98 protein-coding genes, 2 pseudogenes and 2 riboswitches (1 of these 102 running past the window's edge) are annotated in these 115,343 nt (G+C 71.1%); of the genes and pseudogenes, 39 read left to right on the top strand and 61 right to left on the bottom strand.

What is annotated here, in order from left to right; translation table 11 throughout:
* Window positions 1–1,420, top strand: partial view of an alpha/beta hydrolase gene (locus tag CW359_RS15680; RefSeq protein WP_105970548.1) — the 3' portion only. Its footprint begins 179 nt before the window's first position; the window shows 1,420 of its 1,599 coding nt (coding positions 180–1,599); its start codon lies beyond the left edge, outside the window; the stop codon is at window positions 1,418–1,420.
* A gap of 104 nt (window positions 1,421–1,524) precedes the next feature.
* Here CW359_RS15680 and CW359_RS15675 read toward each other — a convergent pair whose 3' ends face one another.
* From CW359_RS15675 to CW359_RS45830, 3 genes are all read right to left on the bottom strand, one after another.
* Window positions 1,525–2,688 carry a cysteine desulfurase family protein gene (locus tag CW359_RS15675; protein WP_105970547.1) on the bottom strand — a complete coding sequence of 388 codons (1,164 nt, stop codon included), beginning with the start codon at window positions 2,686–2,688 and terminating at the stop codon, window positions 1,525–1,527.
* 91 nt (window positions 2,689–2,779) lie between these two features.
* On the bottom strand, window positions 2,780–3,073 hold the full coding sequence (locus tag CW359_RS15670; RefSeq protein ID WP_105970546.1) for a DUF4190 domain-containing protein: 294 nt from the start codon (window positions 3,071–3,073) through the stop codon (window positions 2,780–2,782).
* A gap of 5 nt (window positions 3,074–3,078) precedes the next feature.
* The gene (locus CW359_RS45830) at window positions 3,079–3,231 is read right to left on the bottom strand and encodes a hypothetical protein (protein ID WP_198655231.1); all 153 of its coding nucleotides are present in this window, start codon (window positions 3,229–3,231) and stop codon (window positions 3,079–3,081) included.
* Between the two features lie 121 nt (window positions 3,232–3,352).
* Here CW359_RS45830 and CW359_RS15665 point away from each other — a divergent pair, with 121 nt between their 5' ends.
* Entirely contained in the window at window positions 3,353–3,979 is a 627-nt protein-coding gene (locus CW359_RS15665; protein ID WP_105970545.1) for a TetR family transcriptional regulator, read from the top strand.
* A 138-nt stretch (window positions 3,980–4,117) separates the two neighbouring features.
* On the opposite strand, the gene CW359_RS45260 is transcribed toward CW359_RS15665, so the two are convergent.
* Window positions 4,118–4,513 carry a hypothetical protein gene (locus CW359_RS45260; protein ID WP_157968551.1) on the bottom strand — a complete coding sequence of 132 codons (396 nt, stop codon included), beginning with the start codon at window positions 4,511–4,513 and terminating at the stop codon, window positions 4,118–4,120.
* 275 nt (window positions 4,514–4,788) lie between these two features.
* Between CW359_RS45260 and CW359_RS15655 the strand changes: the two are divergent.
* Together CW359_RS15655 and CW359_RS15650 are read left to right on the top strand one after the other, a co-directional pair.
* Window positions 4,789–5,205, top strand: a pseudogene (locus CW359_RS15655) (hypothetical protein); the annotation flags it as partial.
* A gap of 14 nt (window positions 5,206–5,219) precedes the next feature.
* Window positions 5,220–5,447 carry a hypothetical protein gene (locus CW359_RS15650; protein ID WP_408647484.1) on the top strand — a complete coding sequence of 76 codons (228 nt, stop codon included), beginning with the start codon at window positions 5,220–5,222 and terminating at the stop codon, window positions 5,445–5,447.
* A gap of 78 nt (window positions 5,448–5,525) precedes the next feature.
* On the opposite strand, the gene CW359_RS15645 is transcribed toward CW359_RS15650, so the two are convergent.
* Window positions 5,526–6,389 (bottom strand): thioesterase family protein, encoded by an 864-nt coding sequence (locus CW359_RS15645; protein WP_105970543.1) that lies wholly within the window; start codon window positions 6,387–6,389, stop codon window positions 5,526–5,528.
* A gap of 172 nt (window positions 6,390–6,561) precedes the next feature.
* Between CW359_RS15645 and CW359_RS15640 the strand changes: the two genes are divergently transcribed.
* Window positions 6,562–7,812, top strand: coding sequence for an alpha/beta hydrolase (locus CW359_RS15640; protein WP_105970542.1), 1,251 nt, complete (start codon window positions 6,562–6,564; stop codon window positions 7,810–7,812).
* Here the strand turns inward: CW359_RS15640 and CW359_RS15635 are convergent.
* The 10 genes from CW359_RS15635 to CW359_RS15590 form a co-directional block, all read right to left on the bottom strand.
* Window positions 7,703–8,377 carry a trimeric intracellular cation channel family protein gene (locus CW359_RS15635; protein WP_105970541.1) on the bottom strand — a complete coding sequence of 225 codons (675 nt, stop codon included), beginning with the start codon at window positions 8,375–8,377 and terminating at the stop codon, window positions 7,703–7,705. The two genes, CW359_RS15640 and CW359_RS15635, sit on opposite strands and share 110 nt — an antisense overlap.
* Window positions 8,378–8,413: 36 nt before the next feature.
* On the bottom strand, window positions 8,414–9,805 hold the full coding sequence (locus CW359_RS15630) for a M1 family metallopeptidase (protein ID WP_105970540.1): 1,392 nt from the start codon (window positions 9,803–9,805) through the stop codon (window positions 8,414–8,416).
* 90 nt (window positions 9,806–9,895) lie between these two features.
* Window positions 9,896–11,059: an ABC transporter ATP-binding protein gene (locus tag CW359_RS15625; protein WP_105970539.1), complete on the bottom strand. Its 1,164-nt coding sequence runs from the start codon at window positions 11,057–11,059 to the stop codon at window positions 9,896–9,898.
* Window positions 11,056–12,147, bottom strand: a complete 1,092-nt coding sequence (locus CW359_RS15620; protein WP_105970538.1) for an ABC transporter ATP-binding protein — start codon at window positions 12,145–12,147, stop codon at window positions 11,056–11,058. Before CW359_RS15620 ends, CW359_RS15625 begins: the two co-directional genes overlap by 4 nt.
* Complete coding sequence (locus tag CW359_RS15615) at window positions 12,144–13,151, bottom strand: ABC transporter permease (RefSeq protein WP_105970537.1); 1,008 nt, start codon at window positions 13,149–13,151, stop codon at window positions 12,144–12,146. The genes CW359_RS15620 and CW359_RS15615 overlap by 4 nt, the downstream gene beginning before the upstream one ends.
* 68 nt (window positions 13,152–13,219) lie before the next feature.
* Window positions 13,220–14,971, bottom strand: coding sequence for an ABC transporter substrate-binding protein (locus CW359_RS15610; RefSeq protein WP_232838413.1), 1,752 nt, complete (start codon window positions 14,969–14,971; stop codon window positions 13,220–13,222).
* 56 nt (window positions 14,972–15,027) lie between these two features.
* On the bottom strand, window positions 15,028–16,026 hold the full coding sequence (locus CW359_RS15605) for an ABC transporter permease (protein WP_105970535.1): 999 nt from the start codon (window positions 16,024–16,026) through the stop codon (window positions 15,028–15,030).
* A 401-nt stretch (window positions 16,027–16,427) separates the two neighbouring features.
* Window positions 16,428–17,240: an enhanced serine sensitivity protein SseB C-terminal domain-containing protein gene (locus CW359_RS15600; RefSeq protein ID WP_105970644.1), complete on the bottom strand. Its 813-nt coding sequence runs from the start codon at window positions 17,238–17,240 to the stop codon at window positions 16,428–16,430.
* Window positions 17,241–17,429: 189 nt separating this feature from the next.
* A complete protein-coding gene (locus CW359_RS15595; protein ID WP_105970534.1) occupies window positions 17,430–18,230 on the bottom strand; it encodes an enhanced serine sensitivity protein SseB in 801 nt (266 codons plus the stop codon).
* A gap of 108 nt (window positions 18,231–18,338) precedes the next feature.
* On the bottom strand, window positions 18,339–19,025 hold the full coding sequence (locus tag CW359_RS15590; protein ID WP_198655238.1) for an AAA family ATPase: 687 nt from the start codon (window positions 19,023–19,025) through the stop codon (window positions 18,339–18,341).
* A 213-nt stretch (window positions 19,026–19,238) separates the two neighbouring features.
* A riboswitch (glycine riboswitch) is annotated at window positions 19,239–19,339 on the top strand.
* Window positions 19,340–19,452, top strand: a riboswitch (glycine riboswitch).
* Window positions 19,453–19,486: 34 nt separating this feature from the next.
* On the opposite strand from CW359_RS15590, the gene gcvT reads away from it, so the two are divergent.
* The 4 genes from gcvT (at window position 19,487) to CW359_RS15570 (ending at window position 23,910) form a co-directional block, all read left to right on the top strand.
* Window positions 19,487–20,620: a glycine cleavage system aminomethyltransferase GcvT gene (gcvT, locus tag CW359_RS15585; protein WP_105970532.1), complete on the top strand. Its 1,134-nt coding sequence runs from the start codon at window positions 19,487–19,489 to the stop codon at window positions 20,618–20,620.
* 117 nt (window positions 20,621–20,737) lie between these two features.
* Entirely contained in the window at window positions 20,738–21,115 is a 378-nt protein-coding gene (gcvH, locus tag CW359_RS15580; protein ID WP_105970531.1) for a glycine cleavage system protein GcvH, read from the top strand.
* Between the two features lie 75 nt (window positions 21,116–21,190).
* Window positions 21,191–22,456 (top strand): serine hydroxymethyltransferase, encoded by a 1,266-nt coding sequence (gene glyA / locus CW359_RS15575; RefSeq protein ID WP_105970530.1) that lies wholly within the window; start codon window positions 21,191–21,193, stop codon window positions 22,454–22,456.
* An 86-nt stretch (window positions 22,457–22,542) separates the two neighbouring features.
* Window positions 22,543–23,910, top strand: a complete 1,368-nt coding sequence (locus tag CW359_RS15570) for an L-serine ammonia-lyase (protein ID WP_105970529.1) — start codon at window positions 22,543–22,545, stop codon at window positions 23,908–23,910.
* 367 nt (window positions 23,911–24,277) lie between these two features.
* Here CW359_RS15570 and CW359_RS15560 read toward each other — a convergent pair whose 3' ends face one another.
* The 3 genes from CW359_RS15560 to CW359_RS15550 all read right to left on the bottom strand — a co-directional run bounded on the left by CW359_RS15560 (window position 24,278) and on the right by CW359_RS15550 (window position 26,381).
* Entirely contained in the window at window positions 24,278–24,997 is a 720-nt protein-coding gene (locus CW359_RS15560) for an SGNH/GDSL hydrolase family protein (RefSeq protein ID WP_105970527.1), read from the bottom strand.
* On the bottom strand, window positions 24,994–25,461 hold the full coding sequence (locus CW359_RS15555; protein ID WP_105970643.1) for a cupin domain-containing protein: 468 nt from the start codon (window positions 25,459–25,461) through the stop codon (window positions 24,994–24,996). The genes CW359_RS15560 and CW359_RS15555 overlap by 4 nt, the downstream gene beginning before the upstream one ends.
* 83 nt (window positions 25,462–25,544) lie before the next feature.
* Window positions 25,545–26,381, bottom strand: a complete 837-nt coding sequence (locus tag CW359_RS15550; RefSeq protein WP_105970526.1) for a helix-turn-helix domain-containing protein — start codon at window positions 26,379–26,381, stop codon at window positions 25,545–25,547.
* 348 nt (window positions 26,382–26,729) lie between these two features.
* Between CW359_RS15550 and CW359_RS47325 the strand changes: the two genes are divergently transcribed.
* A complete protein-coding gene (locus CW359_RS47325) occupies window positions 26,730–27,896 on the top strand; it encodes a transposase (RefSeq protein WP_332874976.1) in 1,167 nt (388 codons plus the stop codon).
* 322 nt (window positions 27,897–28,218) lie between these two features.
* A pseudogene (locus tag CW359_RS15540) lies at window positions 28,219–28,506 on the top strand (RNA polymerase sigma factor); the annotation flags it as partial.
* A gap of 23 nt (window positions 28,507–28,529) precedes the next feature.
* Here the strand turns inward: CW359_RS15540 and CW359_RS15535 are convergent.
* From CW359_RS15535 to CW359_RS15515, 5 genes are all read right to left on the bottom strand, one after another.
* Window positions 28,530–29,303 carry a hypothetical protein gene (locus tag CW359_RS15535; RefSeq protein ID WP_157968550.1) on the bottom strand — a complete coding sequence of 258 codons (774 nt, stop codon included), beginning with the start codon at window positions 29,301–29,303 and terminating at the stop codon, window positions 28,530–28,532.
* Window positions 29,303–33,220: an SGNH/GDSL hydrolase family protein gene (locus CW359_RS15530; RefSeq protein ID WP_105970524.1), complete on the bottom strand. Its 3,918-nt coding sequence runs from the start codon at window positions 33,218–33,220 to the stop codon at window positions 29,303–29,305. The genes CW359_RS15535 and CW359_RS15530 overlap by 1 nt, the downstream gene beginning before the upstream one ends.
* A gap of 587 nt (window positions 33,221–33,807) precedes the next feature.
* A complete protein-coding gene (locus tag CW359_RS15525) occupies window positions 33,808–34,365 on the bottom strand; it encodes a peptidase inhibitor family I36 protein (RefSeq protein WP_157968549.1) in 558 nt (185 codons plus the stop codon).
* Between the two features lie 404 nt (window positions 34,366–34,769).
* Window positions 34,770–35,084 (bottom strand): hypothetical protein, encoded by a 315-nt coding sequence (locus CW359_RS46455; protein WP_232838412.1) that lies wholly within the window; start codon window positions 35,082–35,084, stop codon window positions 34,770–34,772.
* Between the two features lie 177 nt (window positions 35,085–35,261).
* Window positions 35,262–36,455, bottom strand: coding sequence for an IS701 family transposase (locus CW359_RS15515; protein ID WP_105970522.1), 1,194 nt, complete (start codon window positions 36,453–36,455; stop codon window positions 35,262–35,264).
* A gap of 344 nt (window positions 36,456–36,799) precedes the next feature.
* On the opposite strand from CW359_RS15515, the gene CW359_RS15510 reads away from it, so the two are divergent.
* From CW359_RS15510 to CW359_RS15500, 3 genes are all read left to right on the top strand, one after another.
* Complete coding sequence (locus tag CW359_RS15510; protein WP_105970521.1) at window positions 36,800–37,639, top strand: AfsR/SARP family transcriptional regulator; 840 nt, start codon at window positions 36,800–36,802, stop codon at window positions 37,637–37,639.
* Window positions 37,640–37,706: 67 nt separating this feature from the next.
* A complete protein-coding gene (locus CW359_RS15505; RefSeq protein ID WP_105970520.1) occupies window positions 37,707–38,291 on the top strand; it encodes an RNA polymerase sigma factor in 585 nt (194 codons plus the stop codon).
* Entirely contained in the window at window positions 38,288–39,109 is an 822-nt protein-coding gene (locus tag CW359_RS15500) for an MGMT family protein (RefSeq protein ID WP_105970519.1), read from the top strand. The genes CW359_RS15505 and CW359_RS15500 overlap by 4 nt, the downstream gene beginning before the upstream one ends.
* Window positions 39,110–39,149: 40 nt before the next feature.
* Here CW359_RS15500 and metF read toward each other — a convergent pair whose 3' ends face one another.
* The 7 genes from metF to CW359_RS15465 form a co-directional block, all read right to left on the bottom strand.
* Window positions 39,150–40,076, bottom strand: coding sequence for a methylenetetrahydrofolate reductase [NAD(P)H] (metF, locus tag CW359_RS15495; protein WP_105970518.1), 927 nt, complete (start codon window positions 40,074–40,076; stop codon window positions 39,150–39,152).
* Window positions 40,073–41,059: a carbohydrate kinase family protein gene (locus tag CW359_RS15490; protein ID WP_105970517.1), complete on the bottom strand. Its 987-nt coding sequence runs from the start codon at window positions 41,057–41,059 to the stop codon at window positions 40,073–40,075. The genes metF and CW359_RS15490 overlap by 4 nt, the downstream gene beginning before the upstream one ends.
* Before the next feature lie 337 nt (window positions 41,060–41,396).
* Window positions 41,397–42,641, bottom strand: coding sequence for a methionine adenosyltransferase (gene metK / locus CW359_RS15485; protein ID WP_105970516.1), 1,245 nt, complete (start codon window positions 42,639–42,641; stop codon window positions 41,397–41,399).
* Between the two features lies 1 nt (window position 42,642).
* A complete protein-coding gene (locus tag CW359_RS15480; protein ID WP_232838418.1) occupies window positions 42,643–44,097 on the bottom strand; it encodes a nitrosuccinate lyase in 1,455 nt (484 codons plus the stop codon).
* Window positions 44,098–44,566: 469 nt separating this feature from the next.
* Window positions 44,567–46,573 carry an FAD/NAD(P)-binding protein gene (locus CW359_RS15475; RefSeq protein WP_105970515.1) on the bottom strand — a complete coding sequence of 669 codons (2,007 nt, stop codon included), beginning with the start codon at window positions 46,571–46,573 and terminating at the stop codon, window positions 44,567–44,569.
* Between the two features lie 52 nt (window positions 46,574–46,625).
* The gene (locus CW359_RS15470) at window positions 46,626–47,624 is read right to left on the bottom strand and encodes a methyltransferase (RefSeq protein WP_105970514.1); all 999 of its coding nucleotides are present in this window, start codon (window positions 47,622–47,624) and stop codon (window positions 46,626–46,628) included.
* Between the two features lie 35 nt (window positions 47,625–47,659).
* The gene (locus CW359_RS15465; protein WP_105970513.1) at window positions 47,660–49,354 is read right to left on the bottom strand and encodes a class I adenylate-forming enzyme family protein; all 1,695 of its coding nucleotides are present in this window, start codon (window positions 49,352–49,354) and stop codon (window positions 47,660–47,662) included.
* A 189-nt stretch (window positions 49,355–49,543) separates the two neighbouring features.
* Between CW359_RS15465 and CW359_RS15460 the strand changes: the two genes are divergently transcribed.
* Window positions 49,544–51,208: an FAD-dependent monooxygenase gene (locus CW359_RS15460; RefSeq protein ID WP_105970512.1), complete on the top strand. Its 1,665-nt coding sequence runs from the start codon at window positions 49,544–49,546 to the stop codon at window positions 51,206–51,208.
* A gap of 195 nt (window positions 51,209–51,403) precedes the next feature.
* Entirely contained in the window at window positions 51,404–52,270 is an 867-nt protein-coding gene (locus tag CW359_RS15455; RefSeq protein ID WP_198655230.1) for an AfsR/SARP family transcriptional regulator, read from the top strand.
* 214 nt (window positions 52,271–52,484) lie between these two features.
* Here CW359_RS15455 and CW359_RS15450 read toward each other — a convergent pair whose 3' ends face one another.
* Window positions 52,485–53,933, bottom strand: a complete 1,449-nt coding sequence (locus CW359_RS15450; protein ID WP_105970510.1) for an MFS transporter — start codon at window positions 53,931–53,933, stop codon at window positions 52,485–52,487.
* Between the two features lie 196 nt (window positions 53,934–54,129).
* Between CW359_RS15450 and CW359_RS15445 the strand changes: the two genes are divergently transcribed.
* Complete coding sequence (locus tag CW359_RS15445; RefSeq protein WP_105970509.1) at window positions 54,130–54,936, top strand: SDR family NAD(P)-dependent oxidoreductase; 807 nt, start codon at window positions 54,130–54,132, stop codon at window positions 54,934–54,936.
* Between the two features lie 80 nt (window positions 54,937–55,016).
* Here CW359_RS15445 and CW359_RS15440 read toward each other — a convergent pair whose 3' ends face one another.
* The 5 genes from CW359_RS15440 to CW359_RS15420 all read right to left on the bottom strand — a co-directional run bounded on the left by CW359_RS15440 (window position 55,017) and on the right by CW359_RS15420 (window position 61,148).
* The gene (locus CW359_RS15440; protein ID WP_105970508.1) at window positions 55,017–55,682 is read right to left on the bottom strand and encodes a cupin domain-containing protein; all 666 of its coding nucleotides are present in this window, start codon (window positions 55,680–55,682) and stop codon (window positions 55,017–55,019) included.
* A complete protein-coding gene (locus CW359_RS15435; RefSeq protein ID WP_157968548.1) occupies window positions 55,679–56,878 on the bottom strand; it encodes an MFS transporter in 1,200 nt (399 codons plus the stop codon). Before CW359_RS15435 ends, CW359_RS15440 begins: the two co-directional genes overlap by 4 nt.
* Window positions 56,879–56,940: 62 nt before the next feature.
* Window positions 56,941–58,629, bottom strand: coding sequence for an FAD-binding oxidoreductase (locus CW359_RS15430; RefSeq protein WP_198655229.1), 1,689 nt, complete (start codon window positions 58,627–58,629; stop codon window positions 56,941–56,943).
* Window positions 58,630–58,692: 63 nt separating this feature from the next.
* Window positions 58,693–60,390, bottom strand: coding sequence for an FAD-binding oxidoreductase (locus CW359_RS15425; RefSeq protein WP_105970640.1), 1,698 nt, complete (start codon window positions 60,388–60,390; stop codon window positions 58,693–58,695).
* A gap of 95 nt (window positions 60,391–60,485) precedes the next feature.
* On the bottom strand, window positions 60,486–61,148 hold the full coding sequence (locus tag CW359_RS15420) for an O-methyltransferase (RefSeq protein ID WP_105970506.1): 663 nt from the start codon (window positions 61,146–61,148) through the stop codon (window positions 60,486–60,488).
* A gap of 213 nt (window positions 61,149–61,361) precedes the next feature.
* Here CW359_RS15420 and CW359_RS15415 point away from each other — a divergent pair, with 213 nt between their 5' ends.
* Window positions 61,362–61,928 carry a flavin reductase family protein gene (locus CW359_RS15415; protein ID WP_232838411.1) on the top strand — a complete coding sequence of 189 codons (567 nt, stop codon included), beginning with the start codon at window positions 61,362–61,364 and terminating at the stop codon, window positions 61,926–61,928.
* A gap of 40 nt (window positions 61,929–61,968) precedes the next feature.
* A complete protein-coding gene (locus tag CW359_RS15410; RefSeq protein ID WP_105970504.1) occupies window positions 61,969–63,549 on the top strand; it encodes a 4-hydroxyphenylacetate 3-hydroxylase N-terminal domain-containing protein in 1,581 nt (526 codons plus the stop codon).
* 216 nt (window positions 63,550–63,765) lie between these two features.
* Here the strand turns inward: CW359_RS15410 and CW359_RS15405 are convergent, their stop codons facing one another.
* The 3 genes from CW359_RS15405 to CW359_RS15395 all read right to left on the bottom strand — a co-directional run bounded on the left by CW359_RS15405 (window position 63,766) and on the right by CW359_RS15395 (window position 67,301).
* Window positions 63,766–65,199: a class I adenylate-forming enzyme family protein gene (locus tag CW359_RS15405; RefSeq protein ID WP_105970503.1), complete on the bottom strand. Its 1,434-nt coding sequence runs from the start codon at window positions 65,197–65,199 to the stop codon at window positions 63,766–63,768.
* 117 nt (window positions 65,200–65,316) lie between these two features.
* Complete coding sequence (locus CW359_RS15400) at window positions 65,317–66,426, bottom strand: 3-dehydroquinate synthase II family protein (RefSeq protein WP_105970502.1); 1,110 nt, start codon at window positions 66,424–66,426, stop codon at window positions 65,317–65,319.
* Entirely contained in the window at window positions 66,423–67,301 is an 879-nt protein-coding gene (locus CW359_RS15395) for a 2-amino-3,7-dideoxy-D-threo-hept-6-ulosonate synthase (RefSeq protein ID WP_105970639.1), read from the bottom strand. The genes CW359_RS15400 and CW359_RS15395 overlap by 4 nt, the downstream gene beginning before the upstream one ends.
* A gap of 193 nt (window positions 67,302–67,494) precedes the next feature.
* Between CW359_RS15395 and CW359_RS15390 the strand changes: the two genes are divergently transcribed.
* Window positions 67,495–69,105, top strand: a complete 1,611-nt coding sequence (locus tag CW359_RS15390) for an FAD-dependent monooxygenase (protein WP_105970501.1) — start codon at window positions 67,495–67,497, stop codon at window positions 69,103–69,105.
* On the opposite strand, the gene CW359_RS15385 is transcribed toward CW359_RS15390, so the two are convergent.
* From CW359_RS15385 to CW359_RS15365, 5 genes are all read right to left on the bottom strand, one after another.
* Window positions 69,074–69,643 (bottom strand): type 1 periplasmic-binding domain-containing protein, encoded by a 570-nt coding sequence (locus CW359_RS15385; protein WP_105970500.1) that lies wholly within the window; start codon window positions 69,641–69,643, stop codon window positions 69,074–69,076. The two genes, CW359_RS15390 and CW359_RS15385, sit on opposite strands and share 32 nt — an antisense overlap.
* Window positions 69,643–69,927, bottom strand: a complete 285-nt coding sequence (locus CW359_RS15380) for an Ada metal-binding domain-containing protein (protein WP_105970499.1) — start codon at window positions 69,925–69,927, stop codon at window positions 69,643–69,645. Before CW359_RS15380 ends, CW359_RS15385 begins: the two co-directional genes overlap by 1 nt.
* Complete coding sequence (locus CW359_RS15375) at window positions 69,924–70,652, bottom strand: 2OG-Fe(II) oxygenase (protein WP_105970498.1); 729 nt, start codon at window positions 70,650–70,652, stop codon at window positions 69,924–69,926. The genes CW359_RS15380 and CW359_RS15375 overlap by 4 nt, the downstream gene beginning before the upstream one ends.
* Window positions 70,649–71,200 (bottom strand): methylated-DNA--[protein]-cysteine S-methyltransferase, encoded by a 552-nt coding sequence (locus CW359_RS15370; RefSeq protein WP_105970497.1) that lies wholly within the window; start codon window positions 71,198–71,200, stop codon window positions 70,649–70,651. Before CW359_RS15370 ends, CW359_RS15375 begins: the two co-directional genes overlap by 4 nt.
* 93 nt (window positions 71,201–71,293) lie before the next feature.
* A complete protein-coding gene (locus tag CW359_RS15365; protein ID WP_232838410.1) occupies window positions 71,294–72,085 on the bottom strand; it encodes a 2OG-Fe(II) oxygenase in 792 nt (263 codons plus the stop codon).
* 208 nt (window positions 72,086–72,293) lie between these two features.
* Here CW359_RS15365 and CW359_RS15360 point away from each other — a divergent pair, with 208 nt between their 5' ends.
* A complete protein-coding gene (locus CW359_RS15360; protein WP_198655228.1) occupies window positions 72,294–73,346 on the top strand; it encodes a phosphatidylinositol-specific phospholipase C domain-containing protein in 1,053 nt (350 codons plus the stop codon).
* 106 nt (window positions 73,347–73,452) lie between these two features.
* Window positions 73,453–74,013, top strand: a complete 561-nt coding sequence (locus tag CW359_RS15355; protein ID WP_105970495.1) for a glycoside hydrolase family 25 protein — start codon at window positions 73,453–73,455, stop codon at window positions 74,011–74,013.
* Between the two features lie 81 nt (window positions 74,014–74,094).
* Here the strand turns inward: CW359_RS15355 and CW359_RS15350 are convergent, their stop codons facing one another.
* On the bottom strand, window positions 74,095–74,307 hold the full coding sequence (locus CW359_RS15350) for an EF-hand domain-containing protein (RefSeq protein WP_105970494.1): 213 nt from the start codon (window positions 74,305–74,307) through the stop codon (window positions 74,095–74,097).
* A gap of 41 nt (window positions 74,308–74,348) precedes the next feature.
* Window positions 74,349–75,266: a helix-turn-helix domain-containing protein gene (locus CW359_RS15345; RefSeq protein ID WP_105970493.1), complete on the bottom strand. Its 918-nt coding sequence runs from the start codon at window positions 75,264–75,266 to the stop codon at window positions 74,349–74,351.
* Window positions 75,267–75,325: 59 nt separating this feature from the next.
* Here CW359_RS15345 and CW359_RS15340 point away from each other — a divergent pair, with 59 nt between their 5' ends.
* Window positions 75,326–75,967, top strand: a complete 642-nt coding sequence (locus CW359_RS15340; RefSeq protein WP_105970492.1) for a GNAT family N-acetyltransferase — start codon at window positions 75,326–75,328, stop codon at window positions 75,965–75,967.
* Between the two features lie 93 nt (window positions 75,968–76,060).
* Here CW359_RS15340 and CW359_RS15335 read toward each other — a convergent pair whose 3' ends face one another.
* From CW359_RS15335 to CW359_RS15310, 6 genes are all read right to left on the bottom strand, one after another.
* Entirely contained in the window at window positions 76,061–77,260 is a 1,200-nt protein-coding gene (locus CW359_RS15335; protein ID WP_105970491.1) for a YncE family protein, read from the bottom strand.
* On the bottom strand, window positions 77,260–78,030 hold the full coding sequence (locus CW359_RS15330) for a polysaccharide deacetylase family protein (RefSeq protein WP_105970490.1): 771 nt from the start codon (window positions 78,028–78,030) through the stop codon (window positions 77,260–77,262). Before CW359_RS15330 ends, CW359_RS15335 begins: the two co-directional genes overlap by 1 nt.
* Window positions 78,031–78,204: 174 nt before the next feature.
* Window positions 78,205–78,708 carry an ATP-binding protein gene (locus CW359_RS15325; RefSeq protein ID WP_105970489.1) on the bottom strand — a complete coding sequence of 168 codons (504 nt, stop codon included), beginning with the start codon at window positions 78,706–78,708 and terminating at the stop codon, window positions 78,205–78,207.
* 282 nt (window positions 78,709–78,990) lie between these two features.
* Window positions 78,991–79,758, bottom strand: a complete 768-nt coding sequence (locus tag CW359_RS15320; RefSeq protein WP_105970488.1) for an enoyl-CoA hydratase/isomerase family protein — start codon at window positions 79,756–79,758, stop codon at window positions 78,991–78,993.
* A gap of 122 nt (window positions 79,759–79,880) precedes the next feature.
* Window positions 79,881–81,119 carry a L,D-transpeptidase gene (locus CW359_RS15315; RefSeq protein ID WP_408647483.1) on the bottom strand — a complete coding sequence of 413 codons (1,239 nt, stop codon included), beginning with the start codon at window positions 81,117–81,119 and terminating at the stop codon, window positions 79,881–79,883.
* Between the two features lie 169 nt (window positions 81,120–81,288).
* Window positions 81,289–82,530: a L,D-transpeptidase gene (locus CW359_RS15310; RefSeq protein WP_105970487.1), complete on the bottom strand. Its 1,242-nt coding sequence runs from the start codon at window positions 82,528–82,530 to the stop codon at window positions 81,289–81,291.
* Between the two features lie 152 nt (window positions 82,531–82,682).
* Here CW359_RS15310 and glgX point away from each other — a divergent pair, with 152 nt between their 5' ends.
* Complete coding sequence (gene glgX, locus CW359_RS15305; RefSeq protein ID WP_105970486.1) at window positions 82,683–84,956, top strand: glycogen debranching protein GlgX; 2,274 nt, start codon at window positions 82,683–82,685, stop codon at window positions 84,954–84,956.
* A gap of 14 nt (window positions 84,957–84,970) precedes the next feature.
* Here the strand turns inward: glgX and CW359_RS15300 are convergent, their stop codons facing one another.
* The gene (locus tag CW359_RS15300; RefSeq protein WP_105970485.1) at window positions 84,971–85,459 is read right to left on the bottom strand and encodes a hypothetical protein; all 489 of its coding nucleotides are present in this window, start codon (window positions 85,457–85,459) and stop codon (window positions 84,971–84,973) included.
* 25 nt (window positions 85,460–85,484) lie between these two features.
* Complete coding sequence (locus CW359_RS15295) at window positions 85,485–86,933, bottom strand: helix-turn-helix domain-containing protein (RefSeq protein ID WP_105970484.1); 1,449 nt, start codon at window positions 86,931–86,933, stop codon at window positions 85,485–85,487.
* Window positions 86,934–87,060: 127 nt separating this feature from the next.
* Here CW359_RS15295 and CW359_RS15290 point away from each other — a divergent pair, with 127 nt between their 5' ends.
* Window positions 87,061–87,285: a hypothetical protein gene (locus CW359_RS15290; protein WP_157968547.1), complete on the top strand. Its 225-nt coding sequence runs from the start codon at window positions 87,061–87,063 to the stop codon at window positions 87,283–87,285.
* Window positions 87,282–87,542 (top strand): hypothetical protein, encoded by a 261-nt coding sequence (locus tag CW359_RS15285; RefSeq protein WP_105970482.1) that lies wholly within the window; start codon window positions 87,282–87,284, stop codon window positions 87,540–87,542. The genes CW359_RS15290 and CW359_RS15285 overlap by 4 nt, the downstream gene beginning before the upstream one ends.
* Before the next feature lie 219 nt (window positions 87,543–87,761).
* Here the strand turns inward: CW359_RS15285 and CW359_RS15280 are convergent, their stop codons facing one another.
* Both CW359_RS15280 and CW359_RS15275 read right to left on the bottom strand, forming a co-directional pair.
* Window positions 87,762–88,019 (bottom strand): hypothetical protein, encoded by a 258-nt coding sequence (locus CW359_RS15280; protein WP_232838409.1) that lies wholly within the window; start codon window positions 88,017–88,019, stop codon window positions 87,762–87,764.
* A 12-nt stretch (window positions 88,020–88,031) separates the two neighbouring features.
* Window positions 88,032–88,658 carry a GNAT family N-acetyltransferase gene (locus tag CW359_RS15275; RefSeq protein WP_105970481.1) on the bottom strand — a complete coding sequence of 209 codons (627 nt, stop codon included), beginning with the start codon at window positions 88,656–88,658 and terminating at the stop codon, window positions 88,032–88,034.
* A 150-nt stretch (window positions 88,659–88,808) separates the two neighbouring features.
* Here CW359_RS15275 and CW359_RS47570 point away from each other — a divergent pair, with 150 nt between their 5' ends.
* Both CW359_RS47570 and CW359_RS15270 read left to right on the top strand, forming a co-directional pair.
* Window positions 88,809–88,904, top strand: coding sequence for a putative leader peptide (locus CW359_RS47570; protein WP_408647482.1), 96 nt, complete (start codon window positions 88,809–88,811; stop codon window positions 88,902–88,904).
* An 82-nt stretch (window positions 88,905–88,986) separates the two neighbouring features.
* Window positions 88,987–90,405, top strand: coding sequence for a sulfatase family protein (locus CW359_RS15270; protein WP_105970480.1), 1,419 nt, complete (start codon window positions 88,987–88,989; stop codon window positions 90,403–90,405).
* A 47-nt stretch (window positions 90,406–90,452) separates the two neighbouring features.
* On the opposite strand, the gene CW359_RS15265 is transcribed toward CW359_RS15270, so the two are convergent.
* The 4 genes from CW359_RS15265 to CW359_RS15250 are packed head-to-tail and all read right to left on the bottom strand — an operon-like array spanning window position 90,453 to window position 94,096.
* Window positions 90,453–91,088 (bottom strand): response regulator, encoded by a 636-nt coding sequence (locus CW359_RS15265; RefSeq protein ID WP_105970479.1) that lies wholly within the window; start codon window positions 91,086–91,088, stop codon window positions 90,453–90,455.
* Window positions 91,078–92,346, bottom strand: a complete 1,269-nt coding sequence (locus CW359_RS15260; RefSeq protein ID WP_105970478.1) for a sensor histidine kinase — start codon at window positions 92,344–92,346, stop codon at window positions 91,078–91,080. The genes CW359_RS15265 and CW359_RS15260 overlap by 11 nt, the downstream gene beginning before the upstream one ends.
* 56 nt (window positions 92,347–92,402) lie before the next feature.
* Window positions 92,403–93,137, bottom strand: a complete 735-nt coding sequence (locus CW359_RS15255) for an ABC transporter permease (protein ID WP_198655237.1) — start codon at window positions 93,135–93,137, stop codon at window positions 92,403–92,405.
* 53 nt (window positions 93,138–93,190) lie between these two features.
* Entirely contained in the window at window positions 93,191–94,096 is a 906-nt protein-coding gene (locus CW359_RS15250) for an ABC transporter ATP-binding protein (protein ID WP_105970476.1), read from the bottom strand.
* 183 nt (window positions 94,097–94,279) lie between these two features.
* On the opposite strand from CW359_RS15250, the gene CW359_RS15245 reads away from it, so the two are divergent.
* The 9 genes from CW359_RS15245 (at window position 94,280) to CW359_RS15210 (ending at window position 109,374) form a co-directional block, all read left to right on the top strand.
* Entirely contained in the window at window positions 94,280–96,394 is a 2,115-nt protein-coding gene (locus CW359_RS15245; protein WP_232838408.1) for an ABC transporter ATP-binding protein, read from the top strand.
* Entirely contained in the window at window positions 96,391–98,280 is a 1,890-nt protein-coding gene (locus tag CW359_RS15240; RefSeq protein ID WP_105970475.1) for an ABC transporter ATP-binding protein, read from the top strand. The genes CW359_RS15245 and CW359_RS15240 overlap by 4 nt, the downstream gene beginning before the upstream one ends.
* A 77-nt stretch (window positions 98,281–98,357) precedes the next feature.
* The gene (locus CW359_RS15235) at window positions 98,358–100,238 is read left to right on the top strand and encodes an ABC transporter transmembrane domain-containing protein (RefSeq protein ID WP_232838407.1); all 1,881 of its coding nucleotides are present in this window, start codon (window positions 98,358–98,360) and stop codon (window positions 100,236–100,238) included.
* Window positions 100,235–100,474 carry a hypothetical protein gene (locus CW359_RS45255; protein ID WP_157968546.1) on the top strand — a complete coding sequence of 80 codons (240 nt, stop codon included), beginning with the start codon at window positions 100,235–100,237 and terminating at the stop codon, window positions 100,472–100,474. The genes CW359_RS15235 and CW359_RS45255 overlap by 4 nt, the downstream gene beginning before the upstream one ends.
* Window positions 100,471–102,243 carry an ABC transporter ATP-binding protein gene (locus CW359_RS15230; RefSeq protein ID WP_105970474.1) on the top strand — a complete coding sequence of 591 codons (1,773 nt, stop codon included), beginning with the start codon at window positions 100,471–100,473 and terminating at the stop codon, window positions 102,241–102,243. The genes CW359_RS45255 and CW359_RS15230 overlap by 4 nt, the downstream gene beginning before the upstream one ends.
* Window positions 102,244–102,507: 264 nt before the next feature.
* A complete protein-coding gene (locus CW359_RS15225; protein ID WP_105970473.1) occupies window positions 102,508–104,562 on the top strand; it encodes a M4 family metallopeptidase in 2,055 nt (684 codons plus the stop codon).
* 351 nt (window positions 104,563–104,913) lie between these two features.
* Window positions 104,914–106,575: a M4 family metallopeptidase gene (locus CW359_RS15220; protein ID WP_105970472.1), complete on the top strand. Its 1,662-nt coding sequence runs from the start codon at window positions 104,914–104,916 to the stop codon at window positions 106,573–106,575.
* A gap of 148 nt (window positions 106,576–106,723) precedes the next feature.
* Window positions 106,724–107,236, top strand: coding sequence for a DUF1990 domain-containing protein (locus CW359_RS15215; RefSeq protein ID WP_105970471.1), 513 nt, complete (start codon window positions 106,724–106,726; stop codon window positions 107,234–107,236).
* Window positions 107,237–107,367: 131 nt separating this feature from the next.
* Window positions 107,368–109,374 carry a serine/threonine protein kinase gene (locus CW359_RS15210; RefSeq protein ID WP_232838406.1) on the top strand — a complete coding sequence of 669 codons (2,007 nt, stop codon included), beginning with the start codon at window positions 107,368–107,370 and terminating at the stop codon, window positions 109,372–109,374.
* A 103-nt stretch (window positions 109,375–109,477) separates the two neighbouring features.
* Here the strand turns inward: CW359_RS15210 and glgP are convergent, their stop codons facing one another.
* Entirely contained in the window at window positions 109,478–112,120 is a 2,643-nt protein-coding gene (gene glgP / locus CW359_RS15205; RefSeq protein ID WP_105970470.1) for an alpha-glucan family phosphorylase, read from the bottom strand.
* Window positions 112,121–112,388: 268 nt separating this feature from the next.
* On the opposite strand from glgP, the gene CW359_RS15200 reads away from it, so the two are divergent.
* Together CW359_RS15200 and CW359_RS15195 are read left to right on the top strand one after the other, a co-directional pair.
* Window positions 112,389–113,600 carry a S8 family peptidase gene (locus CW359_RS15200; RefSeq protein WP_105970469.1) on the top strand — a complete coding sequence of 404 codons (1,212 nt, stop codon included), beginning with the start codon at window positions 112,389–112,391 and terminating at the stop codon, window positions 113,598–113,600.
* Between the two features lie 223 nt (window positions 113,601–113,823).
* A partial coding sequence (locus CW359_RS15195; RefSeq protein WP_408647481.1) for a maltotransferase domain-containing protein occupies window positions 113,824–115,343 on the top strand: 1,520 nt, incomplete at its 3' end.

The raw sequence follows: 115,343 nt of genomic DNA, 5'->3' as shown, positions 1-115,343 counted from the left end.
CGGGAGCCTCGCCGTCCCGGTGGACTGGCAGCACCCGGACGGTACGACCGTCGACCTGGCGCTCGTCCGGCACCGGGCCACCGATCCCGACCCCGCCCGGCGGCTCGGCCCGCTGCTGCTCAACCCGGGCGGCCCCGGCCAGTCCGGGGTGAACCTCGGCCTCAGCGCGCCGTTCTCCTTCTCGCCCGAACTGGCCGCCCGTTTCGACTTCGTGGGCTTCGACCCGCGCGGTATCGGCGCCAGCGCCGAGCTGAAGTGCTCCGGGACGGTGGTGAAGGCCAGGCGGGCCGCGCTGGGCCCGACCGACGAGGCCTCCTTCCAGACCCTCCGCCAGGCCAACCGCGCCCTCGCCGACAACTGCCGCGAGGTGTCCGGGCCGCTCGCCGACCACATGGACACCGGGAGCGTCGCCCGGGACATGGACGCGATCCGCGCGGCCCTGGGCGAGCGGCGGATCAGCTACTGGGGCGGCTCGTACGGCACGCTGATCGGCCAGCAGTACGCCGAACTGTTCCCGCACCGGGTGCGCGCGATGGTGCTGGACTCCAACATGGACCACAGCCTGGGCACTTGGGGCATCCTCAAGAGCCGTACGGAGACCCTGGAGGCATCCTTCGGCCTGTTCGCCGACTGGTGCGAACGCACCCCGAGCTGCCTCCTGTACGGCAAGGACGTGCGCGAGCTGTTCCGGACGTACTACGCGGCGGCGGAGCAGGGCCGCCTCGTCTACACGCTGTCGGGCCTCCCCTTCTCCGCCTCGACGCTGCGGGGAATCGCCTACAGCTACATGTACGAGCCGGCGAACTGGTCCACGCTGGCGCTGGTCCTGTCGTACCTGAGCGTGGTCCCCGAGCCGCCGACGACGACGGCCTCCGGCACCACCTCCCCGGCAGCGGCGGCGGCCGACGACCCGGTGGCGTTCACCTACGACCCGGTCCTGTGCCAGGACTTCGACCTGGACGTCCCGTCGTACGCGACGATGACCCGCTACGAGACCGAGCTGGCCCGGATCGCGCCGCTCACCCGGGTCGCCTCGCTGGGCTGGTCGTACATGACGAGCTGCCAGAACTGGACGGACCGGGTGGCCAACCCGCAACACCCGCTCCGGGTGACGGGCACCCCGCCGATCCTCCTGACCAACAGCAGGTACGACGTGGCGACTCCGCACGCCTGGGCGGCGAACGCGGCCCGCCAGATGGGCAGAGAGGCCCGACTCCTGACGTACGACGGCGTCGGCCACATCACGTACTGGCGCAGCCCGTGCGTGCGAGCGGCGACGGACACCTACCTGACGACCCTGACACCCCCGGCGAAGAACACCCACTGCCCGGCGATCTGGCCGGGTGCAAGCACCAAGACGGCCTTGTTGGACCCGATGGAGAAGCCGGAGATGAACACGCCGCTAAGCGGGACGTCCTAAGGGGCGCGGGGCTGCATCTATTTGCGGCTCCGCCGCGTGGGCGCGACAAGCCACGACGGCGTCGCACCTGACCGACAACCCATCACGGCACCCCGGCGGAGCCCTCAGCTGAGCCCCGCCGCCCGAGCCCGCTCCACAACGGGCCCGATCGCCTTCGCCACCGCCTCCACGTCAGCCTGCGTGGAGGTATGGCCGAAGGAGAACCGCAACGTGCCCCGAGCGAGGTCCGGAGCGGTACCGGTGGCCAGCAGCACATGGCTGGGCTGCGCCACCCCGGCCGTGCAAGCGGAGCCCGTGGAGCACTCGATGCCCTGCGCGTCGAGCAGCAGCAGCAGCGAGTCACCCTCACAACCGGGAAACGTGAAGTGCGCGTTGGCCGGCAGCCGGCCCACCGGATCGCCGCCCAGGATGGCGTCGGGCACCAGCCGGCGTACCTCCTCGACCAGCGAGTCCCGCAGCGCCCCGATCTCGTGCGCGAACCACTCCTGCTGCTCGGCGGCGATCCGCCCGGCCACCGCGAAGGACGCGACGGCGGGTACGTCCAGGGTCCCGGAGCGTACGTGCCGCTCCTGGCCGCCGCCGTGCAGCACGGGTACGGGGCTGTACTCGCGGCCCAGCAGCAGCGCGCCGATGCCGTACGGGCCGCCGACCTTGTGGCCGGAGACGGTCATCGCGGCGAGCCCGGAGTCGGCGAAGGAGACGGGCACCTGGCCGAAGGCCTGGACGGCGTCGGCGTGCAGCGGGACGTCGAACTCGGCGGCCACGTCGGCGAGTTCGCGGACCGGCAGGATCGTACCGATCTCGTTGTTGGCCCACATGACGGTGGCGAGGGCGACATCGTCGGGGTTGCGGGCGATGGCCTCGCGCAGGGCTTCGGGGTGGACGCGGCCGTACGCGTCGACCGGGAGGTACTCGACGTCGGCGCCCTCGTGCTCGCCGAGCCAGTGCACGGCGTCGAGGACGGCGTGGTGCTCGACGGGGCTGGCGAGGATGCGGACGCGGGCCGGGTCGGCGTCGCGGCGGGCCCAGTACAGGCCCTTGACGGCGAGGTTGTCGGCCTCGGTGCCGCCGGAGGTGAAGACGACCTCGCTGGGGCGGGCGCCGAGCGACTCGGCGAGCGTCTCGCGGGCCTCCTCGACCGTACGCCTGGCTCTGCGCCCGGCCGCGTGGAGGGCGGAGGCGTTACCGGTGACGCCCAGCGTCGCGGTCATTGCCTCGACCGCCTCCGGAAGCATCGGGGTGGTCGCGGCGTGGTCGAGGTATGCCATGGTGCCGTGATTCTACGGCGCTCCGGTTACGGGACCGGGGGCGCGTGGGGGTTGGACGGGTGCAGGGACGGCGGTCGGCGGCCCGGAGCGGTCAGAAGCTCCAGGAGACGGTGTTGTCCAGCTGCATCAGCGTGACCAGCACCACCAGGTCGGCGATGCCGAGTCCGAGGCCGAGGAAGGCCCTGCCCGGTCGCTTGGTGCCACGCCAGAGGGCGACGACGGCCAGCACGATGGCGATGGGGCCGAGGAAGACGTTGAGGACCAGCAGGCCGAGCAGCCCGAGGACGAAGGACGCGACGGCCATGCCGTCGGCGTCGCGGGGGCCGGTGCGCTCGGTGCGGGTGCTGCGGGTGTCGCGGCCGGTGGCCGACGCGGTCAGTTGCATGGTGATCAGCTCCGACGGGCGAGGCGCTCACGGAGCGCGAAGATGCCGAGCCAGGCGGCGATGCCGGCGGCGGCCAGGACGGTGAACGAGAACGGGACGTGGGCGACGGTGCCCAGCATCATGCCCAGCAGCAGAAGGACGGCCACGAGGAAGAACATGGGAGGAGTTCCCTTTCGTTACAGTTCAGTGAACGCTTGTGGTTACACTTGTTCACTGACTCCATAGTCTAGCGCGCGGCCCGGCTTTTCAATTACAGAGAACAGTTGTTAACTGCATGGCATGAGTCACACTCTCGGCATCCGACAGGCCCAGAAGCAGAAGACCCGCCAGGCCCTCCTGGACGCGGCGCTCGCCCTGTTGGAGGACCAGAGCCTGAGCAGCCTCGGCCTGCGGGAGGTAACCCGCGCGGTCGGCGTCGCCCCGACCGCCTTCTACCGCCACTTCCACTCCACGGCCGATCTGGGCGTCGCGCTGGTCGAGGAGGCGCTCGGCAGCCTGCACCCGATGATCGGTACGACGGTCTCCGGGGCGGGCGACAGCGAGGACCGGATAGTCCGCGCGGTCGACCTGATCGCCGGTCATGTCCGTACGCAGCCCGCGCACGTCCGCTTCATCGCCCGCGAACGGCACGGCGGGGTGCAGCCGGTCCGGGAGGCCATCCGGGACCAACTGGCCCGGTTCGCCGAGGAGGTGCGCGACGCGCTGGCCTTGCAGCCGGAGGCCGAGGGGTGGTCGGAGGAGGATCTGCTGATGCTGGCGGGGCTGTATGTCGACCAGATGCTGATGACCGCGTCGCAGTTCCTGGAGACGTTGGACGCGTCGCGGGTGGAGCGGGATCAGGTGGCCCGGGTGGCTGTGCGGCGGATGCGGTTGATTGCCATCGGGCGTCGGCACTGGTTGGGATGAACTCGTATTAGTGAGGCTGCGGGCCGGTGGGGGCTGGTCGCGCAGTTCCCCGCGCCCCTAAAAGCAAAGACGGGGCGGCACGCCCCGTCTTTCGGAGCGTGCCGCCCATGCCGTACCCGCGATTGTCCCTACGGTGTGTCAGCCCTGCTGCTGGGCCTGCTGACCCTGCCCCTGTCCCTGGCCGCCCTGGCCACCGCCGCCGGGGCCGCCGCCGCAGCCACCGCCGCCGCCCTGGCCGCCGCCACCGCCGGGGCCGCCCGACGGCATGCCCGAGGGGGCGCCGGACGGAGCGGCGCCGGTCGGCGCACCCGATGGGGCTCCTGACGCTCCGTCGGTCGGGGCACCGGAGGGGGCACCGCTGGGCGCACCCGAGGGAGCACCGGACGGGGCACCCGAGGGGGCCTGGCAACTCTGGCCGGAGGTACCGGAGTTGCCGCTGGTCGAGGTCGACGAGTCACCCGAACCGCAGGCGGTGAGGAGCAGCGGGGAGAGCGCCAGCAGGGCCACGGCGGGGACGAGACGCACACGCTTCATGAGAAACAACTCCAGGAAAGGCGCAGGAAGATGAGGGAGTTTCTAGGCGGGCATCGAATCAACGGCACCTAGCGCTTCCTTGGGCCCGCCCTGTATCCCGCCTGTGCGTCAGGCAAAGCGGCCCTATAGAAACCGCTCTGACCTTGCCTTTCGTCGCAGAGGGCGGATTACCCGCTGGTACAGGGCCGTGACAGAAGCGTGAGAGAGGGCTTGTCCGTGTGGCGGGCGTCACGTCCTGGGGCAAACCTGCGGCCCCGCTCGGGCGTCTGGTCGGTGTGAGAACACTCAGGGCGGCGCCGCGCGAGGTGCCCGAGGTGGCCGAGGTGGACGAGGAACGTCTGGTCCGGCTGGTGGCGAAGGGCGACCGGAGCGCGTTCGAGGAGTTGTACCGGCGTACGTCGCCATGGCTGGCGGTGTGGCGGGCGGCGGGCGCCTTCGCGGGGGCCGCGGTCGGCGGCACGGCCGTCGGCTGGCTGGCTGGCTGGCTGGCTGGCTGGCTGTGGACGATCGCCGCGCGCCGACTGGTCGACGCGTTCCGGCGCCGGGCGCACCATGCGGAGCCGCCACCGGCCGCCGCCGTGCCCGAACAGGCGCCCGCCGCCGAGGAGTTGGCGCTCGCGGGGACGGTCGGCGGCGAGGTCGGGGACGCCTTGCGGTGCCTGGCACCGGAGTTGAGACAGGTACCGTCCGCAACGGCGCGGGCCTGATGGGCCTGGCGGCCCTGGGCGCGACCCTCGCGGGCGCCCAGTACGCCTGGACCCTGCCCTTCGCCTGGCTGTCGCTCGCGCTCTTCGCGCCGCCCCCGACGAGCACGCCGACGCGGCTGGTGGCCTGGATGCTGCTGCCGCCGGACACGGCGACGGGCACCTGGACGGCCCTGCTCCTCACGGTGACGGGTACGGCTGCCTACGCGGTCGCGGGGGCGCGACGGTGACGGTGAACGGGCGGGACCCGAACTGAGTCGAGCCCGGCAGCCGACAAGCCGTGCCCGTCTCCGTCAGGCTTCGCCACCTCAGTTGAGCCGTACGCTCGCCAACTGCCGTGACTGTGCGACGAGTCGGTCGGTGCTGTCCCAGACCTCGGCGTCCTCCTCCAGGAAGCCGCCCGCCAGGTTGCGGGTCGTTATCGAGACGCGCAGGGGGCCCGGGGCCGGGCGGGAGCGGACGTGCACGGTCAGTTCGACCGTCGGGACCCAGCCGGAGAGGCCGATCTCGAAGGCGGTCGGGGGCAGTGCGTCCACCGCCAGGAGCAGGGAGAACGGGTCGGCGTCGCGGCCGTCCGCCAGGCCGAACCAGGAGCGCATCTCGCCCTTGCCGGAGGGTGCGCCGAGGGCCCAGCCGAGGGTGGACGGGTCGAGCTTGAGGAAGAGGCGGTCGGCGATGGCGGAGCGGCCGGGGGTGCGTTCCGGGGCGTCCTGCGGGCCGAAGCACTGGTCCATCGGCGGCAGCACGGGCGGCTGCGCGGTCGTCCGGACGTCGTCGGGCAGGGCGTCCAGGTCGCCGTAGGAGGCCAGGACACGGATCCGCTCGACCTCCTGGCCGTCCTCGTCGTGCTGGAAGAGCGAGGCCTGGCCGGTCGAGAGGGTGCGGCCGGTACGGATCACCTCCGTGCGGACGACGGCCGGGCCGGGGCTGGACGCGGTCAGATAGTGCGCCGAGATGCTGAACGGGTCGCCGTGCGGCAGGGCGTCCGCGAGGGCGCGGCCCAGCACGGCCAGCAGATAGCCGCCGTTGACGGCGTTCTTCAGGATGGTCCAGCCAGGCGAGAGGTCGATGTCGTAGACGCCGGTCTCGCGCCGGGTGACGGCGGTGTCGCGGTCGAACTCACTGTCGCCGATGGTGGCCCGCTCGGCCTGGGCGGAAGCTGCTTCTGGCATGCGTGAACGGTACAGCAGATAAATACTAAGCGGTAGCTTTTTCAGTCACCCGCCGCCCCTCCCCCGCACCGTCGGCCCGCCACGGCACCCCCTTGGTAAGTGTCCCGAATGTCTTGGGTAAGGGTTCGCCCGGCGCCGTGACCCGGCCCGCCCGTTCGGCCTCCTCCTTGACATGAGCCTCACCGGTACGCCGTTCCTCGTCACGACGATCGCCCTCGCCGCCGTCGCCGTACTGCTGCCCCTCGCCCTCTGGTCCCGGGTGCGCGGGCCCGCGCTCGTGCGCGGTGCCGCCCGGCTGCTGATGGTGCTGTTCGCCCAGGCCACGGCGGTCACCCTGGTCTTCCTGCTGGTGAACAACTCCAACAACCTGTACGACAACTGGGGCGACCTCCTCGGCACCGGCGACCACGTCCAGGCCGCCGCGAACCTCGGCGCCGACGGCACCGGCGGTATCTCCCTGCGCTCGCTGCCGAAGGTCAGGCAGGCTTTCCGCGAGGCCAACGGCCCCGGCATGCACGCGGCCGGCGGCGTCCGGGTCACCGACCTCAGGGGCCAGGTCTCGGGGGTGGACGCCGAGGTCTACGTCTGGCTGCCCCCGCAGTACCACGAGGCCGCCTACCGGCACCGCCGCTTCCCGGTCGTGGAGCTGCTGCCGGGCTATCCGGGCTCGGCGAAGTCCTGGTTCGGCTCGCTGCACGCGCCCCAACAGCTGCTCCCGCTGATGAAGAGCGGCCAGATCACGCCGTTCATCCTGGTGTCGCCGCGCACCACCCTGATCGCCGACGCGGACACCGGCTGCGCCAACATCCCGGGCCGGGTCAACGCGGACACCTGGCTCAGTGTCGACGTACCGAAAATGGTCACCGACAACTTCCGCGCCGAGGGCGGGCCCGGCGGCTGGGCCGTGGCCGGGTACTCGGCCGGCGCCCACTGCGCGACGAAGCTCGCGGTGGCGCACCCCGACCGCTATCGGGCGGCCGTCTCCATGTCCGGTTACAACGACCCGATCGGCGAGCCCTTGTCGCTGGCCGCGCAGACGCCGCAGCTCCGGGCCGCGAACAACCCGTATCTGCTCCTCAAGCACGACCGCGTGGCGCCCGCCGTCGCGCTCTACGCCTCCGGTGAGTCCGGCGACGGCTACGAGGCCGGCATGGCCCTGCAGAAGGTGGCGAAGGCGCCGACCACGGTGGACGTCGTATATCTGCCGCGCAGCGACGGCGGGCACAACATGGCGCTGTGGCGGCCCCAGATCACCACCGTCTTCCGCTGGCTCACCCAGCAGTTCGACGCGGGCGGCCACAAGACGGCCGGTACTACGTCCGCAGGCCGGACTCGTCGTCACGAGCCGTCGACCGGCGGTGCCACGCGCGCGGCGCTCGCCAGTGGTACCGCATCGCGAGCAGCCGCAGTACGAAGGCCGTGACGACCGCCAGCCCGCTGGTGAAGGGGTTCAGCGCGTCGTGGCGGATGCACAGGACGACCAGCGCGGAGCCGACGATCGCCGGAACCGCGTACAGGTCGCGGTCCCAACGCAGCAGCGAGGGAACCTCGTTGGCGAGCACGTCCCGCAGCACCCCGCCGCCCACGGCCGTCGCGAGGCCGAGGGCGGCGGAGGCGGTGAGGCCCAGGCCGTAGTCGTACGCCTTCACCGTGCCCGTGACGCAGAACAGCCCGAGCCCCGCCGCGTCGAACACGTTGACGCCCGTCTGGATGCGCTCCACCTCCGGGTGGAGGAAGAAGACGAGCAGCGCGGCGAGCAGCGGGGTCAGGAAGTACCCGAGGTCGGTGAACGCGGCCGGCGGCACCGCCCCGATGACGACGTCCCGCAGCAGCCCGCCGCCCAGCGCGGTGACCTCGGCGAGTACCGCGATCCCGAAGACGTCGAAGTTCTTGCGTACGGCGAGCAGGGCGCCGGAGATCGCGAAGACGAAGATGCCGACGAGGTCGAGGGTGTGCTGGACGGAGGGGCTGAAGAGCTGCTGGATCACCCCCTCATTCTCACCGGAGACGGTCTGCGGGACGGTCTACAGGGCGGGCTTGCCCGTCGTGAACAGCCAGGTCTGGAAGAGGTCGTCCAGTTGCCGGCCGCTGATCCGCTCCGCGAGCCGCACGAAGTCGGCCGTGTTCGCGTTGCCGTAGCGGTGGAGTCCGGTCCAGGTCGGCAGGAGCTTGAAGAAGGCCGTGTCGCCGATGCGTTCGCGGAGCACCTGGAGGGTCATCGCGCCGCGCTGGTAGACGGCCGAGGCGAACATGGTGTCGCGCTGCGGGTCGCCGACGACTGTCTGCCAGAAGGCGCTGGTGTCGGGGCGGGCGTTGTATCCGGCGAGGAAGGAGTCGTGCGCCGAGCGGGTGCCCTTGTACTCGGCCCACAGCCACTGGGAGTAGGTCGCGAAGCCCTCGTTGAGCCAGATGTCCTTCCAGTGGTCCACCGAGACCGAGTCGCCGAACCACTGGTGGGCCAGCTCGTGCACGATGGTCGTCTCGTTGCGCACGGCCGAGTAGACCGGCTTGGTCTGCGTCTCCAGCGAGAACCCGGCCGCCGGCATGTCGTCGACGATCGCCCCGGTCTCCTCGAAGGGGTACGGCCCGAAGACCTTCGACCAGTAGTCGGTGGCCTCGGCGGTCACGGCGTACACGTCGACGTTGTTGCTGTTGGCGAGCACCGGGTCGATGGCGACGTAGATCGGCGTCCCGCCGGGCGTGACACCGGTCTTCACGTCGAACTTCCCGATGGTCGCGGTCGCGAGATAGGTCGCCATCTGCTTCTTCTCGCGCCAATGGGTGTACGTCGAGCCGCCCTTGTCGTACGTCGAGACCAGCCGGCCGTTGGAGACGGCGGTGAGCCCCTTCGGCGCCTTGATCCGGATGTCGAAGGCGGCCTTGTCGGAAGGGTGGTCGCTGGACGGGAACCAGGTGGAGGCGGCGTTGGGCTCACAGGCGACGAAGACGCCGTCGGCGGTCTTCATCCAGCCGTACTGGGAGCCGAAGACGATGGGCCCGCCGAGCGGTTCGGGTACGCCACCATAGGTGACGGCGACCTTGAACTCCCGCCCCTTGGACAGGGAACCACGGGGCGTTACGCGGATCTCGTCGCCCTCGCGGGTGAACTGGGCGCGTCTGCCGTTCACTTCGACGCGGGTGACCTCCAGCTTCTGGAGGTCGAGGTCGAAGGACGAGAGGTTCTGGGTGGCGCGGGCGGTGAGGGTCGTACGGCCGTCGAGGCGGTCGGTGTCAGGGTCGTACGCGAGGTCCAGGGCGTAATGGCGGGCGTCGTAGCCGCCGTTGCCCAGTTGGGGGAAGTAGGAGTCACCGATGCCGTCTGCTCCCGGGGTGGGGTGGGAGGAGGCGGCGATGACGAGGAAAGAGGCCGCCGCGGTGGCGACGGCCCCTAAACGTGCCGAACGGGAGAGTGCCATGAGTCGTCCCTTTCGAGCGTGTAACGGTCGGATAGGACCTACACGGACGACTCTGCATTCTCCCGTTCGAGCATGTGCATGACTTTGCCGTTACTTGTCGGTGGGGGCCTCTTGGTCGTCTTTTGGCTGCGGGTCCGTTGTGGCTGGTCGCGCAGTTCCTCGCGCCCCTGCGGCGGCCTCCTTGGCGGCGCTCAACAGCACCGTGTCCTGGGGGGCCTGGTCCTCTGCGCTTTCCGGGTGGTGGCAGGCCACCTGCTGGCCGGGCCTCAGTTCCAGGAGGAGGGGCTCGGTCGTCTTGCAGATCTCCGTCGCCTTCCAGCAGCGGGTGTGGAAGCGGCAGCCGCTCGGCGGGGAGATCGGGGACGGGACGTCGCCCTTGAGGAGGATGCGGTCGCTCTTCGCGCCCCGGCGCTTGGGGTCGGGGACCGGGACCGCCGACATCAGGGCCTTGGTGTACGGGTGCATCGGCGACTCGTACAGGGAGGTCTTGTCGGCCAGTTCGACGATCTTGCCGAGGTACATCACCGCGATCCGGTCCGAGACATGGCGTACGACGGAGAGGTCGTGCGCGATGATCACGTACGTCAGGCCGAGTTCCTGCTGGAGGTCGTCCATCAGGTTGACGACCTGGGCCTGGATCGACACGTCCAGCGCGGACACCGGCTCGTCGGCCACGACCAGCTTGGGCTTGAGGGCGAGCGCGCGGGCGATGCCGATGCGCTGGCGCTGGCCGCCGGAGAACTCGTGCGGGTAGCGGTTGAAGTGCTCGGGGCTCAGGCCCACCAGCTCCAGGAGCCGCTGGACCTCCTTCTTCACCCCGCCCTCGGGCTCCACGCCCTGGAGCCGGAAGGGCGCCGAGACGATCGAGCCGATGGTGTGCCGGGGGTTCAGGGAGCCGTACGGGTCCTGGAAGATCATCTGGATGTCGCGGCGCAGCGGGCGCATCCCGGCGGCGTTCAGCCGGGTGATGTCCTGGCCGTCGAAGTGGATCGAGCCGCCGGTCGGGTCCTGGAGCCGGGTGACGACCCGCCCCATGGTCGACTTGCCGCAGCCCGACTCACCGACCACGCCGAGCGTCTCGCCCCTGCGCACCTCGAAGTCGATGCCGTCGACGGCCTTGACCGCGCCGACCTGCCGCTGCAGGATCCCCTTCTTGATGGGGAAGTGCTTGACCAGGCCCTCGACCTTGAGCAGCACCTCGCGCTCGTCGGCCCCGTCGGCCGGCCCCTGCTCCTGTTTCTTGGTATCGGTCACAGCTTCGGCGCAATCTCTTCGGTCCAGATCCGCGTACGGTCCTCCTGCGAGAGGTGACAGGCGGAGAAGTGCCCGCCGTCGACCTGCTGCAGCTCCGGGCGCACGGTACGGGTGACGTCGCCCTTGGGGATGTCCGCGTACGGGCAGCGGGGGTGGAAGGCGCAGCCCGAGGGGACGTTGATGAGGCTCGGCGGCTGGCCCTTGACGGGGATGAGCCGGTCCGAGGTCTCCCGGTCGATGCGCGGCATCGAACCGAGCAGACCCCAGGTGTACGGGTGCTGCGGCTGCTCGAAGATCTCGTCGACCGGACCGCGCTCCACGCACCGGCCGCCGTACATCACCAGGACGTCGTCAGCGATCTCGGCGACCACGCCGAGGTCGTGCGTGATGAGGACGACCGCCGAGCCGAACTCCTTCTGCAGATCGCGGATCAGGTCGAGGATCTGCGCCTGGACGGTGACGTCGAGGGCGGTCGTCGGCTCGTCCGCGATGAGCAGCTCGGGGTTGTTGACCAGTGCCATCGCGATCATCGCGCGCTGGCGCATACCGCCGGAGAACTCGTGCGGGTAGCTGTCGACGCGCTTGCCGGGCTCGGGGATGCCGACCCGGTCGAGCATCTCGATGGCCCGGGTGCGGGCGACCTTCTTGCTGACGTCGTGGTGGACGCGGTACGCCTCCACGATCTGGTTGCCGATCCTGTAGTACGGGTGCATCGCGGACAGCGGGTCCTGGAAGATCATCGCCATCTCGCGGCCCCGCAGCTTGCGGACCTCGTCCGGGTCGGCGCCGACCAGTTCCTTGCCGTCCAGCCAGATCTCTCCGGACATCTGTACGTTCTTGCCGCGGGCGCCGAGCCGGTGCAGGCCCATGATCGCGAGCGAGGTGACGGACTTGCCGGAGCCGGACTCGCCCACGATGGAGAGGGTCTTGCCCTTCTCCAGCTGGAAGCTGAGTCCGTCGACGGACTTGACCAGGCCGTCGTCGGTCGGGAAGTGCACCTTGAGGTCGCGGACTTCGAGGAAGGCGCTGGGCGCGTCGGAGGGCGAGGGTTCGCCCACCGCGGCGCCTGTTTTGGACAGTTCGGTCACGAGAGCCTCACCCGCGGGTCGGCGGCTGCGTAGAGCAGGTCCACCAGGAGATTTGCGACAACGACGAAGAGGGCCGCGAGCAGGGTGACCCCGAGGATCGGCGGCAGGTCGTTGTCCTTGATGCCCTGCACCGCGTACTCACCGACCCCGTGCAGCGAGAACACCGTCTCGGTGATCAGCGCGCCGCCGAGGAGCAGACCCAGGTCCATGCCGAACACGGTGATGATCGGCGTCAGTGCGGCCCGCAGACCGTGCCGGACGACGACCTTGCGCTCCCGCAGGCCCTTGGCGCGGGCGGTGCGGATGAAGTCCTCGTTCATCGTCTCCAGCATCCCCGAGCGGGTGAGCCGCGCGTAGATGGCGGAGTACAGCAGGGCGAGTGAACACCACGCCGGGAACAGGGTGTTGGCCCACTGGGCCGGATTCTCGGTGAACGGTACGTACGTTCTGCCGAAGATCGGCCACTGGTAGGTGAAGAGCAGCAGGGCCAGGTTGCCGGTGAAGAACATCGGCAGCGAGACACCGGCGAGGGCGACGCCCATGAAGGAGCGGTCGAAGAACGACCCCGGCTTCAGGGCGGAGATGACGCCGATGGCCACGCCGGACACCAACCACATCACGGCGGCACCGGCGGCGAGCGAGATCGTCACCGGAAGGCGGGAGGTGAGCTGCGGCCAGACCTCGACGTGGGTCTTGAAGGAGTAACCGAAGCACGGCGCGTTGCACTGTGTCGTGGTGGGTCCCAGGTCATAGGTGGCACCGGACACGATCCCCTTGATGAAGTGCCAGTACTGGAGATAGAGGGGGTCGTCCAGACCGAGGTTGCTCTTGACCGCAGCGATGTCCGCCGCCGACGGGCTCTTCCCGATGTACTGCTGGGCCAGCTGGTCGGCCGTCTGGCCGGCGAGCCGTGGCAGCAGGAAGAAGATGGCGAAGGTCACCGCGGTGACGACCAGCAGCAGGATCACTGCCGCGAACGTCCGACGGAGGATGTACGAGATCACGGGGATCGGCCTGGTGCCCGCGGGCTGCGAAGCCCGCGGGCACCAATGCCTTCACCTGCCTTCCGGGGCTACTTCTTGGTCGTGCCGATGTTGAGGTAGTCGTACTGACCGCTGAAGGCCGCCGTGGACACCAGGTTGGTGAAGTTGGCCGGGCGGTAGAGCAGGACCTTGAAGTAGGTCAGCGGGACGAGGGCAGCCGCGTCCATCGTCTTCGCGTCGACCTCGGCGTACATGCCCTCACGCGTGGCCTGGTCCTCGGTGCCGATCGCCTTGCCAAGGAGGTCGTTGACTTCCTTGTCGTCGAACTGCGAGAGGTTGGTGTTGCCCGAGGCACCGATGGCGGAGCCGTTCAGGATCTGCTGGAGGAAGCCGAAGCCGGCCGGCCAGTCGGCACCCCACTGCATCATCATCAGACCGACGTTGTTGTCCGCGTCCCACTTCGGGACACCCGCGTAGTCGGTGAAGTACTTGCCCGACGGGAACTGCTTGAGCGTCGCGTTGATGCCGGCGGTCTTCAGCGAGTTGATGATCGCGGTGGCCGCGTCGATCTCCGCCGGCCGGTCGCTGCGCGCGGTGATGTTGGTGTTGATCGTGGTCTGGCCGCAGGCCTTCAGGTGCTCCTTGGCCTTGGCCGGGTCGCCCTTGCTGCCGTCGGTCGCGTAGAGGTCCGCCTTCTGGTAGCCCGGGATGTCGGGCGGCAGGACGGTCGTGGCGATGTCACCGCGGATCGGGCCGCCCTCGGCGGTCTGCACCGAGACCTTGTCGATCGCGTACTGCACGGCCTTGCGGCACTCGACGTTGTCGAACGGCTTCAGCTTGGTGTTGATCGCCATGTAGACGAGCCGGCCACCGTAGGTGTTGTCGGTGCTGGCCTTCTTGTCGGCGTTGTTGACGACATCGGCCTGGGTGGCGGCCTGGACGCCCGTACCACCGAGGTCGATCGCGTTGCCGGCCTGGACGTCCTGGTCGATGGTCTCGGCGTTGACCTTCAGGTTGACCACGATCTTGTCCGGGTACTGCTTGCGCAGCGGGTCGGTCGCGGCGTCCCAGTTCTTGTTGCGGACGAGGACGACCTGCTTGCCCTCGTCGTAGCTCTGGAACTGGTACGAGCCCGAGGACACGATGTTCTTGACGTAGTCGATGCCCTTGTCCTTGGACTGGGGCACCGGCGCCGTCTGCGGCTGCGCGGCCAGGTAGTCGAACTCCTGGAAGGCGCGGTTGAGCTTGAAGACGATCGTGGTGTCGTCCGGCGTCTGGATGGACGCGAGACCACCGGCGCTCTTGTCCTTGTACGGACCCTTGTACTTGTCGCCGCCGTCCAGGAACTGCTGGAAGTAGTTCGGGCCGAGGGAGAGCACGTCACGCGCGAAGTTGGAGCGCTCGACGGCGTACTTGACGTCCTTCGAGGTGATCGCGGTGCCGTCCTGGTACTTCAGCCCCGAACGGAGCTTGTACGTCCAGGTCTTGCCGCCGTCGCTCGGCACGCCCGCGCTCTCGGCGAGGTCCGGGACCAGCTCGTTGCCCTTCTCGCCCGGACCGGGCTTGAAGGTCATCAGCGGGCGGGCGTACAGCCGGCTGAAGTTGAACATGTACCCGTAGTACGTGTTGCCGGGGTCGAAGGAGTCCGGGACGTCCGAGTACTCGTAGGTGACCGTGCCCCCCGCCTGCGTGGAGGCGTTGACGACACCCTTGGTCGCCGCGTTGGCCCCGGCCGCCTTGGTACCGTCGTCCGTCTTGCCGTCATCGGCTTTACTGCAACCCGCGAGCAGCAGGCTCACAGATCCGATCGCCGCAACCGCGGCCAGCGCTGACCTTCGCATGATGGTCTGCTTCTCCTCCATTAGTGGAAACTTGCCGAACTCCCGCCACGGCCGCATCAGCGGCTGCGCGGGTCGAGTGCGTCCCGGAGACCGTCGCCGAGCAGGTTGAACGCCAGGACGGTCACGAAGATGGCGAGGCCGGGCACGATCATGAACTGCGGGTCGACCTGGTAGTAGGTGACCGCCTGGTTGAGCATGCCGCCCCAGGAAGCCTGCGGAGGCTGGATACCGACGCCGAGGAAGCTCAGGGACGCCTCGAAGAGGATGTTGGTCGGGATGAGCAGCGTCGAGTAGACGATGATCGGGCCGACCAGGTTCGGCAGCAGCTCGCGGAAGAGGATGTACGGGCCCTTGGCGCCCATGCCCCGGGAGGCGTCGACGAACTCGCGCTCGCGCAGGGCCAGCGTCTGGCCGCGGACGATGCGTCCGAGGTAGGGCCAGTTGAAGAAGCCGATGACGAAGATCAGCACGGTGATGTGGAGCGGCAGCCCTTCGAGGCCGAACGCGCCGCCCTGGAGGGTGGCGGAGATGGCGATGGCGAAGAGCAGCAGGGGGAAGGCGAGGAAGGTGTCCATCAGCCGGCTGATGATCGTGTCGACCCGGCCGCCGTAGTAGCCGGCGACGACGCCGAGGATCGTGCCGATCACGTTGGACAGGATCGTGGCGCCGAACGCGACGACCAGCGAGACCCAGGAGCCTTCGAGGATGCGGGTCACGATGTCGCGCCCGAACTTCGGTTCGACGCCGAGCGGGTGGTCCCAGCTCATTCCGCCCCAGGCGCCTTTGGGCAGCGAGGTGTTGGGGTCGATCAGGTCCTGGTTGAAGGCGTTGGGGTCGAGGCCGAAGAGTGCCTGGATGGGCCGGGAGAGGATCGCGGTCAGCACCAGCAGGATGACGATGACCCCGCCGGCGACCGCCACCTTGTCCCTCTTGAACCGGGCCCAGGCGATCTGGCCCAGGGAACGGCCCTCGATCTGCCCCTTACCGGCACCCGCGAGCACAGCCTCCGGCTGTGCCTCGGCTGCCGCTGCGGTGGTCTCGATCGGTGCGGTCACAGTGACCCGACCCCTCTCGCCGGTGGTGACCGGCCTACGCCTGCCGCTGTACGCGGCTTGATTCGCTTGCTCGCCGGGTACCGGCTGATCTGCTGGTCCTGCTTGACAATCTGTGCTGATTAGTCGACTTAACCATGAGCTGACGGCCACTCGGACCGCTGCCCCCATCGTCTGACAGGCGAGTCTTCAGCGATTCGGCGATCACACGGAAGGTCTGTCGGCGAAAGTATGCGCAACCGTGATGCTGTCCTGTGGATTCCGTTATCCGAACAGCGGGTAACGACTCTCGGACGCGGGGCAGTTGAGGCAGAAAGGACATACGGATACTATCGCGACGATCCGTCGCGATCTACGCGCGAAGATCGTGGCGCGCGGATTCCGCCGTCCGCATGATGATGCGCTCAGTAACGACCCTGCACGGGCGGATAGCCGTACCCGGCCGCCGGCGACTGGGGGGCCGGGGGCGGCGCGGCGATGGCGTGGGCCTCGCGGTCGTAGAACGGGCGGGCGTTGGCGCGCAGCCACATCACGACCGGGTCCTGCTCGTCCGACATCGCGACCGTCGACACCGGCAGCCCGTCGGGGACCGCCCCGATCGACTGCTGCATCATCGCGCGCACCGAGTCCACGGCGGACGGCGAGGTGTCGTACACATCGAGGCCGATGGCGAGATACGGCGCCCCGAGCGCGGGCTGCACCCAGGCGCGGCGCAGCGAGCGGACCGCCGGGGTGCGGTGGGCGTTCTGCGAGAGGAGGGCGTAGAACTGGGGGATCTCGATGCCGGGTTCGGCGAGCCGGAGGGGGCCCGCGGGCTGGCGTTCCAGGCCCGTCGCGATGCGGCGCAGATCGAGCCAGGGGATGCCGACGCCGCCGCCCGGGGAGTGCGGGTTGAGCCAGAGGCCGTACTGGTCGGGGTAGAGGGTGCGGGCCACGTCGAGGCCGTCGACGACCTCGTACGACCGGTTCCAGCCGCTGACCGACAGCTCCTGGGCGGAGGTCACGCAGGGGGCGTAGCCGTACCCCTCGACCTGCATGTTTCCGTACTGGGCGTCCGGGGAGCCGGCCTGGCCGTGCCACAGGAGCATCCAGATCTGGCCGGAGGACGGGGTCGCGAGGGCGCGCAGGAGCGCCTCGTAGGCGTCGTAGCGCCCGGGCGTGACTTGGCGCAGCATGTGCTCGACCTGACCGGCCGCGGCCGTGCCCGACGCGCTCACCATTACCGCCCCTTCGTTTTCCCTGCTGAGTTGTGCGTTCTCTAGCTTAAGCGGCGCCGCTGACAGACACGGTCTGTCGAAGGCGCCCAGGAACTCGTGACTTGCGGTTTTTCGGCGACTGCGGGCCGTCGTGGCTGGTCGCGCGGTTCCTCGCGCCCCTGGGGGGCGCTGCCCCCTGGGGCGCGTTTGTCAGTAACCGTGCTGGTAGAAGGGGCGGACCCGGTCCCTGAGCCAGTCCGTCACCGGGTCTCGGGCCGCGTCCAGGAAGACCAGGTTGACCGGCCAGGGGGAGGGGGACCGGCCCAGGGCCCTGGCCACCGCGTCCATGGGGATCGTGCGGGCCAGGGGGTCCCAGGGGGAGAGTTCGACGCCGATGAACATGACGGGAGCCGAGGTCTCGATGGTCGCCAGGCAGCGGCGGGCCGTGCTGACGACGCCCGTGCCCGCGAACTCCGTCGCCGTGGCGGTGAGGAAGTCGACCGGGTCCTCCTGCCAGTGCGGCTCGTAGAGGCGGACCCGGCCGCCGCCGGCGCCGTCGAGGACGGTGCGGCCGGAGCGGCAGAGTTCGGCCACGGCGGGCGGGGGCAGCGGGACGCCGACCACGCCGTCCGGGTTCAGGGCGATGCCGACCTGGGGCGGCAGACCCCGGGCGAACTCGACGGCGGGGGCCACGGTGTACGCCAGGTGCCCGCCGACGACCTGCCGGAACTGCTCCTCGGAGGTGAAGACAGGCACGTACGCCTGGCCGTCGATCTCCATCGTGGGCAGGTCAAGCGGGCCGGAGTGGGGGCCGCCGCCGGACGGCAGGGGGACCCAGACGAAGCTGCGGCCGAGGGCCTCGACGATCCGGGCGCCCGCGCCGGGGACGCCGAGGGAGGCCGAGAGCACCTCCTCCAGCTCGTTGCCGGGCCAGCCGCCGTGCGAACGGGTGTGCGCCTGTGCGGGGAAGCCCCCGGGAAAGTCCGGGGGGAGGTCCGCCGGGATGTCCATCTGCTGCCTACCGCCTGCTGTGAACCGCTGCCTTGAGTCTCTCGGCTGCCGTGAGTCCCTGAGTCTCTTTATGGGCAAAACCCTAACCGGCCGCGGTGGGTACGGGTATCAGTCCGCGAAGTCGATCCTGCGCAGGGTGTCCGCCGCGTCCCGGTCGATCAGCACCGCCGAGCCGCAGCCGTCCGGCAGGTTGCCCTTCTCCACCGAGCGCAGCAGCCGTGAGGCGGCCTGGCGGTGGCGCAGGAAGGCGTACCGCGAGACGCCCCGGCCGCGTTCGCGCTGGCCCTCCAGGGCCTGGCCGGGTGTGACGTCGAGGAGGAGCAGATGCAGGGTGCCGCCCCGGCGGCGGGCCTCGCGGGCCAGCCAGCCGCGCACCCAGGCCTGCGTGCCGCAGTCGTGCACGACGACCCCGGCGCCGGAGCGCAGGGTGCGGCGCAGTCCGGCGTAGTGCGCGAGGCGGACGAGGGGGCGGTAGACGGCGTAGGGGAGGAAGGACGGCGTACGGGCGTCCCAGCGGTCGCGGGTGTTCTGGGAGTCGATGCCGGGGCCGCGTACCGCCCGGCGCATCAGTGTCGACTTGCCGCTGCCTGGCAGGCCGGTGACCACGACGAGGTCGCGGGCGCCGAAGGTGAGGCCGTGCGGGCTGTGGCCCGAGCGCTCCCGCAGATCGCGGATCACGGGCGCCGGGCGCGGGGCACACGCCTCCCGGGCGGGGGCGGCGGGCTGCGTGGGCAGCGCGTCGGTCAGTGCGAGGGCTGAGGTCGTCGCGTACGCCGTGGTCCTGTTCACCGTGATCGTCCTCCCATGGGGTCGGGAAGTACCGTCCCCGTCGAGTGTAAAGAGAAGGTAATACGCGGTGTCTCTCGTTGCGGTCCTATTACTGCAACAGGCCTGCTACAGGCCGGTATGCGTGCCCGTCGCGAGACTGTGCCCCCTCTGTGAAGGGTCCCCCTGCCGTGCCGAAGGAATGCGTGCGATGATGTGCCCGCCAACTGCATACCGGCCGCTTGAATCCGCGCGGGAGAGTTCCGGACACCTACGGGTGGCCGGGCGCCGAAGGAGCAAGTCCCTCCCTTGAATCTCTCAGGCCCCGTTACCGCGCGGGCGAGGCACATCTGAAAAGCGGGCCGCCGGTCCTTGACCTGCGGCTCCACCCACGGTGCAAGCCATGTCCCTCGCGGTCATGGCGAACCTCTCAGGTTCCGATGACAGATGGGGAGGAACGACCTCGCCGTCATGCCCTGGGAGCACAACCGATGAGCAGCAGCAGCTCTGTCAGTTCTTTTCCGCGGACGACCGCGCTCGATGCCCTGCATCGTTCGCTCGGCGCGACGATGACCGACTTCGCCGGCTGGGACATGCCCCTGCGGTACGGCTCCGAGCGCGACGAGCATCTGGCCGTGCGCACGAAGGCCGGTCTCTTCGACCTCTCGCACATGGGGGAGATCACCGTGACGGGGGCGGAGGCCGCCGCCCTCCTCGATTTCGCCCTCGTCGGCAACATCGGGTCCGTGGCCGTGGGCCGTGCCCGCTACACGATGATCTGCCGGGCCGACGGCGGCATCCTGGACGACCTGATCGTCTACCGCCTGGCGGAGACGGAATACCTGGTGGTGGCGAACGCGGGCAACGCGCAGATCGTGCTCGACGCCCTGCTGGAGCGCGCCGACGGCTTCGACGCGGTCGTCCGCGACGACCGGGACGCGTACGCGCTGATCGCCGTACAGGGCCCCGAGTCCCCGGGAATCCTGAAGTCGCTCACCGACGCCGATCTCGACGGCCTGAAGTACTACGCGGGCCTGCCCGGCACGGTCGCCGGGGTCCCCGCCCTCATCGCGCGCACCGGGTACACCGGCGAGGACGGCTTCGAGCTGTTCGTGGCGCCGGGCGACGCGGAGAAGGTGTGGCAGGCCCTGACCGACGCGGGTACGCCCGTCGGGCTCGTTCCCTGCGGACTGTCCTGCCGCGACACCCTGCGCCTGGAGGCGGGCATGCCGCTGTACGGGCACGAGCTGACCACCGCCCTCACCCCCTTCGACGCCGGGCTCGGCCGGGTCGTCAAGTTCGACAAGGCGGGCGACTTCGTGGGCCGCGCCGCCCTGCGCGAGGCCGCCGAGCGCGCCTCCTACGAGCCGCCGCGCGTCCTGGTCGGCCTGATCGCCGAGGGCCGTCGCGTCCCGCGCGCGGGATACCCGGTCGTGGCCGGCGGCCGGGTGATCGGCGAGGTCACCTCCGGCGCCCCCTCCCCCACGCTCGGCAGGCCGATCGCCATCGCGTACGTCGACTCCGCGCACTCGGCGCCGGGCACGGCGGGCGTGGGCGTGGACATCCGGGGCAGTCACGAGCCGTACGAGGTCGTGGCGCTGCCGTTCTACAAGCGCCAGAAGTAGCCCGGGTTCCACTCGGGAGTCGCCGGCGACCCGTGTCCTGGCTGCTCACGGGCAGCCAGTTTCCCTCCGTAACACCCCATGCAGGACCAGTCCCCCGCGTACAGGAGAATTCAGGCCATGAGCAACCCCCAGCAGCTGCGCTACAGCAAGGAGCACGAGTGGCTGTCGGGCGCCGAGGACGGCGTCTCGACGGTCGGTATCACCGAGCACGCGGCCAACGCGCTCGGCGATGTCGTGTACGTCCAGCTTCCCGAGGTGGGTACGACGGTGGCCGCGGGCGAGACCTGCGGTGAGCTGGAGTCGACCAAGTCGGTCAGCGATCTGTACTCCCCGGTCTCCGGTGAGATCACCGAGGTCAACGAGGACGTCTCCAACGACCCGTCGCTGGTGAACTCGGCCCCCTTCGACGGCGGTTGGCTCTTCAAGGTGCGGGTCACGGGCGAGCCGGGCGACCTGCTCTCCGCGGACGAGTACACCGAGTTCTCCGGCAGCTGAGATCACCGGGCCGGGATTCCCCGCACAAGGCCCCGCACCAGGCCAGGCACAAGGACGTAAGGACGTACTGACCCCATGTCGCTTCTGAACACTCCCCTGCACGAGCTGGACCCGGACATCGCCGCCGCCGTCGACGCCGAGCTGAACCGCCAGCAGTCCACCCTGGAGATGATCGCCTCGGAGAACTTCGCTCCGGTCGCGGTCATGGAGGCCCAGGGCTCGGTCCTCACCAACAAGTACGCCGAGGGCTACCCCGGGCGCCGCTACTACGGCGGCTGCGAGCACGTCGACGTCGCCGAGCAGATCGCGATCGACCGGGTCAAGGAGCTGTTCGGCGCCGAGTACGCCAACGTCCAGCCGCACTCGGGCGCCTCCGCCAACCAGGCCGCGCTGTTCGCGCTGGCCCAGCCCGGCGACACCATCCTCGGCCTGGACCTGGCGCACGGCGGCCACCTCACCCACGGGATGCGGCTGAACTTCTCCGGCAAGCAGTTCGACGTGGTCGCCTACCACGTGGACGAGGCCGGTCTGGTCGACATGGCCGAGCTGGAGCAGCTCGCCAAGGAGCACCGCCCGAAGGTGATCATCGCGGGCTGGTCGGCGTACCCGAGGCAGCTGGACTTCGCCGAGTTCCGCCGGATCGCGGACGAGGTCGGGGCCTACCTCTGGGTCGACATGGCGCACTTCGCCGGTCTGGTCGCGGCGGGCCTGCACCCGAACCCGGTGCCGTACGCGGACGTCGTCACCTCGACGACCCACAAGACGCTGGGCGGCCCGCGCGGCGGGATCATCCTCGCCAAGCAGGAGTTCGCGAAGAAGCTGAACTCGTCCGTCTTCCCGGGCTTCCAGGGCGGCCCCCTGGAGCACGTGATCGCGGCGAAGGCGGTCTCCTTCAAGGTCGCCGCGAGCGAGGAGTTCAAGGAGCGCCAGCGGCGTACGGTGGAGGGTGCACAGCTCCTCGCGGAGCGGCTGGTGCGGTCGGACGTCGCGGAGCACGGCGTGTCCGTGCTGTCCGGCGGTACGGACGTCCACCTGGTCCTCGTCGACCTGCGCGACTCGGAACTGGACGGCAAGCAGGCGGAGGACCGCCTCCACGAGGTCGGCATCACCGTCAACCGGAACGCGATCCCGAACGACCCGCGTCCCCCGATGGTGACGTCGGGCCTGCGGATCGGTACGCCGGCGCTGGCGACCCGCGGTTTCACGGCGGAGGACTTCACGGAGGTCGCGGACGTCATCGCGGAGACCCTGAAGCCGTCGTACGACGCAACCGCTCTGAAGGCCCGCGTGCAGGCGCTGGCCGACAAGCACCCGCTGTACCCCGGCCTCAAGTCAGCCTGAAGTCGGCTGAGATCGGCCTGATCAAGTAGTTCGTCCCGGCGGGGGCACCCGACGACGTGTGTCCCCGCCCTCTGTGAGGAGTCACCGTGGCCGTATCGGTCTTCGACCTGTTCTCGATCGGCATCGGCCCGTCCAGCTCCCACACGGTCGGCCCGATGCGCGCGGCCCGGCTGTTCGCCCGCCGGCTGCGGGGCGAGGAGGTCCTCGGGGCGGTGGCGTCGGTCCGGGCGGAGCTGTACGGCTCGCTGGGCGCGACCGGCCACGGCCACGGCACCCCGAAGGCGGTGCTGCTGGGCCTGGAGGGCGCCTCGCCGCGCACGGTGGACGTGGAGGGCGCGGACGTACGGGTCGAGCAGATCAAGGAGTCGGGCCGTCTGAGGTTGTTGGACGACCACGAGATCGCCTTCTCCTTCGACGACGACCTGGTCCTGCACCGCCGTAAGACACTCCCCTACCACGCGAACGGCATGACCCTGTGGGCGTACGACGCCGCGGGCGCCGAGCTGCTGTCGAAGACGTACTACTCGGTGGGCGGCGGATTCGTCGTCGACGAGGACGCGGTGGGCGCGGACCGGATCAAGCTCGACGACACCCCGCTGAAGTACCCCTTCCGCACGGGCGACGAACTGCTGCGCCTGGCGGGGGAAACGGGCCTGTCGATCTCCGCCCTGATGCTGGAGAACGAGCGCGCCTGGCGCACCGAGGACGAGATCCGCTCCGGGCTGCTGGACATCTGGCGGGTGATGCAGGCGTGCGTGTCGCGGGGCATGTCCAGGGAGGGCATCCTGCCGGGCGGCCTGCGCGTCCGCCGCCGGGCGGCCATGTCGGCCCGCCAACTCCGGGCGGAGGGCGAGCCGTTGGCGCGGGCGATGGAGTGGATCACGCTCTACGCGATGGCGGTGAACGAGGAGAACGCGGCGGGCGGCCGGGTGGTCACGGCCCCGACGAACGGCGCCGCGGGCATCATCCCGGCGGTCCTGCACTACTACATCAACTTCGTGCCGGGCGCCGACGAGGACGGCGTGGTCCGCTTCATGCTGGCCGCGGGCGCGATCGGCATGCTGTTCAAGGAGAACGCGTCCATCTCCGGCGCGGAGGTCGGCTGCCAGGGCGAGGTCGGCTCGGCCTGCTCGATGGCGGCGGGAGCGCTGGCGGAGGTGCTGGGCGGGAGTCCGGAGCAGGTGGAGAACGCGGCGGAGATCGGCATGGAGCACAACCTCGGCCTGACCTGCGATCCGGTGGGCGGCCTGGTCCAGATCCCGTGCATCGAGCGCAACGGCATGGCGGCGGTGAAGGCGGTGACCGCGGCGCGGATGGCGATGCGGGGGGACGGGTCGCACAAGGTGTCGCTGGACAAGGTCATCAAGACGATGAAGGAGACGGGGGCCGACATGAGTGTGAAGTACAAGGAGACGGCTCGCGGGGGGCTTGCGGTGAACATCATCGAGTGCTGAGGGGGTGGGTCCTGACCAGCGCGTTCTTATCTGTCAGCCCTATCAGGGCCTTCCCTGCTTACGCCACGGAAAGTCCCTGGAAACTCCCTGGGAAATCCCGTGCGGGATGAGCCTCTGCCCTGCGCTGTCTACCCGTGAGCAGCACCCCTGGAGGTTTACCTCGGGTGTGAAATGACGAACCCAACCTGCCGGTGACCGTGTGTGATCCCCAACGGCGTATCGGCTCCAGGTCCCGCCGGTCTCGTCGAGCCGGCGGGTGGTGGTTTTGTCGTGGTAGCCGAGAGCGTTCGAGATGGTCCGGTCGTCGTTGCCTGCCCGGTAGGGGTGGGAACCGAATCCGCTGGAAAGGGGCCGCCGCCGGAACCGGCTACGCGCTCCGGGTCGGGAGCCAGGTGTCGATGACCTCGGCGACAAGGGCGGCGCCGCGGCTGTTCTGATGGATGTGGTCGGTCGTGAGCACGAGACCCCGGCGCCGTGAGATCGTGTCGAGGCTGCGGCGCAGCAAGGCGCGCTGGACGAGGACGCTGACGCTCGCTGCGGGCGTCGGGCCCCGGTAGGGGATCGGCGGCGGGTCCGCCTGGCGTAGTTCCTCGGTCTGGCGTTCGTGGAGCGGGAGGTAGGTCGCCTTGTTGGTGGTCGCGACCTCGGCGATCATGCGGCTGTAGGCCTGTGATGCCCGCGCCGCGGCTCCGTCGAGTTGTTGGCCGAGGACCGGGAGGGACAGCAGGGCGATCGTCGCGTCGGTCTGCGTTCGCAGCCGTTCGACGACGGCTCCCAGGCACTGCTGGAACCAGCCGGCCGACGGGCGCTCGGGGAGTTGTTTGCGCTTCATGGCCCGCTCGACGGGGTAGCCGGCGAGGCTTGCTCGGGCGTCGTTGGTCCCGATCAGCACGGTGATCACGTCGGGTGGGTCCGCGACGACGGCATCGAGGCGCCGTGAGAGGTTGTGGGCGAAGTCGCCGTTGACGCCGAAGCGGGCAAGCTGCACGTCGCCGGGAGGTCGGCGTCGTTCGAGAAGGTCCAGGTAGTCGACGCTGAGTTGCGCGCGGGTGAGGCTGTCGCCGAGGCACGCGACACGGGTCGTCACGGTGTTCGCGGGCCGGACGTGCCGGCGTGCTCGGTCGGGCGGGCTTCGGTCCGGGGACGGTGGTCGGTGCCGAGGCCGGCGGTGATGGTCAGGATGGACGCCGGTCCCGCCATGTCGACCGCGTGCCATGACCCGGCCGGGTTGACGGTGGCCTCGCCCGGCCCGAGCACAACCCGGTCGGGCCCTCCGTCCACATCGCGGGTGACCGTCACCGATCCGCTGAGGCAGACGACCAGTTCGTCGCCGGCGGGGTGGCGCTCCCAATGGCCGCCGAGGCCGTCGCCGTCGAAGATCGTCACCATCCGGCCCTCAGCGCCGTCCGCCGCGACCGCGGCGCTGTAGGCATGAAGCACCTCCGGGTCCCAGGCGAAGCCCTCGACGGGTTTCGCTCTCGACCCCAGCCCGAGGTGCACGGGGGTGGTCCGCAGGTCGATGGCGTTGGGTTCGTGATTGACGAGTCTCATGCCGACGATCGTCACAGGACAGCAATGAGGTGGTCTTGAAGGAAAGGGAACGGAAGCCGACGCGATGGGCGGCCGGTCGGCGACTACTCAGTCCCGAGCAGGACTTCGCCGCGACGCCATGCTGTCGGCGATCGGCCCGTGAACTCGCTCCAGTCCCGGACGAGATGGGCCTGGTCGGCGTAGCCGGAGACGGTCGCCACATCGGCCCACGGAAGCGGGTCGTGCATGGTGGCCAGTTCGTGCGCGTGCTCGAAGCGCAGAACCCGGGCGAAGGTCTTCGGCGACAGGCCCACCTCACCGCGAAACCGCTCGGTGAGGTACCGACGGCTCCAGCCCAGTTCTGCGGCGATCGCCCCAACCTGGACGCGGCCCCGCGCGGCCAGGAGGCGGCGCCATGCCTCGGCCACCTCAGGGCGCACCCAGGACACGGGGTCGCCGACGGCGCCGCGGCCGACGGCTCGCAGGAGCAACTCGTCCAGCGCGGAGAACCGCGCGGCCCATGTCGTCGCCGCGCGGAGCCGGTCGACCAGCTCGACGCCGAGCGCTCCGAGAAGCTCGTCGAGTGGGACCAGTCGGTGGGCGAGATCCGCGGCGGGCATGCCGTAGACGGCCCGGGCCCCGAGCAGTGTCAGCGACACCTTCACGCCTTCCTGGCGTCCGTCGTGGTGGATCGCGACGGACCGGCGCATCAGACCGCCGGCCACGCTGCCGAATCGGGTGACCGGTGACCCGTCGTCGACGCCCGCCGCCACCTCCAGGGGGCCGGACAGACTGATCACCGCAGTGAGCACGCGGCCCGGCGGACCGCAGTGCACCCCCGCCGGGAACCCACGAAGATCGAAACCGACATACGAGCCGACGTACCGCCGCAAGGCGGGCGCCGGACGTGCACAGATCCTGGTGGCCGTATGGTCTTCCACCCTCAGCAGTGTACGAACCGGCGGTCTCGGGACTGGTACGGCAGTTGGCGCTGAGATTGATCACGGTCGGCTCCCCGGGCGCCCGGACGGTCCCCGCCCAGCACAAGGCCCGGGACGAGTACGAGAACCGGGTCGGCACGCGCGCGCCACCCGGACCACGTTCGTTCTCACCGACAACCACTGTGCCGGTGTTCCCTGCGGCCGGTAGCCAAGCACCCGCTCCTCACGGTCCGCGGACACCGTCATCACCCGGCGCACGGTCATCCAGCGAGCGGCGGACGGACCTAGGCGCCCGGTGCGGGAAAACCCGTCGCGCACCCGCTCGGTAGAGGCGGAATATCTTCAGGTATGCGGCGAACCCTCTCCCGCTACCCCGTTCCGGAGACCAAGTACTTCGAGCGGGTCCTACGTCACGACCCGAACTCGCTGACGCAGTTGATCGCGGCCACCAGCGCCAGCCTTCCGCCCGTCCGTGACCTGGCCGCCCAGGGCCTCAGCCTGTATGCACCGTGGGCCCTGCTCGACGCGGCCTGGGCCTCTCTGGCTCGGGGCCGGGACGGCCGACCCAGCGCGACCAACGCGGACCTCGGTCAGATTCTCGACCTGTTCCTGGCCCTAGACGACCCGGTCACCCAGGAACCGGAAGGCATGGAGCGCTGGGAGGGGTATCTGCAGCGGACCATCCACCACCAGGGCCCGTGGCAGGAGGACGCCTACGCGCAGCTGAGCCGCTCCATTGCCCTGCTGGATCAGACCCCCTACCCAGACGATGCGGACGACCCTCTGGAGGTGATCCTCTTCCCCGGCCTGGAACGGGCACTGGACCTCACCAACACCGGCCCACTCATGCTGCTCACCGGCTACCAGACCCCGGCCTCCCTGCGCCGGACAGGGAAGAAGAGGCTCGAGACCTGGCTGCGCAACCGCAAGGTCCTGCGCCCTGACCGGCTCGCCGAGACAGCTCTGGAGGCCGCCGGACGCCAGTACACCAGCCTGCCCGGCGAACAACTGACCGCCCAGATGGTGCACGCACTCGCGCGGAAAGTGATGACCCTCAACCAGCAGGTCGCCGAGCTCGACAAGGCGATCGAGGCCCGGTTTCGCGAACATCGGGACTTCGAAGTGATCACCAGCATGCCCGGCCTGGGCGTGATCCTCGGTGCTGAGTTCCTTGCCGCGACCGGCGGGGACATGAGTTTCTTCGGCACTCCTGACCGCCTCGCCGGCTTCGGCGGCGTTGCTCCTGTTCCCCGCGACTCCGGCAAGATCAGCGGCAACCTCCGCCGCCCACGACGCTACAACCGCCGACTCCAACGAGTCTTCTACACCTCCGCGTTGTTCAGCATCCGACACTGCGAGGACTCCCGCCGGTTCTACGACCGCAAACGCTCCGAAGGCAAGCGCCACATCCAGGCCGTTCTCGCCCTGGCCCGCCGCCGGGTCAACGTCCTCTGGGCCCTCCTGCGCGATCGACGGACCTACCAAGCCGTGCCGCCCACCGCTCCCTCGGCTTGACAGACAGCATTAGGAATCAGTGCCGTGTTGCCCCACCGCGAGCCGATGCACATCTTGGCGAGGGCCGCATCGGGGGTGCGCTCGCCGGAAGACACCCTCGGCTGACGGCCCGGTGCGGTCTTCGGTTCCGGCCGTGGGCTGCTGCGGAGACAAAAACTGCCCGGCAAGAAAATCGACACGACTCCGAAGACTGCAGATCTCTTCACCGCGCCTCATCTTCCCAGTCCAGAGGGCACTTTCACTGTCCGTTCAAGATCCGGATGCTGCTGCCGGTGAAGACGCAGAGTCGATTGTCCGGAACGGAAGTGGAACCGGCTGAGCTCTGCGGACACTTGCAGGCGTGGAGTCTTCACTGAACGAGCGGGTGAGGTCCGGTGAGCGCGATGCGTTCGCCGAGATCTTCGATCAACATGCGCGGGTGGTCTACGCCCATGCCCTACGCACAACGGGCGACTGGGCCGTCGCCGAGGATGTGATGTCACTGACCTGCCTGGAGGCATGGCGGTTGCGCGCCAAGTTGCGGGGTGAGGTGGTCGGCGTCAGGCCCTGGCTGCTGGGTATCGCCACGAACGTGCTGCGCAACAGGGCGCAGGCAACACGCGGTCGTCGCCCTGAAAGCGAGTACTGAGGGGCTCAGCAGGACAATGCGGGAACTGCGGTGGCGGAGCCCTGTCTGTCGTCCCCGTAGACGGGCCGGGTGAAGCGGTAGCACTGTTCGACCGCTCCCTCCGAACTGGAGACGAGGACGAAGACGGTCACCGTGTCCCCGCCGCGCACCACGTTCCTGACGTCGTAGAAGCGCCTTCCGGTGGGGTCGAGGACCTTCTGTACCCCGGCGCGCGTCAGGTCCTCGGCGTACATGTTCGAAACGCGCGTCAATGCCAGGCGGACCATGCCTCCGACATCGGTGCCTGGACGACACATCTTGTCGTCCCGCTCGGAAACCCGCGACGTCCACTCCTGGCCGAGGCGGTGGATGTAGGTGAAGACGAAACACCGGGTCATCTCGACGGGCCCCCCTCCGGGGACGATGACCTCTTCGTCGTACTGGGCGGATTTTGCGGCTGTGGCGGTGAACTCCCGGCGGGACGTGTCGTAGGTGATCACGGGTGCTTCGGTATGGCGCCAGATCACCTCGGTGAGTGCGTCGGCGTCGGTGGTGCCGCTCGTGTCGAGTGCGCGGGCCGTGGCGTCTGCCGTATCACGGGCCTGCTGCAGGAGCGATGCGAGTACCTTCTCCTCGCGCTCGCTGTTGACGTTCTCGTCGTGCCAGGTCCGGTACCACAACCAGGAGACGACGATGCCGAGAACGATGATCAGCGCGATCAGGATGGTCAGGCAGCCGGTGGTCACGAGGCGGTTCGCCCGTCCCGTGACCACCGCACTGCCAGTTGTGTCAGGTTCCACTAGCCGCCTTGGTATCCGATGTCGGCCAGCGCCTGACCCATTACCTGGGAGTAGCCCGTGGTGCCGGCGCTCTTCGGGTGGAACGACTCAAGGCTGGCGCAGATGTTCTGCCCGGGCCAGGGTATGCATGGAACCTGGTTGGCTGGGTCCCCGTCGTGGAAGTCGCCGTCACCGTTCGGGCCCGCGACGACGCGGTTGATCCATTCGCTGCTGTCACAGATTCCGTGCCCCTGGAACGCGGGGATGGGATCGGCGAAAGCCACCTTGGTCCCGGCCTTGTTCAGCTCCTCCACTTTGGCTTTCTGCTTGTCGCGGACGTAGTCGGCCAAATAGTTCAGGGCGTCGAAGTCGGCTGTCACGCAGGGCTCGTCACTGACCAGGCGGGGGTAGCCCATGAGCACGATCTGCGCGTTCGGCGCGGCGCTCGCGATCTGGCGGATGAGCTGCCCGGTGTCCGTGACCGCTTGGTCAGCCTTGCCCGTGTAGTCGGCCGGGTCACAAACCCCGATGATGAAGCACTTCGTGACGGCGTTGGTGAAGTTTTCGCCGTCGTTTCCGCCGATGGTCAGCATGACCAGTGTGGTGTCCGGGCTGAGGACGCCGGAGTCGATCTGACTCTTCTCGCGGTAGTTGCCGATTTTTCCCCATGGTGTGGGGTCTCCTGTGGTCATCTGCCAGGTGTGCGCGCCGGAGCAGCTGACGTTCAGGAGGTCGGCGGCGGAGCTGTGGCTGTCTGCGAGTGCGCCGAGGGTGGTGCTCTGGCCGGGCAACAGAATCTTGCGCGGCCAGGAGTTGGCGCTGCGCCGGCAGGCGTTCCAACTGGTCTTCCCGTGACCCCTGTCGGACTCGGGCGAGTAGGCTCCGGAACCCTCACCGGAGGTGTAGGAGTCACCCATGGCGACGACCATGTGCTGCGGCTTGCCCGGCAGCGGCTGGAAGGCCACGGCGTCCCATGCGACGTCTTCGTCGGCGGTGCCGTCGTCGGTGGTGTTCGTCAGGGTCACAGTGGGGGTTCCGGTGAAGTGGTAGACCCCGAGGTCCACCCAGGTGTTCTTGCTGTAGTGGGTGTTGATGTAGCGGTCGCGGGCGCCGCCCGCGACCCCCTTGATCACGTAGTGGGCCTGCTGGGTGTGGGCCCCGGTGTCCGGCATGTGCGCGAAGACACGGGACCATTGGTTCAGGCTCTGCCCCAGGGTCCACGTGCCGTCGATGGTCATCCGGCCGCCGGTGCCTCCGAGATGAGCGGTGTCGCGGGTGTGGGTGTACCAGAAGTGGCCGCCGTAGCCGCCGCCGATCTGGTGCAGGTCACCCTTGGCCTCGTACTCGTTGTCGGCGTCGGAGTAGAAGGAGAACTGGAAGCTGCCCTTTGAGGCGACCGCGCCGCAGTCGCTCCAGGTGGGCTTGGAGGCTGCGATCGCCTCGACGATCAGAGCCCCGGAGGGCAGCCCGGTGGTGGTGCATGCGGGGGCGCCGTACTGGAGGCGGTAGCCGCGTCCGGGCTCGCTGACGAGCGTCTGGTACTTGATGTTCTCGTTGCCGCAGTCGTTGGGGCAGTTGGATTTCCAGGTCACGTTCGACCCGCGCCACCAGTACTGCTCGTAGCAGGCCGCGTCCGGGCAGTCCGGCGGGTTGCTGGTGTCACATGCGTTGGCGGAGTTGCAGAACGCGCTCAATGGCGGCTTGATGAGGCTGCGCTGGCCCTCGGTGTTCCACCAGGCAGGGCGGAAGCCGGCCGAGGAGAAGCCGCTCTCGCCCGGCCAGTCCTGCCGTCCGGAGGTGGCGTAGGAGTAGCCGGCGTCGATGGACCAGGCGGCCCAGCCCATCACCTTCTCCTGGTACGGCCAGTACTGGGGGTGCGCCGCGTCCTGGTTGGCGTCCGGGTCGAGCGAGGTGTCCATGAAGGCAAGCCGGGAGGCCGGGTAGAGCGGGTTGGCCGGGTTGTTGTACCAGCCCAGACCCCACGGCTTGCCGTCACCCTTGTTCGGGTTGAAGCCGAGGTTGTAGTTCCACAGGGCGGCGAACCAGTTCTCCGGCTTGGCCGGGTCGTCGTTGTTGACGGTGATGGTCTGACCCGCGGTGTGGACCTCGTTCCACTTGTCCGCGAGGATGTACATGGAAGCGGCGATGTTGACCGTGTAGTCGAGGGCGACAGCCCGCTGCACGTTCGGGTCCAGGCTGGTCTCGTCCGTCTTCTCGTGTCCGGCCATGCGCATGCCGTCGGTGACCTGGCCGACGCCGTAACCGCAGTCGGACTTGTCCCAGTTGATCTTCCAGTACTCGTCGGCGGTGTCGCCCGTGTGCCCGTAGAAACCGGCCACAGCCGCGAGCGGGTTGCCCATCTGACCCGGTACCGAGCCCGACTCCGCCTGCCACAGGTTCGACTCCTGGGCGAGTACGCCCAGCATGACCTGGGCCGGGATACGCCCGCCACCTGCCAGCGTCCGCGGCGGGAACAAGCCCTGCGGGTCGATGTTGCCGAGAAGACCGGCCTGGGAGCGCCAGCCCCCCTGCGTGATCCAGCTGGACCGCAGCGCACCGCGGACGGCCATGTCGACGGCCCACTCGACCTGGTTCGACGTCGGCTGAAGCGCCATGCTGTCCACGTCGTTGCGGGGTACGGAACACCAGCGGTCGGTGTCGACCGGGTTGGTGGAGACACTGGCGGCCACGGTGGCGGGCGTCAGCTGGGTGTGCGTCCCGCCTTCGGTGTCGGCCCCGGTGAGTGCCGGCGAGAGGGTACCGGTGCCGGATCCGCTGTCCTGTCCAGGCACGGACTGCGTGATCGTGTCCGCGGTCGCGGTCACGGTGGCCGTCAGCGTCAGCGGCTCCTCGTCACCCGTCTGCGGCGGCTGCGCACCGTCCTCCTGCGGCGCCGGCTCGGACGTCGTGAAACCCTTGCCCGCTCCCTTGATCCGCTCCAGACCGGAGCGGACTCCCGGCGAGATGACCGGGTCGACGGCAAGCCGGCCATGGCTGGAGACATCGGCATCGGACGGCACGTCGAGGCGCGTAACCCCGGTTCCCTCGGTGTCCGGCGTGCCGGTGGGGTGACCGGTGAGGAACACCCGCCCGGTGCCGCCCTGCTTGAGGGCGAGGTCACCGAGCTTGCCCGAGGCGAACGTCGCAGGGCGCCCTTGCCCTCCCCACAGCTTGGCGTGTGCCGTGTCGTCGCCCTCGCGGTCGAGGAAGGCGACCCGGTTCTTGCCCACCACCCGGATGTCGAACGGCACGTTCTCCGCGTCGGCCAGGTTCTTGACCTTCCCCGACCGGCCGATGTGCACCAGGTGGCTGCCGCGCGCGGCCACCGCACCGTCCGTGACCGGGACGGCCGAGGTCACCTGTCCGTCGGCGACCGTGTCGGCCACGGTGTCACCGGATGTGCCGACGGTGACGATACGGCTCTTGCTGTCCCGGAAGGACGTGAAGGCGGCCGTGTGCGTGTCAGGGTTGCAGGACGGGTCGAAGTAGGCCAGGGAAGCCGTGAACGGCAGCTTCGTCACCTGCCCTGTCTCCAGGTCGACGACGGCGGTGAACGCGCCGCCCAGCATCATGTCCTGATGGTTGGTGAAGGTGCGCGGGGCGTAGGCGACCGCGACGTGCGAGCGGTCCATCACGCACGCGTTGCCGATCCATGTGTCCGCCGGCATGCCCGGTTCGGCAAGTACGGCGGCAGTCTTCCACGTGTACGCCTCGGCGCTGTCCGCGGTGAGGATGTGCAGGCCGTCGGTATCGGCCGCGGAGGTGACGGCGCGGTCCGGCGAGGCCTTCCAGCCATTGCCGAGCTTCTTGCCCGGCTCCTCGACCTGGCCCGAAGGCGTCGGCGTGGCCTGTTCGCCTGCGCGGCCGGGCTCGGGTGCCGCGGTCGCGGGCCCGGCGGCTTGCAGGAGGCCACCGGTGAGGGCGGCACACGCCGCCACGGCGGCCCATGCTCTTCTGTATCGGCTTCTTCGTCTCAAAGGTTCTCCAAGGTCCGGAAGAGCGGTTGATCGGACGAACTCCGCAGCCGCACCGGTGCATGTGGCATCGGCTCAGCGGCGGAGAGCTTCGGCGGACTGAATGCGCCCGGCGCGCGAGGCCGGACAGAGGCCGACGAGCAGACCGGTGGCCGGGGCGAGAGCGACGACGAGGGGCGGGATGACGGGGCCCACTGGCAGGTCACAGCCACGACAGGGACGGTCGGTGTGCCGAGCGCCTGGCGCGGCCCGATCTCCCCGGTTCGCTCCAGTACCGTGACCAAAGCGGTGGTGGCGATGCCAGCGGCGCCGATGGCCAGGCAGATCGCGGCCAGCAGCAGGAACAGCTGATTCCCGGCCGAAGCGACACCGGCGCGCACCACCCGGAGATCTCGGAGACGAAGTACTCCGCAGGTCGCAGCGCAACGCGAGCGGCGACCGAATCCCACAACTCGTCAGGAACCGGCCGCTGCCGCGACAGATCAGCACTGACGAAGAGGACGATGCCTCGGCTGACCCACAGGCCATCTGAGGCATCCTCGAAATCCCGGCTACAGGCTCAAGTAGTCGGCCTTGTCGTTGAAACTTCCCCCGCCCGGATAGCCGGCAGTGATGAAGTTGTAGCAGAAGTTATTAGCGAGACTCATGTACGGGTCGGGCAGGCCGGTCCGGGCGTCATAGACGGTTGCGCCCCCAGTGAGCCGGTTGACACATCCGGAACTTGCCTTGTCTCTGAAGTCCCAGTCGCCCAGCTGTTTGGTGCCGTCCGCAGACCACTGAAGCCTGCGGCCACCACCGTTTCCGTTCTCAAAGAGGCAGACGAACGGGTAGAGACAGTCATCGAAGGCCAATATGCCCGCGTCGGTCTTGGCGGCTGCGTCAGCCGCGGCGGCGCGGAGCTCTTCCCCCGCTGGGTCGATGAGCGGAAGAGCTGCATCCGCTTCTTCGGTGCTGTCGTAGCAGAAGACCTCTCCACTCGGGACTTCCGTACAAGCCTGTGCACCCTGCCAACCGTCAGCCAGGTTTATCTGTCTGCCGTTGCAGGTGGCGTAAACTGCGCATATCAACTCTCCTGCGGCATGCGGCGAATGGGATTTGCAACGATTCAACAGGAGAGTGGGGCCCTATATCGCTTTACATTCAAAATTCGTCAAAAGATGACTCAAGAGATGGTCTTGCTCACCACTGGGACGGGTGATACAGGCGTGTTTCCAGAAGTTCCGCCGCAACAGAAGTTGAGGCCGTCCGGGCAGGGGGCCATTGACATGGACGTCGGTGGGCGTTCGATCGAGGAGCTTCTCCAGGGAGCACGAGAGGTTACGCGGCTTGTTGCGGGCCCATGACGGTCGGCGGCGCGGGCGATGACGGTGACCGGCCAGGTCAGACTGAACCGCCGAGAGCCCGCCTTGCCTCAGCCCACAGTCGCTCGAACTCCTCCGCGGAGATCTCGGCTGCCTCGGGCTGATCCTGCCAGCCGTCCATGGGGCCTTCGGCGAGAACGCCGTACTGCCGTTCATGGCGGCCCATCGCCGCCCCCGTCATCAGCCTCGAAATACAGCCACAGATCTTCGTCCTCGTAGTAGGTGCGGAACCAGGTCGTCATGCAGCCATCCTGGCCCACGGCCTTGACCAAACGCATACGGGGCACCCGCCGGGTAAGGCCGTTGTCCGCGTGGCGGTACATGACAACCGGTGACGATGTGTACCGCGATTCGTTCCGGATGCACCGGTCAGACCTCAGCAGCGCATCACGAGGTCGGCGCAGCGGTGAGCCGGCCAGGGAGGAGACGATCATCGCCGTGCGGCCGTCGGGCAGGCTGGTGAACATTATCGAGTGCTGAGGGCGGGCAGGCCCTGACCGGCGCTTTCCTGGTCTTGCGCGCTGTCAGGGCCTTCCCCGGCGGTCCTGGCGGAGCGGGATCGGGAGGTCGGCGGCCTTCGGTGGGTGTCGTGGTGTCGAGCCGTGCGGCCCGGTCTGCGGCGCGTCGGGGCGGCCGACGGATACCTAGGCCGCGGCCTGCGATCCGGACGTGTGCGTGCAGGTGGTCGCCGTGGACAGGCGGTGCCAGGTGTACGCGGCCGAGACGAGCGTCTTGTGGTGGTGCCAGCCGGGGAACGAGCGGCCCTCGAAGTCGCTGAGCCCGAAGTGTTCGCGCAGCGGCTGGGTGACCCCGGCGGTGCCGGGCTGGGTGCCGGCCAGCGCGATCATCTCGTCGATGTCGGCGCACGGGAGGTTGGTCAGCCAGATGCCGGTCGGCCTGCTGTTCTTGGGGCACCAGGCGGCCAGCAGACGCAGGGTCTGGTCGGTGCGCGGCAGATGAACCGGACCGGAAAGCGTCCATACGACGGCTGCCTGGCCGTGGCGGCCCTGCGAGGTGTGCGCGCGGGTCGGGGCGCTGCGGTGCAGCAGCCGGTCGTCGACGCACAGGCGCCCGGCCGGCAGCGGCGTACCCGCCCGTCGCTGGGTGCCGAGGTGGGGTCCGACGCGCATCGTCAGATTGTCGGCGACGGCGACGACGAACCGCGTTCCGCGTCCGCCCAGTCCGTTGACCAGGGCTCTGACGTCGGTGAACTCGCGGGCGTCCGCCACCACCGGCAGCGGCGGCCCCTCGGCGCGCAGGGTCTGGGCGTCGACCAGTTCCAGCCCGAGGGACCACAGCGGTCGGGGGGCGGCCGTGTCCGGCAGGCGGGCCCGGCGGCGCAGTCCCGGGTCCTCGCACCAGGCCTCGGGCAGCTGGAGCCGCCAGTCCACCGGGAGGTCGTCGCAGCAGGTGGACAGCAGCAGGGAGACACCGACCTGGCAGTTGACGACCCGCCCGGCCTCGGCGTCGAAGGCCTGCTGCACCCCCACCGAGTACTGGCCCCGCTTGGGCGTGACGACCGGCAGGAGGCTCCAGGCGCGCACCTCGGCCCGCTGCTCGGTCCAGCGGGCCAGGGCGGTGCGCGAGGGCTCCCACGGCCAGGGGCTCATGCTGATGAACTGGTGCAGCGACTGGGACGCGGTGGGCACGTCGGAGACCGCCGCCGCCATGCGCCGCAGGGACTTCTTGCCCGGTGTGCCGAGCAGCCCCGTGAGATACGTCCGCGCCCACCGGCGCTGGTCCTGCCGGGGCAGGTGGCCGAAGACGGCCGCGCCGAACTCGGCGAACGCCTCCTGGCGGGCCGGATCCTGGTCGTACGGTGTGCGGTTCGTGGTCATGCGCTCTCCCCGTGATCAGCGGTGACCCGGCGCCCGCAGGGCAGCAGGTTCCTCGACGGAGACAAACCCCGCCGGGCCCGGAACGGTTGCCTACCGCTTCGTACGACGGTCGTCATTCCGCCAAGAGCAGCCGCCGTCGCATCTTTCGCAAGTCGGCGTTGCGTGGATCTCTCTCCCCGTCCGAAAGTTGCCACGCAAGCCGGAAACGACCCCCATGACCTGATTCACCAGGACCTGATTCAGTGGAGGAAGTTCGTCATGCGCCAGCCGCGAGCCGCCCGTTCCCGTTCTCACTCCCGCCACGCCGGACAGTCCGCACGGTCCGCGTGTTTACGGGACCTCGTATGACGAGGCGGACCACGCACCGCGTGCTCGCGTCGTCCGAGCCCGGCGAGGCCCCGCTCCAGGTCGGTGTCCTCGGCCCGCTGTCCCTGGTCGTCGACGGCCGCAACCGCACTCCCAGCGCGCCCAAGCCCCGCCAGCTCCTCGCCTTCCTGATCCTCAACGCCAACCGGCTGGTCCGGGCCGACGAGTGCATCGCCGAGCTGTGGGGGTCCCGGCCGCCGAAGACGGCGCTGTCCACGCTCCAGACGCATGTGCTGTACATCCGGCAGATCCTGCGCAACGCCGCCGCGGACCGCAGCCACACCCTGGTGACCCGCAACCAGGGGTACCAGCTCACCGTGGGGGCGCAGGCCAGCGACCGGCTCCGGTTCGAGCACCTCGCCCAGCGCGGCCGGGAGGCGTCCGTGACCGGCGCCTACGCCCGCTCCTCCCAGCTGCTCGGCGAGGCCCTCGCGGTGTGGCGGGGCCCCGCCCTGACGGACGTACCGTCGGGCACGCTCAGCTCCGCGCACGTCGTGGAGCTGGAAGAGGCCCGCAAGGGTGTGCTGGAGTGGCGGGTGGAGGCCGATCTCCAGCTGGGCCGGCACCGCGACCTCCTCGACGAGCTGGGCACCCTGGCCACGCTGCACCCGACGCACGAGAACATCCAGGCGCAGTACATGCTCGCGCTGCACCGCTCCGGCATGCGGACCCAGGCGCTGGGCGTGTTCCACCGGCTCCGCTGCCGGCTGCGGGACTCCTTCGGCATCGAGCCGGTGCCACGGCTGCGGCGCCTGTACGAGGCCATCGACGCGGAGGAGCCCGCGCTCATGCGGCTGTCGGCCTGCCCTGCCACCTGACCGGCGACCCGACCGACCGCCCGACCGACCGGCAACCCTTTTTCCGGGAATGGTGTTCTAACCGGTGATGGACAACGCAGCCGAACAGTTGACCGATCTGCTGGCGGCGGATCTGGACGACGGTTTCACGGAACTGGTGCGCGTCCACGCGAAGAGCGTGCACGCGTTCCTGTTACGTGTGTCCGGATCCGCCGCGGAGGCCGACGACCTCGGCCAGGACACCTTCCTGCGCGCCTACACGGCACTGCGGGACTACGGACCGGAGCGGCGCCGGGCGCTGCACCCGCGGGCCTGGCTGATGACCATCGCGGCGAACGTGTGGCGCAATCATGTACGCAGCAGTACGCGCCGTCCGGTCTCCGCGATCCGGGTGGACGACGCCCAGGACAACTGGCCGGACGTGACTCCGGGCCCGGCGGAACGGGCCCTGAACACGGACGACCGGGGGCGGCTGGTCGCCGCGCTGTCCGAGCTGCCGGAGTACTACCGGATACCGGTGGTGCTGCGGCACGTGGTCGGCATGAGCTACGCGGAGGTCGCCCAGGTCCAGGACTGTCCCGTCGGGACGGCCAAGGCCCAGGTCTCGCGAGGGATGGGCGACCTGCGCCGGCTGCTGGGGACGGAAGGGGAGCTGAGGGAGGTGACTTCATGAACAGGAAGGATCACGGCGGGCCGCCCGTGTCGCGCAACGGCGAGGAACCGGCCGGGCTGCTGGGCACACCGCCGGCACCGGCGGACTTCGCGCTGCGCGTCCTGCAGCGGGTGGGCGTCCCGCGCGAGCGCTACGACACGTACGTACGGCTGGACTCGCCCACGGGCGGGCTGTTCGTGGCCTTCGCGCCGGAGAACGTGACCGGATCCGCGCTGGTGACACCGGGCCTGACGGCCGAGCGGTTCGAGGAGTCGCACCGCGCGCGCACCGGCCGGTCCGCGATCCCGACGCCGAAGCCGTTCCCCGGGCTGACCACGGCCCTGCGCACCGGCCGGGCCGGGAAGCTGCCGCTGGACCCCGGTCCGCTGGACGGGGCGACGGCCGCCGTCCTCCAGGCGGTACGGGCCATCCCCGCCGGGCAGCTGCGCCCGCTGTCCTGGGTCGCCCGGGAGGCGTCCGCGCGGACCGGGGCGGACACCGACGCCGTCGTGGGGATGCTCGCGCGCAACCCGTTCGTCGTGCTCGTCCCCTGCCACCGGGTGACGTACGAGAACGGAGCCCCGTGCGACGCCGCGTATCTCCCCGCCGTCGGGGACGCGCTGCGGGCCGCCGAGGGGATCGACATGGCGGGGGTCCGCCAGTGGTCGCACAGCGGCGCGGTGTTCCTGGGCAGCGACACCACCCACATCTACTGCCATCCCACCTGCGCGCACGCCCGCCGCATCACTCCGCCGCACCGGGTGCCGTTCGCGACGGCGCGGGATGCCCGGCGGGCGGGTTACCGGGCCTGCAAGAGCTGTCGGCCCGTGTCGGTGTGAGGCCCGCGGGTCCCGGGCCGGGGCCCGCGCGCGGCGCCGCTCAGCGGGCGCCCGCGCGGGCCGGGACGCCTGCCGCGGGGGCGGTCGTGCCGAGGACGTTCCGGTGGATCAGGAGGGTCGCGGTGGAGCGGTTGAGGGTGATGTAGTGCAGGCCCGGGGCGCCTTCGGCGAGGAGGCGCCTGGCCATCGCCGTGGCGTGCTCGACCCCGATGCGCAGACCGTCCTCGGGGCGGTCGCGGGCCTCGTGCAGCCGCTGGGCGAGGGGTTGCGGGAAGGCGGCGTCGCTCAGTTCGGCGAAGCGGCGGATCTGGCGGGCGTCGGTGGCCGGCATGATCGCGGGGATGATCGGGGTGTCGCAACCGATCGCCGAGACGCGGTCGCGCAGCCGCAGGTAGTCCTCCACGTGGAAGAACATCTGGGTGACGGCGTAGTCGGCGCCCGCCCGGCACTTCGCGACGAAGTGCCGGATGTCGCTGTCCCAGTCGGCCGAGCGGGGGTGGCGTTCGGGGAAGGCCGCGACGCCCACGCCGAAGTCGCCCGACTCCCGCACCAGGCGCACGAGTTCATGGGCGTACCGCAGTCCCCGCGGGTGCGGCACCCAGAGGCCGCGCGGGTCTCCCGGCGGGTCTCCGCGCAGCACGAGGACATCCCGGACGCCGGCGTCGGCGTACTGTCCGACGACGTTCCGCAGCTCGGCCACCGAGTGGCCGACGGCGGTCAGGTGCGCGACGGGACGCAGGGTCGTCTCGGTCGCGATCCGCCGGGTGATCCCGACCGTGCGCTCCCGGGAGGAACCGCCGGCGCCGTAGGTCACGGAGACGAACGAGGGCGCGAACGCCTCGACGCGCCGGAGGGCGTTCCAGAGGGTGCGTTCCCCGGCCTCGCTCTTCGGCGGGAAGAACTCGAAGGAGAAGGAGCGCTCGCCCCGGGCCAGGACCGCCCGTACCCCGCCGGCCCCGGTAGTCATGCCGCCGCCCCGGCCGACCGTGCCGCGATGTCCTGGGCGACGGCCGGGCCGTACGCCTGCTCGATCCTGAGCAGCAGGTCGGCGGCGGACAGCTTGTACTCCTGCGTACCGACCGACTCCAGGACCAGGGCCGCGAGCGCGCAGCCCAGTTGTGCGGCGCGGCGGTGCGGCCAGTGGCGGGCCACGCCCGCGAGGAAGCCCGCGCGGAAGGCGTCGCCCGCGCCGGTGGGGTCGGCGACGGCGGCGGGCGGGACGGCGGGCACGAGGTCCGGGGGCAGGCCGGCGTGGGCGATCCGCACGCCCTGTGCGCCGAGGGTGGTGAGCCAGCTGCCGACCCGGCCGAGGATCTCGTCCTCGGTCCAGCCGGTGAGCCGCTGGAGCAGGGCGGACTCGTACTCGTTGGTGAACAGGAAGCGGGCCCCGTCGACGAGGGCGCGCGCGTCGGCGCCGGAGACGCGGGCGAGCTGCTGGGAGGGGTCGGCGGCGAAGGGGACGCCGAGCGTGCGGGCCTCCTCGGTGTGCCGGAGCATCGCCTCGGGGTCGTTGGGGGCGACGACGACCAGTCCGAGTCCGCCCTCGGAACGGGCGGCGGGTGCCAGGGAGATGTCCCGGGCGGCGGACATGGCGCCCGCGTAGAAGGTGGCGATCTGGTTCTGGGCGGCGTCGGTGGTGCAGACGAAGCGGGCGGTGTGGAGGGAGTCGCTGACGAGCACGAGGCCGGTGTCGACACCGGCGTGCTCCAGCCACGCGCGGTACTCGGCGAAGTCCGCGCCCACCGCCCCGACGAGCAGCGGTCGCGCCCCGAGCCGACCGAGCCCGAGCGCGATGTTGGCGGCCACGCCGCCGCGCCGGATCTCCAGGGAGTCGGCGAGGAAGGAGAGCGACACCTGGTCGAGCCGGTCGGCGAGCAGCTGGTCGGTGAAGCGTCCCGGGTAGGCCATCAGATGGTCCTCGGCGATGGATCCGGTTACGGCGATACGCACGGGGGCTCCTTTTTTTCGGGGCGGGGGTTGGGGTTGGGGTTGGGGTTGGGGCAGGGTCGGGGGCGGGTTGTGGGGTGGGTGGGGGTTGTTCCGGGGCGGGGGTGGCGGCTGCGGGTCGGAGGTGGGGTGCGCCATTGGCCGCCGGTGCGGCGGCGCGACGGGCGGCGCGACGGGGTTCCCCTCTCGGTCCTCCCCTCCTCGGTGCGAGAAGGGGAGGAGGGGCCGGGCGCGGTGGCTCCGGCCGGGGCCGGTGCGGGGTGACCTGCCCAGGGCGCGCGGCTCGGTCGGGTACGCCCCGCCCGGCTCCCGCCCCTGCCCGCCGAACCCCCGACGCCGCCTACAACCCGGCCGCCTCACGCAGGGCCTCCGCGCGGTCGGTGCGTTCCCAAGTGAAGTCCGGGTGTTCGCGGCCGAAGTGGCCGTACGCCGCTGTCCGGGTGTAGATCGGGCGGAGCAGGTCCAGGTCCCGGACCAGCGCGCCCGGGCGCAGGTCGAAGACCCGGGATATCGCCTGCTCGATGCGGTCGGTCGCCACGTTCGCCGTGCCGAAGGTCTCCACGAAGAGGCCCACCGGCTCGGCCTTGCCGATCGCGTACGCGACCTGGACCTCGCAGCGGGAGGCGAGGCGCGCGGCGACGACGTTCTTCGCGACCCAGCGCATCGCGTAGGCGGCGGAGCGGTCGACCTTGGACGGGTCCTTGCCGGAGAAGGCGCCGCCGCCGTGGCGGGCCATGCCGCCGTACGTGTCGATGATGATCTTGCGGCCGGTCACGCCCGCGTCGCCCATCGGGCCGCCGATCTCGAAGCGGCCGGTGGGGTTGACCAGCAGGCGGTAGCCGTCGGTCTCCACGTCGATGCCGTCCTCGGCGAGTTGTTTGAGGACGGACTCCACGACGTGCTCCCGGATGTCGGGGGCGAGCAGGGAGTCCAGGTCGATGTCGCTCGCGTGCTGCGAGGAGACGACCACCGTGTCCAGGCGGATCGGGCGGCTGCCCAGGTATTCGAGGGTGACCTGGGTCTTCCCGTCGGGGCGGAGGTAGGGGACGGTGCCGTCCTTGCGGACCTCGGTGAGGCGGTGGGCGAGGCGGTGGGCCAGCAGGATCGGCAGCGGCATCAGCTCCGGGGTCTCGTCCGTCGCGTAGCCGAACATCAGGCCCTGGTCGCCCGCACCCTGGCGGCCCACGGCGTCCACGTCGCCCTGACGGACCCGCTCCTCCCCCTCCCTTTCCCCCTCCCCCGCGCGGGACTCGTACGCCGTGTCGACGCCCCGGGCGATGTCCGGGGACTGTCCGCCGATGGAGACGGAGACTCCGCAGGACGCGCCGTCGAAGCCCTTGGCGGAGGAGTCGTAGCCGATCTCCAGGATCCGTTCGCGGACCAGGCGGGCGATCGGCGCGTACGCCCGTGTGGTGACCTCGCCCGCGACATGGACCTGGCCGGTGGTGATGAGTGTCTCGACGGCGACCCGGGAGGCCGGGTCGTCCCGCAGGAGTGCGTCGAGGATCGTGTCGCTGATCTGGTCGGCGATCTTGTCGGGGTGGCCCTCGGTCACGGACTCCGAGGTGAAGAGGCGGCGGGACATGTCAGCTCCCTGGGTCGGCGGCGGACGGCCGCGAGGACGGGGCCGGGCTCAGCGCCCGGTCGACGAGGGCGCCGGCGGCACCGGTGTAGGTGGCCGGGTCCAGGAGTGCGGCCAGCTCCTGGGGGTCGAGGTGGGCGGCGACCGGCGCGAGCGCGCCGAGCACGGTGTGCAGGGGGGTGCCGTCGCGTTCGGCGACGGCGGAGGCCTCGGTGAGCAGCTGCCGGGCGCGGGCCCGGCCGAGCGACGGGGCGAGGACGGCGGCGACCCGTTCGGAGACCAGCCGACTGCCGGTGAGGCCGAGGTTGGCGCGCATCCGTTCCGGGTGGACCACCAGCCCCTCGGCCAGTTCGGCGGCGGTGTGGGCGGCGCCTCCGGTGAGGCGGAGGCACTCGCGCAGCAGGAGCCACTCCGCGTGCCAGACGCCGGCGGACCGTTCGTCCTCGGTGACCAGGCACTGGGTCAGGGCGCCGGCCAGGGCCGGTACCTGGAGGGCGGCGCTGCGGATCATGGTGGCGAGGACGGGGTTGCGCTTGTGCGGCATGGCCGAGGAGCCGCCCCGGCCGGTGACCGGGGGCTCGGTGACCTCGCCGACCTCGGTACGGGTCAGGGTCTGTACGTCGACGGCCAGCTTGCCCAGTGCGCCGGCGGTGAGGGCGAGTGCCGCCGCGAGGTCGGCGTGCGGGGTGCGCAGGGCGTGCCAGGGCAGGGCCGGGCGGGCGAGTCCCGTCTCCTCCGCGAAGGCGTCGAGGAGCAGGTCGGCGTAGTGGCCGGGGTCCTCGGCCGCGCCTTCGAGGCGGGCGTACTCCAGGTATCCGGCGAGGGTTCCGGCGGCGCCGCCGAGCGAGACGGGCAGGGCGTCCGCGACCTCGGCCAGCCGCCGGTCGGCGTGGCGGACCAGCTCGCGCCAGCCGGCCGCCTTGAGCCCGAACGTGACGGGTACGGCGTGCAGGGCGAGGGTGCGTCCGGCCATCGGGGTGTCACGGTGCCGCTCGGCCAGACCGGCCAGCGCCACGGCCGTACGGTCGAGGTCGGCCCGGATCAGGCGCAGCGCGCGCCGGGCGACCAGCATGGCCCCGGTGTCGAGGACGTCCTGGCTGGTGGAGCCGCGATGCACGTACTCGGCGGCCTCGGGGTCGATGGCGGCGACCGCCCGGCCCAGCTCCTGGACCAGTCCGACCACGGGGTTCGCGGTCTCCCGGGAGGCGAGGGCGAGGGCACGAAGGTCGAACCGCCGGGCGTCGGCCGCCTCGGTGATCACCTCGGCGGCGAAGCCGGGCACGGTACCGAGCCCGGCCTGGGCTCGGGCCAACGCGGCCTCCGCGTCGAGCATGCCCTGAAGCCACACGAGATCGGCCACCGCCCACTCGACGGGAACCCCGACCCGAACCGGCGACAACAGCCCACTGTCAGGCCCCGGATCGGTCCAGTCACCGACCCCCACGGTCTGACGGGACACCGCTCGGGCCTCGGCGGTCACCACCCCACCTCCTTCTCCGCAGCGCCCCCACCAGGGACCAGGGCCAACGGCCCGCTGTCCGCCCCCGGACCCGCCCCGGCACCAGGCCCCGAGCACCCGCGAAGCCCCGCTCCCCGCACGGCGATCATCGACCCGCCGCCTCCTCCACCGCGCCCCCGGCACGGCGGCCCCACATCCGGGGCCCGGCGCGTCCCGGCGTCGGATTCCGGGCGCCCGCGAGGCACCGCTCCCTCCACGGCGGTCATCAACCCGCCCTCCTCTCCACAGCGACCCCACCCCGAACCAGCAACAGAGACCTGCCGCCCCTGCCCCGGGCCCGGCCCGGCACCAGGCCCCGGGCACCCGCCAAGTCCCGCTCCCCGCACGGCAGTCATCGACCCGCCGCCTCCTCCACCAAGCCCCCGGCACAGCGGCCGGGCGCTCGCGAGGCGTCGCTCCCGTGCGGCGGTCATCGGCCCACCCTCTTCTCCGCGGTCGCCCCGGGTGTCCGGTCCCGGGTGGGTGGGTGGTGGGCGGGGGTGGTTCTGGTCGGTTGCAGGTTCAGTACCGCGCGGGCCATCGCGTCGGAGTCGCCGAGGGTCACCGAGTTGACGCCGGGGCGGATGCCCGCGGCGGTGACCCAGTGGACTGCCTCGGTCGGGACGCCGTAGGCGAAGCGGCGTGGGTGGGTGCGGCCGTCGGCGGTCACCACGTTGTACGGACGTTCGGTCACGGACAGGCCGCCCGTCTCGTAGGTCGTGCCGCAGGTGCCGGTGATGCGGTACGGGGTGATCTGGCCGGTCGACAGAAGGTGGCGCAGCAGGGGGTCCTCCGTGCGGCGGATGTCCGGTTCCGGCAGGCGGGCCTCGATCAGTACGCGGGCGTGGACCGGGGGGCCGCCCACCCGGTCCGAGGTCGCCTCGAAGACGGGCGGGCCTGGGACGTCGGTGCGGACCGCGACGCGCAGGCCCGGGCCGATCAGTTCGACCGTGCCGGCCTCCAGCAGGGCCATCAGCTCCTCGATTCGGGAGACGGGCGGGCCGATCGAGAGGAAGGCGTTCAGGGGGGTGTACCAGGCCTGGAGGTCGTCCCGGTAGGAGTTGCCCTCCAGGCGGCCGTGGTCCACGACCATGCGGATCTCGTTGCGCAGGTCGCGCAGCACGTCCAGGGCCGCCTTGAGCGGGCCGCTGATGTTCCCGGCCCGCGCCTCCCGCACGTCCTCGGCCAGGTGGGCGAGCAGCCAGCCGTGGAAGTCGGCCCGGTCGGTGAAGACCCTCGCGCCGTACGGCAGGGAGATGCGCTGCCAGTCCCAGCGGTCGGCGGCTGCGATGCCGTACTCGTCCAGGAGGTGTTGCTCGGGCTCGCCCGCCGGCGCCGTCAGGTAGCGGGCGGCGAGGTCCGTCCCCTGCGCGGGCCGGCCCGTCGCCGTGAGCAGGGTGGCGTAGTAGACGCTCTCGACCTCCTTGGCGATCAGCGGCCACACATCGCCGCTGAAGTGGATCCGCTCGCCGTCCACCGCCCGTTCGGCCAGTTCCCCGATGCGTTCGGGGGTGAGCAGCCGGGGCAGGTGGCGTCCGTGCGCGCCCTTCTCGTTCTCGCCGCGCGCGTGGTGGGGCACACCGCGCCGGGAGCCGGCGTACAGCTTCGGTTCGCGGCCCGAGGGAATGTAGCGCAGCCGGTCGCCGGCCCGTTCGAACCGGCCGCCATGGCCGACCGTGAGCAGGGCCATGTGGTCGAAGAAGTTGAGGCCGAGGCCGCGCAGCAGCACGGGTTCGCCCGGCCGCAGCGCGGGCAGGTCCACGTCCGCCGGGTTGGCGGGCAGGACGTGGGTGAGCCCTCGGGCCCGGGCCTCCTCGGCCATGCTCGTCTCCTGCGGGGTGGGCCGGGCGGGCAGGTGTCCCTGGGCCAGCACCACCGCGTCCAGGCCGGTCAGCCGGACGCCGTTCGTGAGCGTGAGGGTCTGGGCGGACCCCTGCCCGGTGTCGTCGAGGGCGACGGCGGTGGCCCGGTGGACGTGGACGGTGACGTGGCCGGGGGCGCGGCCGACGATCTGGTCGAAGCACTCCTCCAGGTAACGGCCGTACAGGGCGCGGCTCGGGTAGGTGTCGGGGCCGCTGCGCCGCGCCTCGGCCAGGAAGGCGGCGTCGGCCGGGCCGCGCGGCTCGGCCGGGACTCCCGGCAGGGACAGCGCGGACGCCCACTCGTAGAGGCTGGGGCCCTCCTCGACGGGTCCCTCCATCTCCACGCTGTGGTCGGTGTAGACGGTGACCTGGGACGCCACGGTGTTCATCAGGAGGTGCGGCGACTGCGCGGTGCGCCACACCTGTCCGGGGCCGGGCCGGAAGGGGTCGACCACATGGACGACCACCGAGGCACGGGAGGGGGACTTCCGCTCGTTGGCGCAGATCCGCTCCAGTACCGACAGTCCACGGGGGCCGGCACCGACGATGCAGACCGTGAGATCCCCGCTGCTCATCTCGCTACTCCGATACATCCGATACAGGTGGAAGGGGCAGGTGCACGCGTGGTCAGGCGGCAGCCGCGACCAGGAGGGTGGTCTCCAGCGAGAGGCCGTGTACGGATTCCAGCCGCAGCCCGGCCGCCGAGAGCAGGTCGCGATAGCCGGCGAGGTCCCGTTCGCGTCCGCCGGCGGCCATGAGCAGGTGCAGGTCGTACAACAGCGGCAGGAGTGTCTCGCCGTGCTCGGGGACGACCCGTTCGACGATCAGCAGCCGGCCGCCGGGCGGCAGGACCGCGCCGATGTGGCGGAGCAGGGTCGCGCAGCGGGCGTCGTCCCAGTCCTGGAGGACGCGGGAGAGGAGGTAGAGGTCGCCGCCGCCGGGGACCTCCTCGAAGATGTCCCCTGCCCGGACCTCGTAACGGCCGGGTCCGACGGCCGCGTCGAGGTGGGCGGTGGCCACGGGCACCATGTGCGGCTGGTCGAAGAGGACGCCGTACAGCAGGGGGTGCCGGTCGAGCACCGTGCCGAGGAACGCCCCGCTGCCGCCCGCGACGTCGACGACGGTGCGGTGGCCACCGAAGTCGAAGGCGTCGAGGACGTCCGGGAAGAAGACGTTGCCCGCGTTCATGGCGCGCTGGAACTTGGCGCCGAGTTCGGGGTCGCGCAGATAGGTGTGCAGGGTCATGCCGAACGCGTGCTGGAACCCCGAGGTCCCGGTGCGTACGGCGGGGACGACCGCGCCCCACGCGCGGTGGAACTCCTCGCCGTAGATGCGGACCATGTCGCTCATCGAGTGCGGGGCGTCGGAGCGCAGCAACTCCCCGGTGGAGGTGAGCCGGTGGCCCCCAGCCACGGGGTCCAGGACGTCCATCGCGGTCAGCAGCCGGGTCAGCCGCCGGATGCCGTCCGGGTCGGACCGGGTCTGTTCGGCGAGCGCCTCGTCGGTGGTGTGGCCGGCCGCGACGTGGTCGGCGACGCACAGCGCCACGGCCGCGTACAGCGCCTGGGCCTGCCAGGTCCCGGTGATGATGTCGACGACCCGGCGCACCGCTTTCTGGTCGGGCATGCTCGTTCCCTCTCCGTCGGCGGGCTGGCGCGGGCTCAGGGCGCGGACGTGGACGCGGACTTCGCCACGGTCTTGCCGGCGGGCCGGCTCAGTACGTCGTGGTGGGTCTCGCGCAGCGCCCGCTTGAGGACCTTTCCGGTCACGCCTACGGGGAGCTGCTCCCGCCGGGCCGTGAGGATCAGGGCGTTCAGGCGCGGCAGGCCGGCCTCGTCGAGGGCGGCGTTGCACACCATGAGGAGGTCGGCGGCCTCGCGCTCGGTGCCGTCCGCGTAGTAGACGACGGCGGCGGGGCAGGACCTGCCGGGCTGCTGTGGGTCGTCGACGGCGACGACCGCCGCGTCCAGTGCCCGGGTGGTGTTCAGCACGACCTCTTCGAGGGGCAGGCTGTGGATGTCGCCGGCGGCGGACCGGATGACGTCGGGGGTGCGGTCGAGGTGGTACCAGTTGCCGTCGCCGTCCTTGCGGACGATGTCGCCGGTGAGGAAGTAGCCGTTGAGGATCGACTGTTTGGTGAGTCCCGGGTCGTCCCAGTAGCCGGGCGTGACGCTCGCCCCCTTGACGCCGAGCATCCCGGCCCGGCCGTCGGGCAGTTCGCGTCCGGACGGGTCGAGGACCGCCGCCTCGCGCACCACGCCGACGGGCCTGCCGATGTAGCGGCCGTAGTGGTCGGAGCGGGCGGTGTGGGCGGCCTTGAACAGCACCATGCCCATCTCGGAGGAGCCGAGGCCGTCGATGTAGGCCGAGCCGGTGCCTGCGGCGCCGAGGGCGGTCAGCGGACGGATGTGCCGCTCGTGCGAGGCGTCGCCCATGCCGTTCCAGGTGTGTACGTGCCTGGCCGCCTCCGGGCCGATGGCGGCGGGGTCGATCTCGGCGAGGGTGAGCGGGAAGCCCAGGACCATCGTGGGCTTGAAGGCGTTGACCGCGCGGGCCACGCGGTCGCCGTCCGCGCCGTCGAGGACGAGCGTGGGGATGCCCAGCAGCAGGGCCATGGACAGATAGCTGATGCCCGCGGAGTGGCTGTGCGGCAGCGCGGTGAGGAGCCGGTCGGTGCGCAGGGAGGGGAAGGTCCACAGCCGTTCGCGCTTGCCCGCGAAGAAGGACCGGTGGTGGAAGACGGGTGCCTTGGGCCGGCCGGTGGTGCCCGATGAGTGGGAGACCATGACCAGGTCGTCGTCGGCGTGCCGGTGCGGGAAGGACGGGATGGGGGCCTGCGGCCGGACGGCCTCCGCGTCGAGGACCTGGATGTCCTGCAGGAGCGGCGCGGCGGCGCCCGCGGTCTGCCAGGCCGAGGTGAGGTCCTTCAGCAGGTCGGCGTCACCGACGACGAGTCCGGAGCCGGTGCGCAGGAAGTACTCGGCGGCGGTCTGCGGTGCCATCCGGGGATTGCAGTGGACGGCCGCCGCGCCGAGCGAGGTGACGGCGATGTGGTGGAGCAGCCCGTACAGCCCGTGGCCGGTGTACAGCCCGACGTGCGACCCCTTCGTGACGCCCTGCTCGCGGTACCAGTTCGCGTACCGCAGGACGGAGCGGCGGATGTCGTTCAGGGAGAAGCCCTGCCATTCGCGGTCCTCCCAGGACGGCTGGGTGACGTCCGGATGGAACAGGAGTGGCCGGTCCCGGTCCTGCGAAATCCGCCAGGCGTGCCAGAAGAAGTTTCCCGCCCCCAGATTCCTGTTGGTGTAGAGGCGCAGGCGCTGTACAACCGACCGATGGGTGCCGAGGAGAAACATGGAATACCTCACACTCGGGGGGCTCGGAGAAGTCGGACGAGTGGCGGGACAGAGTGTCCAGGAAGGTTCTAAAGACTCCCTGGAGACAAACTCCGGTATTTCCCTGAGCAGCATCTCCATTAATCCTTCAGAAGGCATTGAGAAGATGCCGCCGACCTGTTTGCTGAACTCAGGCTGGAGGCCAGTTCGATGGACCGTGACCGTCCTTCGCGTACACCGGTCGCCATCGTCGGGGGCGGTCCGGTGGGACTGCTGCTCGCGCTTCTCCTCGACCATCACGGGTGCGAGTCGGTCGTCTTCGACAGCGCGGACTCGGTCCTGGCGGAGCCGCGCGGCAGCACCCACGGCGCCCGCACGATGGAGCACTACCGCAGGCTCGGACTGGCCTCGCGGGTACGGGAACTGGGGCTGCCCGGCGGGCACGGCGCGGGCATCTCCTTCTTCACCCGCTACGCCGGCCGGCTGCTGGCCCAGCTGCCCTGGCCTGGCGCCGACGAGGTGCGGGCCCGGGTGGCGGCGGCCGACCGGACCGACCAGGTGCCCGAGCCGATGCACCGCGCCAACCAGATGTACGTCGAGCGGCTGCTGCTGGCCCACGCCGGCACCCGGCCGGGCATCACCCTGCGCTACGGCCACCGGGTCACCGCCGTCCGGGACACCGGCGACCACGTCACCGTCGCCGTGACGGGCCCGGACGGGCCCCGGGTCTGGGAGGCCGGGTACGCGGTCGGCTGCGACGGCGGCCACAGTCTGGTGCGGCGCTCGCTGGGGATCTCGTACACCGGCGAGGGCTCGATCGACCAGGACGTGCTGGGGCGCCGGGCGACCGCGGCGCATCTGCGGGTGCCGGGGTTGTACGGGCGTTTTCTGCGCGAGCGTGCCGCGTGGAGCAACTGGGTCTTCAACGGCGAGATCGCGCTCAACCTGATCGCCCTCGACGGCGTCGACGAGTTCTTCCTGCTGACGAGTTCGGCCGATCCGGACGACCCCGACGAGGGCGCGGTCGTGGAGCTGGTGCGCCGGGCCGTGGGGGTCCCGGTCGAGGTGGAGGTGCTCGGGCGGCGTGCCTGGACCCCGGGGGCCGCGCTGGTCGCCGAGCGGTTCGGCACCGGGCGTGTGCAGCTGGCCGGCGACGCGGCGCACCTGTTCACGCCGAACGGCGGGTTCGGCATGAACACGGGGGCGGACGACGCGGCCAACCTGGCGTGGAAGCTGGCCGGCGCGGTGCAGGGGTGGGCGGGTCCGGGGCTGCTGCCTTCGTACGGGGCCGAGCGCAGGCCCGTCGCGCTGCGCAACACCGCCGCCGCGCGGGAGCTGAACGTCGCCCTCGGAGCGGTCGGGCGGCCGGCCTCGCTGGAGGAGGACGGCGCCGCGGGCGAGGCGGCGCGGCGGCGGACGGGCGCGGAACTCGCCGCGTACGGGCGGCTCACCATGGACACGCTCGGGGTGCAGCTGGGCGCCCGCTACGACGGCTCGCCCGTCGTCGTCGCCGACGGCACGGCGCCACCGCCGGACGACTTCGTCACGTACACCCCGTCGGGGGTGCCCGGCGGGCGGGCGCCGCATCTGTGGCTGGACGCGGGGCACGGCCTCGGCGGCTCGCTCTTCGACCGGATCGGGCCGGGGTTCACGCTGCTGAGTCTGTGCGGCGTCCGGCAGGACACCGCCGGGTTCGAAAAGGCCGCCAGAGAATCCGGTATTCCGTTTTCCGTGGTGCGGGTCGATGATCCGGCGGGGCGGGAATTGTACGGGCGGGACCTGGTCCTCGTACGACCGGATCAGCATGTCGCCTGGCGCGGGAACCGGGCGCCGCGTAATCCGGCGGAAGTGCTGGCGGCAGTCACCGGGCGGTAACTGTCCGTCCGCGTCGCGGACATAGGAAACGGAAATTCGGAGTCCCCTTTCGGGAGACGGTCGGGAATGCGTGCCGAAGAGTTGGCAAAGTAGCGCACGGACCGTTCTTCTGTGCCGGAACGTCGTTACTCTGGAGGAGTTGACGTATCGGCACATTTACGGGGAGAGAAAATGCGTTTCTCGATACTTGGCCCCATGTCCGTCACCGAGAACGGCAGCTACCGCACCCCCAGCGCACCCAAGCACCGCCAGATGCTCGCCCTGTTCCTGATGAGCGCCAACCGGGTCGTTTCCATGGGGCAGTTCGTCGAGGAGCTGTGGGAGTACAGCCCGCCGCCGCGTGCCGTCGCGGCGGTGCACACCTATGTCATGCAGCTGCGCCGTCTGCTCAAGGAGAGCGAGGCGTCACCCGCGTCGAGGGGTTCGGGCCGGATCGTCACCCGTGACCAGGGTTATCTGCTCCGGGTCCGGGACGGCGAACTCGACCTGAACGCCTACGAACACCGGATCCGCGCCGGCCGGGCGGCCCTGGAGGCCGGGAAGCTCGACGAGGGGGCCCGGCAGCTGCGGGCCGCGCACGCGATGTGGAGCGGGCCCGGCTTCATCGACGCGCCCACCGGGCCGCTGCTGCGGGCCGCGCTCGCGGCGATCGGGCAGGCGCACACCGAGTCCGTGGTCCAGCGCATGGACGCCGAACTCCGGCTGGGCCGCCACCACCAGCTGCTGGCGGAACTGCACGCCCTGGTCCACCGGGACCCCACCAACGAGGAACTCACCGGCCAGCTGATGCTGGCCCTGTACCGCTCGGGCCGCCAGGCCGACGCGCTCGCCGTCTTCCACCACCTGCGCGAGGTGCTGCGCACGGAACTGGGCACGTCGCCGCACCGCCGCATCCACCACCTGATCACCGACATCCTGTCCGGCCACCCCCGCCTGGAGCCCCCGTCGGCGGGCGAGTTCCGCCCGTCCCTGGACGCGGGCATCCGCACCCCGTCCACCCCCCGCCCCGGACCGACACCGACGACCTGGTCCTGCGCCCGCCCGATACTGCTGGGCGCGTAACGGGGGGGCGGGCGGGCGAGGGGCCGCGACGCGAGCACCCGGGGGGAGAGACCCCGGGCCCGACCGGCGGGGCCGACCCGGAGCCCGGTCCCGCCCACCCCCGCACGGGACCGACCGACCACTCCGGCACCCGACCCGTGCCACTGGGCACCTGACCGCCGCCGGGGCCGACGCGGGCGCAAGCCCACGCAAGCCCTGACCGCCGTACACGCCATCAGCGCCGAACAGCACCACCCGCAGCCCGGCCCCGCCCGCCCCGCGCCGAACCGGCCGACCGCTCCGGCGCCCGGGCCCCGGGCCTGCGTCGGCGTGGGCGCAGGCCCAGGTAGGCCGTCACGGCCGTGCAGGCCATCAGTGTCGTGCAGCACCAGAAGACCCGTGTCGCGCCCGTGGCCGGGGGCGGTGGGGTGAGCGGGCCGGTGTACAGGGTGGTTGCCAGGACCAGGCCCAGGACCGCGCCGAGCTGGCCCGCGCACTGGACCACGCCCGCCGCCGTGCCGGTCGCCGACCGGGGCAGGGTCGACACGGCGGCCAGCTCGCAGGACATCCACAGGATCGGCAGGCCCGCGCCGGTCAGGAGCAGGCCGGGGAGCAGCTCCGTCGCGTAGCGCGCGTCCGGGGACAGTCCCGTCAGGAGTGCCAGGCCGGAGCCGGTCAGGGCGCAGCCGGCCAGGCAGCAGCGGCGTGGGCCGAAGCGGGCCAGGGCGCGGACGCAGCAGCGGCCCAGCAGCAGTACTCCGCCCACCACCGGCAGCAGGGCGCAGCCGGCCCGCCAGGCGTCGTAGCCGCGTGCCTCCTGGAGGTACAGGCTGGCCACGAACACGACCGGGCCGGTCGACGCGGCGACGAACAGTATGCCCAGCGCGCTCGCCACCAGCGGGCGGTTCCGCAGGACCGCCGGTGGCAGCAGCGGGCCCGTCGGGCCGGTCCTGCTCAGCCTGCCCAGCACCGCCGCCACCGCCAGCGCGGTCCACGTGGGCGGCCCGAAGCCGTGCTCGGCGGCGCCCACCAGCGCGTACACCAGGGCCAGCAGCGCCCCCGCGGTCAGCAGCGCGCCCCGGGCGTCCAGCGCCGTGTCCGGGTGGCGGGCGGGTGTGTCCGGGCCGAGCCGTCGGGCGGCCAGGGCCGCGCCCAGCGCGAGCGGGACGTGGAGCAGGAACGCCCAGCGCCAGCCGGGCCCGCCCGCGGCCAGACCGCCCGCCAGCACACCGGCGACCGCGCCGACGCCGCCGGACACCGTCCACCGGGCGAGGGCCCGGCGCCGCTCGGCCTCCCCCGGGACCACGGTGAACAGCACGCACATCGCGGCCGGGACCATCGCCGCCGCGGCCACCGCCTGACCCGCCCGGCCCGCCAGGAGCACCGCCGCGCCCGGCGCCAGCGCGCACACCAGCGACGCGGCGGCGAAGGCTGCCAGGGAGCCGCGCAGCAGACGGCGCGCGCCGTAACGGTCGCAGAGCCGGCCCCCGAGCAGTTGCAGGCCGCCCACCAGCACGACGTACACATGGGTCACCCACTGCGCCTCCGCCAGGCTCATGGACAGGTCGCGCCGGATGTCCGGCAGGGCGAGGGCGACGAGGCCGGCGTCCGCGTTGGCCAGCAGCGGGGCGCAGGAGACCAGCAGCACCACGGGGCCGTGCGAGCGGGACGCCGATGAGGGCATGCGGACTCCTGGGAGGAGGCGGGGCCGGAGGGGACGGTGTTCAGAACCCCGCCGTCCGGGCGCCGGTTGCAGTGCCGGTCGCCGCCCCGGGCCCGTGCAACCCGTCCGGCGCCGCCGGTGTTCAACCCAGTGAGAGCGCGGCACCGGGTTCTCCCCTGCCTCCCGGGCCAGGGCATCGATCTAGCGAAGGACAAGCATGGATCTCAACCTTTCCGGCCGTGTGGCCGTGGTGACCGGAGCCTCCAAGGGCATCGGTCTGGCCGTCACACGTTCGCTGCTCGAAGAGGGCGCCAAGGTCGTGGCGGTCTCCCGCAAGGGCACCCCGGAACTGGAGCAGCTGGCGGGCCCGGCCCTGCTGCACGTCCCCGCCGACCTGATGGACCCGGAGGCGCCGGCGCAGGTCGTCGCCCGCGCGGTCGAGCACTTCGGCGGCCTCGACATCCTGGTCAACAACGCGGGCGGGCCGCCCCCCGGCATCTCCATGCCGCGCACCGGCTTCTTCGACAGCAGCGACGAGCAGTGGCAGGCGATCTTCGAGTTCAACCTGTTCTCGGCGGTCCGTGCCATCCGCGCGGCCGTCCCCGCGATGATCGAGCGCGGCGGCGGCTCCATCGTCAACGTCTCCACTGGCATGGCCCGTCAGCCCGCCCCGGTCAACATCGAGTACGGCGCCGCCAAGGCGGGTCTGTCGAACCTGACCAAGGCGCTGTCGGAGGAGTTCGGCGCCAAGGGCATCCGGTTCAACACCGTCTCCCCGGGCGCCGTGCTGACCGCGTGGTGGACCGAGGAGGGCGGCGCGGCCGACATCATCGCCGGTATGGCGGGCGCCGACCGTGACAGCGTCATGGAGAGCATCGCGCCGCAGATGATGGGCCAGGTCACCGGCCGTCTCATCGACCCGCAGGAGGTCGCCGACGCCGTCCTGCTGCTGGCCTCGCCGCGTTCGGCGAGCACCACGGGCTCGGACTACGCGGTCGACGCCGGGTTCCACAAGAGCGTCTGATCCGACCCGCCGTCCGGTACGGCAGGACCCCGGTGGCCGTCACCCGGCCACCGGGGTCCTCTGTCTCCGTCCGGCCCCGGCTACGCGCCCGGTGCCGCGCCCCGGTCGTGGGCCTGCTGCGCGAACCGCCGGCCCACCTCGTCGGGCAGCGGCTCCAGTTCGGCGACCTCCAGCGGGCCGCGCTCCATGTACTCGGGGTTGCAGGCCCGGTAGCCGAGCAGCCTGGCGAGCGGGGCGAGGGCGCCGTTCACCAGGCGCTGAACGGGCCAGGGCCGGTCCGTGAAGCGCAGGACGTCGGAGAACTCCCGCATCGTGACGGCGTGCTGGAGGAGGCTCGGCCGTCCCTCCGCGTCCGTCTTGCCGTCCTGGGCGAGTCCGAACAGCTGACGCAGGATCAGCTGCTCGAACCGGTCGGCCCGGTTGACGAGTTCGACCACCGCGAAGGACGTCTCCTTCTCCGTGTTGCCGAACCAGCGGTGCACCGTGCCGGCCGGCACGGTCACCGTCTGCCCGACCTCGTCGAGAACGACGTCGCGGCCCCCGACGTGCACCCGCAGACTGCCGCGCACCAGCGTGAATATCTCCTCGCTGAACGGGTGCGTGTGGTACCCGGCGGCGAACCCGCCGGGCTCGACGTAGAGGTCCATGACCGCGCGTTCACCGCCGGTGTGCGCGGCGGGCGTCCTGATGACGATCTTCTCCCGGCACCTGGGGTTGTAGTAGACCTCGCCCGGGCGGACTGTCATATCTCCTCCAAGGGGGTACGCCCGGCCGGCTCTCCGGCCGGGCTGCGTTCTTGCCGCCGCGCCGGGGAGCGCCTGCGGGACGACAGCAGCGGAACGGTCACCGCGAGCGCGGCGAGCGCCGCCCCGAGCACCGGCCCGGCCAGGACGCCGTACCCGTCGACGACCAGGCCGCCCAGCAGCGATCCCGTCGCCAGCGACAGCTGCACGGTGGTCACGAAGACGGCGAGGGAACTCTCGGCGGCCTCCGGCACGGACCTGGCCATCGCGGTCTGCAGGCTCAGCGGCACCATCCCGAAGGCCGCTCCCCAGACCACGACGAGCACGGTCACCAGCACCGGCGAGCCCGCGCACACCGGCAGCAGCGCGACGGCCGCCGCGAGTGCCGCGGCGGCCCCGGCGACGGTCCCCCGCACCGAGCGGGCCAGCGTCGCCCCGGCCAGGAAGTTGCCGCCGATCCCGGCGATCCCGTACCCGAGCAGCACGGCGGCGACCGCCGCGCCGCCCAGGTCCGCCTCGCGCTCCAGGTAGGGCCCGACATAGGTGTACGCGGCGAAGTGCCCGAGGAACAGCAGGGCGGTGGTGAGCAGCCCGCCCCGGGCCGCGCGGCTGCGCAGGACGGCCGCCAGGGCCCGCCGGCCGAGCACCGGACCGGCGGGCAGCGGCGGCAGGTACCGCACCTGCGCGGCCAGCGCGGCGAGCGCCACCAGACCGGCCGCCCAGAAGGCCGTACGCCAGCCCGTGCTCCCGCCCGCCAGCGCGGCCAGCGGCAGGCTCGCCACGGTGCCCACCGAGATGCCGGCGGTGACCAGGGAGGCGGCCCGGTGCGCGGACCCGGGCGGCACCAGGCGGGGTGCGACGGCCGCGCCCACCGCCCAGAACCCGCCGAGCGCCGCGCCCAGCAGGACCCGCCCGGCGAGCATCGTGGCCAGGTCCCGCGACACGGCGCACAGCAGATCGGCCACGGCCGTCAGGGCGGCCAGGGTCCACAGGACGGTACGGCGGTCCAGGCGCCCCGCCGTGAGGGTCAGCGCGGGGGCGGCGACGGCCGCGGCGAGCCCGGGTGTCACGACGAGCAGTCCGGTGACGCCGGTCGAGACCCCGAGGTCCGCGCCGATGCCGGTGAGGGCGCCGACCGGCAGCAGTTCGGAGAGCACCAGGACGAAGGAGCCGAGCGCCACCGAGACCACGGCGGGCATGCCACCGCGCCGCGCGTGACCCGCCTTCCCCGCTTCCCGTGTCTCCCCCGCCGCCCGCGCCGTCATGGCTTCGCGGCGCGCACGGACTGGCTGTGCCGGAACACGTCGGTCGGGTCGTACTTGGCCTTGACCTGCTGGAGCCGGGGGTAGGCGTGCTTGTAGTACAGGGTGTACCAGGGCACTCCGGACCTGTTGTACGCCGGGTCGTGCAGGTCGATGTCCGGGTAGTTGACGTAGCAGCCGTCGGTCACGGCGTTCGGGACGGGTACGCCGCCGGTGTCGGCGTAGACCCCGTGGAAGAACTCCCGTATCCACCTGAGGGACCTGGGCTCGTCCGCCGGGTCGGTCCACCAGATCATCCAGGCGGCCTTGTACGCGGCCTCGCGGTGCGGGGCGGCGGTGGCGTCCGGGGCGACGGCGTTGACCTGGCCGCCGAAGGAGCTGAGCAGCACGGAAGCGGTGGGGTTGACGAGGTCGTCGCCGAGGTGCCGGTAGAAGGCGGCGATGTGCGCGTCCGGCATGGCCGTGCGGTAGTACGCCGACTTGAAGTCGCCCTTGAGGCTCGGGTCGTTGAGGGTCGCGTTGGTGGTGCCCAGGTACCGGGCGGCCTGCAGCCAGGGCATCCGCCGGGGCTCGGCCAGCTCGGGCATGGCGGGCAGCTCGCCCATCGGGGTGCTGAGCGGTACGTGGGCCAGGTCCAGGCCGGCCGTCATGGCGGCGAGGAAGTCGTCGAGGACGCGCTCCGCGTCCGGGACGGTGGCGTCGGCCTGGGTGATGAGGCCGATGTAGCCGTTGGACCTGTGGTTCAGGGCCAGCATGCTGACCAGGTTGTCGTTGGGGGTGCCGGGCCTGAGGTGCTTCGCGTGCCAGTCACCGTAGTTCTTCACCAGGCGGGTGAAGCGGGCCTCGGTCATCTCGGCCCAGGGCCAGGCGACCGCGCTGACCAGCACCTCGGCCGGCGGCTGCGGCAGCAGGGCGGCCGGATCGGTGCCGGTGGCGCCGGGCGAGCGGAACCAGAAGCGGGTGATGACGCCGAAGTTGCCGCCGCCCCCGCCGGTGTGGGCCCACCACAGCTCGCGGTGGGGGTCGTCGGCCTCACGGGTGGCGACGATCGCCCTGGCCGTGCCGTCGGCGGCCACGGTCACCACCTCGACGGCGTACAAGTGGTCGACGACCAGGCCCAGTTGGCGGCAGAGCAGACCCCAGCCGCCACCGCTGACATGGCCGCCCGCGCCGACCTGGAAGCACATGCCGGCCGGGACGACGACGCCCCAGGTGCGGTACATGCGTTCGTAGACGTTCAGCAGCTGGGCGCCCGCCTCGACGGCGATGGCGTTCATCCGGGGGTCGTAGGTGACCTTGTTCATCTTGGTCATGTCGAGGATGACCCGGACCTCGGGGTTGAAGACCCAGTCCTCCCAGCAGTGGCCGCCGCCGCGGACGGTCAGGCGTTTGCCGCCCGCCACGGCCTTCTGCACGGCCTGGACGACCTGGGCGGTCGTCTCGGCCAGCACCACCCGCTCGGGTGCGGCGACCCAGCGCTGGTTCCAGCCCCGGACCAGGTCCGCGTAGCGCTTGTCGGCCGGGGTGACCACGGTGACGGGTTCCGCCGCCGCGGCTGCCGCGCCCGCCTCGTCGGCCGCGGCGGCCGGTGCGGCGAGACCCGTCCCGGTCAGCAGCGCGGCGCCGCCGGCCGCGGCGCCCCCGGCGAGAAAGTGTCTGCGCCGCATGCCGTCCGTGCCCTGTGCCATGTCCTCAACTCCTCGGTGATCAAGCGTGGTTGTGCCCTGGCGGGTGTCGGTGCGGGGGGGGTATCAGGGCGCGGGGAGTTCCACGGACTGACGGTGGCGGAAGAAGTTGCCGGGGTCGTACTTCGCCTTCACCTGCTGGAGGCGGCGGTAGTTGCCCTTGTAGTAGAGCGTCGCCCAGCCGACCCCCGACCGGTTGCGCTGCGGGTCGCTGAGGTCGGCGTCCGGGTAGTTGACGTAGCAGCCGTCGGTCACGGCGTTCGGGACGGGTACGCCGCCGGTGTCGGCGTACGTCTCCTCGTAGCTCTCCCGGGTCCACGCGATGTACTTGGCGTCGTCCGCCGGCTCGTTCCACAGGACCGACCAGAGCATCTTGAACGCCGCCCCCCGGTGCGGCAGCGCGGTGTCCGCCTCGCGGACGGCGTTGGTCCGGCCGCCGTAGGGGGTCAGCTGGATGTTGATCTTCGGGTTGTCGATGTCCGTGCGGGAGAGGTGCTTGTACAGCGCCTCCGCCTGCCGCTGCGGGAAGTCGGCTCTCATGTACGCCGACTTGTACTCGGCGCGCAGGGTCGGGTCGTTGAGCAGCGGGTTGGTGGTGCCCGCGAAACGGGTGGCCTGCAGCCAGGGCAGCCGGCGGGGTGCGGCGAACTGCGGCATGGGGCCCATGTCGCCCATCTGCTCGGTCAGCGCGCCTGGTTCGGTGTTGATGCCGCCGCTCATGTGCGTGAGGTAGGCGTCGAGCATGCCCTGGGCGTCGGGGGCCGCCGCGTCGACCTGGGTGATCATGCCGATCTGGCCGTTGGAGCGGTGGTTGAGCAGCAGGAAGCTGGTGAGGAAGCGGGTGGGGCTGTCCGCCCCGATGTTGGCGACGTGCCAGGAGGCGTAGTTGCGTACGAGCCGGACGAACTCGTCCTTCGTCAGGTCGCTCCAGGACCAGGACACCGCGCTGAAGAGGACCTCCGCGGGCGGCTTGGGCAGCAGCTTGCGCGGGTCGGTGCCGGTGGCGTTCGGGGAGCGGAAGTAGTAGCGGGTGACGACGCCGAAGTTGCCGCCGCCCCCGCCGGTGTGGGCCCACCACAGCTCGCGGTGGGGGTCGTCGGCCTCGCGGGTGGCGACGATCGCCCTGGCCGTGCCGTCGGCGGCCACGGTCACCACCTCGACGGCGTACAGGTGGTCGACGACCAGCCCGTCGCGCCGTACGAGCATGCCCCAGCCGCCGCCGCAGACGTGGCCGCCCATGCCGACCGAGTAGCAGATGCCGCCGGGCACGGTGACGCCCCAGGTGGAGTACAACTTCTCGTACACGTCGAGGAGTTGGGCGCCCGCCTCGACGACCACCGCGTTGAGGCGGGCGCTGAAGTAGATGCCGTTCATCTTCGACAGGTCGAGGACGAGCTGCGTCTGCGGGTTGTAGACGAAGTCCTCCAGGCAGTGCCCGCCGCTGCGGATGGTGAGCCGCTTGCCCGCCCGGGCGGCCTCGGCGACGATCGCGGCGACCTGCCCGGGGGCGTCGACGACGCGTACGGACTCCGGTTTCGCGGTGTAGCGGGCGTTGAGGGCCCGCACCAGGTCCGGGTACTGCTGGTCCGCGGGCGTGACGGCGACCGGGCCGGCCGCCGGCGCCGGTTCCACGTCGGCGAGCGTCCCCGCCACGGCTTCCGCCGCGTGGGCCGTGCCGCCCAGGCCCAGCGCCGCCGCTCCGCCCGCTCCGGCGGCGCCGGCGAGAAGGAGACGGCGTCCTATGCCGGGTGGATTCTGATCCATGGTCATACCTCTTGGGACTCGTGCCAGATGAAGGTGGAGTGGGGGGAGGCGTGGGGGCGGTGTGGGGCGTTGTGGGGCGGTGTGCGGGCGGGCGGTCAGCGCTTGACGGCGAAGGTGAGGCCGTCGGCGTACGGCAGGACGCTCAGGTCCACCCGCTTGTCGTCGCGGACCTTGGCGTTGAAGGCCCGCAGTGCCGTCGTCTCGGAGTCCTGCTGGGTCTCGTCGAGCACCGCGCCGTGCCAGAGGACGTTGTCCACGACGATCAGGCCGCCGGTGCGCAGGAGCTTGAGCGCGGCCTCGAAGTAGGCCTCGTAGTTCTCCTTGTCGGCGTCGATGAAGACGAAGTCGAACGACCCGGCGGCGCCCTCCTCCAGCAGCAGGGCGTCGAGGGACGTGCGGGCGTCGCCGATCCGCAGGTCGATCCGGTCGGCGACGCCGGCCCGCTCGGCGAAGTCGCGGGCCATGGCGGACCACTCCTCGCTGATGTCGAGGGCGACCACGCTGCCGCCCTCGGGCAGGGCCAGGGCGGTCGAAAGCAGGCTGTAGCCGGTGAACACCCCGACCTCCAGCGCCCGCCTGGCCCCGGTCGCCTTCACCAGCAGCGAGATGAACTGGCCCTGCTCGGGCGAGATCTGCATAAGGGCCAGCGGAAGTTCGGACGTCCTGATCCGGAGTTCCTGGAGCAGGTCGGGTTCCCGCAGGGAAATATCGGCCACATAGTCCTGCAGAGCCTCGTTGACATCGACTTGAATACGCATGGGTCCCCCCTGGATTCCGGTCGGATCGCGCTCTAGGTCTGGAAAGCTAGAACGCCGGACGGATTCCCGTCAAGGAGAATCAGGGGGTCGATATTCCTGGATCGGTTCTTCAGCGGCGGCTGGAACAATGCCCGCACAATGCATTCGGAGAGCGCGCGCCGATTGCATTCCGTTTCACAGCACGTTCATTTCGCCAGGAGGGGGAATATTTCCGTGGGCCTCGAACAGCGCGCGTTGCGGGACTGTCTGGGGCGGTTCGCCTCGGGCGTCACCGTCGTGACCACCGGCGACGGCAGTGCCGTCCACGGGGTCACCGTCAGCTCCTTCACCTCCGTGTCCCTGAGCCCGCCGCTGGTCCTGGTCTCCCTGGACCGGCGCAGCCGGGGCTGCGGGCGGCTCGGGGAGTGCGCCGCGTTCGGGATCAACGTGCTGGCGGCGGACCAGCACGGTCTCGCCCTGCTCTTCGCGGGCCGCGCCGACGCACCCGCCACCGGGATCCGCTGGGAGGGCGACCCCGCCGCGCCCCGGCTCGCGGGCGCCGTGGCGCACTTCACCTGCGTCCCGTGGGCCGCGTACGACGGCGGTGACCATGTGCTGCACGTCGGCGAGGTGGTGCAGTTCGAGGCTCTCGGCGGGGAGCCGCTGGTCTTCTCGTCCGGGGTGCTCGGCGGGTTCCGCCGCCCGTCCGGCTCGGCGGCCTGGACGGGGTCGCTCGACGGGCCGGCCCACGGCTGGGCGGCGGACTTCGGCGCGCTGGCGGCCACCGGCAAACACGTATGACCACCGACCACTGGGTCACTGACCGGACAAGGAAGAAGACATGACGCGACAGAACGGCGACGCGGGACCCGACGCCCCCCACGCACCGGTGACGCGGCCTCTGACCGGCGACGAGTACCTGGAGAGCCTGCGAGACGACCGTGAGATCTACCTCTACGGCGAGCGGGTCAAGGACGTCACCGCGCACCCGGCGTTCCGCAACTCGGCGCTGATGACGGCCCGGCTGTACAACGCCCTGCACGACCCGGCGAAGCGGGACGTGCTGACCACCCGCACCGACACCGGCGGTGACGGGTTCACGCACGCGTTCTTCCGTACCCCGCGCAGTGTGGACGACCTGGTCGCGGACCGTGCGGCGATCACCGAGTGGGCGAGGATGACGTACGGCTGGATGGGCCGCAGCCCCGACTACAAGGCCGCGTTCCTCGGCACGCTGGGTGCCAACAGCGAGTACTACGCGCCCTACGAGGAGAACGCGCGCCGCTGGTACAAGGAGTCCCAGGAGAAGGTCCTCTTCTGGAACCACGCGATCATCCACCCGCCGGTGGACCGCCATCTGCCCACCGAGCAGGTGCAGGACGTCTTCGTCCATGTGGAGAAGGAGACGGACAACGGGCTGGTCGTCTCCGGGGCGAAGGTCGTCGCCACCGGCTCGGCCATCACCCACTTCAACTTCATCTCGCACTACGGCCTGCCCCTGCGGGACAAGAAGTTCGCGCTGGTCGCGACGGTGCCGATGGGCGCACCCGGCCTGAAGCTGATCTGCCGGCCGTCGTACGCCGCGAACGCGGCGGCGACGGGCAGCCCGTTCGACTACCCGCTGTCCAGCCGGCTCGACGAGAACGACACCATCTTCGTGCTGGACAAGGTGCTCATCCCCTGGGAGAACGTGTTCCTCTACGGCGACGTGGACCGGGTGAACGACTTCGCCCCGCAGTCCGGCTTCCTGGAGCGGCTCACCTTCCACGGCGCGATCCGGCTGGCGGTGAAGATCGACTTCATCGCCGGTCTGCTGCTCAAGGCCGTGGAGATGACCGGCAGCAAGGACTTCCGCGGCATCCAGTCCCGCATCGGTGAGGTACTGGCCTGGCGGAACATGTTCTGGGCCCTGAGCGACGCCGCCGCGCGAAATCCACAGCAGTGGAAGGACGGTGCGCTGCTGCCGCGGCTGGAATACGGAATGGCATATCGCTGGTTCATGACCATCGGCTATCCGCGCATCAAGGAAATCATCATGCAGGACGTGGCGAGCGGTCTGATCTACGTCAATTCGAGCGCGGAGGACTTCTCGAACCCGGAGATCCGGCCGTACCTCGACAAATACGTCCGCGGCTCGAACGGCTACGACTCGGTGAGCCGCGTAAAGCTCATGAAACTCCTGTGGGACGCGATCGGCACCGAGTTCGGCGGCCGGCACGAGCTGTACGAGCGCAATTACTCGGGCAACCACGAACAGGTACGGACGGACATCCTGCACGCCCAGGAGGCGAGCGGCCAGCTCGACGCGTACAAGGGCTTCGCCGAGTCCTGCATGGAGGAGTACGACCTGGACGGCTGGACGGTCCCCGACCTGGACTCCTTCAAGGACCTGCGCGACCGGCGAAAGGGAATGTGGGGCTGAGGGACACGGAGCCTGGCGGTACGGGGAGTTGCCCCGTACCGCCAGGCTCCGGGCGTCGGACACGGTGGCGGGGCGGGCCCGCGGCCTCCGGGCGACCCGCGTCTCAGGCTCCGGTGCGGTCGGCTCTGTGCCGGGGCGGCGCCATGGCGGGGCGGGTCGGCACCGTGCCGGCCACCGCCGGGACACGGCCGGCCCGCTGTCCCCGGGTGGTCGGTGTCATCGGGGGCGGCCCGTCAGGGTGGTGGGGCGTGGGGCCCAGCCCCGTTCGTGCAGGCGGTCGCGGTCGCGCAGGAGTTTGCCGCTTGCCGATCTGGGGAGTTCGGGGACCTTGTGGAAGCGGCGGGGCACCGACTGTTCCGTGAGGAATCTGCGGCACCAGGCCGACAGGTCCGTGCGGGCCAGTTCGGCGGAACCCGTCACATGGGCCTCGACCGGGTCGGGACCCAGCACCACCGCCTCCGTGACATGCCGGTGGGCCCGCAGCACCGCCTCGATGTCCAGCAGACGGGCGCCGGACGCGGTCCGGCCGGCCCGGCCGCGCAGCCACAGGGAGCCGGTCGCCGGGTCCCGGGTGACCAGGTCGTACGTCGACAGCCAGCCGTCGTCATCGGCGGCGTCGTGGTCTTCGTGGTCTTCGTAGGGGTGGGGGAAGCGTTCGACCTGGACCTGGAGGGTTCCGGCCGTCACCCTCGTGCGTACGCCGGGTACCGGTACGCCGATCGACTCCGGGCCGTACACCCCGGCCAGGTCGGTGGAGACTATGCCGGTCTCGGTCGTGCCGTACGCCTGGCCGACCAGGACGCCGTATCTGCGGGCGAAGGCTCCCGCGGTCTCGGCCGGCAGGGTGTCGCCGCCGGAGACCGCGAGGCGCAGGAACGGCAGGGTGGTGCCTGGCGGGGCCTCGGTGAGCCGGGCGAAGTGGTGCGGGCGGCCCAGGGCGACATGGGAACGGGCCACGGCCGCCGCCACCCCCGCGCTGTCGTCCGTCGCCGGGAGGACGGCGGTCGCGCCGGTCGCCAGCGCGTGCAGCACTCCCGCGATCAGCGCGAAGGAGTGCGCGACCGGTTCGAGGACCGCCACCTCCTCGCCGGCCCTGGGCATCAGGGGGAGCGCGCCGAGCCGTGCCACCTCCGTCAGCAGCGAGGCGGCCGTGCGGCCCGACGCCTTGGGGCGGCCCGTGGTGCCCGAGGAGAACTGCACCAGGCAGTGGGGCGTACGCGCCGGCCGCCCGCCCCGCCCGCGGCGTACGAGCACCTCGCACTCGGGCACGAACCGGCCCTCGCCCGCGTGGCGTTCGCCCAGGCTGATCACGTACTGCGGGGCACTCAGCTCCAGCAGCGCCGCCCGCTCCGCGCGGCCGAGCGCCGGCTCCGGCAGGATCACCTGCGCGCCGATCGACCACAGGGCGAACACGCACCACAGCTGGGTGAAGCTCGGCGTGCCGTGCACCGCGACCGTCGCGCCCGGGCGGATTCCGTGGCAGGCGAGGGTGCGGGCCAGCCGGGCCGTCTCCGCCCGCAGCGCGCCGAACGTGACCGCGCTGCCGGACCGGGACGACACCCCCGGGTCACCGCCGGACCGTGCCCACACCCCCCGCGGGTCGGCGGCGGCCAGCAGCCGCTCGCCCCACCAGCTCTCGTCATTCGTCATGTCCGCGCCGCCCTCCCTCCGGCCTTCCGGCCCGTCGGGCCCGCCGGGCCGGTGCCGTGGCCCGCGCACGGCCACCTGCGGCCGTACGCGGGCCCACCGGCCCGGCGGGCCCGGCGCTCACTTCTCGACGCAGAACTCGCCGACCGGCCAGCCGACGTGCCGCTTGTCGGTGGCGACATGGCCGAGGACCTGGTCGCCCTTCTTGAGTTCCGTCACGTTCAGGACGCTCGCGCCGGGGCCGAGGACCCGGACGTGCCAGTCGTCCTGGACGATCAGATTGACCTCGACGCCCTCCGGCGACACCGCCTTGATGCTCAGCAGCGGACGGGACTCCAGCTTGATCCGGCCCACCACGATCCGGCGCGTACGGCCGTCGGCGCCCACCGCGAGGACGGCGGACCCGGCCTTCAGCTCGCTCAGGTAGTTCGTCCGGTTGTCCTGGCCGAACACATAGCTGTGCAGCGCGCCCGCGTTGATGCGGAACGGCCGGGTCGGCATGTAGGGCAGCGGATGCGTCTCGCTCACACACAGGACGAACCCGTGCGCGTACGAGCCGACGAGCATGCCCTCGTCCTTCTCGAAGTGCGTGCAGGTGTCGATGCAGACCCGGTCGCCCAGGCCGAGGTGCTCGATCGACTCGACGGTCAGGGTGCTCAGGCTCAGGTCCGGGGTCTTGACCCGCAGCAGCTCCACGAGCCCGAAGACGTCGTTGGCGTCGCGCGGCGCGAACAGGACACCCTCGGACCCCTTCTCCAGTACGTCGATGATGACCCTGGCCTCCTCCAGGTCGTCCGCCCGGCAGATGAGCTGGCCCGGGGAACGGTCCGCCGCCGCGATCACGATCTCCAGCGGGATCTTCGTCGGGTCCTTGAACTGCACGACCGTGTACGGCAGGGCGATGGCCGTCTCGCAGGCCAGGCTCAGCGTCGGGTCGTCGACGACGTCGACCAGTCCGGCGACGTCCTTCCGGCCCGCCAGGTGCTCGGAGCGGAGCTTGTTCAGCTGTTCGGTGCCGCCGACCTCGCGCAGCACGATCAGGTCGTCGGACCCCTCGCCCTCGGGGCGCCCGGCACCGGCCAGGACGCGCTTGACGGTGACCGGCAGGGTGGCGAGCGTGGCCGCGTCACGGTCCACGATGCCGTCCACCCGAGCGTGGACGGCCGCGTCGATGACCGCTTCGCGCTGTTCGGCGGACACGTTGCGGAGGTCGATCCAGGCGAATTTCACAGAGCACCTGCCAGTTCGGGAGAGGAGGACGAGGAAGGAGGAGAGGAAGAAGAAGCAGAGGAAGGAGAAGCAGCCGAGGAAGACGAGGTTGCGGACCGCGACGTCTCCGACGGGCTTGCGGGCCCGTGCACGATCGCGGCCAGCTGCTGCACCACCCGCCTGGGGGACGGGCTGGTGAACACGCGCCGGCCGACGGCCAGTCCGGCACAGCCCGCCGACAGGGCCGACGCGGCGAACGCTTCGAGGCTGGCCTCGGTCCCGCCGCCACCGGCGACGACGATCGGCAGCGGGGAACTCTCCACCACCTCCGCCATCCGCTCGGGCGGCGCGGCCAGCACCGTCTTGACGATGTCGACCCCGAGGTCGGCCGCGACGCTCACGGCGTGCGCCACCAGCTCGGGCCGGGTCGGGTCGTCCACCCGGGGACCGCGCGGATAGACCATCGCGATCAGGGGCATGCCCCAGCGGTCGCAGGCCGCCGCGACGGCACCGAGGTCGCTCAGCTGCCCGGCCTCGGTGTCGGACCCGATGTTGACGTGCACGCTCACCGCGTCCGCGCCCAGGCGTACGCACTCCTCGACATCACCGACGAGCACCTTGGCGTCGGCGTCGGGACCGGCGTTCGTACTGGCGCTGAGGTGCACCACGAGCCCGGTGCCCGTGAGCACGGCCGGCGGGATCAGCCGCGCCCTGCCCTTGTGCACGACCACGGCGTCCGCGCCGCCCGCCGCGATGTCCGTGACCAGTTCCGGGAATCCCGCCGCGCTCACGATCGGTCCGTCGGAGACGGAGTGATCTAGCGGGACGAACAGATACCGCCCGTCACCCGCGCGGGACAGTCGAGCCAGGCGCAACGCTTTCCCGGTCAGTGGCATCGTCGTCATGACACGCCCCTTCGTTCGCGACAGCTCTGTCTCATGGCTGCACTCTCGCAAGGGCCGCTGAAGAATCGGGCCAACCCGTTTCCGCTGGTGACAGGGGTGGGCGCCGGAGAGGTCGGCCGTACGGCAACCGTTCACGCGGCTGCGGTGTTCGTTCTCCCGGGGCGGCGGCCACGAAAGGGACACCATGCGGGCGACAGGACACTCGGCGGCACGGACCGGCGGTGACGGCGGCACCGGCGGTGCCGACACGGAGGTCGCCGTCGTCGGCGGCGGGCCGGTCGGCACGCTGCTCGCCCGCGAACTGGCCCTGCTGGGCGTCGACGTGACGGTCCTGGAGCGGCTGCCCAAGCCCGACGGTGTCTCCAAGGCGGGCACCCTGCACGCCCGTACGGCCCAGACGCTGGACCGGCGGGGGCTGCTGGAGGCCGTGCAGCCCGGCCGGTACACCGCCGCCCGGGGGACGCGCGGCCCGGCCCGCTTCCACTTCGCCTCGATCTTCGAGCTGGACCTGTCCCGGGTCCTCGACGAGGGTCCGGCGATCGTCGGCAGTCCGCAGGCGTTCGCCCAGGAGGTGTTCGCGGCCGACGCCGTACGGCTCGGCGCCCGGCTGATGCGCGACGCGGAACTGGTCGGCCTCGACGAGGAGGGGCACAAGGAGGAGGGGTACAAGGAGGGGGAGAAGGGGGAGGGAGAGGGCGACGGCCGCGTACGGCTGCGGCTGAGGTCCGTGTCCGGCGCCGAACGGACGCTCACCGCACGCTGGGTGGTCGGCGCGGACGGGGCGCGCAGCGCCGTGCGGCGGCTGAGCGGCATCCGGTTCCTGGGCGACGGGCCGACCGTCGCGGCCCTGATGGGCGAGGTGCGGCTGCTGGACCCGGCCGGGGCGCCCGGCGGCTGGCAGCGCACACCGCGCGGCTGGACCCTGCTGTGGGTCGACCCGCACGGGACGAGCCGGGTGTGCACGTACGACTACCGGGGTCCGCACCGGGACCGGCACTCCCCCGTCACCCTCGACGAGCTGCGCGGCGAGGTGGAACGCATCGCGGGCCGGCCCGTGCCGATGGACCGCCCCGACTGGATCGCCCGCTTCAGCGACGCGTCGCTCCAGGCGGAGCGGTACCGCAAGGGCCGGATCCTGCTGGCCGGCGACGCGGCGCACGTCCACTTCCCGGCCGGCGGCCAGGGCGTGAACCTGGGCCTCCAGGACGCGGTCAACCTCGGCTGGAAGCTGGCGGCCGAGATCCACGGCTGGGCACCGGACGGACTCCTCGACACCTACCACGCCGAACGGCACCCGGTGGCGGCGGCGGTGCTGCACAACGTGAAGGCCCAGGTGGCCCTCATGGACCCCGACCCCCGGACGGACGCGCTGCGCGAGCTGTTCACGGAACTGATGCGCTTCGACGAGGTGAACGCCTACCTGAGCACCATGATCACGGGTACGGGGGTGACGTACCCGGTGGGCGGACGCGCCGACGATCCGCTGGCCGGACGCATGGTGCCCAGCCTGCCCCTGAAGACCGCCGAGGGCCCCACCTCACTGGCCGAACTGCTGCACGACGCCCGCCCGCTCCTGCTGGACCTGACCGGGGACACCGCGCTGCGGACCGTGGCGGCCCCGTGGGCCGGCCGGGTCACCGTCGTCACCGCCACCCCGGCCGCGGGCAGCTGGCACACGGACGCCGTCCTGGTCCGCCCCGACGGCTACGCCCTCTGGTCGGCACGCGCCGACCGCCGGGACACCGGCTCGCTGCGCACCGCCCTCACCCGCTGGTTCGGCCCGGCAGGCTCGTGACCCAGCCGCCGCGTACCGTCCAGGTGCCGCCGTCGGGCGTCGCGCCGCGCAGACCGTGCAGGGTGCCCGGGCCGGCCAGCGCCGGGACCCTGGAGTCGGACAGCGAGCCGAAGGCGTAGGTGCGCGAGGGGTCCCAGTCGGTGCTGTGCCGCAGTCTGCGGGCGAGCTGGACGAAGCCGGGCGGGGCGGCGGCGATCACCCAGGCGTCGGGGGCGGGGGCGGCCAGCCGACGGGCCGGGCGCAGCCAGGACGCCGCCGACTCGGGCCAGTCGACGTCCGCGAGCACCGTGCCGCCGCGCGCCTCCCAGGCCGCGCGGAACGCCTCGGCGGCCGACACGGACGCCGTGTCCCGGCTGTGCCCCGTCACCACGGTGGCGATCCGGGCCCGGGGCATCGTCAACAGGCCGAGGAGCGCGGTGAGTTCGGCGGGGGTGGGCGGGACGGGAGGGGGTGGTTCGCCGTACGTGTCCCAGTCGGCGGGGTCGAGGAGGGGGGACCGTCGGGCGATGCCCTCGCCGGTCTCTTCGGGGTGGCGCATCAGGAGGGGTCCTCGCTCTGGCCGGCCTTCCAGCGGCGGTACTCCTCCGGCAGACACACCGCGCACGGCCGGTATCCGGCGGCGACGGCGGTGGCCTCGTCGGCGAAGAAGACCCGTTCCCTGACGTAGCCGCCCCGGGCCAGCACCCGGGCCGCGGACGGGCAGTCCAGCCGACCGTACAGCCGTCCGCGCCGGTGTCCGCCGAGGGTGCCCGGCAGCGGGCTGAGGTACGGGGTCCCGTCCGGCCCCAGCAGCCGGTACGCGCGGGCCGGGGCGCCCGTCATGACGCGTCGTGGAAGACCAGCCCGAGGGCCCGCCGGTGGCCGGAGTGCACGGTGCTCACCCCGTGCCGTACGGCCCCCGCCGACCAGCCCCGTTTGGTCCGCACCGGCCGGTCCCGGGTCGTGAAGACGAGCCCGTGCCCCTGGCGCAGCGCGACGGTGGTGCCGCGCGACTGGGCCCGGGGGCGCTGCTCGACGAGCAGGAACTCCCCTCCGGTGTAGTCGACGCCGTACTCGTCCAGGCCGATCACGACCTGGAGCGGGAAGACGAGATCGCCGAAGACGTCGCGGTGCAGGGCGTTCCAGTCGCCCTCCTGGTAGCGCAGCAGGATCTGCGCGGAACGGTCCTGACCGGCCTCGTGACACCGCGCCAGCCATTCCTGGAGGTCGTCGGGCCAGGGCGCGGGCCTGCCGAGCCGGGCGGCCCAGTCGCGGGCCACGACCAGCAGCCGGGGGTAGAGGGCCTCGCGGAGCGCGGCGACCACCGGGGGCAGGTCGTGGGTGAAGTAGCGGTACGTCCCCGAGCCGAAGCGGTGTCTGGCCATGTCGACCGTGCTGCGGAACAGCTCGGCCCGGTCGTACAACTCGGCGATCTCCCGGCACTGTTCGGGGTCGAGCAGCCGGGGGGTGAGGGCGCAGCCTTGCGCGTCGAGGCCGTCGGCGAGCGCGGCCCAGTCCGTCGCGTCGACGCTGCGGCTGACGTCGACGGGCCGCAGGCCGGCGGTCATCCGGCCCTGCCGGGCCGGTCGGGCCGGTCCGCGGAGGTTGTGCCCGCGAAGGTCGTGCCTTCGAGGGCGAGCAGCAGTTGCTTGCGCTCCAGGCCGCCCGCGTACCCCGTGAGCGAGCCGTTCGCCCCGACGACGCGGTGGCAGGGCCGCACGACGAGCAGCGGGTTGGCACCGATCGCCGTACCGACGGGACGGGCCGCGCCGCGCGGTGCGCCGATCCGGGCGGCGATGTCGCCGTACGTGAAGGTCGTCCCGTACGGGATGCTCTCCAGCGCCTCCCAGACGCGCCGCCGGAAGGGGGTGCCGGAGGCGACGTACTCGATGTCGAAGTCGGTCAGCGTGCCCTCGAAGTAGGCGGCCAGCTGCCCGGCGATCCCGGTGAACGCGTCCGCGTCCCGGGTCCAGCCGGGCGCGACGGTCGCGCCGCCCTTCTGGCCGGGTACGGACAGCGAGGCGAGGGCGGTGCCGCCCGGGGCGGTCGTGCTGCGCTCGCCGACCAGCAGGAGTTCGCCGAGCGGGCTGTCGAGCGTGGTGAAAAGTGTGGTCATCGCGGTTCCTCGTCAGACGGTTCCATAACCCTGTAACACCACAATGTGCCTCCCGGGTTGCAGGGCACGGCGAGAACCGGACCCCGCGGCCCGTCAGCGGGCATTGTGGAAGATCACCCCGAGCACATTGCGCCGGCCGCTGAGCACCTCCCCCGTGCCGTGCTGGACGGCGCACCGGCGCACTCCGCCGTCGCCCCGCACCGGCCGGTGCCGTACGGGGAAGATCACGCCCTGGCCGAGCCGCGGCCGTACGACCACGGCGCGGGACTGGGCGCGGGGCCGCCGCTCGACGAACACGCTCTCCCCGCCGGTGAAGTCGGTGTCCGGCTCGTTGAGCATGAACGCGATCTGGAGCGGGAAGACCAGCTCGCCGTAGACGTCCTGGTGGAGGGTGGCGTAGTCGCCGGGGCCGTAGCGCAGCAGCAGCGGGGTCGGTCGCAGCTGGCCCTGGGCGGCGCACTCGGCGAGCAGCTCGTCGAGGACGGGCGGGAAGGTCCGCTCGCCGAGGAGGGGCGCCCACTGGTTGGCCATCCAGGCCAGGCCCGGGTACAGCTCCTCGCGCAGCGCCCGCACCAGGTCCGGGGTGCCGGCGTGGGCGAAGTACCTGTAGGTGCCCCGCCCGAACCCGTGCCGTCGCATCACCACCGACGACCGGAAGAGCCCCGGCCGGTCGAAGGCACCGGCGAGTTCCTCGCACTGCTCCCGGGAGAGCAGCGGGGGTGTGAGGGCCACGCCGCGGGCGTTCAGCTCGTCGTACAGGGCGTTCCAGTCGAGCCCGGCGACCCCGGGCAGGCCGGTGCCGCCACAGCCGCCGCCCGGAGCCGGGTGTCTCTCACCCTCGAGTTCGAAAAGGGTGGGCTCGCCGGACACGGATCCTCTGTTCACCACCCGATTCTCGCAACCGGCACCCGCGGGCGCTGGCGGCTTTCCGACATCGCGTTCGGAGCCGTTCCCGGGGTCCGGAGCCGGGCTTGAGAAAGGGTTTGCAAAGAACGGAGGGAATCGCTCCTCTTGTTCCTCCCGGATCTACCGCCCAGCAATCAACCGCTCCTAGGCTGCCGCCGATCCGGTGACGGCGAAGGGGAGTTGACACGTGAAGACGGTTCGTGGAGCGCGTACGGCGAGACGGCTGGCGGCGCTGTTCGGGACGGCGGCGGTGCTGGTGGCGACACCGGCGGCGCAGGCCGGGGCGGCGGCGCCGAAGTTCTCGGAGACGACGACGATCGGGACGCACAACGCGTACGAGAAGGACAAGTACACCTACTTCGCACAGGCGTTGGACTCGGGCGCCTCGCTGCTCGAACTGGACGTGTACACCGACAGCGTCAGCAAGCGCTGGCGGGTGAGCCACAGCAAGCCGCTCGGCAACGACAACAACTGCGAATACGCGGACAGCCCCGACGAGTTGTACAGCAAGGACCGCAACCAGGACCTCGGCAGCTGCCTCGACAACATCGCCGCCTGGCAGCAACTGCACCCCGACCACGCACCGATCGTCTTCAAGGTCGAGATGAAGAACGGCTTCAACAATGACGCCGGCCTCGGCCCGGACGAGTTCGACACCCTCGTCCAGCAGAAGCTGGGCAGCACGGTCTTCAAGCCGTCCGACCTGCTCGGCTCGACGTACTCCACCCTCGACGCGGCGGCCAAGGCCAACGCCTGGCCCTCGCGCGACGCCCTGGCGGGCAAGGTGATCCTCGAACTGATCCCGGGCACCGTCGAGGAGGCCAACCCCTTCGACTCGTACTGGACGGACGAGGAGTACGGCGACCACCTGCGCGATCTGTACGCGGCCGGGAACATCTCGGCGGCTCAGGCCTTCCCGGCGGTCCTGGGCGCCGAGTCGGGCGACCCGCGCACCAGCCGCTACGACGCCTCGATCCGCCCGTGGTTCGTGTTCTTCGACGGCGACGCGGCAACGTACGTCAACAACGCCTACGACACGTCGTTCTACTCGACGAACCACTACATCCTGATCATGACGGACGCGTACGGGGTCTCCCCCGCGATCTCGTCGACGGCCCCCACGGACGCCGAAGTGGCCGCCCGTCTCGCCCTGTTGGCGGCGGACCACGCGAGTGTGATCACCTCGGACTGGTCGGGGAAGTCGGCGTCGGTGCTGAGTTCGGTGACGACGCGGGGCTGAACCGCGAATCGCGGACGCCCCGGAATCACGTGTGCAAAGGTGGCGGGGGGCAGGCGCAACTCCTGTCCCCCACAACCCACTTGACCCGCACTCCAGGGAGCACCGCATGCTGCGCGGCATCGATGTGAGCGCGTACCAGTCCGACACCTACGCCACGGACGGCCTCTCCTTCGTCTTCGTCAAGGCGACGGAGGGCCGTTCGTACGTCAACCCGAAGCTCACGGCCCAGACGGCGCGGGCCCGGGAGGCGGGTTGCGTGGTCGGCTTCTACCACTTCCTGTGGCCCGGCAACCTGACCGCCCAGGCCGAGTACTTCGTCAGCAAGGCCCCGGAGCGGGAGAACGCCGACATCCTCGCCGTCGACTGGGAGACGACGGGCGACGGCACCCACGCGACCAACGCCGAGAAGGACACCTTCATCCGCAAGCTGAAGGAACTGCGCCCGAACAACCGCGTCGTCCTCTACTGCAACAGGAACTACTGGCTCAACGTCGACTCGACGTCCTACGCGGGCGACGGCCTGTGGATCGCCGACTACGTGACGGCGGGCGAGCCCCGCATCGAGGCGAAGTGGCTCTTCCACCAGTACACCGACGACCCCGTCGACACGAACGTCGCCGACTTCGCGACCAAGAAGGCGCTGCAGGAGTGGGCGGACTTCAAGTGACGGCACATGCGAGGGGCGCCCGCCGGATCTCCGGTGGGCGCCCCTTTCCGCGTACGGCAGCGCGCTACTTGTCCAGGTACGTCACTTGTTCAGGTACGTCCAGAACTCGTCGAACGACAGGAGCTTGTCGCCGTCGAGGTCGCGGGAGGCGATGATGACCTCGGCCACGGACTCGGTGACGTTCCAGTCGCCCTCCTGTGCGAGGGCGGACTTGAACTCGGCGGCCGTGATGAACCCGTCACCGTTCGTGTCGATCCGGTCGAACTGCTTGCGTGCTTCCTCGATGTCGGCCACCGGGACCCGCCCCTTCTGTACGTACTACTGACGGGGTCAGATTAGCTGGCCAGGCGGGCGCGCAGCGCGGCGACCACCCAGGCGAACTCCTCCCGGTGCACGGCGGCCGGGCTCGCGCCCTTCATCCTGGTCAGCAACTCCCGGTACCGGGCGAGCCGGTCGTTGGAGGCGGACTCCATGCGGGCGAGTACGAGGGCCGGGTCGCCGTCCCCGACCACCTCCCGCAGGATCGCCGCCGCCTCCGGCGCCTCGGGGGCGATCCCGCGCTCGCGGGCCTCCGACGCCAGCTGCACCAGCCGCATGGGGAACCACACGGACCGCCCGGCAGCGGCGGCGGCGGAGTCCCGGTCCGCCGCGTTGAACTCGATCACCTGCCGCATCTGCGCCCGGAACCCCGGGTCCTGGACCAGCTCCGCCAACTCCACCCAGGCGTCGACCTGTTCGGGGGTCGGGTCCTCGGGCAGGTCCACGGCGGTGGCCCTCATCCGGTCCTGGATCTCCGGGTCCACCGAGTCGAGCCCGTGGAACAGCTCCGCCACGAACTCCTCCATGATCCGCTTGCGTTCGGCGGCCGACAGCCGCGCCAACTTGTTCATCAGCGTCATCTCCTCCGCGGTCGAACCGCGTCTCGCCACGGACGACAGCACCGCACGGGTCACCCTCAGCGTCCGGATCTGCGCGTCCAGCGCCGCCACATGCGCGGCGGCGACCTCCGCGACCGTCGTCTCCCCGGCCAGCACCGCGCGTACGTGGTCCAGGCCGAGGCCCAGCTCGCGCAGGGTGCGGATCAGTTCGAGGCGGGCCACGGAGCCCGCGTCGTACAGCCGGTAGCCGCCCGCCGACCTGGTCACGGGCGGCAGGGCGCCCTCGTCGGACCAGTAACGGATGGTCCGTACGGTCAGTCCGGTGGCCCGGGCCAGTTCGCCGATGGTGAGATGTCCGGTGCCGTCGTCGATCATGATGGCGAGTCTGTGCCTTCCAGTGGGTGGAGACTCAAGAGGCCGGGAGGGGCAGCACAGTGGGGCAGGAGCTGAAGGACATTCTCGACGCCGTCGCGCGGGGCGTCTTCCCACCGCCGGACGGCCGTACGACCGTCGTGCCGCAGGCCTGCCACCGCGACGCCGGGGTCCTCGCGTTCACGGCGCACGCGGTCGTCTTCACCGACGAGGACCCCGAGTGGGTACGCCGGACCCTGGCCGGCGTCGACAGCGACGCGCTCTCCGCCCCGATGAACCCGCGTTTCCTGGCCGCGCTGATGGACCGTACGGACCGCACGAACGAGACGATCGATCTGCTGGCCGTCGCCTCCCCGCTGCCGGGCGAACCGCCGCTGACGCTCACGGAGATCGACGATCCCGGCCACCACCGGGTCGCCCGGGCCCACCGCCACCGGGACGACGTCCGGGTGTGGGCGGCGGACGGCGGTGTGCTCATCCTGGGGCGCGGGGTCGCTGGGCGGCTGGAGGCCGCGGTGGAGGTGGCGGAAGGGGTACGACACCGGGGGCTGGGGCGTGCGTTGGCCTCGGCGGCGCGGCAGTTGAGTGGTGGGGAGGTTGTGTGGGCGCAGATGGCTCCGGGGAACGCCCGCAGTGTGCGGGCGTTCCTGGGGGCGGGGTTTGTGCCGGTGGGTGGGGAGGCGTTGCTGCTCGCCCGTGGGTAGTTCTTTGGCCGCGGGCCGGTGGGGGCTGGTCGCGCCCCGCGGCGGAGCCGCAGATCAGATACAGCCCCGCGCCCCTCTGGGGCGCGTCCTCAGTCAGCGGAAGATGCCCGTGTGGCCCAGTGAGTAGCGGCCGGGCTGTGGGTACACCGCCAGGCCGTGTGGGCCGTCGCCCACCTTGATTCGGGCCAGCTGCTTGCCCGTTCTGGTGTCGATGGCGTACACCTCGGCGTCGTAACGGCCGGACAGCCAGAGGACCTTGCCGTCCGCCGAGACGCCGCCCATGTCGGGGCTGCCGCCGTCGGGCAGGTGCCACTTCTTGGTCAGCTTGTTCTGGGTGAAGTCGAAGACGGAGACGCTGCCCTCGCCCCGGTTGGACACGTACATCTCGCGGGAGTCGCGGCCGACGTACAGGCCGTGGGTGCCCTTGCCGGTCGGCAGGAGGGTGGGGCGGGTGAACTTGTCGCCGTCCAGGACCCACATGCCGTCGGCCATCATGTCGGCGATGTAGAACCGCTTGCCGTCCGGCGAGATCTTGACGTCCTGCGGCATCGCGCCCTCGAAGGGCAGCTTCTGCTGCGCCACGACCTCCATCTTCTCCGTGTCGACCTTGAGGAGTTCGCCGCTGAACTCGCAGGACACGATGAAGTACCGGCCGTCGAGGGAGAAGTCGGCGTGGTTGACGCCGTAGCAGCTGACGGGTTCGGTCTTGACGGTCTTCATGGTGTGCGGGTCGCGGAAGACCAACTCCCGGTCCAGGGAGGCCATCACGACGGCGTACTTGCCGTTGGGCGTGAAGTAGAGGTTGTACGGGTCGTGCACGTCGACCGGCTTGCCCGCCTTCCCCGTCTTCGGGTCGATGGGCGTGAGCGTGTTGCCGCGGTTGTTGTTGACCCAGAGCGTCTTCAAGTCCCAGGAGGGCACGACGTGTTGGGGCTGGCGTCCGACGTGGATCGTCTCGACGATCTCGTACGTCTTCGGGTCGATGACGGAGACGGTGTCGGACTCGGTGTTCGGCACGTACACGCGGGACGGGAAGTCCCGTACGACCGGGGAGAGTTGATGGGGACGATCGGCCGCGTAGACGTCACGTGGGTGCAGGACCGGTGGCATTCCGGGCAGTCCCCGGACGACCGGTTCGGCGGGCGCGGCGGGTTTCACCGGCTTGACCGCCGCGAGGGTTCGGTCCGGCCGGTCGCGGGTCTCGGTGCCGCAGGCGGTGAGGGCGGCGAGGACGGTGAGGGTGGTTCCCGCGACCAGGGTGCGGGCGATGAGAGTGGTCGTGGTGGGGGGCATCAGCTCAGCAGCTCCGTGGTGGTCACCGCGCGCAGGCCGCGGCGGTCGAGTTCGTGCAGGAGGCCGGGGAGCGCGGCGACCGTGTCCGCGTACCCGAAGTGCAGGCTCACGATCGATCCGGCGCGGACTTCGGTCATGACATCGCGTACGACGGCGGGGGCGCCCGGCGAGGTGAAGTCGAGGGGGTCGACGTCGTAGGAGAGGACGTGCGGGTAGCCGGCGCGGCGGGCGAGCCGTTCGACGAGGGGGGAGGCGCGGGCGGCGCGCGAGGGGCGGAACCAGGTGCCGATCGACCCGGTGAGCGCCTTCAGCCGCTCGGCGCATCCCCTGATCTCGGCGTCGGCGTCCGCCTCCGGCATGGTGTTGATGTCGAGGTGGCGGAGGGTGTGGTTGCCGAGTTCGTGGCCGCCGTCGAGGATGCGGCGGGCCAGGGCGGGGTGGGCGTCGAGCCAGGTACCGACGGCCAGCACGGTGAGCCGGGAGCCGTGTTCCTCGGCGGCGGTGAGCAGGGCGTGCGCGGTGGCGGGGTCGCCGTTGCCGTGGAAGGTGAGGGCGACCCGGGGGCGGTCGCGGGGGCCGTGGAGGATCTGGGCGGGGTAGCGGAGGAGAGGGGCGGGAGCGGGGGCGGGGGTCTGGCGGGCGGCTGGAGGGGACGTACGGGATGAGGGGGCGACGGCGGTCGCGCACCCGGTGGTCAGCGCCCCCGAGGCAACGATCCCGGCGCCCGCGCGCAGCAGCGCCCGGCGGTCGGTCGTGGTCACCCGCACCATTTAAGGGGGGTTGGGGAGGAAAACGGGCGATTAGCCCGATCGGCGGCCCGCCCGACCGACCGTCTGCCTGTCCGGCTGTCGGCTGCCCGTCCGTCCGGCAACCCTTCCGCCGTGTCGTAGCACCCTGGTGCTACGGCCGGCCGTAGCACCAGGGTGCTACCGCGCGAACAGCCTCTACCTGTCGGCGACCCGCATCTCGAACCAGGTCGTCTTGCCGCGCGGCAGCAGGTCGACGCCCCAGCGGTCGGAGAGCTTGTCCACCAGCATCAGCCCGCGCCCGCTGACGTCCAGCTCCTGGACCGGCATCAGACACGGCAGCCCCCGCGAGGGGTCCCGGACCTCGACCCGGATCCACCCCCGGCGCCGCCGCATGCGCAGGCCGAAGATCCGGGCGCCGGTGTGGCGTACGGCGTTGCCGACGAGTTCGGAGACGAGCAGGACCGCGTCCTCGGTCATCTTGGGGGTCAGTCCCCAGTGGCGCAGGACCACCACCTGGGCGAGCCTGCGCGCGGTCGCGGCGGACTCGGGGCGGGACGGGAGCTGCACCTCGTGCTCCGTCGGGTTTCCGAACAACTCCAGCGCTTTGAGCGCCCGTTCGTCCTCCACCGCAGGCGACCACCGCGCTGCCGTCGCACGGCCGTGTCCCCGCGGCTGATCGATGCCCTCCAGCCCCGCCATGCCCCCATCATGGCCGCCCGGACCACCCGCCGGGGCCGTTCCCGAGGAATACGCCCCCCGGAGCGCACCATTCCGTTTAGACCCTCCGGCATATGCCGGAGGTATTTCGGCGGCCCCTAAAGGGCCTCTGACCTGCGACGGAAGCTCACTTTCAGGCAAGCGACAGGCCCCCTCGACACGACGGGCTTAAGGTTGCATTAAGGCTCCCATAAACCGCCCTATCGAGGGACCCGGATAAGACATCGCGTCAACTGCAAGTGCTTCGACGGAAGTTGTCGGCGGTCAGCGGAACTTGGCCTTACCGGGGCCTTCCTCCACAAAGCTGCGCATCCCGATCTCCCGGTCCTCCGTGGCGAACAGTCCCGCGAACCAGTTCCGCTCGATCGCGAGCCCCGTCTCCAGGTCCGTCTCCAGGCCCGCGTCGATCGACTCCTTCGCCGCGCGCAGCGCGATGGCCGGGCCCTGCGCGAGCTTCGCCGCCCAGGCGTGCGCCTCGGTGTACACGTCGGCGGCCGGCACCACCCGGTCGACCAGTCCGAGCGCCAGCGCCTCGTCGGCCTTGACCATCCGGCCGGTGAAGATCAGGTCCTTGGCCCTGGACGGGCCGATCAGCCGGGACAGCCGCTGGGTGCCGCCTGCGCCGGGGATCACACCGAGCAGGATCTCCGGCTGGCCGAGCCTGGCGTTGTCGCCGGCGATGCGGTAGTCGGCGCAGAGCGCCAACTCGCAGCCGCCGCCCAGCGCGTAGCCGGTGACGGCGGCGACGACCGGCTTGGGGATACGGGCGACGGCGCTGAAGGAGTCCTGGAGGTCCCTGGCCCGGGCGACCATCGCCGCGTGGTCCATGGCCTGCATCTCCTTGATGTCGGCGCCGGCCGCGAACACTTTCTCCCCGCCGTACACGACGACCGCCCGTACGTCGCCGCGTCGGGTGGCCTCCTCGGCGACGACCTTGAGGCGGTCCTGGGTGGCGACGTCCAGCGCGTTCATGGGCGGCCGGTCCAGCCGGATCGTGCCCACACCTTCGGCGACTTCGAGATGCACAGTCATGCAGGCAGGTTAACGGGGACTAACGGGTACGGGCCCGGTGCTGTCAGTCACACCGGGCCCGCAGAACGTCGTAGATGAAGAAAAGCAGAGGAGGGAAAGAGAGGAGGAAAAGAAGCGGGCGGCTACGCCTTCCACTTCTCCCAGGACATGTTCCAGGCGTTGAGCCCGTTGTCCGGGTCGACGATCCGGTCGTTGGAGTTCTTCACGATCACGACGTCGCCGATCATCGACCGGTCGAAGAACCAGGCCGCGGCGATCCCCTTGTCGTAGCCGCCGCGCACGTCCCGCAGGCCGATGCAGCCGTGGCTGGCGTTGTAGTTGCCGAAGGCGTCGCCGCCCCAGTAGTTGCCGTGGATGAAGGTGCCGGAGGTGGTCAGACGCTGGGCATGCGGGACGTCCTTGATGTCGTACTCGCCGCCGTAGCCGACGGTCTCGCCGTTCATCCGGGTCACTTCGAGGCGCTCGGTGATGACCATCTGGCCGTTCCACGTCTCGTAGCCGGGCGCTCCGGTGGTGACGGGGATGGTCTTGACGACCTTGCCGTCGCGTCGTACGACCATCTTCTTCGTCTTGACGTCGACCGTGGAGACCTGGCTGCGGCCGATGGTGAAGGAGACCTGCTTGGCCTGCTTGCCGTAGACGCCCGGGCGGCCCTCGACGCCGTCGAGGGCGAGGGAGACGGTGACCTTCGTGCCGGGCTTCCAGTACTTCTCCGGGCGGAAGTCGAGGCGGTCGTTGCCGAACCAGTGGCCCTCGACGTCGACGGCCGGTTCGGTCTTGACGGTGATCGCCTTCTCGACGTCCTCGGGGTGCGTGATGCCCCGGGTGAAGCGGATCGAGAAGGGCATGCCGACGCCGACCTTGGAGCCGTCCTCGGGGGTGAACGTGCCGACGAAGGTGTTCTTCGGGGTGAGGGTGGTGAAGGAGGACTCCTCCGCCGCCGTACGCCCCTCGGTGTCCTTCGCCTCCGCGTGCACCTTGTAGGTGGTCGACGCGGTGAGGTGGGTCGCGGGCGTCCACTTGGTGCCGTCGGCGGTCAGGGTGCCCGCGACCGGGTTGCCCTTGCCGTCCTTGACCTCGACCTCGGTCAGCTTGCCCTTGGCGGCGCTGACGGTGAGGGCGCCGCTGGTGTCGACGGCCTTGGCGCCGTCCTTGGGCGCGATGGTGACGACGGCCTCCGACTGCCGGGTCTGCGCGGCGGCGGACTCCGTGCTCTTCGGCTTGGCGTCGTCGGATCCGGAGCCCGAGTCGCCGCCCCCGCTGCACGCGGTGACGGCGACGAGCATGACCCCGGCCAGCAGCGCCCCCGCCGCCCTGGACACAACCCCCGGTATCGGCCGCGATATTGGTCGCGCGTTCAAACCTGCTCCCCTCCCGTGGCCTGGTCAGGCCCACTTCCCCGGCGCGTACCGCGCACCCCGGCGCATATTAACCACAAGGTCACACCCCCCGGCGGGCCTTGAAGGTCACCATTCCGTCCCAACATCATCGGACGGCCGGACCCGACTGTTTACGTCGATTCAGCGACCGCTACTTCACGGCACTGCCCGCTTGCCACTCCATCCAGCCCATGTTCCAGCCGCCGAGGCCGTTGTCGGGAGCGACCTTCTTGTCGTGGCTGCGGACGACCTCGACGACGTCACCGATGAGACTGCGGTCGAAGAACCAGCCGGCCGGACTGTCCGAACTGCCGCCCTTCACATCCTTCAGCCCGACGCAGCCGTGGCTGACGTTGGCGTTGCCGAAGGCGTCCGGCGCCCAGTAGTTGCCGTGCAGGAAGGTGCCGGAGCTGGTCAGGCGCATGGCGTGCGGCACGTCCGGGATGTCGTACTCCCCCTTGCCGTCCTTCTTCTTGAAGCCGACCGTGGCGCCGTTCATCCGGGTCAGTTCCAGCATCTCGGTGACCACCATTTTGCCGTTGTACGTCGTGGTCTTCGGGGCGCCCGCCGTGATCGGCACCGTGGCGAGCAGTTCGCCGTCGCGGCGGACCTGCATGGTGTGCGCGGCGGCGTCGACCAGGGAGACCTGGCTGCGGCCGACGGTGAAGGTGAACGTCTTGTGCTGGATGCCGTAGACCCCCGGTGATCCCTCGACGTCCCGCAGGGCGAGTTCGACGGTGACCTCGGTGCCCGGGGCCCAGTACTCCTCGGGCCGGAAGTCGAGGCGGTCGGCGCCGAACCAGTGGGGGCGGATCTCGACGGGCGGGTCGGCGGTGACGCGGACGGCGCGTTCGACGGCGGCGCGGTTCCTGAGTTCCCGGTTGAACTCCAGGGAGACGATCATTCCGGTGCCGACGGTGGCACGGTTCTCCGGTGTGACGTATCCGATGAACCGCTCATCGGGGACGTACGTGGTGAAGGTCGTGTGCCGGGCCGAGCGGCGGCCGTGGCCGTCGAGGGCCACGACGTCGACCGTGTATCTGGCGGCCAGCGCGAGCCGTGCGTCGTCGGGCCGCCAGGACAGGCCGTCCTCGGCGATCCGGCCGGCCACCACCGTCTCCTGCGCGTCCTGCGCCCTGACGACCCTCACCGACTCCAGGCGCCCGCTGGGCACCCGTACGAGCAGGGGGTTGTCGGGGCGCACGGCGCGGCTGCCGTCGTCCGGGGAGACGCGGATCACGTCCTGCCGCGCCCCGGGTTTCCCGAACATCGAGTCCGTCCCGCCCACCCCCTCCGAAGTGCAGCCGGCGGCTCCGGCCAGCAGTCCTGCCCATGTCAGTACGGCGGCCAGCCCGGCCCTCGCGCGCCGAGCGCGCCCAGTTACGTGCCTCACGCAGGACCCAACGACGCGGCCCGCCCCGGGGAAACGTGAGTGCGAGCCATGCTCTGGGCAGAACAGGGGGAAGAAACGGCGCAGAGAACGACGGAACAGGCATCGCGGCCGGGACGCCGCACACTTGTTCCATGAGCCGCAGGAGGCAGAAGGTGTCCAGCGCAGCGGATGAGAAGGCGGTGGCGGATCAGCGCGCCGTCGATGAGGGGCACCCTGTCACCGTGCTGACCGGCGCACCACGGGCCGCGCTGCCCGCGGTGCCCGTGTGGCCGGGGACGCCGATGCCGCTGGGGGCACGTTTCCGCACGGGCCCGGACGGGGTGTCGGGCACCAACTTCGCGCTGTGGGCGGGCGGGGCGGAGGCGGTGGAGCTGTGTCTGTTCGGGGCGGTGGAGGGCGGGCCGGGCGAGGTGGAGACCCGCGTCCCGCTCACCGAACTGACGCACGAGATCTGGCACGGCTTCGTGCCCGGGGTCATGCCGGGGCAGCGCTACGGCTACCGGGTGCACGGCCGCTGGGACCCGTGGACCGGCGCGCGCTGGAACCCGGCGAAGCTGCTCCTGGACCCGTACGCGCGTGCGGTGGACGGCGATTTCGGGCTGCCGCCGGAGGTGTACGGACACGTCCGGGACTGGCCTCAGCGTGAGATCGCGGACACCGTGCGCGACGACCGCGACTCGGCGCCGTTCGTCCCGAAGGGCGTCGTCGTCCATGACGACACCACCGACGACGAGTGGGCGGACGACCGCCGCCCGAAGACGCCGTGGGCGGACTCGGTGATCTACGAGGTCCATGTGAAGGGCTTCACGAAGCTCCACCCGGGCATCCCGGAGGAGTTGCGGGGCACGTACGCGGGCCTGGCGCACCCGGCGGCGATAGAACACCTGGTGCGACTGGGCGTGACGGCGGTGGAACTGCTCCCCGTGCACCAGTTCGCCCACGAGGACCACCTGCTGCGCCGGGGCACGAAGAACTACTGGGGCTACAACTCGATCGGCTACTTCGCCCCGCACGCGGGGTACGCGGCGACGGGTACGGCGGGCCAGCAGGTCGGCGAGTTCAAGCGGATGGTGCGCGCGCTGCACGCGGCGGGCATCGAGGTCATCCTCGACGTGGTCTACAACCACACGGCGGAGGCGGACGAACACGGCCCGACACTGTCGCTGCGCGGTATGGACAACAGGGGCTACTACCGCCTCCAGAACGACGCCCGCCGCTACACGGACTACACGGGCTGCGGAAACACCCTGCACGTGGTCCAGCCGCACGTACTGCGCCTGATCACGGACTCGCTGCGCTACTGGGTGACGGAGATGGGGGTGGACGGCTTCCGCTTCGACCTGGCGGCGGCCCTGGCCCGCTCGATGCACGACGTCGACATGCTGTCCCCCTTCCTGGCGGTGATCGCCCAGGACCCGGTACTGCGGCGCGTAAAACTGATCGCGGAACCGTGGGACGTGGGGTCAGGGGGCTACCAGGTGGGCGCGTTCCCCCCGCTCTGGACGGAGTGGAACGACCGCTACCGCAACGCGGTACGGGACTTCTGGCGCGGCGCACTGCCGGACGTACGGGACCTCGGTTACCGCCTGTCGGGATCGAGCGACCTGTACGCCTGGGGCGGCCGGCGCCCCTACGCCTCGGTCAACTTCGTGACGGCGCACGACGGTTTCACCCTGCGGGACCTGGTGTCGTACGAGCGCAAGCACAACGAGGCGAACGGAGAAGGGAACCGGGACGGCACGGACGACAACCGCGCCTGGAACTGCGGCACGGAGGGCGAGACGGAGGACGAGCGGGTACGGTCCCTGCGCCGCCGCCAGCTGCGCAACCTGCTGACAACTCTCCTGCTGTCGACGGGAGTTCCGATGCTGGTCGCGGGCGACGAGCTGGGCCGCACCCAGGGGGGCAACAACAACGCGTACTGCCAGGACAACGAAATCAGCTGGCTGGACTGGTCGCTCCTGGAGGACCCGGGCTGGCAAGCCCTGACCGAACTGACGGCCCGCCTCATCAGGTTGCGCCACCGGCACCCCGTACTCCGCCGCCGGGCGTTCTTCTCCGGCCGGGCCCATTCGGCGGACGGGCTGCGGGACCTGGCGTGGTTCACCGCCGACGGCACGGAGATGACGGAACGGGACTGGTACGCACCCGCGTCGACCCTGGGCATGTACTTGTCCGGCCGCGACATCCCGGGCCGCGACGCCCGGGGCGCCCCGATAGTCGACGACAGCTTCCTGGCGGTCCTGCACGCGGGCGAGCACCCGACGAACTTCGTGCTGCCGGGGGCGCCTTGGGCCCAGCGGTACGAGGTGGTCGTCGACACCTCGCGGGAGGAGCAGGGGGAGGCGCCGGGGGTGGGGTATGCGGCGGGGGATGTGATGGGGGTCGCGGGGCGGGCTGTTGTTCTGTTGCGGGTGGTGGGGTGAAGGGCCGACGTCACTCACCGACGGCGGGCAGCGCCCTCGGGCCATACGACCTCCACGGGCAGCCCCGCCTCCCGTGCCTCCAGGACCGTGTCAGCCGTGCCGCCGCCCTTCCCGGTGGGAGGTTCGCCGTTCCAGACGGCGACGAGTCTGTCGGCACGCCGGAGCAGGGTGCGGTTGGCGTCCTCGTACGCCGACCGGTCGGCCGTCTCGTGCGGGAGCACGAGCACCTCGTCGGCCGCTGACGTGAGGCGGTCGAAGGTCTCGGCGTGGTCCGGCTTGACCTTGTTCTGCCGGTAGTCCTGGGAGGGGATGACCGCGACCAGCCGTCCACCCAGCTCCAGGACGACCTCCGCGAACAGGGCGTCGGCGCCCTTGGCCAGGCAGGAGACACCGGTCAGTCGACCGTCGGCGTACGGCTTCAGCGTCTCTCGGAGGGCTTCGCGCACCAGGGCTGTGCTGGTGTCGGTCAGATCCATGTGGCCGGTGACGGCGATGATGGTCATGTTGTTGTTCTACCTCTCGGTTCCCTCAGCCGGCCAACACGTCGCGGATCATGGTGCGTGCCCCACTCATGGCCCGAGACGTACCCCCGCTCACTGTGTACGGATACAGCTGACCAAGCTGCGTTCGCACTCGGTTGGACCGAGTCCGCCCGGCGGCATCGGCGGCAGCACGAGTTCGGTCGACGGCGCTGGTGACATCTCCCTGGAGGAAGTGGCACTCGGCAAGGCCGATCAGGTCCAGGGCGTGGCTGCGCCCGGCTTCGGGGCCGCGTGTGGTGAGCGCGTGCCGAATGGAGTCGGCGGCGGCATCGGCGTACTGCCGTGGGTCCTGGCGGGCGAGTTCGAGCAGACGGCCACCGGTCACGCCCGCCAGCTCCGCATCATCGAAGTAGGCGATCCAGTACGGCTCTTCCTCGGCTCCGGCGTCGCCGAGGGCATCGGTCGCCTCAGCTGTGGCCCGCCGGAATGCAGCACCCCTGCCCATGGCGGCGTAGGCCCAGGCCTCACGGGTATGGAGCATGGCCCGAACACGCGGGCCCGCCGTACTGCGTACGCCCTTCTGGGCCAGGTGCACAAGCGCCAGAGCGTCTCCAGGACGTTCCCGGCAGAGCATCTGCCGTGCCATTCCTGCCAGTACGTTGGCGCCGAACACGGCATCGCCGCCGGCATGTGCCGCGCGGAGCGCAAGCAGATAGTACGTCTGGGCTCGCTCCTGCAGCCCCGAGTCCCAAGTCATAGTGGCGGCGGTGCCGCCGAGATGGGCCATCACACGGAACAAACCCTGTTCAACGGCCGGTGATTGGCGCTCCTCCAAATGGCCGGCCACCTCATTGAGCTGCCCGATGACAGCTTTCCGGCGCAAGCCGCCGCCGAATTGGTGGTCCCAGGCGCGGAAAGCACGTGCGGTCGCCTCCAGTTCCTGGACCTCACGGTCTCCGAGACGTCCACGGCGGCCTCGGGCCCGGTCACGCTCGGGCGGTTCCAGCCAAGCATCGAGCGACTCCAGGAGGGACGCGCCGGTCAGGGCAGCTCCGGCCAGGGCACGTGTCACAGCACGCCGATCCATCGCGAGGTCCCTTCTGGTCAGATCCGCGGCCAAGTCCACTGTCCGCGTGGAGTGCCAGGAAGCATCCTCGGACGGCTGCCGCGCCGACGGTGTCGGCGGGACGGGTTTCCCTTCTGACCGATGCTCCCAAGAACGGTCCGCCAGACCGAGCATGCGTCCGGGAATGCGAAGCCCGTCAGCAATGCGGCAGACGACATCGAAGCTGGTGACCCGGTGCCGCCCGCTGATGATCGTGGAGACCTTGCCGGGGGTGAGTCCGCAGGCAAGGGCGATCCTGTTCTGCGAGAGCCCGCCCCACTTCTTGAACAGGGCGAATGCCGCAGCGAAGTCGTGCTCCGCCAGGGCCCGCCTTACGTCATCCCTGTCAAGGACTTCCGGGGCGAGTGGGCCGGGGGTGGTGGCATTCATGGGACCGACTTCCGGAGTGATGGTATCCACTCTGACGCACCGCGCTGAACTGCGGACGAGTGTATTACCGAGTCGGTAACACCCGCTGGTCATACCGCAGTTCGTCCAACTCGACGATTCTCGATTTGTGAACGAAACCCACGACACGGACAGAGGCCCGACGAACGGCGGAATGGCGCGAGCAGCCGTACAGCGCGTCGAGGACGGAATGCTGCGTGCCTATCGCCTCTGGTTCGAGCATGCCCGCAGGTGCGACGGCTGCAAGCAGGTGAAAAGGGCGCAGGACGGGTGCGAGGACGGGCGCACGCTGTGGGGCACCTACCGACTCGCACGGATCGAGGGGACCCCGTGACCTGGAAGACCGAGCGCATTCCCGGCCGCCCGCTTCACCGCACTGACGACGACCGGCTGGCCCTGCCCCTACGACTGTCCCGGAACGGCGAGACCACGGCGGAGGTCGAGCTTCTGCTCACCACGGCCGAGGCCGAACACCTGCACGCGGCTTTGTGCCGCGCCCTCGACGGCCACCCTGTGCCCCCGACCGCACCGGACTGCCGAAAGTCCACGCAGACCTCCCCCGGCACCGCTCATGTCATGGGCCGGGCCTGATACTCCAGCCGGACTGCCGGTACCGGGCTCGGGCACGTCCGGCTGACCAGCGACGTCGGTGCCGTCCCATTCGGCGCGGAGTCGGCGGCGTGCGGCGGGGCGTCCGCGGCCGAGGCGGAGGAATTGGGGGAACTCGGGGACGGTACACGCCTAAGGACGAGGCCTTCGGACCTGTGAGGTCGTACGCCGACGGCGACTGGAGCTGTCGGTGGGTCCGCTTCACTCGGTCCGCTTGACAAACCCCGTCGATGTGGGCGGCGGACCGGTGTGCTGGAGCAGGGCCGGGACGAAGGTGGTCCACAGTTGCCTCGGCAGGTCGTGGTCGCCGTGGACCACCAGGGTCGGGGTGCTCAGGGTGGCCGCGAGGTCGCGGGGGCGGGCCACGTCCTGTTCGACCAGGGCGCGGGTGGTCTCCTCGTCGAAGTAGGGCGAGCCGCACGAGTACGCCTTCGCCGACGCGACGACGAAGTCCACCACCGCGCCGGGCCGTCATCCGCGCTGTCGGGACGCCATTCGGCGTTCCAGTGCCGCCCGGCGGTCCGGCCACTCCTGCGCCGTGATCGAGAAGATCGCGGAGTCCCGGAGGCCGCCCTCCTCGCCGGGGGCCCAGGACTGGGACCAGTTGCGCAGTACGCCCTCGAACTGGGCGCCCGTTCGCTCGATCGCCGTGCGTGAGCGGGTGTTGCGGGCGTCCGTCTTCAGGTCGACCCGGGCCACCCGCCAGGTCTCGAACGCGTGCCGGAACAGGAGGTACTTGGCCTCCGTGTTCAGGCCGGTGCGCTGGGCCGAGGCCGCGAGCCAGGTGTAGCCGATCTCGATCGCGCACAGGCCGTCGCCGGACGGCCACAGCCTCGGTTCCCAGTAGGCCGTGGCGCCCACCGCGCGGCCCGAGGCACGGTCCACCTGCGCGTACGGAGCCAGCAGTCCGGCGGCGGCACGGGCGTGCTGCGCGTCGATGTACCCGCCGACCCCGGCCGCCCTCGGTACCGAGGTGAAGCCGTACGTGTCGCGGTTCTGCTCCGCCGCCTCGGCCAGGTCCGGTGCGTGGCGGTGGTCCAGGGGCTCCAGGCGTACCCGGGAGCCCTCCAGAACCGGTCCGGCAAGCTTGAAGCTCATTGATCACCCGTTCAGTGCGGCACGACGTCGTCTGTTCCGGTTCCGTAGCGTTCCAGAGCGGGTGTCTCGTGTCGCCTGAATTCAGGGGCGGTTCCGGTCCGTGGACACCTTCTTGACGCCTCCCTCGTCCCCCTGGCACCGTCCTTGACCATGAGGAACTCCGCCGTTCACCCCAGCGCGCACGTCGCGCTCGTGGAGCGGCGGCATGTCGACCTGTGCCGGCAGTCCAGCGCCATCTGTCGCTGAGCCCGCGGTCCCTTCCTCGATCTCCTCCCCCCTCCCTTAGGTGTCCCTCTCGTGGGCCCCCTCTGCCCTAAGGAACTCCCGCATGCCCGAAATATCCCGTCGTGCCTTCGGTGGTCTCGTCGGTGGCGGTGCCGTCACCGCCGTGAGTGCCGCCGGTGCGGCCCCCGCCGCTGCCGCCCCCGACGAGCGCCCGTTCCAGGCCCGTACCGCCGGACAACCGCACGGCAGGCGCCGCCCCAATTTTCTCGTCATCCTCGGTGACGACCTCGGCTGGGCCGACCTTTCGTCCTACGGCGCCCCGCACATCAAGACGCCCCATCTGGACCGGCTGGCCCGGCAGGGGGTGCGGTTCACCGACGCGTACTCCGGGTCCGCGACCTGCTCGCCGACCCGGTTCAGCCTGTACACGGGGCGGTATCCGGGGCGTACCCCCGGCGGGCTCGCCGAGCCCATCGCCAACCGGACTCAGGGGCTCGATCCCGAACACCCCACCCTCGCCTCCCTGTTGAAGGGCGCCGGGTACGCCACCGCGCTCATCGGGAAATGGCACTGCGGCTGGCTGCCCGACTACAGCCCCACCAAGTCCGGCTGGGACGAGTTCTTCGGGAATCACGGAGGCGTGCTGGAGTACTTCTCCAAGCTCGGCCAGCTCGGCGACCACGACCTCTACGAGGGCGACGCCGAGTACCAGGATCTGCGGTACTACACCGAGGTCCTCACCGAGCGGGCCGTCGAGTACGTCGGGCGGGACCATGGGGACCGGCCCTGGCTGCTCAACCTCAACTTCACCACCCCGCACTGGCCCTGGCTCGCCGAGGGCGACGAGGCGACCGGTGCCGAGATCGCCGCGAAGATCCGGGCCGCCAAGAGCCAGGCCGAGGTCAGCCGGGCCCTCAACCACTACGACGGCGGTTCCGTCGAGAAGTACACGGAGATGGTGCAGAGTCTCGACGCGGCCGTCGGCGAGGTGCTCGCCGCGCTGCGCCGCTCGGGGCAGGAGGAGAACACGGTCGTGTACTTCGCCAGTGACAACGGTGGGGAGCGGTGGTCCTATCTGTGGCCGTTGAGCGGGGAGAAGTTCGTGCTCCAGGAGGGTGGCATCCGGGTGCCGGCGATCGTGCGCTGGCCCGCCGGGATCGACGGGCGTCAGGTCAGCCACGTACCCAACTTCTCCCCCGACTGGACGGCGACCTTCCTTGAGTTGGGCGGCGCGCGGCCCGACCCGGCCTATCCGCTGGACGGCCGCAGCCTCGCCGGGTATCTGCTGCGGGGCGAACAGCCGCCCGAGCGCGACCTGTTCTGGCGGGTGCGGGCCAACCGGGCGCTGCGGCGCGGGGACTGGAAGTACTACCAGGACGCCGCCAAGACCGACCATCTGTACAACCTGGCCGCCGACCAGCGTGAGCAGGCCGATCTCGCGCCGGACCGGCCCGAGTTGCTCGCCGAGCTGAAGGGCGCCTGGGAGACGATCGCCAACAGCCTTCTGCCGTACCCCGGTTAGCCCGGTCGGCCCAGCTAGCCCGGTCAGCCCGGTCCCGGTCCGGTCGGCTAGCCGAGGATGCCCCGCTGGTACGCCGTCGCCACCGCCGCCGCCCGGTCCTTCACGCCCAACTTGCCGTACAGGTGGGTCAGATGGGTCTTCACCGTGGCCTCGCTGATGAACAGGACCCGGGCGATCTCCCGGTTCGAGGTGCCCTTGGCCACCAGGGCCAGCACCTCCCGTTCGCGGGCCGAGAGGGGTTCGTTGCCGGGGGCGCGGACCGCCGAGACCAGGCGGGAGGCCACCGCCGGTGAGAGAACCGTGCGGCCCTGGGCGGCGGCCCGTACCGCTGTGAAGAGTTCGTCCCTCGGGGCGTCCTTGAGGAGGTAGCCGGTCGCGCCCGCCTCGATCGCGGGGAGGGTGTCGGAGTCGGTGTCGTACGTGGTCAGGACGAGGATCTTCGCGCGGGCGCCGGTCCTCGTCAGCTCGGCGATGGCCGCCACGCCGCCCCCGCCCGGCATCCTCAGGTCCATCAGGATCACGTCGAGGTCGAGGGCGGTGGCCCGGGTCAGGGCCTCGACGCCGTTCGACGCCTCGCCCAGGACCGTGAACCCGGGTGCCGACTCGAACATGCCGCGCAGGCCGTCCCGTACGACGGGGTGGTCGTCGACGATGAGGAGGGTGATCGGCGCGTCAGTGGTCATGGGGTACCAACGGTACGCGTGCCGAGACCGCCGTGCCGTGGCCCTGTTCGGACTCCAGGGTGAGGGTGCCCGCGATGCGTTCGGCGCGGGCCCGCATGCCGTCGAGGCCGAAGCCGCCGGTGCCGGTGCGTTCGCGGACGGCGAGCGGGTCGAAGCCGGTGCCGTCGTCGCGGATGTCGAGGATGACCTCGTCGCCCAGGTAGGTGAGGGTGACGCCGACCCTGGTCGGGCGGGCGTGGCGGGCGGCGTTCGACAGGGCCTCCTGGGCGATGCGCAGGAGGGTCGCCGAGAGTTCCGCGTGCAGGGGTTCCGACTGGCCCGTGACCGTGAACTCGGCGCGTACGGCCGTCCGTTCGGCCCATTCGGCGACCGTCTTCTTCAGGGCTTCGGGCAGGCCCGCGTTCTCCAGGGCGACGGGAGCGAGGTTCTGCACGGAGCGGCGGGCCTCGCCGAGGCTGTGCCGGGCCAGGCGGACGGCGCGGTCCACGTGTTCGCGGGCCAGGGCCTGGTCCGGGGTGTTCGTCACCACCTGGAGCTGGGCGATGATCCCGGTCAGGCCCTGGGCGATGGTGTCGTGGATCTCGGCGGCGAGCCGCCTGCGTTCGTCCGCGACGCCCGCCTCCCTTGCCTGGAGCAGGAGTTGGGCGTGCAGGGCGGCGTTCTCGTCGAGGGCCTGCTGCAGGGCGGTGTTGGTGCGTTCGAGTTCGGCGATGGTCTCGGTACGCTCGCGGCTGCGTCGCTCCTCCTGCTCGGTGGCATGGGCGACCACCGCCTGGAGGCCGAAGTTGGCGGCCAGGAGTGCGGCGAACCCGCCCCACTGGGCCGCGCCCCCGAACCACAGCCCGCCGGCCTGCGCGGCGGCCACGGTGACCGCGCTGGCGAACAGCCCGAGCCGCCGCCACCAGCCGGGGATCAGCTCGTCGGCGTCCATGTAGCCGGCGGCGGCGTAGAACGCGAAGAACGGGTTGATCCAGGTGAGCGCGAAGGCGAGCGCCCAGCGCAGGACGTAGTACACCGTCCCGGCCGGGGAGGGGGTCCGGCCGCGGTTCGGCCGGCGGGAGCGGGTGCCGTGCCACCAGAGCTGGAGCACGAGCGCGGCGGCGAACAGGGCCCCGGCGGCCGGCCGCTCGCCGGGGCCGTCCATCAGCACACCGGCGGAGACCACCGCGAGGACGCCGCCGGTGCCGAGCAGTCCGTACGGCGCCCAGATGTGCAGCCGCTCCATGCTCTGGTCGCGATGAGTGTCCGCCGCGGTCATGCCCCCAGTCTGCACCGCCCGTCGGCCGCCCCCGTCCCCGTCCCCGTCCCCGTCCCCTACTCCCACCGGAACCAGCGTGCGGCAGCCGCCGTCAGCAGTACCGTCCAGGCCGTCACCACGCCCAGGTGGCCCCAGCCGGGCCAGTCCCCCGCCGCCGCCCGGTTCAGCGCCTCGGCCGCCGCCCCGAACGGGGTCCAGCCGACGATCCTGGCCAGCAGGTCGGGCATGGTCTGCACCGGCGCCCACACGCCCGCGCAGAACATCGACGGGAAGAACACGGCCGAGCCGATCGCGCCCGCGATCTTCGTCGTCCGGGACAGCGCGGAGATCACCGCGCCGAGCGCGAGGGCGACGAGGACGGCCAGCACGAGGGCCAGCAGGTAGCCGAGGGGCTGCCTTGGCAGTCGTACGCCGAAGGCCAGGCGCCCGACCGCGAGGGCGAGCAGCCCCGATGCCAGGGCCGCCCCGCCGTAGACCAGCATCTGCGCGGAGAGCAGGGCGGCCGGGCGGACCGGGGTGGCGGACATCCGGCGCAGGATGCCGCGCTCGCGGTAGCCGGTGAGGGTCTGCGGCATCGACTGGAGGCCGCCGACGATCAGGCCGAGCAGGACAGCCACCGGGACGTACACGTCGATCGTGCGCAGCCCGCCGAGGTCGGGGTCCGCGTGCCGGAAGGCGGGGATCGAGCCGAGGATCGCCAGGAGGAGGGCCGGGAAGAGCAGGATCCAGAAGAGGGCGCCGGGTTCGCGGCGGAAGAGGCGGACCTCGGACCTCAGTACGGCGGTGTTCAGCACGGAGGCGTTCGGTTTCGGTACGGCCGTGATCGGTTTGGGTACGGCGGTGGTCATGCCGCTTCTCCCTTCGTGAGGTCGAGGAACGCGTCGTCCAGGGTGGCGTCGGTGACGCGGAGCTGGTGGGCGGTGACATGGCTGCGGGCGAGGAGGGTGATGACGGCGTTGACGGTCTCGTCGGTGCCGGCGAGGGTGACGCGGCCGTCCCGGTACTCGACCGAGGCGAGCCCGGGCAGCGCGGTGAGCGCGTCCTCGGGCAGCGGCTCGGAGGGGGTGAAGCTGATCATCGTGGCGCCCGCAGAGCGGCGGATCAGGCCCGCCGGGGTGTCCAGGGCGGCGATCCGGCCCTTGTCGATCACGGCGATCCGGTCGCACAGCCGCTGCGCCTCCTCCATGAAGTGCGTGACCAGGAGGACGGTCACCCCGCTCGCCCGTACGTCCTCGATGAGCTGCCAGGTGTCGCGGCGGGCGCGGGGATCGAGGCCCGTGGTCAGTTCGTCGAGGACAACGATCCGGGGGTTGCCGATGAGCGCGAGCGCGATGAACAGGCGCTGTTTCTGGCCGCCGGAGAGCTTGCCGAACCTGGCGGAGAGCCGGTCGGTCAGGCCGAGGCGTTCGGCCAGCGGGCGCCAGTCGGCCGGGCGCGGGTAGAAGGCGGCGTACAGCTCCAGGGCCTCGCGGACGGTCAGTTTCGGCTGCAGTTCGCTCTCCTGGAGCTGGGCTCCCAGGACCCGGCTGGTGGCCTCGTGGTCGGTGACGGGGTCGAGGCCGGTGACCCGGACCCGGCCCGCGTCGGGTGTCCGCAGGCCCTCGACGCATTCGACGGTGGTGGTCTTGCCGGCGCCGTTCGGGCCGAGGATGCCGAAGATCTCGCCCTCCTCGACGGCGAAGGAGACACCGTCGACGGCCGGCCGGCCCCCGTAGGACTTGCGCAGTTCGCTCACTTCGATGACGGACATGTCTCTCAGGGTCGCGGGAGGGGCGCGGGCGGGACATCGGCCGACGCGCTCGAACCGGCATCAACCGATCGGCTGATGCGACGGTACGACCTCACTGACGCGCAGGTCGTAGGACCTCCGGCCGAGCCCATCCCGACCGAAATTTGGTAGGCACTGTCAGTGGTGGTCCGTAGGCTCGCCCTGATGTCCACGACACGTGCAATCACCAAGGAACCCGAGACCGCGAACGGCGACGGCAACGGCCGAGGTCACTCCGCCGTACACACTCTGCTGCGCCTGTGGCCCTACGTACGGTCGGTGCGCGTACGGCTGTTCGGCGCGGCGCTCGTCGCCGTGCTGGCGTCGTGCATGGGGCTGGTGATTCCGCTCGTCCTGAAGTGGATGGTGGACGGGCCGATCGCCGACGGCGACTCCCGGGGCGTGTGGCTCGGGGCGCTGTGGCTGCTGCTGCTCGGGCTCGGCGAGGCACTGCTGTTCGGGCTGCGGCGGTGGCTGGTGGCCCGGCCGCTGGCCGGGGTCGAGGCGGCGATGCGGGCGGATCTGTACCGGCGGCTGCAGCGGCTGCCGGTCGCCTTCCACGACCGGTGGCCGTCCGGACAGCTGCTCTCCCGGGCGACCTCGGACCTGATGCTGCTGCGTATGTTCCTGGCCTTCCCGCTGACGTTCCTGCTGGTCAACGCGGTGACGATCCTGATCGGCGTGATCATCATGCTGGTCCAGGACTGGTCGCTCGGGCTGGTCATCCTGGGGCCCGCGGTCCCCGTGCTGATCGTGTGCATCGTCTTCGAACGGCGTTACCACCTGGTGGCCAGGCGGGCCCAGGACCAGGTGGGTGATCTGACGACGGTCGTCGAGGAGAGCGTGCTCGGCATCCGCATCATCAAGGGGTTCGGCCGGCACCGGAGCCAGGCACGGGCCTTCCACGAGCTGGCGCGGACCCTGCGCGGGACGGAACTGCACAAGGCCCGGCTGCTGTCGTCGATCTGGGCGGTGATCGTCACCCTGCCGGAGCTGGCGATCGGGGCGGCGCTGATCCTGGGCACCGTGCAGGTGGCCGACGGCGACCTGTCGGCGGGCACCCTGGTCGCCTTCCTGTCGACGGCCCTCGCCCTGCGCTGGCCCGTCGACTCCATCGGCTTCCTCCTGGCAATGAGCCAGGACGCGGCGACGGCCACGGAGCGGTACTTCGAGGTAATGGACGAGCCGCCGGAGGGCACCCTTGAGGGGGTCCTCGAAGGGGCGCGGGGAACTGCGCGCCCAGCCCCCACCGGACCCGCGGCCGAAGTCGACCGCGGCCTCCGGTTCCACAACGTCACCTTCCGCTACCCAGACGCCCCAACCGACTCCCCACCCGTCCTCGCCCACGTCGACCTCCACATCCGCCCCGGCGAGTCCATGGCCCTCGTCGGCACCACCGGCAGCGGCAAGACGACACTCACCGCACTCATCCCCCGGCTGCACGAGGTGACCTCCGGGCACATCACCCTCGACGGCCACGACATCTCCGCCCTCCCCAGAGAACAGCTGCGCTCCCTCGTCGCCGTCGCCTTCGAGGAACCCACCCTCTTCTCCGCGACCGTCGGCGAGAACGTCCTCATGGGGGCCGGGGACGACGCGGGCGACGCCGAGCTGCGGCGCGCGCTCTCCGTCGCCCAGGCCGATTTCACGCACTCGCTGCCGCACGGCACCGACACCCAGGTCGGCGAGCAGGGCCTCAGCCTGTCCGGCGGCCAGCGGCAGCGGCTCGCGCTGGCCCGCGCGGTCGTCGGCAAGCCCAGGTTCCTCGTCCTCGACGACCCGCTGTCCGCGCTGGACGTGCACACCGAGGCCGCCGTCGAGGCCGCGCTGCGCCGGGTGCTGGCCGACACCACCGCCCTGATCGTGGCGCACCGCCCGTCCACGGTCCTGCTCGCCGACCGGGTCGCCCTGCTCTCCGGCGGCCGGATCACCGCCGTGGGCACGCATCACGAACTCCTGCGGACGAACACCGAGTACGCCTGGCTGATGGCCGGCGCGGAAGAGGAAACGGCCCTGGACGCCACCGCGCGGGCCCCCGGCGACGAAGACGACGACACCAACGGCGCCGCGGAATCCGGCACCCACACCGGCACGGACGGCGACGCCGACAGCGGCACGCAGCGCGGCACCGGCGCCCTCACGGACGACGGCAGGCACGGCCACGCCGACGCCCGCACGGACACCGGTGCCGGCACCGGCACCGGCACCGGCACCGGCACCGGCACCAGTAACGGCAGCAACAGCACCAGCACCGACAGTTTCGAGGAGGCCGCCCGATGACGGCGCCCACGACCACCGCGCCGACTCCCGACGACGAGCAGCCCGCTCTCGCCACCACCTCCCTCCCCGCCCCCGCCCGCGCCCCCGAGGACACCGACGACCCCTTCGGCCAGGACGCCCTGCCCACCCCCAAGGGCGCCACCGCCGGCCTGCTGCGCTCCCTCCTCGCGCCCATGAAGGGCCGGGTCGCCCTCACCGTCGTGCTCCTGCTGCTCCAGCAGGCGGCCGTCCAGGCGGGCCCGCTGCTCGTCGCGTACGCGATCGACCGTGCCGTACCGGCCTTCCGCGACCACGACAACGGCCCGCTCGTCGCCGTCGGGCTCGGCTATCTGTTCTGCGCGCTGGCCTCGGGCGGGCTGCAGTACTGGTTCGTCTCATCCGCCGCCCGGGTCAGCCAGGACGCGCTGCTCGATCTGCGCGGGCGGATCTTCCGGCACGCGCAGGCGCTCAGCCTGGACTTCCACGAGCGCTACACCTCGGGCCGGCTGATCTCCCGTTCCACCGCGGACGTCGAGTCGCTGCGCGAGCTGCTCAACGACGGGCTGCAGGAACTCGCCACCGTCGCCCTGTCGTTCGCGTACATCTCGGCGACGCTGCTCTGGCTGGACCTCGGCATCGGCGGGGTCGCCGTCGCCTCCCTGGTCCCGCTCTACCTCCTCATCCGGTCCTACCGCCGCCGGGCCGGCCGGGTGTACGCGCTGCGGTCCACCGCGATCGCCGCCGTCATCGTCAAGTTCGTCGAGACGATGAACGGCATCCGCCCGGTGCGCGCGTTCCGCCGCGAGGCCGCCAACGACGCGGAGTTCGAGGCCCTCAACCGGCATCACGAGCGCAAGAACGGCGACGCGATCCTGGAGATGGCCCGTTACGTCGTCGGCTCCCGGGTCGTCGCCAACACCGCGGTCGCCGCGATGGTGCTGTGGGGCGCCCACCGGGTCGCCGCCGACTCCCTCGAACTGGGCGTGCTGGCCGCCGCCGTGCTGTATCTGCGCCGCCTGTACGACCCGATCGACCGGCTCGGCATGTTCCTCAACTCGTACCAGTCGGCGACCGCGTCCCTGGAGAAGATCTCCGGCCTGCTCGCCCAGACCCCGTCCGTCCAGGAGCCGTCGGCGCCCCGGGAGTTGCCGGTGCGGGAGTCCGAACACCCGGGCCGCGAGGTCGTGTTCGACGGCGTCCGGTTCGCGTACCGCACCGGCGGCGAGGTGCTGCCCCGCTTCGACCTCGCCCTCCCGGCCGGCCAGACCGTCGCGGTCGTCGGCTCGACCGGCGCGGGCAAGTCCACGCTGGCCAAGCTGCTCGCCCGCTTCTACGACCCCACCGAGGGCCGCATCCTCCTCGACGGCGTCGATCTGCGCGACCTCGCCAACTCCGAACTGCGGCGCGGGGTCGTGATGGTGACGCAGGAGGCGTTCCTGTTCTCAGGGAGCGTCGCCGACAACATCGCCATCGGCCGCCCGGACGCCGGGCGCGAGGAGATCGAGCGGGCCGCGAAGGCGATCGGCGCGCACGATTTCATCAGCGCGCTGCCCGAGGGCTACGACACGGACGTACGTAAACGAGGTGGCCGCATTTCCGCCGGGCAGCGCCAACTGGTCGCGTTCGCGCGGGCGTTGCTCGCCGATCCGGCGGTGCTGATCCTCGACGAGGCGACCAGCTCGCTGGACATCCCGGGTGAACGGGCCGTGCAGCGCGCGATGTCGACGGTGCTGAACGGGCGTACGGCGGTGGTGATCGCGCACCGGCTGTCGACCGTGGAGATCGCCGACCGTGTGCTGGTGATGGAGCACGGCCGGGTCGTCGAGGACGGCCCGCCGGCCGAACTCGTCGCCGGTACGGGCCGGTTCGCCCAGCTGCACCGGGCCTGGCGGGAGAGCCTGGTCTGAGTCCGCGCACGACAGGACCGGAACGCGACGCGAACAGGACGCTACGGGAACAGGACGCGACGGGGGACGAGAGGGAAATGATCGACGCGTACGAGGACCCCGGCACGCCCGATTCGCGCGGCCCCGCCCGCTATCTGCTGTGGCTGGTGCGGCAGCAGTGGCGGCGGTGCGCGCTCGGGGCGTTGCTGGGCAGCAGCTGGACGACGCTGATGGCGCTGACGCCGTATCTGCTGTCCCGGGCCGTCGACGACGGTCTCGAACCGGGCGACCAGGCGGTGCTGGCGGGCTGGGCGGTGGCGATCCTCGCCGTCGGGACGTTCAGCGCGTGGCTGAGCATCATGCGGCACCGGACGATGACCCGGGTCCGGATGGACGCCAACTTCCGTACGGTCAAGGTGGTGATCGGACAGGCGGTGCGGCTGGGGGCGGCGCTGCCCCGGCAGGTCACGGCCGGGGAGGTCGTCACGATCGGGGTCGGCGACGTGTCGACGATCGCCCAGTCGCTGACGTTCGTCGGTCCCGGCGTCGGCGCGATCGTCTCCTACGGCGTGGTCGCCTGGCTGCTGCTGTCGGTGTCGCCGACGCTGGCCGCCGTGATCCTGCTCGGGGTGCCGGTCGTCGCCGTGCTCATCGGACCACTGCTGGGCAGGCTCCAGTCGGTCGAGGCGCCGTACCGGGAGCGCCAGGGCGTCCTGACCGCCCGGATCGGCGATCTCTCGGGCGGGCTGCGGGTCCTCAACGGTCTCGGCGGCAAAGGGCTGTTCGCCGACGCGTTCCGCAGTGACTCGCGCCGGCTGCAGGAACAGGGGTACCGGGTCGGGGCGGTGAGCAGCTGGATCCAGGCGCTCGGGGTCGGGCTGCCGACCCTGTTCCTGGCCCTGGTGACCTGGCTGGCGGCCCGGCTGGCGGCCCAAGGGGACATCTCCGTGGGCGAGTTGGTGTCGGTGTACGGCTATGTCGCCGTACTGATCGTGCCGGTGGCCTTCTTCATCGAGTGCGGTTTCCAGATCAGCCGCGCGCTGGTGGCCGCACGGCGGGTCGTACGGTTCCTGGCGCTGGAGCCGGACGCCGACAGCGGCGTACTGGACGCGCCCGCGGCACCCGCCCCGCTGCACGACCCGGAGTCCGGCGTGACCGTCGTACCGGGCCGGCTGACCGCGCTGGCCGGTGCCCGCCCTGCCGACGCCGTCGCCGTCGTCGACCGGCTCGGCCGGTTCGCGCCGTCGGCGGCGACCTGGGGCGGCGTACGGCTCGACGAGATCGCCCTGGGGCAGGTGCGGGCCCGCATCCTGGTCGCCGACAACGAGGCCGACCTGTTCGCCGGGACCCTGCGCGAACTGGTCTCCGGGCGTGGGGAGTCGAGCGAGGCGGCGATCGCGCGGGCGGTGCGCGCGGCCGTCGCCGAGGACATCGTCCTGGGCCTGCCTGACGGGCTGGACTCGGCGGTCGACGCCCAGGGCCGCAACCTCTCCGGCGGCCAACGCCAGCGGGTACGCCTGGTGCGGGCCCTGCTCGCCGACCCCGAGGTGCTGCTCGCGGTGGAGCCGACGTCGGCCCTGGACGCCCACACGGAGGCCGCGGTGGCGGACCGCCTGCGCACGGAACGCGCGGACCGCACCACGGTCGTGGCCGCCACCTCCCCGCTGCTGCTGGACCGCGCGGACACCGTGTACTACCTGGTCGACGGCAAGACGGCGGCCGTCGGCAACCACCAGCGGCTGCTCGCGGAGGAACCGGGCTACCGGTCCCTGGTGGCCCGCGACACGGACGACGACCCCGACGACAACCCCGATGACGACCTCGGCGACAACTTCGACGAAGACCCCGGCCGACAGACTGGCGAGCAGACCGGCGACGAGGCCCACGAAGGGGCCGACGAAGGGGCCGACGAAGATGTCGACGGGCAGGATCTGGCGGACGGACCTGGCCTGGAGAACATCGGGGAGCCGGTCAGGTGACCCCTCGCCTCCCCGTCGCCGCCACGCCCGACACCCGGCGCCGCCGCCGACCGGCCCCGGCCGCCACCCGTCCCGGCCCCCTCGCACCCCGCCCACCCGCACGGAACACCGGCGGCCCCCGAACCGGCCCCGGAACCGCCCCCCGAACAGGCATCCGCACCGGCATGCGCACCGGCACCCACACCGCGAACACCCGCGGCCGACAGCCGACGAGCGGCAAGGAGACCGTCCGATGAGTGCCCAACTCCCCGTCGCCGGCGCGGCCGACGTCCGCCGGGCCGCCGTCCGGCTCGTCCGTGCCGACGCGCCCGCCTTCGCCGCGCTCCTGCTGCTGAACTCCCTCGCCGCCGGTGCCGGGCTCGTCGCGCCCTGGCTGCTCGGGCGGATCATCGACGAGGTGCGGGCGGGGGCCGGGGTCCCGGTCGTGGACCGGCTCGGAGCCGTCATCGTCGTCTGCGCGGTGGCGCAGTTGCTGCTGGCGCGGTGGGCGCGGTACGTGGGGTACCGATTCGGGGAGCGGACGCTCGCGCGGGTGCGGGAGGAGTTCGTGGACCGGGCGCTCGCCCTGCCCGCGTCCGTCGTGGAGCGTGCCGGGACCGGGGATCTGACGGCCCGGGGGACGGCGGACGTCAGCACCGTCGGCACGACCCTGCGCGATGCCGGGCCCGAGCTGCTCGTCGCCTCGGTGCAGTGTCTGTTCATCGCCGGGGCGGTGTTCGCGCTCGACCCGCTGCTCGGGCTCGCCTCGCTGCTCGCGCAGTCCGGTATCTGGTTCGCGCTGCGCTGGTATCTGCGCCGGGCCCGCGACGCGTACCTCGCCGAGGGCGCCGCCAACTCCGAGGTCGCGGAGATCCTCGCGGCGACCGCCTCGGGCACGCGCACGGTCGAGGCGTTCGGACTGGCCGGGCGGCGGGTGGCCGTGAGCCGCGACGCCCTCGACCACTCCCGGCGCCGACGGCTGCACACGCTGTACCTGCGGACCGTGTTCTTCCCGCCCGTCGAGGTGTCGTACGTCCTTCCCGTGGTCGCCGTGCTCATGGTCGGCGGTGTTCTGCACGGGCACGGGGCGGTCAGTCTGGGGGCCGTCGTGGCGGCTGCCCTCTATCTGCGGCAACTGGAGGCGCCCCTCGACGAGGTGCTGACCTGGATGGAGCAACTGCAGTCCAGCAGCGCCTCGTTCGCCCGGGTGGAGGGGCTCGGGCAGGCGCCGAGAGGGGCGGCGGAGGCTTCGCCGGTGCCCGTCGGCGACCGGATCGACGTGGTCGGGGTGCGGTACGCGTACGACCGCGGGGGCGAGGTGCTGCGCGGGGTCGATCTGACCGTGCGGCCGGGGGAACGGCTCGCGGTGGTGGGCCCCTCGGGCGCGGGCAAGACGACGCTGTGCCGGCTGCTCGCGGGGATCGACGAGCCGCGTTCGGGCTCGGTGACCGTGGGCGGCGTACCGATCGCCTCGCTCGGGCCCGAGGAGCTGCGCCGGCAGGTCGTGCTCGTCACACAGGAGCACCATGTCTTCCTCGGCACGGTCAGGGACAACCTCCTGATCGCCGAACCCGCCGCCACGGACGCCGAGTTGTGGGCCGCGCTGGCCGCCGTCGGCGCCGCCGACTGGGTACGCGAGCTGCCGGCCGGGCTTGACACCGGGCTCGGCCCCGACGGGGAGGCGACCGACGGTTCGCGGGCCCAGCAACTGGCCCTGGCCCGCGTGGTGCTGGCCGACCCGCACACGCTGATCCTGGACGAGGCGACGGCGCTGCTCGATCCGACGACCGCGCGTCACACCGAGCGCGCGCTGGCCGCCGTACTGGAAGGGCGCACGGTGATCGCCATCGCGCACCGGCTGCACACCGCGCACGACGCGGACCGGGTGGCCGTGATGGAGGAGGGGCTGCTCACCGAACTCGGCACGCACGAGGGCCTGGTGGCGGCGGACGGGGCGTACGCGGCACTGTGGCGGTCGTGGCACGGCGAGCGGCGCCCCGCGCCCTCGAAGGACGAACGCCCCTGACAGCCGAGCACCCCTACCGGGTGAATAGTCCGTATAGCGAACATGACCATCCGGGCAACGGACTGTTTCCAGCCAACTTATTGACGCGCTCCTGACAGCATATGCGCTCGCCTGGCACTCTTCCCACGGCACCTTCACAGCGGCTCCACAGCAACACCGCTGTGTTCTTCGCCACGTATCCGCACGCACCTGTTCTGCCCCGGACGGACGACCACCGTCCGGTCCCCCCTGGCCGCTCGACCAGTGGCCACGCAGAAGGAGTCAGTGTTGAGACGCCAGTCCCACAGACGCACCCCCCACGTCACCACCCAGCGACGGGTCGCCACCGGCGCCCTCGTCGCCGTAGCAGCCCTACTGGCAGCGGCCGTTCAGTCCGGCGCGGCCACCGCGGCACCGGAGAAGGCACCGTCGGCCGCGGGCAAGGTCATACCGGGCGCGGAGTCCGTCAAGCTCTCCCCCGCCCAGCGCGCCGCGCTGCTCGCCGAGGCCAACGCCACCAAGGCGGAGACCGCCAAGGGGCTCGGCCTGGGCGCCAAGGAGAAGCTCGTCGTCCGTGACGTCCTCAAGGACGGCGACGGCACCGTGCACACGCGGTACGAGCGCACGTACGACGGACTCCCCGTCCTCGGCGGCGACCTGGTCGTCGCGAGCGACAAGTCCGGTGCCACGGAGGGCGTCGTGAAGGCGTCCCGGGCCACCATCAAGGTCGCCTCCCTCACGCCGAAGGTCGCCGCCGCCAAGGCCGAGACCCAGGCGCTGGGCGCGGCGAAGGCCGAGGAGGCCAAGAGCCCCGACATCAACAAGGCGCCGCGCAAGGTGATCTGGGCGGCGAGCGGCACTCCCGTGCTCGCCTACGAAACGGTCGTCGGCGGCTTCCAGCACGACGGCACCCCGCAGGAGCTGCACGTCATCACGGACGCCACCTCGGGCGCGAAGCTGTTCGAGTGGGAGGCGATCGAGACCGGCACCGGCAACACGGTGTACTCCGGCACGGTCGAACTCGGCTCCACGCAGTCCGGGTCGACGTACAACCTGACGGACGCCGCGCGCGGCAGCCACAAGACGTACAACCTGAACCGCGGCACCTCCGGCACCGGCACCCTCTTCTCCGGCCCGGACGACATCTGGGGCAACGGCCTCGCGTCCAACCTGGAGTCGGCCGGCGCCGACGCCGCGTACGGCGCGGCGCTGACCTGGGACTACTACAAGAACGTGCACGGGCGTTCCGGCATCCGCGGCGACGGTGTCGGCGCGTACTCGCGCGTCCACTACGGCAACAACTACGTCAACGCCTTCTGGCAGGACGCCTGCTTCTGCATGACGTACGGCGACGGCTCGGGCAACGCCAACCCGCTGACGTCGATCGACGTGGCCGCGCACGAGATGACGCACGGCCTCACCGCCAACACGGCCGGCCTCAACTACAGCGGTGAGTCGGGCGGGCTGAACGAGGCGACCTCGGACATCTTCGGCTCGACGGTCGAGTTCTACGCCAACAACTCCTCCGACGTCGGTGACTACCTCATCGGCGAGGAGATCAACATCAACGGCAATGGCACGCCGTTGCGTTACATGGACAAGCCGAGCAAGGACGGTTCGTCCAAGGACAGTTGGTACTCGGGCATCGGGTCGATCGACGTGCACTACTCGTCGGGCCCGGCGAACCACTTCTTCTACCTCCTCTCCGAGGGCAGCGGCACCAAGACCATCAACGGTGTCACCTACAACTCGGCGACCTCGGACGGGCTCCCGGTGACCGGCATCGGCCGGGACAAGGCGGAGAAGATCTGGTTCCGCGCGCTCACCACGAAGTTCACCTCGACCACCAACTACGCGGCGGCCCGCACCGGGACCCTCGCGGCGACAGGTGAGCTGTACGGCACGACGAGCGCCGAGTACACGGCCGTGCAGAACGCGTGGGCGGGCATCGCGGTCGGCGCGCGACCCGGCGGCGGAGGCGGCGGAACGGTGTTCGAGAACACCGCCGACGTATCGATTCCGGACAACGGGGCTGCGGTCACGTCGTCGATCACCGTCTCCGGGCGGACGGGCAACGCGCCGGCAAGCCTCCCGGTGGCGGTCGACATCGTCCACACCTACATCGGCGACCTTCAGGTGCAGCTCGTCGCGCCCGACGGCACGGCGTACACGCTGAAGGCGTACAGCACCGGCGGCAGCACGGACAACATCAACACCACGTACACGGTGAACGCCTCCTCCGAGGTCGCCAACGGCATCTGGCAGTTGAGGGTCCAGGACAACGCGGCCCAGGACACCGGCCGGATCAACGGCTGGAGTCTCACGTTCCCGACGGCCTGAACACACCGCCCGTAAGGGCCCGTTCGAGCACCGTTCAGGACGCGTAAGCGGCAGGGCGCCGCCCCGGTGGATCAACTCACCGGGGCGGCGCCTCCTTTACGGCCCCTGTACTGCGCTTTTGTTGTCAGCGTGCCTGATCTTTGTCGTCGCTTTACCAAGATCGCACCGTGTTACATGCACGAAACGTTCACCGGACAGTCGACTTTCGGCCAACATCACTTGGGGGTCCTGACATGTACGCGCCCTCAATGTCACTCTTCCACCGCACGCCGCAGCAACAGCGCTCCAACTTCACAACGACCTCCGGACGATCACCCCAAGACCGTCCGGATCCCCCACAAAGGAGTTCGCGTGACCCCCCTCTACGCGCGTCACAAGCGCACCACGCTCGCCATCGCCACCGCCGTCGCGGCGGGAGCCCTCATCACCACCGGTCTGACCACCGGCGCCTCGGCGGACAGCGAGCCGGCCGGCGGCAGGGCGAAGGCCGCGGCCGTCCCGGTGACGCTCACCCCGGCCGCGCGCACCGCCCTCATCAAGGAGGCCGCCGCCGAAGCCCCGGCGACCGCCGACGAGATAGGCCTCGGCGCCAAGGAGAAGCTCGTCGTCCGTGACGTCGTCAAGGACGCCGACGGCACCCTGCACACCCGCTACGAGCGCACCTACGGGGGCCTGCCGGTCCTCGGCGGCGACCTCGTCGTGCACGAGAGCCCGGCCGGCGAGACCGAGGGCGTGACGAAGGCCCAGAAGGCCGCGATCAACGTCACCGACCTCACCCCCGAGGTCACCACGACGGCCGTCGAGAAGCAGGCCGTCACGCTCGCCAAGAAGGCCGGCTCCACCGAGTCGAAGGCGTCCAGCGCCCCCCGCAAGGTGATCTGGGCCGCCTCGGGCACCCCGACCCTCGCCTACGAGACCGTCGTCGGCGGCCTCCAGGAGGACGGCACCCCGAACGAGCTGCACGTCATCACCGACGCGGCCACCGGCGCCAAGCTGTACGAGTACCAGGGCATCGAGACCGGCACCGGCAAGAGCCTGTACTCCGGCACCGTCGCCCTGAGCACGACCCTGTCGGGCTCGACGTACCAGCTGACCGACGGCACCCGCGGCGGCCACAAGACGTACAACAAGGCGCACGCCACCAGCTCCTCGGCGGGCACCCTGTTCACGGACGCCGACGACACCTGGGGCACCGGCGCGGCGTCCAGCTCGACGACCGACCAGACCGCGGCCGTCGACGCCGCGTACGGCGCGCAGAAGACGTGGGACTTCTACAAGGACACGTTCGGCCGCTCCGGCATCAAGAACAACGGTGTCGCCGCGTACTCCCGCGTCCACTACGGCAACGCGTACGTCAACGCCTTCTGGGACGACAGCTGCTTCTGCATGACGTACGGCGACGGCGAGGGCAACGTCAACCCGCTGACCTCGCTGGACGTGGCCGGTCACGAGATGACCCACGGCGTCACCGCCAACACCGCGGGCCTCAACTACAGCGGTGAGTCGGGCGGGCTGAACGAGGCGACCTCCGACATCTTCGGTACGGCCGTCGAGTTCTACGCGGCCAACTCCTCCGACGTCGGCGACTACCTCATCGGCGAGAAGATCGACATCAACGGCGACGGCACGCCGCTGCGTTACATGGACCAGCCGAGCAAGGACGGCGGCTCCGCCAACTACTGGTCGTCCACGGTGAAGAACCTCGACGTGCACTACTCGTCGGGTCCGGCGAACCACTTCTTCTACCTCCTCTCCGAGGGCAGCGGCTCGAAGACGATCAACGGGGTGAGCTACAACTCCCCGACGTACAACAGCTCCACGCTCACGGGCATCGGCCGCGCCAAGGCCGTACAGATCTGGTACAAGGCGCTGACCACGTACATGACGTCGACGACCAACTACAAGGGCGCCCGCACGGCGACCCTGTCGGCGGCCTCGGCCCTGTACGGCGCGAGCAGCACGGAGTACGCGGCCGTGAACGCGGCCTGGGCGGCGGTCAACGTCACGGCGTGACACCGCAGTTGGTGAAGAACGGCTGAGGTGTAGGTGAGCGGCGGGGCGGTACCCGGAACGAAGGCATTTCCGGGTACCGCCCCCTCGTGCGTCCGTGGGCACCCCCGCCGCGGGGTGACCGGCACCCCCCGCCCTACCCTTGGGTCCCATGTCCTTCACGTACGCGGAGGTCGGCGCGACCCGCGAACGCGGCTTCCGTTGTCCGCCCGGCTTCCACCACCTGCATGTACGCACCCGCATAGGCGAGGGCGAGGCGGTCTTCCGGCGCGCGGCCGAGGCCGTGCTCACCTGGGAGATGCACCGCGCGATGGGCGTGGGCATCGACGCGAACGCCGAACGCGCGGCCCCGGACGTCGATGTCACGGTCTCCCTGGCCGGGATCGTCAAGGCGCCCTGCCGGATCGTCTGGACGGTGGACGAACACCGGAGCGCGGGCTGGGCGTACGGCACGCTGGCCGGTCATCCGGAGTGCGGCGAGGAGGCGTTCCTCGTGGACCGCACCGGCGACGGCACGGTGTGGCTGACGGTCAGCGCGTTCAGCCGCGGCGCCAAGTGGTACGCCAGGGCGGCCGGACCCGCGGCCAGGGGCCTGCAGCACGCGTACGCCCGGCGGTGCGGGGTGGTCCTGCGGCGGCTGTGCGGGGAGTACGGCGAGGACTGAGCGCCGCGTATGTCCGAGTGGGCGGGGTTGCGCGAATTCCTGGCCGGGAAACCGGTCCAACTCCCCTTTTCGCACAGGCGTGCTGCGCTAATCTCGCGGTCACACGTGACACGCGAGAGACCAGGGCCCTCATGCCACCCCAGCACCGCAGCCGCAACGAAGCCATGGCCTATGCGGCGGCCGGTATGGAACCGCCTCCGGTGGTGCCGCTCCGCAGGAACGACCCCCGGCAGGCGGGCCCTTACCGGCTGGAGGCGCTGCTCGGCAGCGGTGGCATGGGCCGGGTCTTTCTGGGCCGCGACACCGTCGGCGGGACCGGCCTGGCCGCCGTCAAGGTGGTCCGGCCCGAGTACGCGGACGACCCGATGTTCCGCAAGCGCTTCGAGCGCGAGATCGGCGCCCTGGACCGGATCCAAGGGGCGCACATCGTACGGCTGTTGGGCAGCGGCGCCGACGACGACCTGGTGTGGGTCGCCACCGAGTACATACCCGGGCCGACGCTCGCCGAGGTCGTCGCCGCGCGCGGCCCGATCGACCCGGCGGCGGCCTGGCGGCTGCTGGCCGACGTGGGACGCGCGATCGAGGCCATCTGGCAGGCGGGGCTGGTCCATCGCGACCTCAAGCCGTCCAACGTGATCCTGGGTGCGGACGGCGCGCGCGTCATCGACTTCGGCGTCGTCCAGGCCCCCGAGGGCACCGCGATCACCGCCACGGGCCAGAACGTCGGGACGCCCGCCTACATGTCCCCGGAGCAGGCGAGGGGCCGCGAGGTGACCGCCGCCTCGGACGTGTTCTCGCTGGCCTCCACCCTGACGTACGCCGTCACGGGCCAGGCGCCGTTCGGCGAGGGCACCGGCGTGGACGTGCTGTTCGGGGTGGCCTTCGAGCCGCCCCGGGACGAGGTGCTGGACCGGGTGGCGGCCGTGGACGCGGAGCTGGCCGCGTTCATCCGGACCTGCCTGGACAAGGACCCCGAGCGGCGCCCGGCCCCGGAGACGGTGTTCAGGACGGCCATCGGCCACCAGCTGTCAGGACCGTCGACACCGTCCGCACCGCCGCGCGAACACCGCCCGAAGCCCCTGCCCGCCCAGGCACAGCCACAGGCGCCCGCACCGACCCCGGCACCGGCACCCGGCACTTCGGCCGTGTCCGCCCCGCCCGTACGACGGGAGAGACGCGGCTCGCGCGGGAGGGCGACGGTGCTCGCGGTCGCGGCGGCGGTCGTGCTGACCGCCGGGGGCATCTCCCTGGCGCTGCTCGGCCAGGACGACGGCAGCACCTCGGCCGCCACCGGCACCGACGCCGACCCGAACACGACGGCCACCCCGGAGCTGATGCCACCGCCGTCCGCGACGGGGAACCCGAGCACCGCCGCGTCGGCCACCCCGCGCAGCTCGCCCGCGCCGACCCCGTCGAGGACAAAGGAGCAGGCGGCGCAGCAGGACCCGGACCAGCCGTCCGAGCAGAACTCCGGTGCGCTGGACCTCCGTTCCTCCGCGTGCGCGGCGGAGCTGGTGTCGGGCGCGTCCGGCGACTGCGTCGAGGCCCTGCAGCGGCTCCTCGGCAACCACGGTCTGGACGTGACGATCGACGGACAGCTCGGCCAGGAAACAGTCGCCGCCGTACAAGCTTTCCAGGCGGCGGCCGGCACCCCCGCCGACGGCAGGGTCGGCCCCGAGACGAAGAAACTCCTCTACGGCACGGCACTCGCCCCGACCCGCTCCGGCGCCCTGACCGTCACCGAGAACCTCAACGCCCGCTGCCTGGACGGCCGCAGCGGCCAGACGGTCGGGGTGTGGACGTGCGCGGGCACGTCCACCCAGAAGTGGGCCCTGTACCGGGTGCCGGGCCAGGCGTCCACGTACCTGGTCGTCAACCGGGGCAGCCACCGCTGCCTGGAGGCAGACGCGGCCACCCGTTTCGAGAACGGCCAGAAGATCCACGTCAGGGCCTGCGACGGCCTGGGCGCCCAGCAGTGGCGGCTGGGCGACGCGGGCGAGTACGCGGGCCAGAACCTGGTCAGTGTCCCGAACGGCTTCTGCCTGGACGCGGAGGCCGCGACGTCCGAGCAGGAGGGCCGGAACGTACAGGGCTGGGCCTGCGCGGGCAACGGCAACCAGGCCTGGAGCTGGTCCTGACACGCTGACACACTGTCAGGACCAGCTGGCAGTACGGGAGTTACCGCGAAAGCCTCGCGATCATCACGGCGAGAGTCTCGCGGTAACTGCGACCGCCCCGCGGCTACCGCATGAGCACCCCCGCCCCCTCCCCCAACTCCTCCGAAGGCACCGCCACCAGCCCCATCTCCGCGCTGGACGCCAGCAGTCGGTGCGCGGGCAGGATCCGTACGGTGTAGCCGTAGGGCCCGGTCCGGTGCAGGGACAGGGGGCCCTCGTACAGCCAGTTTCCTTCCGCGTCGGGCCCGCCGACCGCCTTCAGCGGCACGGTCGTCGCGTCCGTGATGCTGTCCTCCGAGTCGACGCGCCCGGAGACCGCCTGCACCTCGACGTCGTCCGGGCCGAGTTCACCGAGTCCCACCCGCACCCGGAGCGAGAGCGTGCTGCCCAATTCGGCCGTCAGGGAGGGGGCCGAGGTCTCCACGTGGTCGACGGTCACCGTGTGCCAGGCGTGCCGGACCCGGGACTTCCAGGACGCCAACTCCCTTGCCGTGTCCGGGTTCATGACGCGATGGGCGCGCGCGGCGGGGGCGTACAGGCGCTCCACGTACTCCCGCACCATGCGGCCCGCCAGCACCTTCGGGCCGAGGTGGGTGAGGGTCTCGCGGACCATCTCGATCCAGCGGTCGGGCAGGCCCGTCCGGCCCTGTTCGTAGAAGCGCGGGGTGACGCGCTGCTCCAGCAGGTCGTACAGGGCGGCGGCCTCCACGTCGTCGCGGTGGTCGGGGTCGGTGCCCACGCCGTCCGCCGTGGGGATGGCCCAGCCGAAGTCGGGCCGGAACCATTCGTCCCACCAGCCGTCCAGCACCGAGAGGTTGAGACAGCCGTTGAGGGCCGCCTTCATCCCGCTGGTCCCGCACGCCTCCAGCGGGCGCAGGGGGTTGTTCAGCCAGACGTCGCAGCCCGGGTAGAGCTTCTGCGCCATCGCCATGCCGTAGTCCGGGAGGAAGACGATGCGATGCCGCACGCGCGGGTCGTCCGCGAAGCGCACCAGCTCCTGGATCAGCCGCTTGCCCCCGTCGTCCGCCGGGTGCGCCTTGCCCGCGACGACGATCTGGATGGGGCGTTCGGGGTGGAGCAGCAGGTCGAGCAGCCGGTCCCGGTCGCGCAGCATGAGCGTCAGGCGCTTGTACGAGGGGACTCGGCGCGCGAATCCGATGGTCAGGACGTCCGGATCGAGCACCCCGTCGATCCAGCCCAACTCGGCTGTACCCGCGCCGCGTTGCCGCCAGGAGGCCCGCAGCCGGTCCCGTACCTCCACCACCAACTGCTCGCGCAGGGACCGTCGTAGCTCCCAGATGTCCTGGTCCGGGATGTCCGCGACGGCGTCCCAGCGGTCCGAGCCGCCGACCGTGAGCGCGTCCTCGGTGCGTTCGGTGCCGATCTGCCGGGCGCCGAGCCGGAACACCTCCGGCGCGACCCAAGTGGGCGCGTGCACACCGTTGGTGACGGAGGTGATGGGCACCTCGGCAGGGTCGAAGCCGGGCCACAGTCCGGCGAACATCTCCCGGCTGACCTGCCCGTGGAGCAGGGACACCCCGTTGGCCTGGCGGCCCAACCGCAGCCCCATCACAGCCATGTTGAAGAGGTTGGGCTCGCCGCCCGGATAGGTCTCCATGCCCAGGCTCAGCACGCGTTCCACGTCGATGCGCGGGAGTTCGGCGTCGGGCCCGAAGTGCCGGGCGACCAACTCCCGGTCGAAGCGGTCGATCCCGGCCGGGACGGGCGTGTGCGTCGTGAACACGGTCCCCGCACGGACAGCCTCCAGCCCGGCGTCGAAGTCCAGCCCCTCGTCGCCGAGTTCGGCGATCCGCTCCAGACCGAGGAAGCCCGCGTGGCCCTCGTTGGTGTGGAACACCTCGGGGGCGGGGTGGCCAGTGAGGCGGCAGTACGTCCGGACCGCGCGCACCCCTCCTATGCCGAGCAGCATCTCCTGGAGGAGCCGGTGCTCGCTGCCGCCGCCGTAGAGCCGGTCGGTGACGCCCCGCTCGCCGAGGTCGTTCTCCTCGACGTCCGAGTCCAGGAGCAGCAGCGGCACGCGGCCGACCTGGGCCAGCCAGACGCGGGCCCGCAGCGACCGGCCGCCGGGCAGGGCCAGGGAGACCTGGGCCGGGGAGCCGTCGGGTTCCTTGAGGAGGGCGACGGGGAGTTCGTTCGGGTCGAGGACCGGATAGGTCTCCTGCTGCCAGCCGTCCCGGGAGAGGGACTGCCGGAAGTAGCCGTGCCGGTACATGAGGCCGACGCCGATCAGCGGTACGCCGAGGTCGCTGGCCGACTTCAGATGGTCGCCGGCGAGGATGCCGAGGCCGCCGGAGTACTGCGGGAGGGCGGCCGTGATGCCGAACTCGGGGGAGAAATAGGCGACGGCGGCGGGCAGCTCGCCCTCCGGGGTCTGCCCCTGCACCTGGGTCTGCGTCTGGTACCAGCGGGGGCCGGTGACGTAGTCGTGGAGGTCGTCGGCGACCGCGGTGAGGCGGCGCAGGAAATCGCGGTCGCCGGCGAGTTCGGCGAGCCGCTCGGGAGAGAGGCCGCCGAGCAGCCGTACGGGATCGCGGTCCGAGGCGGCCCAGCTCTCGGGGTCGACGGACTGGAAGAGTTCACGGGTCTCCGCGTGCCAGGACCAGCGCAGATTGCGGGCCAGGTCGCTGAGCGGCCGGAGGGGTTCGGGGAGAACGGGACGGACGGTGAACCGACGGATCGCCTTCACATGCCACCTCGGTGGTCGTACGCCATGTCAAGCCTTACCAGGACGCACGGCGATGTGCGCCCCGTCGTCATCAACCCCTTGACGGTATCGGGGCGGAGGCGCGGGAACCACGGGGCATGGCGAACGCCTCCGAGGACATGATCGCGCATCCGTACGGACGATATGGCCGATTCCACCCCCGTAGGCCACCTTGTGGCACTTCTCCCAGCACGAGAGGCTGCGCAGAAGGCCGCCCGGCGTTGGCGGCCGAGGAGGGGGAACTCCAACCATGAAACGGACGCGCACAAGACGTCTGCGCTGGGCCGCGGGCCTGACGGCCGTGGCCACGGCCTCGGTGCTTTCGGCCACCGCACCGGCCCAGGCGGCCCCGGCGGGACGGATAGTCGGCGCCGGCGGGCCCGGCTCCGTCGGCGGAAGTTACCTGGTGACACTCAAGGGAGGTACGGCGGCTCCGTCGGCGGCGGGGAAGAGACTCGCCGCGGAGTACGGGGCGAAAATAAGCCACACCTACAGCACCGTCCTGAACGGCTACGCCATACAGGCCGACGAGAGACAGGCCGAACGCCTCGCGGCGGACTCCCGCGTGGCCTCGGTCGTCCAGGACACCCGGATCACGTCCGACCTCGTCGGCGGGCGCGAGCAGCAGAGCCCGCCGTCCTGGGGCCTGGACCGGATAGACCAGACGGGCCTGCCGCTCGACGACAGCTACGCCGCGCCGGACTCGGCGGGCAAGGGCGTCACGGTGTACGTGATCGACACCGGCATCCGGATCTCGCACAAGGACTTCGGCGGGCGGGCGAGCTACGGCTGGGACTTCGTCGACGGCGACAGATGGGCGGGCGACGGGAACGGCCACGGCACGCATGTCGCCGCCACGATCGCCGGGTCGTCCCTGGGCGTCGCGAAGAAGGCGAAGGTCGTCTCCGTACGGGTCCTGGACAACGCGGGCGGCGGTACGACGTCGCAGGTCATCGCGGGTATCGACTGGGTGACCCGGCACGCGCGGAAGCCCGCGGTCGCCAATGTGAGCCTCGGCGGCCACCGCAACGCCCAGCTGGACGCGGCGGTACGGAACTCGATCGCGTCCGGGGTGACGTACACGGTCGCGGCCGGGAACGACGGGGAGTCGGCGGGATCGTACTCCCCGGCCGCCGTGAAGCAGGCGATCACGGTGGGCGCGACCGGGCGGTCGGACACCCGGGCCGCGTTCTCGAACTGGGGCTCGACTCTGGATCTGTTCGCTCCGGGGGTGTCGATAGTGTCGGCGTCATATGCGAGCGACACCGGCCGGGTGGCCTACTCCGGTACGTCGATGGCGGCGCCGCACGCGGCGGGGGCGGCGGCCCTCTACTTGGCGGAACGACCGAAATCGAGTCCGGCGCAAGTGTCCAAGGCGCTGACGTCGCTGGCGACGACCGGGAAAGTCTCCGACAAGAGGCCGGGTTCACCGAACAAACTCCTGCGGACACCGCTTCCCTAGGGCCAGTGTGCCGTTGTCGGCCCCGTCCGCCGGACGGGGCCGATGTCGTTCGCGGACGTGGCCGATCCTGGGTGCGGACATACGCGCGAGTAGTTGGCAAAGTGCCGGATTGCTCACCCGAATAGGGTGGGAAGGCTCCCCGGTACCCGACGCAGCACGCCCCGCTGGACCCCCCCTCCCCATATCCATCCGCCCACCCGAGTTGACGCGGACAGGAGCGGTCATGCCCGCCAAGCACCACCCGGCAGCACCCCAGACCCCCGGCACACCCCCGATACCCCAGCCGGACACGACAGCCCCGCCATTCACGCCGGAGAAACGCCCTCCGACGCGGCCGACACAGAACTCGGCCGAGCCGACGCAGGAGACCCCTTCGCCTGCTGCGGCGACGGCCACGGAGAGCCCCTCGGTAGCCGGGCCCACGGCTCCAGAGGCGCTCTCCAGCACCCGGGCTTCCTCAGGCGCTGCCTCAAGCCCTGCCTCAAGCCCTGTCTCGGGCACCGCCGTCGGACGTATCCCCGTCCTGGACGTGCTCCCCCTCGTCCTGAACGGGCGCCGCCCGGCGAAAGCCGTGGTCGGGGAGGCCTTCGAGGTCTCGGCCACGGTGTTCCGCGAGGGCCATGACGCCGTCGCCGCCAACGTCGTACTGCGTGATCCCAAGGGCCGGCCCGGCCGCTGGACGCCCATGCGTGAACTCGCCCCCGGTACCGACCGCTGGGGCGCCTCCGTCGAGGCCGACGCGCCCGGTGAGTGGACGTACACCGTGGAGGCCTGGGGCCATCCGATCAGCACCTGGCGGCATCACGCGGGCATCAAGATCCCGGCCGGGATCGACACCGAGCTGGTGCTGGAGGAGGGCGCGCTCCTGTACGAGCGGGCCGCGGCCGGCGTAGCGAAGAAGAACCGGGGCAAACGAGACGTGCTCCTGGCCGCCGCCGAGGCCCTCCGGGACACCGAACGCCCGCCGGCTGCCCGGCTGGCGGCGGCCCTCACCCCCGCTGTGGACAAGGTGCTGCACCGGTATCCGCTGCGGGAGCTGGTCACCGCCTCCGACACCTTGCCGCTGGTCGTGGAGCGGGAGCGGGCGTTGTACGGGGCCTGGTACGAGTTCTTCCCCCGCTCCGAGGGCACTGCCGAGGAGCCTCACGGCACGTTCCGGACAGCCGTCCGCAGGCTGCCCGCCATCGCCGCGATGGGCTTCGACGTCCTCTACCTCCCCCCGATCCACCCCATCGGGCACACCTTCCGCAAGGGCCCCAACAACACCCTCTCCGCCACCCCCGACGATGTCGGCGTCCCGTGGGCGATCGGTTCCGCGGACGGCGGCCACGACACCGTCCACCCCGGCCTCGGCACCCTGGACGACTTCGACTTCTTCGTCGCCGAGGCCGCCCGGCACGGCATCGAGATCGCGCTCGACTTCGCCCTGCAGTGCTCCCCCGACCACCCCTGGGTGCAGAAGTACCCGCAGTGGTTCCACCACCGCCCCGACGGCACCATCGCCTACGCGGAGAACCCGCCGAAGAAGTACCAGGACATCTACCCCATCGCCTTCGACGCCGACCTCCCCGGCCTGATCGCCGAAACCGTCCGCGTCCTGCGGCACTGGATGGACCACGGGGTACGGATCTTCCGCGTCGACAACCCCCACACCAAACCGGTCGTCTTCTGGGAACAGGTCATCGCGGACATCAACCGCACCGACCCCGACGTCATCTTCCTCGCCGAGGCCTTCACCCGCCC

Origin of the sequence: Streptomyces geranii (genome assembly GCF_002954775.1) — a bacterium.
In the GTDB taxonomy this organism is placed as follows: Bacteria; Actinomycetota; Actinomycetes; order Streptomycetales; family Streptomycetaceae; genus Streptomyces; species Streptomyces geranii.
This window is presented reverse-complemented; position numbering and strand designations above follow the sequence as displayed.

Excerpts from the sequence above, each read along its gene's own strand:
- CW359_RS46455 (WP_232838412.1), bottom strand. The coding sequence starts at position 35,084 with ATGTTCACCAGCCTGCCCGACGGCCGCACGGCGATGATCGTCTCCTCC.
- CW359_RS15445 (WP_105970509.1), top strand. The coding sequence starts at position 54,130 with ATGGATCTCAACCTTTCCGGCCGTGTGGCCGTGGTGACCGGAGCCTCC.
- CW359_RS47570 (WP_408647482.1), top strand. The coding sequence starts at position 88,809 with ATGAGGAACTCCGCCGTTCACCCCAGCGCGCACGTCGCGCTCGTGGAG.
- CW359_RS15465 (WP_105970513.1), bottom strand. The coding sequence starts at position 49,354 with ATGTTTCTCCTCGGCACCCATCGGTCGGTTGTACAGCGCCTGCGCCTC.
- CW359_RS15640 (WP_105970542.1), top strand. The coding sequence starts at position 6,562 with ATGAGCCTCACCGGTACGCCGTTCCTCGTCACGACGATCGCCCTCGCC.
- metK (WP_105970516.1), bottom strand. The coding sequence starts at position 42,641 with ATGTCCCGCCGCCTCTTCACCTCGGAGTCCGTGACCGAGGGCCACCCC.
- CW359_RS47325 (WP_332874976.1), top strand. The coding sequence starts at position 26,730 with ATGCGGCGAACCCTCTCCCGCTACCCCGTTCCGGAGACCAAGTACTTC.
- CW359_RS15595 (WP_105970534.1), bottom strand. The coding sequence starts at position 18,230 with ATGGACATCCCGGCGGACCTCCCCCCGGACTTTCCCGGGGGCTTCCCC.
- gcvH (WP_105970531.1), top strand. The coding sequence starts at position 20,738 with ATGAGCAACCCCCAGCAGCTGCGCTACAGCAAGGAGCACGAGTGGCTG.
- glyA (WP_105970530.1), top strand. The coding sequence starts at position 21,191 with ATGTCGCTTCTGAACACTCCCCTGCACGAGCTGGACCCGGACATCGCC.
- CW359_RS15665 (WP_105970545.1), top strand. The coding sequence starts at position 3,353 with ATGAGTCACACTCTCGGCATCCGACAGGCCCAGAAGCAGAAGACCCGC.
- CW359_RS15450 (WP_105970510.1), bottom strand. The coding sequence starts at position 53,933 with ATGCCCTCATCGGCGTCCCGCTCGCACGGCCCCGTGGTGCTGCTGGTC.
- CW359_RS15410 (WP_105970504.1), top strand. The coding sequence starts at position 61,969 with ATGACGCGACAGAACGGCGACGCGGGACCCGACGCCCCCCACGCACCG.
- CW359_RS15385 (WP_105970500.1), bottom strand. The coding sequence starts at position 69,643 with ATGCGCCACCCCGAAGAGACCGGCGAGGGCATCGCCCGACGGTCCCCC.
- CW359_RS15245 (WP_232838408.1), top strand. The coding sequence starts at position 94,280 with ATGTCCACGACACGTGCAATCACCAAGGAACCCGAGACCGCGAACGGC.
- CW359_RS15630 (WP_105970540.1), bottom strand. The coding sequence starts at position 9,805 with ATGGCACTCTCCCGTTCGGCACGTTTAGGGGCCGTCGCCACCGCGGCG.
- CW359_RS15215 (WP_105970471.1), top strand. The coding sequence starts at position 106,724 with ATGTCCTTCACGTACGCGGAGGTCGGCGCGACCCGCGAACGCGGCTTC.
- CW359_RS15510 (WP_105970521.1), top strand. The coding sequence starts at position 36,800 with ATGACGAGGCGGACCACGCACCGCGTGCTCGCGTCGTCCGAGCCCGGC.
- CW359_RS15200 (WP_105970469.1), top strand. The coding sequence starts at position 112,389 with ATGAAACGGACGCGCACAAGACGTCTGCGCTGGGCCGCGGGCCTGACG.
- CW359_RS15425 (WP_105970640.1), bottom strand. The coding sequence starts at position 60,390 with ATGGATCAGAATCCACCCGGCATAGGACGCCGTCTCCTTCTCGCCGGC.
- CW359_RS15455 (WP_198655230.1), top strand. The coding sequence starts at position 51,404 with ATGTCCGTCACCGAGAACGGCAGCTACCGCACCCCCAGCGCACCCAAG.
- CW359_RS15500 (WP_105970519.1), top strand. The coding sequence starts at position 38,288 with ATGAACAGGAAGGATCACGGCGGGCCGCCCGTGTCGCGCAACGGCGAG.
- CW359_RS15270 (WP_105970480.1), top strand. The coding sequence starts at position 88,987 with ATGCCCGAAATATCCCGTCGTGCCTTCGGTGGTCTCGTCGGTGGCGGT.
- CW359_RS15355 (WP_105970495.1), top strand. The coding sequence starts at position 73,453 with ATGCTGCGCGGCATCGATGTGAGCGCGTACCAGTCCGACACCTACGCC.
- CW359_RS15265 (WP_105970479.1), bottom strand. The coding sequence starts at position 91,088 with ATGACCACTGACGCGCCGATCACCCTCCTCATCGTCGACGACCACCCC.
- CW359_RS15555 (WP_105970643.1), bottom strand. The coding sequence starts at position 25,461 with ATGAGACTCGTCAATCACGAACCCAACGCCATCGACCTGCGGACCACC.
- CW359_RS15645 (WP_105970543.1), bottom strand. The coding sequence starts at position 6,389 with ATGCCAGAAGCAGCTTCCGCCCAGGCCGAGCGGGCCACCATCGGCGAC.
- CW359_RS15230 (WP_105970474.1), top strand. The coding sequence starts at position 100,471 with ATGAGTGCCCAACTCCCCGTCGCCGGCGCGGCCGACGTCCGCCGGGCC.
- CW359_RS15405 (WP_105970503.1), bottom strand. The coding sequence starts at position 65,199 with ATGACGAATGACGAGAGCTGGTGGGGCGAGCGGCTGCTGGCCGCCGCC.
- CW359_RS15675 (WP_105970547.1), bottom strand. The coding sequence starts at position 2,688 with ATGGCATACCTCGACCACGCCGCGACCACCCCGATGCTTCCGGAGGCG.
- CW359_RS15330 (WP_105970490.1), bottom strand. The coding sequence starts at position 78,030 with ATGGTGCGGGTGACCACGACCGACCGCCGGGCGCTGCTGCGCGCGGGC.
- CW359_RS15300 (WP_105970485.1), bottom strand. The coding sequence starts at position 85,459 with ATGACCATCATCGCCGTCACCGGCCACATGGATCTGACCGACACCAGC.
- CW359_RS15375 (WP_105970498.1), bottom strand. The coding sequence starts at position 70,652 with ATGACCGCCGGCCTGCGGCCCGTCGACGTCAGCCGCAGCGTCGACGCG.
- CW359_RS15610 (WP_232838413.1), bottom strand. The coding sequence starts at position 14,971 with ATGCGAAGGTCAGCGCTGGCCGCGGTTGCGGCGATCGGATCTGTGAGC.
- CW359_RS15345 (WP_105970493.1), bottom strand. The coding sequence starts at position 75,266 with ATGATCGACGACGGCACCGGACATCTCACCATCGGCGAACTGGCCCGG.
- CW359_RS15395 (WP_105970639.1), bottom strand. The coding sequence starts at position 67,301 with ATGCCACTGACCGGGAAAGCGTTGCGCCTGGCTCGACTGTCCCGCGCG.
- gcvT (WP_105970532.1), top strand. The coding sequence starts at position 19,487 with ATGAGCAGCAGCAGCTCTGTCAGTTCTTTTCCGCGGACGACCGCGCTC.
- CW359_RS15515 (WP_105970522.1), bottom strand. The coding sequence starts at position 36,455 with ATGACCACGAACCGCACACCGTACGACCAGGATCCGGCCCGCCAGGAG.
- CW359_RS15320 (WP_105970488.1), bottom strand. The coding sequence starts at position 79,758 with ATGACTGTGCATCTCGAAGTCGCCGAAGGTGTGGGCACGATCCGGCTG.
- CW359_RS15335 (WP_105970491.1), bottom strand. The coding sequence starts at position 77,260 with ATGCCCCCCACCACGACCACTCTCATCGCCCGCACCCTGGTCGCGGGA.
- CW359_RS15370 (WP_105970497.1), bottom strand. The coding sequence starts at position 71,200 with ATGACCACACTTTTCACCACGCTCGACAGCCCGCTCGGCGAACTCCTG.
- CW359_RS15505 (WP_105970520.1), top strand. The coding sequence starts at position 37,707 with ATGGACAACGCAGCCGAACAGTTGACCGATCTGCTGGCGGCGGATCTG.
- CW359_RS15210 (WP_232838406.1), top strand. The coding sequence starts at position 107,368 with ATGCCACCCCAGCACCGCAGCCGCAACGAAGCCATGGCCTATGCGGCG.
- CW359_RS15295 (WP_105970484.1), bottom strand. The coding sequence starts at position 86,933 with ATGAATGCCACCACCCCCGGCCCACTCGCCCCGGAAGTCCTTGACAGG.
- CW359_RS15420 (WP_105970506.1), bottom strand. The coding sequence starts at position 61,148 with ATGCGTATTCAAGTCGATGTCAACGAGGCTCTGCAGGACTATGTGGCC.
- CW359_RS15475 (WP_105970515.1), bottom strand. The coding sequence starts at position 46,573 with ATGAGCAGCGGGGATCTCACGGTCTGCATCGTCGGTGCCGGCCCCCGT.
- CW359_RS15440 (WP_105970508.1), bottom strand. The coding sequence starts at position 55,682 with ATGACAGTCCGCCCGGGCGAGGTCTACTACAACCCCAGGTGCCGGGAG.
- CW359_RS15430 (WP_198655229.1), bottom strand. The coding sequence starts at position 58,629 with ATGGCACAGGGCACGGACGGCATGCGGCGCAGACACTTTCTCGCCGGG.
- CW359_RS15235 (WP_232838407.1), top strand. The coding sequence starts at position 98,358 with ATGATCGACGCGTACGAGGACCCCGGCACGCCCGATTCGCGCGGCCCC.
- CW359_RS15470 (WP_105970514.1), bottom strand. The coding sequence starts at position 47,624 with ATGCCCGACCAGAAAGCGGTGCGCCGGGTCGTCGACATCATCACCGGG.
- CW359_RS45260 (WP_157968551.1), bottom strand. The coding sequence starts at position 4,513 with ATGAAGCGTGTGCGTCTCGTCCCCGCCGTGGCCCTGCTGGCGCTCTCC.
- CW359_RS45830 (WP_198655231.1), bottom strand. The coding sequence starts at position 3,231 with ATGTTCTTCCTCGTGGCCGTCCTTCTGCTGCTGGGCATGATGCTGGGC.
- CW359_RS15325 (WP_105970489.1), bottom strand. The coding sequence starts at position 78,708 with ATGGCGGGGCTGGAGGGCATCGATCAGCCGCGGGGACACGGCCGTGCG.
- CW359_RS15650 (WP_408647484.1), top strand. The coding sequence starts at position 5,220 with ATGGGCCTGGCGGCCCTGGGCGCGACCCTCGCGGGCGCCCAGTACGCC.
- CW359_RS15250 (WP_105970476.1), bottom strand. The coding sequence starts at position 94,096 with ATGTCCGTCATCGAAGTGAGCGAACTGCGCAAGTCCTACGGGGGCCGG.
- metF (WP_105970518.1), bottom strand. The coding sequence starts at position 40,076 with ATGACTACCGGGGCCGGCGGGGTACGGGCGGTCCTGGCCCGGGGCGAG.
- CW359_RS15240 (WP_105970475.1), top strand. The coding sequence starts at position 96,391 with ATGACGGCGCCCACGACCACCGCGCCGACTCCCGACGACGAGCAGCCC.
- CW359_RS15435 (WP_157968548.1), bottom strand. The coding sequence starts at position 56,878 with ATGCCCGCCGTGGTCTCGGTGGCGCTCGGCTCCTTCGTCCTGGTGCTC.
- CW359_RS15390 (WP_105970501.1), top strand. The coding sequence starts at position 67,495 with ATGCGGGCGACAGGACACTCGGCGGCACGGACCGGCGGTGACGGCGGC.
- CW359_RS15380 (WP_105970499.1), bottom strand. The coding sequence starts at position 69,927 with ATGACGGGCGCCCCGGCCCGCGCGTACCGGCTGCTGGGGCCGGACGGG.
- CW359_RS15670 (WP_105970546.1), bottom strand. The coding sequence starts at position 3,073 with ATGCAACTGACCGCGTCGGCCACCGGCCGCGACACCCGCAGCACCCGC.
- CW359_RS15260 (WP_105970478.1), bottom strand. The coding sequence starts at position 92,346 with ATGACCGCGGCGGACACTCATCGCGACCAGAGCATGGAGCGGCTGCAC.
- CW359_RS15275 (WP_105970481.1), bottom strand. The coding sequence starts at position 88,658 with ATGAGCTTCAAGCTTGCCGGACCGGTTCTGGAGGGCTCCCGGGTACGC.
- CW359_RS15460 (WP_105970512.1), top strand. The coding sequence starts at position 49,544 with ATGGACCGTGACCGTCCTTCGCGTACACCGGTCGCCATCGTCGGGGGC.